The sequence below is a fragment of the Streptomyces sp. MMCC 100 genome (genome assembly GCF_041538145.2).
Taxonomy (GTDB): Bacteria; Actinomycetota; Actinomycetes; order Streptomycetales; family Streptomycetaceae; genus Streptomyces.
The window spans coordinates 4355259-4467074 of the sequence record NZ_JBGORK020000001.1 but is presented as its reverse complement, the minus strand read 5'-3'; the positions used below and the strand labels follow the sequence as shown (position 1 = coordinate 4467074).

Below are 111816 nucleotides of genomic sequence, written 5' to 3'. Positions count from 1 at the left end.
AGTACGAGCCGCAGAGCGTCGAGGGCCCGAAGGGTCTGAACAGCTGCAGCGGCGGAAACAGCCAGTTCGCCGAACTCGACGACGACAGCAAGGGCTGGCGGGTCACACCGGTCGGCACCACGCACACCTTCACCTGGCACCACACGGCACGGCACGCCACCGCCAACTGGCAGTACTTCATCGGCAACCAGAAGATCGCCGAATTCGACGGCAACGGTGCGCAGCCGGCCCCGGACGTGAGTCATCAGGTGAACTTCGGCGGCTTCACCGGCCGCCAGAAGGTGCTGGCCGTCTGGAACGTGGCGGACACCGGCAACGCCTTCTACTCCTGCATCGACGTCAACATCGGCGGCAGCGGCGGAGGTGACGGAGGCGGCGACGGAGGCGGCGACGGCGGTGGAGACGGAGACCCGGGCGCCTGCGACGCGCCGCTGTGGAACGCCGGCAGCGTCTACGGCGGCGGCGACACCGTCTCCTACGGCGGTCACAACTGGCGCGCCAAGTGGTGGGTGACGGGCGAGGAGCCCGGCACCACCGGCGAGTGGGGTGTCTGGGAAGACCTCGGAGCCTGCGCGGCCGCGTGACCGAATGACCGAATGGCGGAATGACCGAATGCTCGCGTGACCGTGACGGACCGGCGCGCGCCGACCGCGGCGCGCGCCGCCCCGCGGGCACCGAGCCGTGGGGCGGTGCGCCGCGGACCGGCTTCCCGACGCCCACCGATGACGAACGGGTCCGCTTTTCCCGAAAGCCGGTAAAATAATTGAAAAGCGGAAGGGGGTCGCAATGGATCCGTGGCTGATCTGGCTGATCGTTTCGGCGGTTCTGATCGTGGCGGAGATCTTCACCCTGACCGCCGCGCTCGGAATGCTCGGAGTGGCCGCGCTGATCACTTCCGGATCCGCGGCGGCCGGTCTTTCCACGCCTTTTCAATTCCTGGTGTTCACGGTCGTCGCCGCTGTCACCCTCCTCTTCCTGCGCCCCGTCGCCCTCCGCCACCTGCTCCAGCCCCAGACCGAGCGATTCGGCGTGGACGCCCTGGTCGGCCAGGCCGCCTACGTCGTCTCCGACGTGACGGGAATGGAGGGGAGGGTCCGTATCGGCGGTGAGGAATGGACGGCCCGTTCCTACGACGAGACGCTGGTGATTCCCCGGGGTGCGACCGTCGACGTCCTGGAGATCAGCGGCACCACCGCATTCGTCTATCCCCGGGAGTGACCATGGAAGCCTCGGCGTTCCTCATCGCCGGTGTGATCGTCGCGCTTCTCGCCGTTTTCACCGTGGTACGGGCGGTGCGCATCGTGCCGCAGGCCCGCGCCCGAAACGTCGAACGGCTCGGCCGCTACCACCGCACGCTGAAACCCGGGCTCAGCGTGGTCATTCCGTACATCGACCGGGTCTATCCGGTGATCGACCTGCGCGAGCAGGTCGTCTCCTTCAAGCCCCAACCGGTCATCACCGAGGACAACCTGGTAGTCGAGATCGACACCGTGCTGTACTTCCAGGTCACCGATCCGCGCGCGGCCTTCTACGAGATCGCGAACTTCCTCCAGGCGGTCGAACAGCTCACCGTCACCACCTTGCGCAACGTGGTGGGATCCATGGATCTGGAGAAGACCCTCACCTCGCGCGACACCATCAACAGCCAACTGCGCGGGGTGCTCGACGAGGCCACCGGCAAATGGGGGCTGCGGGTGAACCGGGTGGAGATCAAGGCGATCGACCCGCCGCAGTCCATCAAGGACGCCATGCAGAAGCAGATGCGGGCCGAGCGGGACAAGCGGGCCGCGATCCTGGGCGCGGAAGGCCAGCGCCAGTCGCAGATCCTCACCGCCGAGGGCGACAAGCAGGCCGCCGTCCTGCGCGCCGAGGGCAACCGCACCGCCGAGATCCTCAAGGCGGAGGGGCAGTCCCGGGCCATCGACGAGGTCTTCCAGGCCGTGCACCGCAACGACCCCGACCCCAAGCTGCTGGCCTACCAGTACCTCCAGGTGCTGCCCCAGCTGGCGCAGGGCTCGGGCAGCACGTTCTGGGTCATCCCCAGCGAGGTCACCTCCGCGCTCCAGGGAGTGTCCCGCGCCTTCACCGAAGCGCTGCCGCAGTCGCCGGCCACCCGGGAGAACCCGTCCGACGAGGGCGCCGCACAGGCGGCCAGCGACACGGCGCAGGCCGCGGAGGCCGCCGCCCAGGCCCTCGCCGACGCGGCCAGGGCCAACGGCGTGCCCCCCGAGGGCCACAAGGCGTGACGGCCACGGGGCGACCCGGTTGCCGCCGAAGGCCACCACGAGGGTGCCGTACGGGTCGGAGGACCGGTCCCGTCGACAGTTCGGTCAGCCGAGAGCGGGCCCCGTGATCGGCCGGCCCTCGGCGTCGTAGGGCCAGACGTTGGTGCGGCAGCCGTGCAGCCCCTTGATCTGCTGCATCATCACCGGCGCCGGACGCCCCGCTCCCGGGCACCCCTCGTGACCGTGGCCGAGGAAGTGCCCGACCTCGTGATTGATGATCAAGGCCCGGTACGACGTCACGTCGTCCGCGTAGTACTGCGTGGCCAGCAGCCAACGCTTGAGGTTGACCATGACGTCCTGGCCCACGTCGCAGTTGACCTCGCCGCCGGTGTCCAGGCCGTACTGGCCGCATATGTCGTCCACCGTCGCCGCCGTGGCGAGCCGCACCCGGAAGTCCGAGGTGCCGCCGGACACCCGCCGGAACCCCACCTTCCCGTCGGCCGTCCAGCCCCGTTCGTCGGCGAGGACGCGCTCGACCTCGGTCGCGACCTCCTGCGCCGAGATCCCGATGCCGTCCTCGACCTGCACCACGTACGTCAGCGTCCGCCCGCTCCCGCCGACCCGGTCGCCGCCGCCCTCGGCGGTCGCGAAGGTCCCGGGTCCGGACGCCGGAATCGAGCCGGGGTCCGGTTTCTCCTCCGTCCCCTTCTCTTCACCCCTCTCGGTGTCCTCCTTCTTCTCGTCCCTCTCCTTCTCCGGCTCGGGCGTGGGCTCGTCCTTCCGCGCCTCCGCCGTCCCGCCGGTCCCCGTCGCCGAGGCCGCACCGGCCGTGTCCGTGGAGCGGTCGGTGGGTTCCGTGGTCCCCTTGAGGGCCAGGCCACCGGCGAGCACCAGGACGGTCCCGGCCGCGAGCCCCGGCCACAGCAGGCGGGGCCGGCCGCCCCGTCGGCGGCGGGCACGGCCGCCGCGGCGGCTGCGGTCCGTGGCGGAGGGCGGTGGGGGAGTCGGTCGGCGGCGCTCGTTCATGATCACAAAGCGTGCCCCCGGCGTGTGATCGTGCGTGGACGCCTTTTGGACCGCTGTGTAACAGCCGTCACCCGTACGCGGACTCCCACCCGCGCACGCGCATACTGAGGTCCATGCCACGGGTCCTGATCATCGAAGACGACCGCGCCGTCCGGGACGGCGTGCTGCTCGCCCTGCGCCGGCAGGGGCACGAGGTCGCCGCCGCCGCGACGGGTGAGGACGGTCTGGAACAGCTCCGGTCGTTCCGGCCCGAGGCCGTGGTCCTCGACCTGATGCTGCCGGGCATGTCCGGACTGGAGGTGTGCCGCCGCATACGCGCCCACGACCAGGTGCCGATCATCATGGCCACCGCCCGCGGCGACGACACCGACATCGTCGTCGGACTCGAGTCCGGAGCCGACGACTACGTCGTCAAACCGGTCCGCGCCCGCGTGCTGGACGCGCGCATACGCGCCGTGCTCCGCCGCGTGGGCAGCGCCTCGGACGACCAGGGCACGCCGCGCACCGAGCATCACGGTGACCTGGTCATCGACCGGGCCGGACTGACCGTCACCCACCAGGGACGCCCGGTCGCCCTCGGCCCCTCCGAACTGCGGCTGCTGCTCACCCTGTCCGCCTCCGCCGGACAGGTGTTCAGCCGTCAGCAGCTCCTCGAGGCCGTGTGGGAGCACAACTACCACGGGGACGCGCGGCTCGTGGACGCCTGCGTCAAGCGACTGCGGTCCAAGATCGGCGAAGTCCCGGGCAGTCCGCGCTACGTCCACACCGTGCGCGGCTTCGGCTACCGGTTCGGACCCCGGTGAGGGTTCCGCCGGTGCTGCGCGCGCTGATGGGGCTGCGCCTGCGGCTGGTGGTGGCTTTCACCCTCGTCGCCGTCGTGGCCACGGTGACCACCGGCGCGCTGACCTTCCGCGAGGCACGGACCGGGGTCCTGCAGCAGAGCCAGGACACGGTGATCGAGGACTTCCGGCACCGCGTCAACGCCCTGGTCCCCAACTACCGTTTCCCGCCCGACGCGGCCGGCCTGCAGTCGTTCGCCGACGACGTGTCCAGGGGCGGGCGGTCCCAGCCGTGGCGGGTGCTGGTCGCCTACCGGGAGGCCCGGGCCACCTCCGCCCCCGGGGACTCGTTCGCGGAACTGTCCCCGGCGATGCGCGAGTCCGTGCGCTCCCGCCGGGCCACCGTGTTCCAGCGCGTGTCGCACGACGGCCACTCCTCACTGGTCGTCGGCATGCCCGTCACCTTCGCCGGCCAGTACAGCACCGAGCGGCGCGCCTCCGGCCTGGAGGTCTACCTCACCGTGCCGCAGCAGGAGGAGCAGGGTTACGTCGACGCGCTGGTCACCGCCATCGAACGCGCCACCGTGCCGGCCCTGGTCCTGGCCGTCCTGATCGCGCTCCTCGCCGCTCGCGGCGTCCTGCGGCCGGTGCGGGCGCTGCGCCGGGCGACCCGCAGCATCGCCGAGGGCCGCCTGGACACCCGGCTCGCGGTGCAGGGCTCCGACGAACTCGCGGACCTGTCCCGCACCTTCAACGAGACCGCCGCGGCGCTGGAGGGCTCGGTGGCGGAACTGCGGCGCATGGAGGCCGGCGCCCGCCGCTTCGCCGCGGACGTCTCGCACGAACTGCGTACTCCGCTGGCGGCGATGTCGGCGGTCGCGGACGTGCTGGACGAGGACGCGGCCGGCCTGGACGACGACACCGCGACGGCCGTACGGCTCATCAGCACGGAGACCACGAAGCTGGCCGCCCTGGTGGACGACCTGATGGAGATCTCCCGGTTCGACGCGGGCGCGGCGGCCCTGCACCTGGACGAGATCGACCTCGCCGAGTCGCTGCGCCGCACGCTCGCCTCCCGCGGCTGGCAGGACACCGTGGAGACCGGCCTGCCGCGACCGGGGGAGCTGCGCGGCCGGGTCGACCCGCGCCGCCTCGACGTGATCGTGGCGAACCTCGTCGCCAACGCCCTCAGGCACGGCGCGCCCCCGGTCCGCCTGGACCTCCGTGTCCAGGACGACCCGCACGCCGGGAGGCAGGCCGTCGTCACGGTCCGCGACGGAGGGGACGGCATCCCCGAGAACGTCCTGCCCCATGTCTTCGACCGCTTCTACAAGTCGGCCGACGCCCGCGCCCGCAGCGAGGGCAGCGGCCTCGGGCTGGCCATCGCCACGGAGAACGCACGCCTGCACGACGGCACCGTCCGGGCGGCCAACCATCCGGAGGGCGGCGCCGTCTTCACGGTCGTCCTGCCGCTGCGGCCGGACGACACGGAGGACCGGAGGACGCACTCGGCCCCGGACTCGCATGCGGACCCGCGTCCGGACCCGGACCCGGGCCCGGGCCCGGATCCGCATGCGGACTCGGACACGGACACGGACTCGGACACGGACTCCGACTCGGCGATGGAGGCCCGGACATGAACCCGTCGGCGCGATCACGGACGGCCACCACGGCCCCGCGTACGCAGCCGCTCGGCCGGGGCCGGCCCGGCCGAAACGCCCGGCGCGCGCTCCCCGTCCTGTTCGCGGCGCTGCTCCCGCTCTCCGCCTGCGGCATCCCCGAGACCGGAGTGGTCGAGGCGGGCGAACCCGCGACCGGTGTCCTGCAGCCGGGCGTCACGGCCGCGCCGTCGGAGACCGCGCCCGAGCCGGTGCCCCTCGTCAAGGTCCCGCTCTACTTCGTCACGGACGGCGCCCTGACGGCGGTCTCCCGCACCGTGGCGGGCTCGACCGACCTCGGCAGCGCCGTGCTCATGCTGTTCAAGGGGCCGGACCCCCAGGAGCGGCGGAGCGGACTGACGACCGAACTGCCGCCCGCCGCCGTGGCTCCCACCATCCGCACCGACGGCGCGGTGGTCAACGTCCAGCTGCCGCGGACCGCCGGAAGCCTCAGCGACACGGCCGTCGACCAACTGGCCTGTACGGTCGCCGTCGCCCGGCTGCGGCAGGACCCGGCACTGGGGAGCGCACAGGTCACCGTCGAGCAGCCCGGCGGCCGGCTGGCCGGCCGCTCCAGCGACGACTGCCCGTCCGGCGCGGCCCGCGAGACCACGGGGCCCCCGGAGACCGCCGAGACCGGCGGAACCGGCGGCTGACGGCTCACGGGCAACCCTCGGCGACGAGCTCACCGAACCCACCGCCTCGTAACCCCGACGCCTCGTCACCCCGACGCCTGTCACCCGAGCCCCGCGCGCGGCGCGGACCCGGAACCGTCCGGTCCGTACCCGCGTGCGCCAGGTGGCCCATCCACCGGACGCCCGGCGCAGACCACGGCGTGGTCGTACGTCTGAGCCCACGACGCCTGGGTACTCTCCGCCGCATGGCGGTGGACAGAAGGACCGAGCCGCCGCGTCGGACACCGGCTCGGCAGCGGACGAACCGCACGCTCGGGCGGGCACTGGTGCGGTGGGCGACGACGACCGATCACAAGGTGATCGGCCGTCTCTACCTGGCGACGTCGTTCGGCTTCTTCCTCTTCGCCGGCGTCCTGGCCATGCTGATGCGCAGTGAACTCGCCCGGCCCGGGCTGCAGTTGTTCAGCAATCAGCAGTACAACCAGCTGTTCACCGTGCACGGCACCATCATGATGCTGCTGTTCGCGACCCCGCTGTTCGCCGGGTTCACCAACGCCATCATGCCCCTGCAGATCGGCGCCCCGGACCTCGCGTTCCCCCGGCTGAACGCGCTGTCGTACTGGATGTACCTGTTCGGCGGCCTGATGGTGGTGGCGGGTTTCCTGACGCCCGGGGGAGCGGCCTCGTTCGGCTGGTTCGCCTACGCACCGCTGAACAGCGCGACCTTCAGCCCGGGTCCGGGCGGTGACCTGTGGACGATGGGCCTGGTGGTGAGCGGCGTGTCGACCACGCTCAGCGTCGTCAACTTCATCACCACCATCCTGTGCCTGCGCGCACCCGGCATGACCATGTTCCGGATGCCGATCTTCACCTGGAACATCCTGTTCACGTCGATCCTGGTGCTGCCCGCCTTCCCGGTGCTCACCGCCGCGCTGCTGATGCTCGAGGCCGACCGGAAGTTCGGCGCGCACGTCTTCGACGCGGCCAACGGCGGGGCGCTGTTGTGGCAGCACCTGTTCTGGTTCTTCGGCCATCCCGAGGTGTACATCGTCGCGCTGCCGTTCTTCGGCATCGTCACCGAGATCATCCCGGTCTTCAGCCGCAAGCCGATCTTCGGCTACGTCAGCCTGATCGGTGCCACCATCGCCATCACCTTTCTCTCCGCGGTGGTGTGGGCCCACCACATGTTCGCCACCGGTGCCGTCCTGCTCCCCTTCTTCTCCCTCATGTCGTTCCTCATCGCGGTGCCGACCGGTGTGAAGTTCTTCAACTGGATCGGCACGATGATCCGCGGCTCGCTCTCCTTCGAGACCCCCATGCTGTGGGCGTGCGGCTTCCTGGTGACGTTTCTGCTCGGCGGCATGAGCGGCGTCCTCATCGCCTCCCCGCCACTGGACTTCCATCTGACGGACTCGTACTTCATCGTCGCCCACCTGCACTACGTGCTGTTCGGCACGGTCGTCTTCGCGATGTTCGCCGGCTTCTACTTCTGGTGGCCCAAGTTCACCGGCAAACTGCTCGACGAACGCCTCGGAAAGATCCACTTCTGGACCCTCTTCGTCGGCTTCCAGACCACGTTCCTCGTCCAGCACTGGCTCGGCGAGCAGGGCATGCCGCGCCGCTACGCCGACTACCTGGCCGCGGACGGCTTCACCACGCTGAACACCATCAGCTCCATCGGCGCCTTCCTCCTCGGCCTGTCCACGCTGCCGTTCCTCTACAACGTGTGGCGCACCCACCAGTACGGCGAGAAGGTCGAACAGGACGACCCCTGGGGCTACGGCCGTTCCCTCGAATGGGCCACCAGCAGCCCGCCGCCGCGCCACAACTTCACGTCGCTGCCCCGGATCCGCTCCGAGTCCCCGGCGTTCGACCTGCACCACCCCGACATCACCCGACACGACCAGAGGCATGTGCAGTGAGGACCGAATCCCGTCTGTTCACCGGTGTGGCGGTCTTCTTCGGCGGCGAAGCCGCCCTCTACGGATGGTGGTCGCGCGAGCCCGCCGGCACGGCCGCGCTCGTCCTCGCCTTCCTCATGGCCTCGCTCGTCGCCTTCTTTCTGCGCGTGCAGTACCGCAAACGGGGTCTGCGCGCGCAGGACCGCGGTGAGGGCGAGGTCGTCGACACCGTGGGCCCGCTGGACTTCTTCCCCCCGCGCAGCCCCTGGCCGATCACGATCGCGCTGGCCGCCGTGGTGCTCGCCTTCGGCATCGTCTTCGGCCTGTGGCTGGCGCTGATCGGCTTCGGCCTGCTCGCCACGGGGGTCTGCGGCCTGGTCTTCCAGTACGCCGACCGGGGCGTTCAGCGCTCCGGCTCGCCCGAGTAGGCCTCCGGTTCCGAAGCCGCCGCCCCCGGCCCCACGCCGAGCGCCGACTCCCGCCCCTGCTCCTGCTCCTGCTCCGGTTCCTCGACGTCGACCCGGTCCCCGTAGTACCACTCGCTGAGCGTCGCCCGCAGCCGTCCCACGTGCGGCGCGTCGCCCTCCTTCGGGGACGGCGCGAGCGGTTCGGGCGCCTGGCGGGAGCGCAGCACGTGGCGCTCCTCGGGGTCCAGGGGGCCGTGACTTTCGGCGTAGCCGCCGGCGAGGGTCTGGTGCACCTCGCCCGTCTCCTCGCCCTCCGCCAGGCGCTCGCGGTCGCGCTCCTGCAGCGCCAGGCAGATCCGCTTGGTCGCGGCGAGGGCGAGCGGCGGCGCCACCACGAGGGAGATCCGGAAGATCCAGGTCAGCAGATTCAGCGAGACGTGGAACGTGTGGGCGAGGATGTCGTTGCCGCCGGCCAGGAGCAGCACCCCGTAGAAGACGATCGCGGCGACGCCCAGACCGGTCCGTACGGGCTTGTCCCGGGGCCGGTCGCACAGATGGTGCTCCTCGTGGTCGCCGGTCACCCACCGCTCGAAGAACGGGTAGGCGTACAGCACCGCGAACAGGGCGCCCGGCAGCAGGACCGCGGGCACCAGGACGTTCCACATGACGGTGTGGCCCGCCACCGCCGTCTCGAACGGCGGCATCAGTCGCAGCGAGCCCTCAAGGAAGCCGACGTACCAGTCGGGCTGCGAGCCGCTCGAGATGACGTCGGGCCGGTAGGGCCCGTACGCCCAGATCGGGTTGATCTGGGCCACCGCCGCGAGCACCGTCAGCACGCCGAAGACCATGAAGAACAGGCCGGTGGAGTTCGTCACGAACTGCGGGAACATCGGCTTTCCCACCGAGTTGCGGTTGGTGCGACCGCGGCCCGCCCACTGGGTGTGCTTCAGGTAGAACACCAGGATCAGGTGGAGCGTCACCAGCGCCAGCAGCAGCGCGGGCACCAGCAGGATGTGCACCGAGTACAGCCGCGGGATCAGGTCGTGGCCGGGATACTCGCCGCCGAACACGAACATGCTGATGTACGTCCCCACGACCGGGATGGACAGCATGATCCCCTGCGCGATGCGCAGCCCGGTCCCGGACAGCAGATCGTCCGGAAGGGAGTAGCCGGCGAAGCCCTCGGCGAGTGCCAGCACGAACAGCGTGACACCGATCAGCCAGTTGGCCTCACGCGGCCGGCGGAACGCCCCGGTGAAGAAGACCCGCAGCAGATGCACCCCGATGGCCGACAGGAAAACCAGCGCCGCCCAGTGGTGCACCTGACGGATCAGCAGCCCGCCGCGCACGTCGAAACTGATGTCCACCGTCGAGCGGTAGGCCTCCGACATGCTCACCCCCAGCAGGGGCTCGTACGAGCCGTCGTAGACGACCTCCGTCATCGAGGGCTTGAAGAACAGCGTCAGCCAGACCCCGGTCAGCAGCAGCACGACGAAGCTGTACAGGGCGATCTCGCCCAGAAGGAACGACCAGTGCTCGGGGAAGGCCTTGCGCAGCAGCCCCCCGCCCTCGGAGACGGGGAGCCGCCTGTCGGCCCAGTCGACGGTGTGTTCGGCCCCGTGGCGGGCCCGCGCACCGGCGCGGGCCCTTCTCCTCTGCAGCAGCACGGCGCATGGGTTCCCCGAGCCCCGTGCCGGAAACTACGCCCCCTAGGTACGGTCACCCTTCGGCTTGCCCCGTTGGTCCGGGGTGCCGTGCGGGGGCGGGGAGAACGGCTGCGGAGAGGTCGCCGGCGACACGGGGGAGCCCGTGCGGCCCTCTCCCTGCTCGGGCCGTACGGCACCCGGGTCGCCCGAGGAGGGCTCGGCACCGGACCGCAGCTGCTCCAGACGGGTGGAGAGCACCTCCGTGGCCGGAACCCGGTCGGCGTGCGACCGCTCGTAGGCCAGCAGTTCCTCCACCTCGTCGGCGCCCAGCGACCGGATCCGGCTCTCCAGGCCGCCGATCGGCAGATGGTCGTAGTCGGGCAACGGCAGGTTGTCGCGAGCGGGGTCCGCCATGGTTCTCACTTCCCTCTGTACGGCGCCTTGCACGGGTCAGCGTCCGCCCGGGCCACCGCTGCCGAAGGAGCCGCTGCTGCCTTCGTCCCAGCGGGGCCGTTGCTGATCGGAGGCGGTGCGGCTGCCCTGGCGCCCGAGCTCGTGCGGCAGCGTGCGTTCGTCGCTCTGCGGCATCTCGTTCGGTTCCCGACGCTCCCGCACCTCGTGGACGGGCCCGTCGTCAGGCATATGGGGCTGCTCGTCGGCCGTTGGCGGCGGGGGTTCCCGGCGCTTTTGCCGGCTGCCGAAAGCGAACGCGCCGATCAGCACGCCCACCACCACGACGGCCGCGATGATCAGCCAGACGGCGAGTGCACCGGAGCCGCCCGCTGCCAGGTCCATCCATGCGTTGGTCATGGAGCGCGGGTACCCCCGGCCCGCGTCACCAACCCGCTCAGCCCGACCGCGACGCTCGCGTCCGCGAACGGTTGGCCTTCCTGATCGCCGCGAGCAGATCCGCCTTCGACATCTTCGAACGGCCCTCGACGCCCAGGCGCCGGGCGACGCCGTACAGGTGCTCCTTCGAGGCCTTCTCGTCGACGCCCTCGCCGCTGCGCCCGCCGCGTCCGCGGGGCCGGCCGGACTGGGGGTCGGAGGGGCCCTTGCGGCCGCCCTCCTTGCGCTCCCAGTGGTCGCCGACCTTCTCGTACTTGTGCTTGAGCGCCCCGTACGCCACCCGGTGGGCCCGCTCGCCCTCGCCGTACTCCTCGACGGCCGAGTCGTGAGCCTTGATCCAGGTGCGCCGGGCCTCCTGCGGGGAGCGCTCCAGAGTCGACGGCAGTTCCTGTCGTCCCGGCATGTCCGTGCACCTCCGTGCGTCTTCGGCGTCATCGCCCCCACCGGTCGCGGGGGCGGTCCACGGGTGCCCTGCGGCCCGTCCGGAAAACGGCCCGGAGCCCTTGGTGACACCGGGCCCGGCGGTTTGGCGCCGCCCCCAGCGGCAACCCGCGCGGTGTGACATCGACGACGACTTCCCAGCAGGAACTGTTCCGCTTCCTCGAGGACCGCTTCGCGTGCGCACAGGCGTGCACCGAGTGCGCCCGGGCCTGCGCCCTGCGGGCGAGCCTCGTGGACCCGGACGGGACCGAGAACCAGGAGCTCGTACGACGCAGGGGCATCATGTGCGCGGAGGTCTGCGACGCGACCTGCCGGGTGCTGTCCGAACAGAACCAGGTGGACGAGGCCGCCATCGGCGCGCAGCTGGAGTGGTGCCGCCAGGTGTGCCTGGAGAGCGCGCACGTCTTCGACGGCCACCCGGGCGCCGAGGAGAGCGCGAAGGCCTGCCGCGACTGCGCCCGCGCCTGCGGAGAGTTCCTCGCCACCCTGCGCTGAGGCCCTGGGGCCCGCCTGCGCCGGAGCGTTAGCCTGCCCGTATGACGGCGACGCGGACGAACGCCGACCCCGGGCTCTTCGGCCCGGACTCGGTGACCTGGCAGGCGCACGGCGACCCGATGATGTGGGTGGCCGGCATCCGCGCCCTCTACCTCCAGGCCCTGCACCCGCGCGCCGTGCGCGGCGTGATGCAGAACAGCGACTTCCGGCGCGACGCCTGGGGCCGGCTGATGCGCACCGCGGGCTTCGTCGGCACCACGACGTACGGCACCACCGAGGCCGCCGAGCGGGCCGGCGCCCGGGTGCGGAAGATCCACCGCATGCTCGGCGCGACCGACCCCGACACGGGCGAGCGCTACGGCGTCGACGAACCCGCCCTGCTGCTGTGGGTGCACTGCGCAGAGATCGGCTCCTACCTGCACGTCCTGCGCCGCTCCGGGTTCCCGCTCACCGACGCCCACGCCGACCGCTACCTCGCCGAACACCGGCACAGCGCCCGTCTCGTAGGCCTCGACCCCGCCTCCGTACCCGCGAACCGGGCCGAGCTGACCGCCTACTTCGCGCGGGTACGGCCCGAACTGGCCGCCGGGCAGGAGGCACACGAGGTCGACGACTTCCTGCGCCGCCCGCCCACGCACCCGCTCCTGGTCCCGGCCCGCGAGCTGCTGTGGCGACGGGTCGCCCGTCTTGCGTACGACTCACTACCGCCGTACGCGCACGAGCTCTACGGCGAACCCGCGCCTCCGCCCGCCGCCGTCACCCGCCGGCTGCGCGCCACGGGCACCCTGCTGCGCCGGGTCCCCGCGCGTCTGCGCTGGCAGCTGCCGCCCAAGCACATCCTGCGCGCCGTGGCACGGCTCGGCCCGGCCGCGCGCCCGGCGCCATACAAAATCGGACGACAAGCGGCCATACTGGACCGGCCAGGGGAGGGCGCGGCGGACTGAACCACGGGGGCGGCGAAGTCATGGGGGACAGCACGCTGATCCAGGGCCGGTACCGGCTGCTCGAGAGGATCGGGCGCGGCGGCATGGGCGAGGTGTGGCGGGCGCGGGACGAGTCACTGGGCCGTCGCATAGCCGTCAAGTGCCTCAAACCGCTGGGCACGCAGCACGACCACTCCTTCACCCGCGTCCTGCGGGAGAGGTTCCGGCGCGAGGCCCGGGTGGCCGCCGCGCTCCAGCACCGCGGGGTGACCGTCGTCCACGACTTCGGCGAGTGGGACGGCGTGCTCTTCCTCGTCATGGAGCTGCTGGAGGGGCACGACCTGAGCCGGCTCCTGGAGGACAACAAGGGCCATCCGCTGCCGGTCCCGGAGGTCGTGGACATCGCCGAACAGGTCGCCTCCGCGCTCGCCTACACCCACGAACAGGGCATCGTCCACCGCGACCTCAAACCCGCGAACATCGTGCGGACCACCGACGGCACCGTGAAGATCTGCGACTTCGGCATCGCCCGGCTCGGTCACGACGCGGGCTTCACCGCCCGGCTCACCGGCACCGGCATCGCCATGGGCACCCCGCACTACATGTCGCCCGAGCAGATCGGCGGCGACGAGGTCGACCGGCGCAGCGACCTGTACTCACTGGGCTGCGTGCTCTACGAGATCGCCACCGGTGCTCCGCCGTTCGACCTCGACGACGCCTGGGCGATCCTCGTCGGCCACCGCGACACCGAGCCCGAGCCGCCCCGCGCCCACCGCCCCGAACTGCCCGGGTACCTGGACCGGATCATCCTGGACCTGCTGGCCAAGCGGCCCGAGCAGCGCCCGGACGACGCCCGTGAACTGGGCCGCCGGATCAGCGCGGCACGGACGGGACCGGCGCCCGTGCCTGCCCCGGTGGCGGCCCGGACGCCGGCGCGGACACGTGAGCGGGTCGGGGGCCGCGCCGGGCTGCCGTCCTGGACCCACGGCATGACCACCGGTCACAAGGCGACCGGCACCGGCCTGCGCGCCACGCCCCCGGATCCCGGGGCGGGCCTGTCCGGCGAGTGGATCCCGCGTCCCGCCGAGAACCGGACCGCCGGCGACCGGACCGCCGGCGACCGGACCCCCGGCGACCGGGCCGCCGGCGACCGCACCGCCGAGCCCGTCCCGGGCGAGCGGCCGGACCCGGCGCCCGAGACCGTCCACAGGCTGGCCGGACGGCACAACGCGGGACTGAGCCTGGGCCGGCTCGGCCGCTGGGCGGAGGCCGGCCAGGTGCACCGCGCGGTCGCCGCCGAACGCGAGCGCCTGCTCGGACCCGACCACCCCGACACGCTCGCCAGCCGCTACGAGGCAGCCTTCGTCCTCGGCCGCACCGGTCGCGCCGCCGACGCGCTGCGCGCGTACAAGGGCGTCGCCGAGGCCAGGATCAGGATGCTGGGAGCCGACCACGCCGACACCCTCGCCGTCCGCCAGGAGATGGCCTACACCCTGGGCCGGCTGGGCCGGTACGCCGACGCCCACCAGGTGTACGCGTCGGTCCTGACCGCCCGCGAGCGCACCATGGGCGCCGACCATCCCGACACCCTGCGCTGCCGGCACAACCTGGCCTTCAACCTCGGGCGGCTCGGCCGTACCGAGGAAGCCCACCGGACGGCCCGCGAGGTGGCCGCGGCCCGGGCGCGCGTGCTCGGGCCCGAGCATCCCGACACCCTCGTCACCCGCTACGAGGTCGCCTACGAACTCGGACGGCTGGAGCGCTGGCAGGAGGCTCTGGAGACCTACCGCGAGGTCGCGGGCGCCCGCGCGCGAGCACTCGGTACGGACCACCCCGACACCCTCGCCGCCCGCTACGAGACCGGCGTCGCCCTGGGCCGCCTCGGCCGCTGCGCCGAAGCGCTGACCGTGTACGAGGAGCTGATCGACGACCGGGCCCGCGCCCAGGGCGCCGAGCACCCCGAGACCCTGCGCGCCCGGCACGGCCTGGGCGTCAACCTCGGCAGGCTGGGCCGCTGGGGGGAGGCCCTCGCCGAGGCCCGCGCGGTCCGCGCGATCCGTGACCGGGTGCTCGGCCCGGACCACCCGGACACGTTGGTCAGCCGCCGCGAGGTCGCCGTCGCCCTGGGCTGGCTGGGCCGCTGGTCCGCCGCCCTCACCGAGTACCGCCTGGTCGCCGCCGCCCGCGAACGCGTCCTCGGCCCCGGCCACCCCGACACCCTCGTCGCCCGCGACGACGAGGCCCACTGCCTGGAGCAACTCGGCCGCGCCGCCGAGGCCACCGAGCTGTACCGCAGGGTCGCGGTGCTGCGCGGGGCGGCGGCACGCTGACCGGCCGGCCGGCGCCGAGGGCGGCCGGCGCCGAGGGCGGACGCCGGCGGCGGACGGTGACCGACGGCGGGCTGGCCGCCTCCGACCCGGCCGTGTTACCAAGAGCCATGACGACCCCGCCCAGCACCTCGCGCACCTACGACGCCGTGATCGTCGGCGGCGGCCACAACGGCCTGGTAGCCGCCGCCTACCTGGCCCGGGCCGGCCGCTCCGTGCTGGTGCTGGAACGGCTGGACCACACCGGCGGAGCGGCCGTGTCCACGCGGCCGTTCGCCGGGGTCGACGCACGGCTGTCGCGCTACTCGTACCTGGTCAGCCTGCTGCCGAGGAAGATCGTGCGGGACCTCGGCCTGGACTTCCGGGTGCGCGCACGCACCGTCTCCTCCTACACGCCCGTCGAGCGCGGCGGGCGGCCCACCGGGCTCCTCGTCGGCGGGGGCGAGCGGCGCACGCGCGAGTCCTTCGCCCGGCTCACCGGATCGGAGCGGGAGTACGCCGCCTGGCAGCGGTTCTACGCCATGACCGGCCGCGTCGCGCAGCGGGTCTTCCCGACCCTCACCGAACCGCTGCCCACCCGGGACGAACTGCGCCGCAGGGTCGACGACGAGACGGCCTGGCGGGCCCTGTTCGAGGAGCCGGTCGGCGTCGCGATCGAGGAGTACTTCGCCGACGACCTGGTACGGGGCGTGGCCCTCACCGACGCCCTGATCGGCACCTTCGCCGACGCCCACGACCCCTCCCTGGTCCAGAACCGCTGCTTCCTCTACCACGTGATCGGCGGCGGAACCGGAGCCTGGGACGTGCCGGTCGGCGGCATGGGCGCCCTCACCGACGCCCTGGCCGAAGCGGCGCGGGCCGCCGGTGCCGTGCTCGCCACCGGACACGAGGCGGTACGGATCGAGGCCGACGGCCGGACGGCCGAGGTCACCTACCGCTCGGCCGACGGCGAGCACGTGGCCGCCGCCCGCCACGTCCTGGTCAACGCCTCCCCGCGGGAACTGGCGGCCCTCACGGGGCAGGCGCCGCCCCCGCCCGCCGAGGGCGCCCAGCTCAAGGTGAACATGCTGCTGACCCGGCTCCCGCGGCTGCGCGACCCCGAGGCCGACCCGCGGGAGGCCTTCGCCGGAACCTTCCACATCGCCGAGGGCTACGAGCAACTGGCCGCCGCGCACACCCGGGCGGCCGCCGGGGAACTGCCCGACGCACCGCCCTGCGAGATCTACTGCCACTCGCTGACCGACCCCACGATCCTCGGCCCCGACCTGGCCGCGAAGGGCATGCACACCCTCACCCTGTTCGGCCTGCACACGCCCGCCCGCCTCTTCGCCGGGGACAACGACGCCGTACGCGAGGAACTGCTGAAGTCGACCCTCGCCCAGCTCGACGCCCACCTGGCCGAGCCCCTCGCCGACTGCCTGGCGACCGACGCCGATGGGCGGCCCTGCATCGAGGCCAGGTCCCCGCTCGACCTGGAACGCGACCTGCGCCTGCCCGGCGGGAACATCTTCCACCGCGAGCTGTCCTGGCCCCACGCCCAGGAGGGCACCGGCCACTGGGGCGTGGAGACCGGTCGGGCGAACGTCCTGCTGTGCGGCGCGGGCGCCGTGCGCGGGGGAGGGGTGAGCGGAGTGCCTGGGCACAACGCGGCGATGGCGGTGCTGGACGGGCCCGGGGCCTGACGGGCACGTGCGCATGCCCGGGACAGGGCTGGGTACCGCGACATAACGGAAATTCCGTACGCGACACCCGCACGACAAGGAGCCCGTCATGGCGGACCTCAGCCCCATCGACCTGCAGAAGGCCCTCAACGGCATGGACTACCCGGCGGACAAGAAGTCGCTCGTCGACTGCGCCCGCAAGAACAAGGCCGACGACAAGGTCGTGAGCCGTCTCGACGGACTGAAGGAGAACAGCTTCGACGGTCCGAACGAGGTGCAGAAGGCCGTCTTCAACGGCTAGCGGCCCGCACGGGCCCCCGCCACCCGTCGGGTCTAGTCGGCCGACGCCGACCATCCCGCCGCCTCGACGCGCGCCGCGTCCGCCGGGCGCGCGTCGTGGAACAGGACGTCACCGCCCGCCTCCGCGCGCAGCCCGTCGACGTACGCACCCCGGCCCACGTACAGCCGGTCGGTCGCGTACCGCCAGCGCAGGCGGAGCCCGCGCGCGGCCGGGAGGCCGGCGTCCAGCGCGTGCCAGACGCGCCCCGACCAGCCGGTGGCCGAGCCCGCCGGATGCTCCCGGGGCGCCTCGCCGTGCCGGGACGTGGTGAACGGTACGGGTTGCCACGACGTGCCGCCGTCGGTCGTGGCCTCCAGGACCAGGGTGTCCGACCCGGGCTCTGTGTCCCACCACAGCGAGCAGCGCAGCCGCGCCCGCCCGGCCGAGGTGTCCAGCGCGGGCAGGGTCAGCGTGGCCGTCGCGGAACTCGCCGTCCCCGAGAACCAGGCGGTGCGTCCGTGTGCGGGCCGCACCGGGACGGCCCGCGCCAGGTTGGTGCCCGCCGCCACCCGGGGAGCCGACCCGGAACGCCAACTGCGTACCGGGTGGACGGAGTTGCCGAGCACGACGAGGAACGAGTCGGTCGTCGGGTCGAGCACCAGCGAGGTGCCCGTGAAGCCGGTGTGCCCGGCCGTGCGCGGAGTCGCCATCGCGCCCATGTACCAGTGCTGGTACAGCTCGAAGCCCAGGCCGTGCTCGTCGCCGGGGAAGTCGGTGTTGAAGTCGGTGAACATCAGCTCCACCGACTCCGGCCGCAGGATGCGCGCCCGCCCGTAGGAGCCGCCGTTGAGCAGGGTACGGCCGAGGACCGCGAGGTCCCACGCGCAGGAGAACACCCCCGCGTGACCGGCGACGCCGCCGAGGCTGAAGGCGTTCTCGTCGTGCACCTCGCCCCACACCAGCCCGCGGTCCAGGCCGGACCAGGGCAGCCGGGCGTCCTCGGTGGCCGCGATCCGCGGCCGCCAGGAGGCGGGCGGGTTGTAGCGGGTACGGTCGAGACCGAGCGGCCGGGTGATCTCGTCGCGCAGCAGGACGTCCAGGGTGCGGCCCGTGATCTTCTCGAGCACCAGCTGGAGCGAGATCATGTTCAGGTCCGAGTACAGGTACGCCGTGCCCGGGGCGTTCGCCGGCGCCTCGTCGTAGACGAGCTGGACCTTCTCCTCGTACGTGGGCGCGCTGTAGAGCGGGATCCAGGCCCGGAATCCCGAGGTGTGGGTCAGCAGCTGGCGGATCGTCACGTCCTGCTTGCCCGCCCGGCCGAAATCCGGCAGGTACGAGGCGACCGGCGCCTCCAGCTCCAGCGCGCCCCGCTCCAGCTGCTGCACGGCGAGGATCGAGGTGAACAGCTTGGAGATCGACGCGAGGTCGAACACCGTGTCCTCGGCCATCGGGATCTGCTGCCCCGCCGGGAACTCGACACCGGTGTCGGTCGCCTCGTCGTAGGCCCGGTAGCGCACCGCCATGCCGATCGGCTCGTGCAGCGCCACCGTGCCGCCCCGGCCGGCCAGCAGCACGGCCCCCGCGTACCACGGGTGCTCGGGGGACGGACCGAGGAACGCCTCCGCGTCGGTGACGAGTCGGCGCAGGTGGCCCGGGAGCAGCCCGGCGCGCTCGGCGGACCCGTGCCTGAGGGTGGGGCGGCGGCCCGTGCCCGAGGCGGCCTCGGCCGGCCCGGCCGCGAACGGGGCGATGGCCAGGGCACCGCCCAGCGCCAGGGCGCCGGCGCCCAGTTGACGCCGTGTGAATCCGTTCGTCGCCTGACCGGCCATCGAAGAGCCTCCCGCCACCGAAGCTGAAAGTATCTTTCCCGGATCGCCGTGCGGAGTGAAACTTTCCTGTCAGTGACGGGCTGTGTCAATGGGGCGTGCACAGTGGACGCGAGGAGCCGGCGGACCGGCGCACACGGCTTGACCCACCCCTGCGACCGGCCGAGGATCATGTCATGACGCCCGGACACGGCAGCACCGTCGACGGGGTGCTGCGGCGCAGCGCCCGACGCACTCCGGCCCGCGTCGCGGTGGAGTACCGCGACCGCACCTGGACGTACGAGGAACTCGACACCGCGGTCTCCCGCGCGGCGAGCGTCCTGCTGGACGAAGGGCTGTCGCCGGGCGACCGGGTCGGAGCCTACGGTCACAACTCCGACGCCTACCTGATCGCCTTCCTGGCCTGCGCCCGCGCGGGCCTGGTGCACGTACCCGTCAACCAGAACCTCACCGGCGACGACCTCGCCTACCTCGTCGTCCAGTCCGGCAGCGCACTGGTCCTCACCGATCCCGACCTGGCCGCCCGGCTCCCCGGCGGAACCCGCACCCTGCCGCTGCGCGACGCCGACGACTCGCTCCTCGCCCGTCTCGCGGCGGCTCCCGCGTACGACGGCCCCGAGCCGGGCGCCGAGGACCTGGTGCAGCTCCTCTACACCTCCGGCACCACCGCGCTGCCCAAGGGCGCGATGATGACCCACCGGGCGCTGGTGCACGAGTACCTGAGCGCCATCACCGCCCTCGACCTCGGCGCCGGCGACCGCCCCGTGCACGCGCTCCCGCTCTACCACTCGGCGCAGACGCACGTCTTCCTGCTGCCCTACCTCGGCGTCGGCGCGACCAACATCGTCCTGGACGCACCGGACGGCGACCGGATCTTCGACCTGGTCGAAGCGGGCCGCGTGGACAGCCTGTTCGCACCGCCCACCGTGTGGATCGGCCTCACGAACCGCGCCGACTTCACCACCCGCGACCTCGGCGGCCTGCGCAAGGCCTACTACGGCGCGTCGATCATGCCGGTGCCCGTCCTGGAACGGCTGCGCGCACGCCTCCCGCACCTGGCCTTCTACAACTGCTTCGGCCAGAGCGAGATCGGTCCCCTCGCCACCGTCCTAGGCCCCGACGAGCACGAGGGCCGCATGGACTCCTGCGGACGCCCCGTCCTGTTCGTCGACGCGCGCGTGGTCGACGAGGACGGCAAGGACGTGCCCGACGGAACACCCGGCGAAGTCGTCTACCGGTCCCCGCAGTTGTGCGAGGGCTACTGGGACAAGCCCGAGGAGACCGCGGCCGCCTTCCGCGACGGCTGGTTCCACTCCGGCGACCTCGCCGTACGGGACGCGGACGGCTACTACACGATCGTCGACCGGGTGAAGGACGTCATCAACTCCGGTGGCGTGCTGGTCGCCTCCCGCCAGGTCGAGGACGCCCTCTACACGCACGACGCCGTCGCCGAGGCGGCGGTCGTCGGCCTGCCGGACGAACGGTGGATCGAGGCCGTCACGGCCGTCGTCGTCCGGCGCGGCGAGGTCACCGAGGACGAACTGATCGCCCACGCCCGCGAGAAACTCACCGCCTTCAAGGCCCCCAAACGGATCCGGTTCGTGGACGCCCTGCCGCGCAACGCCAGCGGGAAGATCCTCAAGAGGGAGCTGCGGGACCGCTTCGCCGGCTCCTGACGTCGCAACTCCGTTGCGTGACTGGGCACCGGCCGGTGAGGATCGGCGCCACGCAGAGCTTCACCGCGTACGACGGGACCCGCCTCGTCTTCCACGTACGGGGCGAGGGCGACCCGCCGGCCGTCCTGCCGGGCGGGCCCGTGCGCGCCTCCCCCTGCCTCGGCGACCTCGGCGTCCGCGCGGCCCACCGCCGGCTGATCCTCCTCGACCTGCGCGGCACCGGCGACTCCGCCGTCCCCGAGGACCCGGGGACTGGCCGGGACCGGCGGCTTCGACCCCGTGTTCCTTCCCTTCTTCCACGGCCGCCGGGACGACGCCGCCGGGGACGACGCGGCACGCGGCCGTTCCGCTGCCCCGCCCGGGTCCTCGTGCCGGACGATCCGCGCTCGTTCTCCCGCCGCGTCACCGCCTTCCCCGGACCGGACTGATCCCTGCCGGATCTCTCCCTCTCTTCCGAAGGCACACCTCCTCTTCCGAAAGGCACCCCTCACACGGCAGGCACACCTCCTCTTCCGAAAGGCACCCTCACACGGCCTGTCGGCGGTCGGACCAGATCGCTAGGCTGGCCGCGGACGACGAAACCGGGAGGAGCACGGACGTGGCCGAGAGCACCACCCAACAGCGACCGCTCATGGGCTGGGACAAGCCGGAGCTGGATCTCAGCAACGCGCAGTGGCAGTCCAGCAGCCGGGGCCTGGGGGATGTCCAGATCGCCTTTGTCGAGGGGTTCATCGCCATGCGCAACAGCGGCAGCCCACAGAGCCCCTCCCTGATCTTCACCCCGGCCGAATGGGGCGCGTTCGTGTCGGGAGCGCGGGAAGGGGAGTTCGACCTCACGTAGGACGACCGCGGGTGCGCCGACCGGCCGAACCGGGGTGTTTGGCCCGCCGACGGGGGGAAGTCCGTACTCCGGAGGTGAGGACCCATGAGCACCCTGCCGGTCATCGCGGCGGTCGACGGTTCGGACGACGGCCTGCGCGCCCTGGAGTGGGCGCTCGACGCCGCCCACCGGCGCGAGGCACCCCTGCGGGTGGTGCACGTGCGCCAGTACGCCGCCTGGGCCCAGACCGACGTCCTGGTCGCGGGCCCGCCGGACACCGCCGAGGACCCGGCGCTCGACCAGGCCCGCGCGCACCTTCAGGGGCGGGCCTTCGCGGTGCCGACGGAGTACGTCGGCATGGAGGGCGTACCGGGCGCCCTGCTGCCGGAACTGGGCGCCGACGCCCAGTTGCTGGTGCTCGGCTCCCGGGGCCGGGGCGGCTTCACCGGCCTGCTGCTCGGCTCCAACGGCATGGCCGCCGCCCGCGACGCGGAGTGCCCCGTCGTCGTGGTGCCCCGCCCCGGGCGCGAGGTCCACGGCGAGGCACCGGACGAACCCGGGCCCCGGGTGGTGGTCGGCCTGCACGTCGACAGTCCCGACGACGCCACCCTGTCCTTCGCCTTCACCGAGGCCGAGCTGCGCGGCGCCCGCCTCCAGGTGGTCGCCGCCTACCCGTGGCCGGTGCAGACCTGGGCCGCCGCGGGTCAGATGATGCCCTTGGTGATCGACGAGGTCTCCGTCGAGAGCGAGACGCGGGTCCTGGCCGACGGCCTGCTCGCCCCCTACCGCGGTCGCCACCCCGACGTCCGGGCCGACACCCACGTCGTCCCCGGCGACGCCGCCGGAAACCTGGTCGCGTCCTCCAGGGACGCCGACCTGGTCGTCGTCGGCCGCCACCGCCGGCGTCTGCTGGCCCCCGCCCGCATGATGGGCTCGGTCACCCATGCCGTGCTGCTGCACGCGGCGGCCCCGGTCGCGGTGATCCCCCCGGCTCCACCGGAGGAGTGACACCCGGCCCCACCCGGGCTGCCTATCATCGGCCCCATGCAGGACTCGCCCGGCAGGGACACCCGGATCGCGCTCGACCTCGCGCTGACCGTCCGGCACGACGGACACGGCTCGGTCGCCGACGACCTGGCCGACCCCGCCGGACTCACCGCCTGGGTCATGGAACACCCGGGAATCGTGCCGGACGGCGAGGGCTTCACCGCCGACGCGTCCGCCCTGGCCGCCGCACGGGACGTACGCGCCGCCGCCCGCGCCCTCTTCGCCCGCGCCGTACGCCCCGGCGAGCCGAGCCCCGCCGACGCCGCCCGGCTGCTGCCCGTGCCGGAGGCGCTGCGGCGCCTGAACGAGGCGGCCGCCCGCACCCCCACGGTCCCCGTCCTGGCCTGGGCCGACGCCGCCGCCGCACCCGTGGTGCGCGCCGCACCCGCGCAGGGCGCCCGGACCGACCTCGCCGCCGCCCTCGCCCAGGCCGTGATCGGCTTCCTCGCGGGGCCCGACCGGGAGCGGCTGCGGGCCTGCCACGCACCGCGCTGCGTGCGCTACTTCCTCAAGGAGCACCCGCGTCAGGAGTGGTGCAAGCCCTCCTGCGGCAACCGGGCGCGGGTGGCCCGCCACCAGGAGCGGCACGGGCGGACCGCGTAGCCCGGCCGGCCTCCGCCCGCACGCCGTTCACACGGCTCGGCCACGTACCATGGCGGCATGTCGTTCCTCCGCCGCCGCAGCGCCACGCCCGCCGGGCCCGACTTCGACGTACTGGCCATGGACCCGGGCGACTGGCCCGGTAATCTCGGCGCCGGCCTGCTGCCCGCGCCCGACGGCAGCTGTCAGGGCGTCTTCCTGCGCTACGACCTGTTCGGCGGCCGCGGCCCCGCGATGATCATCGGCAACCTCCCGGACGGCTCCCCGGCCCGCGAGGTCCCCGAGGGAGAGATCCCCTTCGAGGTGGCCCAGCTGCTGCTCGCGCTGGAGAACGACGAGGAGATCACGGTCGTCGGCGCCGAGGACGTCCCCGTGATGCAGGGCGACAACCTCCTCATCGTGCGCCGTCTCAAGCTCTCCGAGAGCCGGATCTCCTGCGTGCAGTTCGACCGCAGCGACGGCGTCCTGGTGACCATCGCCGCCTGGGACCGCCCCATCACCGACGACCTGTACGCCCTGCTGAAGCCGCTCCCGGCGGAGCTTTTCCAGCAGGGCTGAGGCCGCCCGGTCGCTACCGCGCGGCCGAGACCGTCACGTCGGCGGCGCGCACGTACGCCACCCGGTGGCCGTACTGGATCTCGTAGTACTGGTCCTTGCCGGTCACCACCCGGTGGGACGCATCGTCGAAGGTGACCGCGTAGTAGTACTCGCCGGGCACCTTCTCACCGACCACGTACTTCTGCCCCGCGGGCAGCGTGTACGGCAGTGGCGACACCGCCTGGGCGGGCACGTCCGCCGGGTAGGCGGCCTTCTCCGGGTACGCGCGCCCGTACACCGGGACGCTCGCGAGGCCCTTCTTCGGAGTGATCACGCGTCCCGACGCGGGCACCGCCGCCGGGTTCTTCCGCGGGTTGTGGAACCAGGCCTTCTGGCCCAGGTACCAGATGGCCGTCCAGTCGCCCCACCGGTCGGCCACCGCGTACTGCTGGCCCGTGGAGACCCGGGAGGACAGGTCGTTCACCCCGGTCGTGGGGGTGGTACCGAGGCCGATGTCCTTGATCAGCGGCGCGTTCACGTCGTGGTCGGAGTACAGCCGCACCTCGCTGGAACCGTGCGCCGCGCAGGGCTCGCCCGCCGTCTCGCAGCCGGTGTACTCGGGACGGTTGGCGTCGTAGTCCGGGCGGATCGTCACCAGGGAGGATTTCTTGCCGGCGGTCGGCTCGACGGGGCGGCCGAGCAGCTGGAAGTAGTGCCGCCAGTCCCAGTAGGGGCCCGGGTCGGTGTGCATGCCCGGGATCGTCGCCGTGGTGGTGCCGGGGACGTTGTCGTGGCCCAGCACGTGCTGCCGGTCCAGCGGGATGTCGTACTTCTTCGCCAGGTACTTCACCAGCCGCGCCGACGACCGGTACATCGCCTCCGTGTACCAGGTGTCCGGCTCCGTCAGGAAGCCCTCGTGCTCCAGGCCGATCGACTTGGCGTTCACGTACCAGTTGCCCGCGTGCCAGGCGACGTCCTTCGCCTTCACGTGCTGGGCGATGTGGCCGTCGGTGGAGCGCAGCGTGTAGTTCCAGGACACATAGGTGGGGTCCTGCACCATGTTGAGGACGCCGTTCCAGGTGCCCTCCGTGTCGTGCACGACGATGTAGCGGATGCGCTGGGAGGCCGGCCGGTCGCCCAGGTCGTGATTGCCGTAGTCGCCGTCGCCGAACTCCTCGTACGGCGCGGGGATCCACTCGCAGGACACCGACTTCGGACACTCGGTTCCGGCGGCGGACGCGGCGCGCAGGTCCGCGCCGCCCAGCTGCGAGACGTCGGGCGCCAGGCCGGGACGGGCGGCGAGGGTGACCCGCTGGCCGGCGTCCGTGGTGCGCCGCTCGCCCGTGCGGATGACCTCGTACACGTCGTTCGCGTACGCCGCCGCCGTCGCGGCGTCCTCGGCCCCCGAGAAACGGGCCACCGCCCCGTACCAGTCCGCCGGGTCGGAACTGAGCGGCTCGCCCAGCTCCCGCTGGGCGGCGGCGAGCAGCGCGGCACCGCCGGACACGTTCGCGGCCGGGTCGGTGCGCAGCGCCTCGGGGCTCAGCCCGGTCAGCTCGGCTGCCTTCGGCAGCGTGGTCAGCCGGGCCGGCAAGTCGGTGGACGGTGCGGTGGCACCGTCCACCGGGTGCAGCGGAGCACGCGCGTCGTCGCCGCGCGGGTCCTCGGAGCCCTCGCCGTGGTGGGACCGGGGCGCCTCGGCCAGTGCCGTGCGGGCGTCGGTGAGGTGCAGCGGCCCGTAGCCGCCGGTCACGCTCGGCGCGCCGCCGTGCGCGTCCCAGCGGGACTGCAGATAGGAGACGCCGAGCAGGACACTCTGCGGCACGTGGTACTCGGCCGCCGCGGTGGCGAACGCCCGCTGGAGGCGGTCCGGGGAGGGTGGCGCGTCCGGGGGCACGGCGGCGGACGGTGCCGCGCCGAGCAGCGGCAGCAGCAGCGCCGCGGTGGCCAGGGCGGGCACGACGGGGGATCCTCGCAAAGCGGCCTCCTGTGACGGTCGGGCGTGGCGGGGCGTGCGGGCCGGGCGTGGGTCAGTGGTACCCGGCGGTCCGACGATCCGTCAATCATGCCGTCACAGCGGCGATTTCCCACGTCAGCGGGGGGCGTGGCGAGTTTCGCGGCGGCGGCCCACGGGCCTGCGCGGCGTCAGTGGCTTACACCAATGGCCCCTGCACGGACCCGGCCCGTCGGGAAACGAAAACCGCGGTGCGCCCCGAGGGGCACACCGCGGACCGTCGTCCTTCTCCGTCCTTCGCGTCAGCGCGTGCCGACCGCCGCCCGCACCGCCCGCCGGGCCATCTGGCAGTCGTCGTGCAGCCGGCGCAGCAGCAGCCGCTGCTCCTCGCCGGTCGGCGCGGCACCCGGATGGGCCGGCGCCGACGGTGCCGCGACCGTGTCGTGCATCGAACGCTGCACGGCCGTCTCGTACGTACGGATCTCCCTGGTCAGTACGAGCATCAGGTTCACCAGGAACGCGTCGCGCGCCGCCGTGCCCGTCGACTGGGCGATCTGACTGATCTGACGGCGGGCCGCCGGGGCGTCACCGAGGACGGCCCACAGCGTCGCCAGGTCGTACCCCGGCAGGTACCAGCCCGCGTGCTCCCAGTCCACCAGCACCGGACCGGCCGGGGACATGAGGACGTTGGACAGCAGCGCGTCACCGTGACAGAACTGGCCCATGCCCTGGCGTCCGCCGGCGTGGGCGATGCCGTGCAGCAGCTTCTGCAGGTCGCCCAGGTCCCGGTCGGTGAGCAGTCCCAGCTCGTGGTAGCGGGAGATCCGGGCCGCGTAGTCCAGCGGGGCGTCGAAGGTGCCTGCCGGCGGCCGCCAGGCGTTCAGCCGGCAGACCGCTCCGATCGCCGCCCTGATGTCGGCCCGGGGCGGAGCCTCCAGGGGGTGCCGCTGCAGCGCCGCCACCCGCCCGGGCATCCGCTCGATCACCAGCGTGCCGTTGTCCGGATCCGCCGCGATCAGTCTCGGCACCCGCACCGGAGGGCGCTGCCGGACGAACGAGCGGTATGCCCCTATCTCGTGCCGGCTTCGTTCCGCCCACGCGGGGGAGTGGTCCACTAAACACTTGGCCACCGCCGTGCTGCGTCCGGTCGTACCTACCAGGAGCACGGACCGCCCGCTGCGTCGCAGTACCTGCACGGGGGAGAACTCCGGGCAGATCCGGTGCACGGCGGCGATCGCCGTGCGCAGTTGGGCCCCCTGGGGGCCGGACAGGTCGATTCTTCCGCTGAGCGGCTGTGTGCCGGGCCCCGCGCCGAGCCGCGCCCTGCCGGCCCCGAGCACCGGGGCCGCCGGACGCGCGGGGGCGAGATAGGGGCCGCCGCCCGCCGTCGGGCGGGGGTGCAGCGAGCGCTGCGGGGCGGACACGGAGGACGATGCTGCGTACATGGGCGAGACAGATCCCTTCGTGTGCCTGCTGTGCCTGCCTGAAGAGCGGTGCCCGTCCGGTCCGTTCGGTGCCGGGGGCGCGCCTTCCGAAAGCCGTCGCGCCGCCCGACCGGCCGCCTGGGGCCACCCTGGGGAGTACCCCCGCGGCGACCGGGTCGGGGTGGCGCATTCCTACCTGACACCCGGCCGCCCGTGGCACACCATCTGGCGCACCCTGGCGAACGGTGGCGAATAGTCGCCCGGCAACCCGCACGGGGCTACTGTCAACTCAGCCGAGAACCTGGGGGCTTGACGTGAGCAAAGAACCCAACACCCGTCTGTCGGACCTGTTCGGCCTGGCCGGCTGGTCCAAGGGCGAACTCGCGAGGCTGGTCAACCGGCAGGCGGCGGCCATGGGCCACCCCCAGCTGGCGACCGACACCTCGCGGGTGCGGCGGTGGATCGACATGGGAGAGATCCCGCGCGATCCGGTGCCGCGGGTGCTGGCGGTTCTGTTCACCGAGCGTCTCGGCCGTGTCGTGACCATCGAGGACCTCGGTCTGGTCCGGCACGGGCGTGCGGGGAAACGGCCACACGACGGGAGCGAAGAGCATCCCGACGGAGTGCCGTGGGCGCCCGAGCGGACTGCGGCGGTCCTCACCGAATTCACGGGAATGGACCTCATGCTCAACCGACGCGGCTTGGTGGGCGCGGGCGCCGCGCTCGCCGCGGGCTCCGCACTCAGCAGCGCCATGCACGACTGGCTGCACACCGACCCGGCCCTGGCGGCCGACACCCCCGACCTCCGCCAACCCCTGCACGCCGACCCCGCTGGGTTCGACCGCTACGAGGCCGCCCCCATCGGGTCGCAGGAAGTGGAGGAACTGGAGCGCTCGGTCGAGGTGTTCCGTGCCTGGGACGCCGCCCGCGGCGGCGGACTCCAGCGCAAGGCCGTGGTGGGCCAGCTCAACGAGGTGGGCGGCATGCTCGCCTACCACCACCCACCCCATCTCCAGCGGCGCCTGTGGGGCGTCGCCGCCAACCTCGCCGTCCTCGCGGGCTGGATGTCGCACGACGTCGGCCTGGAACCCACGGCCCAGAAGTACTTCGTCATCGCCGCGCACGCCGCGCGCGAGGGCGGCGACCGGCCCCGGGCGGGCGAGGCCCTCTCCCGGGCAGCCCGCCAGATGGTGCACCTGGGCCGCCCGGACGAGGCCCTCGACCTCATGAAGCTCGCCCAGTCCGGCTCCGGCGAACAGGTGCTGCCACGCACCAAGGCCATGCTCTACACCATCGAGGCCTGGGCGCAGGCCTCCATGGGCAAGGGCCAGGCGATGCGCCGCACCCTGGGACGGGCCGAGGACCTCTTCGTCTCCGACAAGGCGGACGTGCCGTCCCCGGACTGGATGCAGACGTTCAAGGAGGAGGACCTGTACGGCATGCAGGCCCTCGCCTACCGGACGCTCGCCGAGTTCGAGCCGGGGGCCGCCGCGCACGCGCAGCATTACGCGGACAAGGCTCTGGCCCTCAGGATCGACGGCCGGCAGCGGTCGAAGATCTTCGACTATCTGTCGATGGCCTCCGCCTGCTTCATCGCCGACGACCCCGAACAGGCGGACCGGTACGCCCGCCTGGCCCTGGTGTCGATGGGGTCCAACTCCTCCCAGCGGACCTGGGACCGGCTGCGCCAGATGTACCGGCTCACCGCCGAGTACGCCGGCTACCCGAAGATCCAGGAGCTGCGCGAGGAGATCAAACTGGCGCTGCCCAAGGGCAAGTCACCCAGGGGGAAGGGGCCGGGCGGCACCGTCGCGCCGGCGTAGGGCGCGACGAGCTGCGCCGGAGTCGTGCCGGCCCGAGGGCGTCAAGGCGTCACCCTGGCCACCAGCACACAGGCGTCCTGACGACAGGGAAACTCACCGAGCTCCCGCGTCACGACCCGTACGACGTCCTGTGCCGAGCCCGCCCCCGTCAGCCGGGGGGCCAGCGAGAGGAGGTGCTCCACGGCCGCCGGTCCGGGTGCACCGGTGTGCAGGAGCAGCAGGTCGTCCGCTTCGAGGGTCGCCTCGGCCTGCCCGGACAGCCCGCTCCGTCCGGACGGTCCGGCCTGCCCGGACAGTCCACGCCCCGTCCCGCCGCGGAACAGCAGCGGGACGGGGCCTGAGGCGTCGGTCCACGTCAGGGTGCGGGTGCGCGGCCGGTAGCCGCAGTACACGGCGTCGCGCACCGGCGGCAGGGCGGTGGCCTCGAGCAGTGCGGCGAGCCGTTCCCCGAGCAGCGCGGGCCGGGTACCGGCCAGCGCCAGGCCGCGCAGGGCGCCGATGAGCACCGCCGCACCGTGCGCCTCGGTCCCCGGGGCTTCGAAGTCGCCCACGGCGAGGAGGGTTTCGCCGTCGTCGGAGTGCGGACACGCGTCGTACCAGCCGCCGTACCGAGACCGCAGGCCCGTCGCCGGCGTCGACGGGAGGTGTGCGGCGGCCAGGTCCAGACCGGGCCGCCCCTCGTCCGGGAACCGCAGCAGACCGTGCCAGGGCGGCAGCGCAGGGTGCCGGAGCGAGTCACGGGTCTCGCTCAGCACCCGCTGACTGCGGCGCAGTTCGCTGACGTCCCGCAGCACCGCCCACATCGATGCGGTGCTGCCGTCGGTGTCGAGGACGGGCTCGCCCATCATGTGCACGGTGCGAGCGGTCCCGTCGGGATGCACGACGCGGAACTCGCCGTCGATGGGGCGGGCGTCGACGAGACAGTCCGTGACCATCGCGGTCAGTTTCGGGCGGTCCTCGGTGAGCACCAGGGAGGGGAGTTCGTCGAGGCTCAGCGGGACGGACCCGGGGTCGCGGCCCAGGATGTGGAAGAGCTCCCCGGACCACTCGGCCTCGTCCGTCAGCAGATTCCACTCCGCGCTGCCGACCCGGCTGAGCAGCGAACCGGGGCGTGGCGCGGGTGCCGGGCCGTCCCGCAGTTGTGCCAAGTGCGCGTCGAGGTCGGTGAGTTGGTGCAGCGCCAGGTCGTAGAGGGCGCGCTGCCAGCGCCCCCGGGGGTCCGCCGCGCTCTCCTGGCTGTCCCGCCGTACCGCGTCCACGTCGCCCCGCAGTCGCCGTGCCTGCGATATGAGCGCCTCGACCGAGCCGTGCCCCGGTGGTTGGGCGGCCGGGCGGTCCGCGGAGAGATGGGACGACATGACGCACTCCGATGTGCTGACGGTACGACCAGGACGGAACCGAGGCCGGCGGAAGGACCGTTACGACTGTTGCACAGCCCGCCACGCCCCGTAAGGGATTTGGCAACACACGATACGGTGGTGCTTCCGGCATATGCCACAGTCTTCCCGGAGTGACTCGGGTACGCGTTCGGTATACCCGGGGACGGTGGCAAGTCGTAGGTGTACTACGGGACTTGGGGAGGGTTCGGGACCAGGGGAGTCGTCGCCCTGACGTTCGACGGACGCTTGTTCTATGCCGGGTCGTGGAGGGCCGGACGGGGCGCCAGTTCGACGGGCGTGCGTGCGCCCGTCTCCAGCGCCCGCGCCCCGGCCTCGGCGACCGCGGCGGCGGCGTACCCGTCCCAGGCGTCGGGCCCGGTGACCCGGCCCCGTCGGGTGGCGTCCACCCAGCTCTGCACCTCGCGGTCGTAGGCGTCCGCGAACCGCACCAGGTAGTCCTGCGGGACCTCCTCCCGCGCGCCGCCCGCAGCCGTCACCACCATGGTGTGCGCCTGACCGATCCGGGCGCTGCCCGCCTCGCAGACGGCCTCGCAGCGCACCTCGTAGCCGAAGCCGCAGTTGACGAAGATCTCCACGTCCACCACGGCGCCGCCCTCGGTCTCGAAGAGCACGAGCTGCGGATCGAGCAGGCCGTCGGGCGCACCGGCCGACGGCCGCGGACGCAGCACGGTCACCGCGCTCAGTTCCTGGCCGAGCAGCCAGCGGGCCGCGTCGATCTCGTGCGAGACGGAACTGTTGATCAGCATCGCCGAGGTGAAGTGCGGTGGAGAGGAGACGTTGCGGTGCACGCAGTGCAGCATCAGCGGCCGGCCAAGACGCCCGCCGTCCAGGAGGGACTTCAGTTGCCGGTACTCGGCGTCGTACCGCCGCATGAACCCGATCTGCGCCAGCCGCCTGCCGAGGCGCGCCTCGGCCTCCACCACGCGCAGCGCGCCCGCGGCATCCGGCACCATCGGCTTCTCGCACAGGACCGGCAGCCCCCGCGCGAAGGCGGCCCGCAGCGCCTCCTCGTGCGCCTTGCCGGGTGAGGCGATCAGGACGGCCTCGACGCCCGGCGCGTCCAGCGCCGCCTCGGCCTCCGTGTGCACGACGACCCCGCCGATGCCGCCCACGGCCTCCTTCGCCCGCTCGGCGTCGGGGTCCGCCACCGCGGCGACCCGGGCGCCGCTCACCACCCGGTCGAGGCGTCGTATGTGGTCGGCACCCATGTGGCCCGCGCCCAGAACCGCCACACCCAGAAGTTCACTCACGCTGCGCCCGCTCCTTCGCCGTCCGCCGCACACCCGCGTGCAGCGGGTACGTGTACGGCGAACAGGCTTTCACGCCCGTCAAGAGCCACGCCGGGGAAGAGGAGCGGCCCAGGAGGCGGCGGCGGGCGTCAGTACCGCAGCACCCCCGCGATGCCCTCCGCGTCCCCGAGCGTGCCGTCCGGCACGAAGCGCACGTCGGCGCCCGTCTCCAGGCACTGCTCGACGATCTCGTCCACGATGTCCTCGCGGGCGTCGAGGTCGCCGTCGTCCGCCGGGAGCAGGTGCTCACCGTCGTCGCGCATCGTCACCTTGAAGTTCTCCTCGACGGCCAGCAGCCGGACGCGGCCCGTGTGGGCGCTCTCCCACAGCTCGTCGACCCCGGCCGCGAAGTCCTTGCGGCCGCGGGCCGCGTCCAGTTCCCTGGCCACCGCCTCGACCGACCCGCGCGCCTCGTCCTCGAGCACCGGCCGCACCGCCTGCCACACCGCCTCGGCGGAACCGTGCGCGAGCCCGCCGTGCGGGACGAGCACAGCGTCCGCGGCGAGTGCGCCGGCCCCGTCGAACAGGGACAGCGCCGGCTCGGGGCCGGTGATGTACAGCGGGCGGGGATGCGCGCGCAGCACCTTGCCCATCGCCGCGTCGGCGTCCCGCAGGAACTTCCGGGTGCCCTCGTCCCGGAACGTGCTCGGCGCGTCGCCGATCCGCTCCTGGCGTTCGGGGTCGAAGTCCTCCGCGGGCCGGTCGAGCGGGAAGCCGCCGAGGTGCTCCTCGACGACCCGGCCCGCGCCGCCGCTCCACAGCTTGACGCGGTCGGCGGCGACCGACAGGACCCAGAACGGCCGCTCGGCCGCCTGCGCGGCGACGAGGTTGCGGGTCAGGAAGGTGTCCGAGAGAACCACGCGCTCGGGCACGGAACGGCTGAGGGTCCAGACCTGGTGCTCGCCGGGAGCGGCGAAGATCGCCAGACCGTCCTCGGCGTACGTCAGGTCGACCTCGGCCATGGCCCGGTCGAGTTCGCGGGACACCTCCGCGCGCCGGTCGCGGCTGACCGACGGGTCCTCCGCCAGCTGTTTCTTGGCCGCGGCGACCGCGTTGCGCAGCCGGACCCGGTCCTGGGCGTTGTCCGGTTCACGGCGGTGCGTCGGCGTCAGTACGGACACGGCCGGGTACGGGCGGGGGCGCCGCAGCTCGGCGAGGGCGGCGGGACTCAGATCGTGCTCCATGTCAGCACGATAGGACCAACGGGCATATCGGGCATTCGGAGCGGGGTGCCGCTCAGTCGGACCCCTCACCGGCAGGCTCGGGGCCGCAGGAGCTGCCGTCGGGCGGCAGGGAGCCGTACAGCAGGAAGTCGTCGACCTTGCGGTGCACGCACCCGGAGGACGCGTAGCCGGTGTGCCCCTCGCCCCGGTTGTCGAGGACCACGGCGGAGGGACCGAGCCGGTCGGCCGTCTCCACCGTCCAGCGGTACGGCGTGGCCGGGTCGCCGCGGGTGCCGACCAGGAGCATCTTCGCGGTGTCGAGGTTCTTCACGTCGTCCCGGATGTAGTCCGTGCCCTTGGGGCGCCCGTAGCACATGAGTACCTGGGTGAGCCGGTACCGGCCGAAGACCGGCGAGGCCTCCTCGTACCGTGCGCGCAGCCGCCCGAGGGACGCGGTGACCTGGGCGGCGGTCGGACGGTCGGGATCGTCCGCGCAGTTGATCGCCATCAGGGCGGCCGGAAGGTTGTCCATGGGGACGTCCTCCTCGTCGGTGAGCCCCGCGCCCTTGTCCTCGCGGACCGGTGCACGCCCCGGTTCGCGGACCGGGAAGGTGACGCCGCCGGACGAGAAGCCCTCCAGGCCGCGGGTGTCACCGTCCTCCAGCAACTGCGCGAGCGCCCGCTCCAGCGAGGGCCACAGCTGCCGGCTGTACAGCGCCTGACCGATCGCGCCGACCATGTCCTGCCCGGTGAAGGGCTCGCCGAAGGCCGACGGCACCGGATCGGAGTCGAGGGAGGCGACGAGCCGCGCGACCTCGTCCCGGGCGCTCCGGGCGTCCTGACCGAACGGGCAGGCGATGTCCTCGACGCACCAGTCGAGGAAGTTCTCCAGCGCGGTCTGCTGCCCCCGCGCGCCGGCCAGCCCCTGTTCGGTCAGCGGTTCCGTCAGCGTGTCCACGCCGTCGAGCACCATCCGGCCGACCTTGTCCGGGAACCGGGCCGCGTACACCGCTCCCAGCCGGGTTCCGTAGGAGAAGCCCAGGTAGTCGAGCCGGTCGTCGCCGAGTGCCCGGCGCATCACCTCCATGTCGCGCGCGGCGTCGACCGTGCCTATGTGGGGCAGTACGGGACCGGAGTACTTGGCGCACTCGGCGGCCGCGTCCCGCAGCCGTTTCAGCACGCCCTCCGGGTCACCCGTCCCCTCGTCCCCGTCCGTCGCCTCCATGATCTTCAGGGTGGCCGGTCCGCAGGAGACCGGGGAGGAGCGGCCGACGCCGCGCGGGTCGAAGGTCACGACGTCGTAGCCGTTGGTGAGGTGCATGAACTCCTTGCCGCCGGCGGCGAGTTCATTGACACCGGAGCCGCCGGGGCCGCCGAAGTTCAGCAGGACGGAGCCCCGTGAGTCGCCGGTCGCCCGGTACCGGGCGAGGGCCACGTCGAGGGTCCTGCCCTTGGGCCGCGCATAGTCGACGGGGACGGTGACCTTGCCGCACTGCAGGTCCTTCGGCATCTCCGTGCCCTCGCACGCCGACCACTTGATCTTCTGGTCGTAGAACCGGGACAGTCCGGATCCGGCGTCCCGCGTGGTCGCGGTGGTCGCGGTGGTCGCGGTGGCCGTGGCGTTCGCGGCGGGCAGTCCCGCACCCAGCAGGGCCAGGCCGAGCGCTCCGGTGACCGCGCAGCGCCGGACCGAGGGCCGAGTCTCCAGCTTGGCCTGCATCGATGCCTCCCGGGCGCCCCGTCGCGGACCGGTGGTCGGCGCCCTCGCTCACCATAAGCGGGCTTCGCATCCGGCGCCTCCGGGCGCCGGCGCACCGGACGGGGCACCGGTTGTTCGATGAACCGCCCACTCGATGGGGTGAAAGACCGATAAGCCATAACTCGGATGGTGCGCCCGCGTTTTAACCGGTGCGGGCGAGCGCCCGCGACCATGTCTGGAAGGCAGGGAACCTCATGAGAAGGGTTACCCGAAACGGTGTGCTCGCCGTCGCCGCGTCGGGCGCGCTGGCCGTGACGATGCCGGCGTACGCGGCGTTCGCGTCCGACGGTGCCGGCGCCGACGGATCCTCGGCCGGTTCACCCGGACTGATCTCCGGCAACACCGTCCAGCTCCCGGTGGACGTGCCGGTCAACGTGTGCGGCAACACCGTGAACGTGGTGGGGCTCCTCAACCCGGCCGCGGGCAACAGCTGCGCCAACACCGGGTCGACGGGGGCGTCGCACCACGAGGCGGAAGCCTCGGGCAGCACGTCCGGCAGCACGTCCGGGGGCACGTCGGGCGGCGCGGTCGCCGAAGGAGGCGGAAAGGACTCGCCGGGCGTGCTCTCCGGCAACGGGGTGCAGCTGCCGGTGCACCTCCCGGTGAACGTCAGCGGCAACAGCGTCAACGTGGTCGGCATCGGCAACCCGGCCGTCGGCAACGAGTCGACGAACGACTCCGGCGACCACCCGGAGCGCGTACGACCCCCGGCGGAGCCCGAGCCGTCCGCCCCCGAGGAGGAGCGCGCCGGGCCCGGACCGTCCCCGCACGCCGCGCCGCCGCGGGAACAGGTCTCCCTCGCCCACACCGGGGCGGACGGGACCTTGCCGGCCCTCGCCGGCGGTGCCGCGCTCGTGCTGGGCGGAACCGCCCTCTACCGGCGCTTCCGGCCGAACGCCCAGGGCTGAGCGCGCCGCGGTCTCGTGACGTGAGTCGACCCGCCCGTTGCCGGTCACGCTTGTGCGGGTCTCGGGTCTCGGGTCTCGGGTCTCGGGTCTCGGGTGCCGGCGCCGGGACCCGGGACCCGGAACCCGGCGCAGGGCCGGGGCCGGGGCGCCCGCCACCTGGACGGGCGCCCCGGCCCCGGCGTGCGGGGGCCTTCGGCTTCGGACCTCCCCCGACTCAGGCGCGTCCCGTGTGGAAGCGCCGGTGCAAGGCGTGGATCTCCTCGGTGAGCTGCGGCACCGGACCCTCCACGGTCACGCCGGGCGCCACCTCCCGCACCAAGAGCGGCCGCACCGGCGGCGCGGGAACGCCCAACTCCGTCAGCCACGCCACCAGTTGCTCCGAAGAGGCGGCGTACACGATGCGCCCCAGGCCCACCCACGCGTGTGCGGCGGCGCACATCGGGCAGTGCTCGCCGGACGTGTACACCGTGGCCGCAGCCCGTTCCTCGGGGGTCAGACGGGCGGCGGACCAGCGCGCGAGCTCGAACTCCGGGTGACGGGTCCGGTCGCCGGAGGCCACCCGGTTGTGGTCCTCGGCCAGCACCGTGCCGTCCCCGTCCACCAGCACCGACCCGAACGGCTCGTCGCCGGCCTCCAGTGCCTCGGCCGCCAGCTCCACGCAGCGGCGCAGGTGGGGCAGTTCGGCGTCCTTCACGACCATGCCGTACGGCCCTCCTCGTGACGCGCTCCTTCACATCCAGCCTATGTCTCCCTCTGTCTCCCTCAGCGGGCATCTTGCTATCGCCATTCGCTCAAGTTAGAGTCTATAACGAAAGAGAGTGAGTCTAGCGAGTCGAGGCAAGAGGAGCGCCATGTCCACCGCAACCCCGCAGTCGCACGCCCCGCACACCGTTCTGGGATCCGGCCCCGCCGGCACCGCGCTCGCTCGTGAGCTGGTGCGCCGGGGTCACCCCGTCCGGCTGGTGGACCGCAGGGCCGCAGGTCCCGCGATCGAGGGCGTCGAGCGGATCGCCGCCGACGTGAGCACGGTCGACGGCGCCCGTGCCGCCGTGCGTGACGCCGCCGTCGTCCACCACTGCGTCAACGTCGCCTATCACCTCCAGGTCGAGGTGATGCCCAGGGTCCAGGAGGCCGTCCTGGCCGCCGTCGAGGCGAGCGGCGCCCGGCTGGTCGTGCTCGACACGCTCTACCCGTACGGCGAGACCGGGGGAGCGGTGATGACCGAGGACAGCCCCTGGAAGGCGACCAGCCGGAAAGGCCGGATGCGCGCCGAGCTGGACGAGCGGTACCTCGCCGCCCACCGGTCCGGCCGGGCCCGCGTGGTTCTCGGCCGCAGCGCCGACTTCGTCGGGCCCGGCGTCCTCAACTCGTCCCTGGGTGCGGCCGTCTTCCCCGGCGCGCTCACCGGTGGGGACGTCGTGGCCATGGGCGACATCGATCTGCCGCACAGCTACACCGGCATAGCGGACGTGGCGGCCGGTCTCGCCACGCTGGGTGAGCGTCCCGACGGCGACGGCCGAGTCTGGCACCTGCCGACCGCGCCAGCCGTCAGCACGCGTGAGATCCACACGATGGTCGAGAAGCGGGTGGGCCGCCCGCTGAACGTCGTGGTCCTCGAACGGCCCCGCCCCTTGGGCCCCTTCGACGAGCAGCTGATGGCCGAGTACGAGGAGATGTTCTACCAGCACACGGAGCCGCAGATCATGGACTCCAGTGCCTTCGAGCGGTTCTTCGAGGTCGCCCCGACACCGCTCGCGGACACCGTGGACGCGACCGTCACCTGGTACGAGGCGTGGCTCCGCAGCCGGTGACGGTCAGGTCCGTCCTCAACGGCCCGGGCGTGACCTGGAGCGGTCCAGTGCGGTCACGCCGACCGCGGCCAGGCCGATCTGGATGAGCCACTCGATCCAGTCGACGCCGCCGGTGTCGGCCACGTCGAACGCCGACGCGATCCACGATCCGATGAGCGCGGCGACGATGCCGACGAGGATTGTCCACAGGACGCCGATGCGCTGCCGACCCGGAACGACGAGTCGGCCCAGTACACCGATGACGACACCGATGACGATAGCGCTGATAATGCCGTCGATCTCCATCTCCACCCCTTTGTGTCAAGGCCCCCGCAGTAGTGCGTCTGCCCACTGCGGGCGGAGGCAGTCCGCCGGTCCTGACCCGTCGGCGGCCGCGGGCGCGTGGGCGGGGGGCGTCCGCGTGAGCACGGGCGACGGGCCGGTCCGCGAGTGCGGGACCGGCCCGTGCCGTTTCCTTCCGGTGTGTCTAGTGCCTGTGTGGGGCGCTCCGCGCCGCCGTACCGGCGCAGACCATACCCAGGACCAAGGCCAGGGCGCCGATGATGATGTTGTTCCAGATGACGCCGGCGTCCGGGCTCGAGCCGACGATCCACGGCGAGATGATCATCCAGACACCGATCGCGCACATGGCCCAGCTGAGGCCGTACATGCGCTCCGGGGCGCGGGTGAATCCGAGGGCCAGCAGACCGATGGCGATGCCCACGATCAGGTTGTGGGCCACGAGTGAGGGCTGGCTGGTGGTGAAGTGGAGTATCCACGGGGACACGGCACAGTAGAGGCCGAGCAGGAACACCGGCCCGTCCACGAGTGCCACGTCGCGACCACCGAGCATGCGCGCGTAGCGCGCCTGCATTTCCGGGGCGTCCGGGTGGCTGGTGATGTCACCTCGGGGGTGCGAGACGTTGGCCATGAGTCGTCTCCTTTGACTTGCAGGGCCATCCGCTTCTGGTGCGGTGTGCGGTAGCGCCACATAAGTTCATTCTGCTCTTATTCAGCCCTTATGTGTAGAGGTGGAACGGTACGGGATCTCCCGGTGCTGTGAGCGCCCGCGCGGAAGCCGGGTCCGGCCGGTTCGCTTTGTCACGCCCGTGTGAATTCCGGGGCCGGCATCCGAGACCGGTCCGGTTCTCCTTGACCGTCCTCGACCGTGGCTGCCACGATCGTCGGCATGACAACGCGACCGGATCTCACGCGGCGACGCCACGTCGACCTCGCGCGCGTCTCCAGCGCCTCCTGTCGCACCGCGGCCTGATCCCGCAGATCCGCCGCCTCGACTTCACCTCGCCGCACCGCCCCGGCACCCGTCTGCCGGAGGCTCTCCGCACCCCCTGAACCCGGCCGCACTGCGGACCGGTCGGGCCCGGTGCTTCCCATGTCCCGGTCGACGTACTCCCGCAGGAGACTCCGCCGGGCGTTCCGCCGCGCCCGCCTTCCCGAAAAGAGGACCCATGGCCACCGTCCTGTCCGTCTCCGGCAGTCCGTCCGCCTCCTCCCGCACCAACCGGCTGCTGCGCCACCTCGACGGCCGGCTGACCGCACAGGGCCACGAGGTGATCCCGCTCGACGTCCGCACCGTCCCCGCCCAGGCGCTGCTCGGCGCGGACTTCGGGCATCCCGCGATCAGTGAGGCCGCGGAGCTGTTCGCCCGCGCCGACGGTGTCGTCGTCGGCACGCCCGTCTACAAGGCTTCGTACTCCGGTGTCCTGAAGGCCCTTCTCGACCTTCTCCCGCAGTACGCCCTCACCGGCAAGACGGTGCTGCCGCTCGCCACCGGTGGTTCCACCGCCCATGTCCTGGCGATCGACTACGCGCTCCGCCCCGTGCTGAACTCCATGGGCGCGGCGCACGTCGTGCAGGGCTGGTTCACCCTGGACCGGGACATCACGGCCCACGAGGACGGCACGGTCACCGTCGCCCCGGGCGCCGCGGAGGCACTCGACCATGTGGTCGACCAGTTCTCGGCGGCCCTGGCCGCCCGCCCGGCCGCCCCCGCGCCGACGACCCGCGCGCTGGCCGCGGCGGGCTGAGTCGCGCGCGCCGCGTCCCGCGGGGGCGGCCGCGCCCGTCCGGCCTGTCCGCCGGCCTGTTCGTCGGCCTGTCCGTCCGGCCTGTCCGTCCGGCTCGCTCCCCGGTCTGTCGGCCAGTGCTGCCGTCCCGCCCATGGGGTCGCGCCGGCCCCCTCCGGTCCGCCCGCCTGCCTGCCCCACCGCCCGCTTGCTTGCTGCCGGTCCGAGCTGACCCGTCTGCCCGGCCTGCCCGCCCTCCGGGGCCGGCCGCCCGCTGCGTCCACCTCCCGAACGGAGCCCCGTGTCCACCCTCACCTTCCACTGGTTCCTGCCCACCAGCGGTGACAGCCGCGATGTCGTAGGGGGCGGCCACGGCGCCCCGGCCACCGACTCCGGGCGCAACCGGCCGCCGACGGTGGCCTATCTGACCCAGATCGCCCGCGCCGCCGAGGACCTGGGCTTCGTCGCCGCGCTCACCCCCACCGGTGCCTGGTGCGAGGACGCGTGGCTGACCACCGCCATGGTCTCCCAGGCGACCGAACGGCTGAAGTTCCTGGTCGCGTTCCGCCCGGGATTCGTCTCACCCACGCTCGCCGCGCAGATGGCGTCCACCTTCCAGCGGCAGACCGGCGGACGGCTCCTGCTCAACGTCGTCACGGGCGGCGAGAGCCGCGAGCAGCGGGCCTACGGGGACTTTTTGGACAAGGACTCCCGTTACCGTCGTACCGGCGAATTCCTGCAGGTCGTAAGGGAGTTGTGGGCGGGCGGGACGGTGAACCTGCGCGGCGAGCACCTGCGCGTGGAGGACGCGAAGCTGGTGCGCCTGCCCGACCCCGTGCCCGAGGTGTACTTCGGCGGCTCCTCGCCCGTCGCCGGGGAGGTCGCCGCGCGGCACGCCGACGTGTACCTCACCTGGGGCGAGCCGCCCGAGCAGGTGGCCGGGAAGATCGCCCGGATGCGGGCGCTGACCGCCGAGGAGGGCCGTACCCTGCGCTTCGGCATCCGGCTGCACGTCATCACCCGGGACAGCGCGGAGCAGGCCTGGGCCGAGGCGCACCGACTGCTCGACGGCTTCGACCCGGAGACCGTACGGGCCGTGCAGGCCGGTCTCGCCCGCAGCGAGTCCGAGGGGCAGCGGCGCATGCTCGCCCTGCACGGCGGATCCCGCGACGCCCTGGAGATCCACCCCAACCTGTGGGCCGGCATCGGGCTGGTACGCGGCGGAGCGGGCACCGCCCTGGTCGGCAGCCACGACGAGGTCGCGGACCGGATCGCCGAGTACCACGCCCTCGGCATCGACGAGTTCGTCCTCTCCGGTTACCCGCACCTCGAGGAGGCCTACTGGTTCGGCGAGGGCGTCCTGCCGCGCCTCGCCGCCCGGGGACTGTGGCGCCACCCGGCCCGCGTCCCGGCCGAGCGCGGCGCGGGGCCGCTGCCGGTCGCCGTCCGGCACCGGTACGTTTCCCGGCGAACCGTCAATGCCTCGGCGGACCAGTCGAGTTGAACTGGTCTACACCCTTGACTGGTACAGACCAACGCGGTTGAGTGTGCCTCCTCACCCCCCTCCACGGCCGCCCCCACGCCGTGGCCGGTCCCACCGGCACGCGCGCACAAGGTTCCGCTCCGCTCTGTCCTGTAGGGAGCGGCCGTGCTCCGCAGAAGGAGACAAGCCTGTGTCGAGGCGCCGCATATCCGCCGTAGTGACCGCACTCGCCCTCGCGGGCGCCGTGCCGTTGCTCATGCCCGCCGACGAGGCGTCGGCCGCCGCGTGTTCGAGCTACCCCGCATGGTCGGCCGGCGCGAACTACAACGCGGGCGACATCGTCCGCTACACCGACGGCAAGGCCTACATCGCCGAGCACGCCAACCCGGGCTACGACCCGCTCATCAGCACCTGGTACTGGGACCCGTACGCCTGTGACGGCGGCTCGCAGACGCCGGTCGGCAACTTCGTCGTCAGCGAGGCCCAGTTCAACCAGATGTTCCCGGGCAGAAACAGCTTCTACACCTACAGCGGCCTCACCGCCGCGCTCAGCGCCTACCCCGGCTTCGCCAACACCGGCAGCGACACCACCAAGAAGCAGGAGGCCGCCGCCTTCCTCGCCAACGTCAGCCACGAGACCGGCGGCCTTGTGCACATCGTCGAGCAGAACACCGCCAACTACCCGCACTACTGCGACTGGAACCAGCCCTACGGCTGCCCGGCCGGCCAGGCCGCCTACTACGGGCGCGGACCGATCCAGCTCAGCTGGAACTTCAACTACAAGGCCGCGGGCGACGCGCTCGGCATCGACCTGCTGGGCAACCCCTGGCTGGTGCAGAACGACGCGGCCGTGGCCTGGAAGACCGGCCTGTGGTACTGGAACACCCAGTCCGGTCCCGGCACGATGACCCCGCACAACGCGATGGTCAACGGCGCCGGCTTCGGCCAGACCATCCGCTCCATCAACGGCTCGCTGGAATGCGACGGCAGGAACCCCGCCCAGGTCCAGAGCCGGGTCACCAAGTACCAGCAGTTCAGCCAGATCCTCGGCGTCTCCCCGGGCGGAAACCTGTACTGCTGACGCTCCCGCGGTGTGCGAGACTCCGCCGATGACCTCGGAAACGATCACCGCGGAGTCCGCGGGCACCTGGCAACTCGGCGACCTGCCCGTCCGCCGCGTCGGCTTCGGCGCGATGCGGCTGACGGGCAGCGCCGCCTTCCACCTCGGCACCCCGAGCGACCGCGACCGCTCCCTCGCCGTCCTGCGCCGGGCGGTCGAACTCGGCGTCAATCACATCGACACCGCCGCCTTCTACTTCTCCACCCTGCGCTCGTCCAACGAGCTGATCAACAGCGCGCTCGCGCCCTACGCCGACGACCTGGTCATCGCCACCAAGGTCGGTCCGTTCCGCGACTGGTCGGGGGAGTGGGCCACCTCCGCGCGCCCCGAGGACCTGCGCGCCCACGTCGAGGAGAACCTGCGCCAGCTCGGCCGCGACCATCTCGACGTCGTCTACCTGCGCCGCATGAGGCAGGAGTCGGTCGCCGAGCACTTCGGCGCCCTGGCCGAGCTGCGCGAGGCGGGGCTGGTCCGCCACCTCGCCCTGTCCGACGTGGAACCCCGGCACCTGGCCGAGGCCCAGGCCATCGCGCCGGTGGTGAGCGTCCAGAACCGGTACGGCCTCGGCTTCCACGACCCCGCCACCGACGCGCTCCTCGCCCAGTGCCGCGCCCAGGGCATCGCCTTCGTGCCGTTCTACGCCATCGCCGGTGAAGCCGGGCCGCGCGGCGCCGGCAGCGCCCACGAGGAGGAGGTCCGCGCGGTCGCCCGGGCGCACGGGGCGAGCCCCGCGCAGGTCAGGATCGCCTGGACCCTGCACCAGGGCCCGCACGTGCTGGCCATCCCCGGCACCGGCAACCCCGAGCACCTCGCCGAGAACGTCGCCGCGGGCGCCCTCCGCCTCACCGACGAGGAACTGGCCCGGCTGGACGGCGCCCGCACGGGCTGACCCGCACCGCTCCGGCGCCGAGCCCCTGAGCGGGGACTTGGCGTCCGGTGGGTTTTACGTATAACCTCTCCCGTCAATCGCCCGTCCCGGAAGGTGCCGATGACACGCATCGCCCTGGTCGCCCTCGTCGTCGACGACTACGACGAGGCGATCCGCTTCTACACCGAGGCCCTCGGCTTCCGCCTCGCCGAGGACACACCCCGGCCCGACGGCTCCCGCTGGGTCGTCGTCGAGCCCGGCGGCCCGGCGCAGGGCACCGCCCTGCTGCTGGCCCGCGCCAAGGGTGACGCCCAGCGCGCCAGGGTCGGCGATCAGACCGGCGGGCGGGTCGGCTTCTTCCTCCACACCGACGACTTCACCCGCGACCACGCCCGCATGACGGCGGCCGGCGTGACCTTCCTGGAGGAGCCCCGGCACGAGCCCTACGGCTCCGTCGCCGTCTTCCAGGACCTGTACGGCAACCGCTGGGACCTGCTCCAGCCCGCCGCCCCCTGATTCGCGCGCCCCGTACTTCACACAGCCGCCCCCGCATTCACGCACCCGTCCCCGCATTCGCGCCAGAACCGCCGAGGAATCACCGCACATGTCATCTACGCGCATAGACGCCGAGACCCTCCGCCGCCTCCCCAAGGCGGTCCTCCACGACCACCTCGACGGCGGCCTGCGCCCGGCGACCGTCGTCGAGCTGGCGGAGAGCGTCGGCCACGCCCTGCCCACCACCGATCCCGACGAGCTGGCCGCCTGGTACTACGAGGCCGCCAACTCCGGCGATCTGGTGCGCTACATCGCCACCTTCGAGCACACCCTCGCCGTGATGCAGAACCGAGAGGGCCTGCTGCGCACCGCCGAGGAGTACGTCCTCGACCTCGCCGCCGACGGCGTCGTCTACGGCGAGGTCCGCTACGCCCCCGAGCTGATGACCACCGGCGGACTGACCCTCGCCGAAGTCGTCGAGACCGTCCAGGAAGGACTGGCGGCCGGCATGGCCAAGGCGGCCGCGGCGGGCACCCCGGTCCGGGTCGGCACCCTGCTGTGCGGGATGCGGATGTTCGACCGCACCCGGGAGACGGCCGACCTCGCGGTCGCCTTCCGGGACGCCGGTGTCGTCGGCTTCGACATCGCCGGCGCCGAGGACGGCTTCCCGCCCGCCGACCACCTCGACGCCTTCGAGCACCTGCGCCGCGAGAACGTGCCCTTCACCATCCACGCCGGCGAGGCCCACGGCCTGCCCAGCATCCACCAGGCCCTCCAGGTGTGCGGCGCCCAGCGCATCGGCCACGGCGTGCGCATCACCGACGACATCCCCGACCTCGCGGCGGGCAAGCTCGGCCGGCTCGCCGCGTGGGTGCGCGACCGCCGGATCGCACTGGAGATGTGCCCGACCTCCAACCTCCAGACCGGCGCCGCCACCTCGATCGCCGAGCACCCGATCACCGCCCTGAAGGACCTCGGCTTCCGCGTCACCCTCAACACCGACAACCGCCTCGTCTCGGGCACGACGATGACGCGGGAGATGTCCCTGCTGGTCGAGCAGGCGGGCTGGAGCGTCGAGGACCTGCGCACGGTGACCGTCAACGCCCTCAAGAGCGCCTTCGTCCCGTTCGACGAGCGCAAGGCCCTGATCGAGGACGTGGTCCTGCCGGGCTACGCGTCCGCGCTCTGAACCAGCCCTCGCGCATAGGCGGCCTGTCCGACGTGCTGGAGATCGTCGGACAGGACGCTGACCAGCCGCGCCGCGAGCGTGACCGGTGGATCCCAGTTGTCGTCGACGACCCGCTCCAGGTCCTTGGCGGTCAGGGAGCGCAGGGCCGTGAGCGTCTGCTCGTGCACGGCGTCGTAGTAGCCGGTCAGCAGGTCGCCCGAGTCGACCCGCACCTTCGCGACCTCGGCGGAGTCGTGGCCGTACCCGGTGTCCCGGCGGGGCAGGCCCAGGCCGAAGCGTTTCTCCCACTCTCCGGTGAGCCACACCTGGTCGAGCCCGAAGGCATCGGCGACGTGGTCGTCCTGGACGCGGGTGAGATGCCAGACCAGCCAGGCGACGGAGTTGGCGTCGGCGGCGGGACGGGCGTTCAGGCCGTCGGGGCCCAGGCCCTCGACGGCGGCGTGGACTTCTTCCTGGATACGGCCGTAGCCCTCGATGAGGATGTCCTTCGCATGCATACGTCCACCATCGCGCAGTCCGCCCGTCCGCGCCCCCCGTTCACGCGCTTCCCGTCTCCAGCAGCCCCATCAGCGCCCGCGCCGCCGGGCTGGTGGCCGCCGAGGGCGGCAGCAGCGCGATGGTCTCGTACTCCGTCCCGTCCGCGTCCTTGAAGGGCAGCGAGGTCAGAGCGGCGCGCTTGTGCCGGAAGTGACGCGGTACGACCGCGATGCCGAGGTTCTCGTCGATCAGGTCGAGCAGTCCGTGCACGTCGTTCACCTCCAGCGGCACGGTCCGCCGTACGCCCGCCGCGGCGAAGACGGCGTCGGTGACGCGGCGCGGACCCCAGTCCGGGTGGAAGTCGACGAAGACCTCGTCGGCCAGGTCGTGCGGGGTCAGCACCGCGCCGTCCGCCACGAGCCGGTGGTCCGGATGGCACAGCACCGTCATCGGCTCGCCGGCCAGCGAGACCGAGCGCAGCTGGTCCGTGTCCGCCTGCGTGCGGTAGGCGAAGGCCAGGTCGAGCCGCCCCGCCGCGACCTCCTCCGCCAGCTCCCCCGAGCCGGCCTGCCGCAACCGGATCTCCACGTCGGGATGCCGCCGCCGGAAGCCGGCCAGCAGTCCGGCCACCGGCACCCCGGCGATGCACTGCTCGGCGCCCAGCGACAGCGTCCCGCGCAGCACGCCCTGCACCGCGGCGACCGCCTCGTGCGCCGACCGCACCTGGGCGAGGATCCGCCGCGCCTCGTCCAGCAGCGCCCGCCCGGCCTCCGTCAGCGTCACCCGGCGGGTCGTGCGCACGAACAGCGGCGCCCGCAGCTCCCGCTCCAGCGCCCGGATCGACGCCGAAAGACCGGACTGGGACACCAGCAGCCGTTCCGCCGCCCGGGTGAAGTGCTGGTCCTCGGCGACCGCCACGAAGTGCTGGAGATGACGCAGTTCCATGATTGAGAAGCGTAACCGTGCAATCCCATCGGATTCTTCTGTTGGACCACTGCACGCAGGTCACGCCAGAGTGGAGGACGGTTCCACCCAAGCCCCGTACCTCGGGGGCCAACCCCTCTGGAGTCGCGTTGTACACCGCACACCCCGACCGCTACGCGGAGATGCCCTACCGGCGCACCGGACGCAGCGGCCTGAAGCTCCCCGCGCTCTCGCTCGGCCTGTGGCACAACTTCGGCCCGGACCGCCCCGTCGAGACCCAGCGCGCCATCCTGCGCCGCGCCTTCGACCTCGGCGTCACCCACTTCGACCTCGCCAACAACTACGGCCCGCCCCCCGGCTCGGCCGAGTCCGCGCTCGGTGAGGCCCTCAAGGCCGACTTCGCGCCGTACCGCGACGAGCTGGTGATCTCCACCAAGGCCGGCTATCTGATGTGGCCGGGGCCGTACGGCGAGTGGGGCTCGCGCAAGTACCTGCTGTCCTCGCTCGACCAGAGCCTGAACCGGATGGGCCTGGACTACGTCGACATCTTCTACTCGCACCGCCCGGACCCGGAGACTCCGCTGGAGGAGACGATGGGCGCCCTGCACACGGCGGTGCAGCAGGGCAAGGCGCTGTACGTCGGCGTCTCCAACTACTCACCGGAGCAGACCCGCGAGGCCGCCCGCATCCTCGCCGACCTGGGCACCCCGCTGCTGATCCACCAGCCGCGCTACTCCATGCTCGACCGCCGCCCCGAGACGAGCGGCCTGCTGGACACCCTCGACGAGCTGAAGGTCGGCTCCATCGCCTACTCCCCGCTGGAGCAGGGCCTGCTGACCGGCCGCTACCTGAACGGCATCCCGGAGGACTCCCGGGCCGCGAGCGACAGCCCCTTCCTCAACTCCGACGCGGTCACCGAGGAACTGGTCGGCAAGCTGCGCACCCTGAACGAGATCGCCGGGTCCCGCGGCCAGTCACCGGCCCAGATGGCGCTGGCGTGGGTGCTGCGCGAGGGCCGGGTGACCTCGGCCCTGGTCGGCGCGAGCAGCCCGCGGCAGCTGGAGGACAGCGTCGCGGCCATCGGCAACCTCGACTTCGACGCCGACGAACTGGCCCGCATCGACAAGATCGTCAAGGGCTGAAGGACCTCGTAGGAGCGACGCCCGAGCCCGAGCCCGGGTCCGGCGGCCGTGCCACCGCCCCGGACCCGGGCTCGCGTGCGTCTCTCCCGGCCCTTCTCACGCCCCCGCGGGCACCCGGTCCAGGAAGCCGTAGACGTCCCGGATGCGACCCTCGTCGTCCAGCGTGACCACGTCGGACCCGGCCACCGGCGCCGAGCCGTCGGCCTCGCTCACCAGCTCCCAGGAGAAGCGGGCCGTGTCGTGGTGCCCGTCCACGACTCCCGTCAGGCGGAAGACGAAGCCGGGGAACTGCTCGTGCGCCGCCGTGATCACGGCCGCGATCTGCTCGTGGCCGCGGACGTCGGCCAGCGGATCGGTGTAGCCGCCGTCATTGGTCCAGGCCGCGGCGACCGCCTTGGCCCGCGCGTGAGGCCCGGCGTTCCAGGCCTCGAAGTAGCGGGCGACGGCGTTCTCGAATCGACGCGTGGGTGCGGACATGGCGATCAGCCTCCATCGAGGTGGTGTGCGCTGGTCAGGGACCGGGTTCCGGTCTCGGTGACCCGGTACCGCAACCATGCCCGCGCCCGCCGGCACCGTCGATTACCCCCGGGGTCATGTCACCGCGTCGCGGGGCGTGCGAAGGCGGCAGTCCGCCAAGGACCGGTGCCGGCCCGGCCCGGCGCGGCGTTTCGGCCATCAATCGCCGTGAATATGCCAGGAGACTGGCCGGAAATTCATGGTGACAGTGGTTCAGTCGTGAACATACTCACCACTAGGGCCTCTCACACCATGCGACAGCGCCCTCACGCACAGCACACGAGCCGCACGGACGTCATGCCGGACCGGCAGGGCGGGCTGGGTGACGGGGGAGGGTAGCAGTGCACGACGAGTTCCTGTGCCATGTCACGGCCTACGGTGTCTGTGACGGCCGGCGCATCGGTGTCCCCCTGGGCACCTACCGGGCCCCCACCCTCGCCCTGGCCCTGTGGTGGCTGCGGGACCGGGCGTCGTGGATCGCCGAGCGGCTGGATCCGCAGCCCGACACCCCCCACTTACCGCGCGGCGCCCTGACTCCCGTCGCCGACGACGCACCCGACGTGCCGCGCATGCTGCGCACTTGGTGCGCCGACGACGTACAACAGGAGTTGGTCGCCGACGAGTTGGCCGCAGGACGCCTCGTGCGCATCGCGACCAGTGACGAGACCACGGAGTACGAACTGATGGCCGAGTCCGTGGACGCGCTCCGCATGCAGCGGGCCGCCCCGCCCCTGGTCGTCCCCGTCGCCTGACCCCATGATGCCGCCCCGACAGGCTTCAGGACCGGGCCCGGCCGGAGCGCTCGCCCACCCAGCGCGCGAGCAGCGCGCCCAGGAACCCGGCGACCAGTCCCCACAGCAGCGCGAGACCGACCGCACCCCACAGGCGCGGACGCAGGAACAACCGCCCGGACAGCCCGCCACCCAGGTCCCCGATGCCGAGCACCGACAGCCCGTAGTGGGCGGAGATCCGGCCGACGAGGCCGATCACGAGGACCGTGAGTGCCAGGGCCACCGCCATGTGCACCGCGTGCCGCCAGGGCGGCGTCCGGACGGGGGAGCGGGACGCCATGAGGAACCCGGCCGCCAGGACCAGGACCGCCGCGGCGACCACGAGCCACCACATCCGCCCGTCGCGCTCGGCGAGCGTTCCCACGTTCACGGTCGAGACGTCCGGTGTGCGCAGCACCTCGTCGAGCACATGGGGCATCGGAAGCCCGAACGGCCCCTCCACCCGCCCGTTCCAGGTCGCCCCGAGGCCGATCGTGAGCGCGGGCCAGGCCAGGTTCGGCAGCCCGAGCAGCAGTACGGCGAAGGTGTCCGCAGGGTGACCACGCGTCCCGGCGGCGACCAGGGCGACGACGACTCCGATGACCACGTACGCGAGCAGCAGCATGACCATCGCGTACGCGGCCGGCCGTACCGACGTCCGCAGCCGCAGCAACCGTCCGGGCAGCGGCGCCCGGCGCGAGGCCAGCAGGGCGAGGACGAGCACGCCCGCCAGCCACAGCAGCCCGAACAGAACGGTCAGGGGCACGTCGGTGGTGAAACCGACCGTCGGGGTGATGCCGAAGAGATCGCCGAGGTCGCTCAGCAGTCCCTCCCCGAGGGAGACCGCGAAGGTCTGCCGTGCGGCGAACGCCGTCCCGAGCAGGGCGAGCAGCCACAGGACGGCGATCCGCCCGGCCCAGCCGGCCAGCTCCGGGGCGCCGGTGACGGCCCGGTGGCGCAGCGGCCGCAGAAAGCCCCGGGCGATCACCAGAGCACCGGTCAGGGTGACGGACAGCGGCATCACGGTCAGCCCCGCGTCGGTGGCCGCCAGCTCGCCCGCGTCGCCGGACATCTCCAGCGCACCGCCCACGGCGGTGACGACGGTCGCCACGACGACCCGGGGAAAGGCGTTGTCGGGCAGGTCCGCGGCGCCGGCCGCCCACAGCCCGAGCGCGGCCACGATCCCCATGGCGACCAGCCCGGCCAGCACCGTACCCAGGGCCTGTGCCCAGCCGTGACGGGCGACCGCCCGGCCGGAAGACCCCGACGCCCCCGAAGACTCGGAAGACCCGGCGGGCCCGGGAGGTCCAGGAGGCCCGGGAGGCCCGGGAGGCCCGGGAGGTCCAGGAGGTACGGGTGGTAGGGGTGGTACTGGGGGGTTTCGCGAACTCACGCTGCCACGCTAAGCAGCGCTCGCGCGGCACGCCCGCCGACAGGGCCGTCCGCGCCGGAGGGCGGCCTACGGCTCCGACACGGACGGGCCGGTGTTCAGCCCGCCCGCACGACGAGGGCGTACTCGCCGAGGCCCAGCAGACTGTCGGCCGGAAGTTCGCCGCGGGTGGTGAAGAGCGCGAGGACGCGAGCGGTCCGCGTGTCGAACGCGACGTCCAGCACCGTGCCGTGCTCCGTGCCCGTGTCGACGAGGACCCGGTGACCCAGCAGGTCGTGTTGGGAGGGCACCGGTTCGGGGACGGCGGCGGCCCGGAGGCGGACGGCGCCCGGTCCGATCGTGTGCACCGCGTCCCAGGGCAGTGCCATCTCCCGGCCGAACCGGCCGTCGCGGAACCGGACATGGCTGACCGATCCGGACACGATGTCGACGGTCAGGGACGTCACGGTGCCGAGCGGACCGCTCCCGCCCGGCGGGAGCACCGCCAGCCCGCGCACCTCGGTGAACAGCATCACGGCAGCGAGCCCTTCCAGTGGCCGGGCACACCGCCGACCAGGGCGGTGAAGCCGGGCAGGTCGTCCGCGACGTGGCGGACGGCGTCCTCGGGAAGGACGAGGGCCCGGCCGGTGACGGTGAGCGTCTCGCCGCGCGGCACGTACACCCGGCGCCGGTGCCGGGTGGAGCCCGGCACGAACCGCCGGCTCGCCGCCACCCGGAAGCCGACGACCCGCCCACCGGTGCCGCCCTCCACGACGACGTCGAGCACCGTGCCGATCTCCGCCCCCGCCTCGGTCACCACCTTGGCCCCCAGCAACCGGGCCCGGAGGTTCTGCTGGTGTGCCGTCATCGCCGCCGCGTTCACCAGAGCGCGCCGGTCCCGGATCATCACCGCGTCGTGGCCCAGCGCGTACACCGCCGGCCACGGCAGGCCCTCCTTCAGGGGACCGGACAGCAGGCCCCGTCCCGTCAGGGTGAAACCGGTGATCCGGCCCGCGGCCGCGTCGCATACGGTGTCCTTGACATGGGCGACGGCATCGCCGCCGAGGGTGACCACCGGTCGGGTGGTGAGGCTTCGTGCGGCCATCAGTTCGTTCATCGCACACCCTTCCCCCACCCGATCGCACACCCTTCTCGCACCCACGGGTTCCCCGCACGACTGTGACGATGCCCGCACTGCGAAGAGACGGGGACTGCGATGCGCGGCTCGGGGTACGAGGACAGGTGCAGCAGCGTCCGGCGAGTCCGGCTTCCGAGAGAGAAACGCATGACCGAGTACCTGGACGGGGCAGTGATACCGACCGGTTTCGACGTACCCGTTGAACCGCTGAGGCGGGCGGCACACTACTCCGGTGAGCCGGGGTGCATAGCGCAGGCGCGTTCCTTCGCCTCGCTCTTCCTCGACCAGCTGAGGACCGAGTGGTGCGCCACGATCGGCCCCCGCGCCGACGGCGCGGTGCTCCTGGTGGTGAGCGAGCTGGTCACCAACGCCGACCGGCACAGTATGGGGCCGTACATACTGGAGCTGGAGGGCACGGGCACCTCCGTGGCGGTGACCGTCTACGACAGCAGCGGCGCGGTGCCGGAGCGCTTTCCCCGGGACCCAGAGCGGGTCGGACGGCACGGCCTGGAGATCGTGCACGCCCTGGTGGAGACGGTCGTCGTCGAACGCGTCCCGGTCGGCAAGCGCGTACGCGCCGTGGTGCCCCTCACCGAAGGGTGAAGGGCACCGTCGTCACTGCGGGGCCGGGGTTCAGGCGCAGCCGAGCTCGCCCAGCATGCCTTCGCGCAGCCGGGCGATGATCCGCTTGATCAGCCGGGACACGTGCATCTGCGAGCAGCCGAGCCGTTCGCCGATCTCCGCCTGCGTGGCCTCCTCCACGAACCGCAGGTGGATGATCTGACGGTCGCGCTCGCTCAGCTCGGCCATCAGCGGGGCCAGCGAGTGGAAGTCCTCCACGAGCCGCAGCCCGTCCTCCTCCACTCCGATGAAGTCGGCCAGGACCGACTCGCCGTTCTCGGGGCCGTCGCCGGTCAGGGCGGCGTCCAGCGAGGAGGAGTTGTAGCCGTTGGACGCGATCTGGCCCTCGACCACCTCGTTCTCGCCGATGTTCATCAGCGTGGCGAGCTCGGCGACGGTGGGCTCGCGGTCCAGGCGGGAGGAGAGCTCCTCGCGGGCCCTGGCCAGCTCCACGCGCAGCTCCTGGAGCCGCCGCGGCACGTGCACCGCCCAGGTGGTGTCACGGAAGAAGCGCTTGATCTCGCCGACGATGTACGGCAACGCGAAGGACGTGAACTCGACCTCGCGCGACAGCTCGAAGCGGTCGATCGCCTTGATCAGGCCGATCATGCCGGTCTGGACGATGTCCTCCATGTCGTCCCCGCGCCCGCGGAAACGGCCTGCGGCGAACCGCACGAGCGACATGTTCATCTCGATCAGGGTGTTGCGCGCGTACTGGTATTCGTGCGTGCCCTCTTCGAGTTCCGTCAGGCGCCGGAAGAACTGGCGGGACAGCTGCCGTGCGTCACGCGGGGCCACGGTGCGGGGGTCCACGAGACCCCGCGGTGACTCCTCACCCGTCCCGCTCCCGGCGGTCTTCTCGACAACCTGCGCTTGCGGCCGGACCACGGCGGTCTCCATTACCTCTCCCACGAAAGTCACGGTTGGACGTCTCCCTAGGCTTTTCCCGCTTGCGGGTACCCGGGTCGCGGCGGCACATGCCCCCCGATTCCACGGGTGGCGCGATACCTGTGCCGCGGCGTCTTCGCGGGGTGCTGCGTACGTTTTCAGAGTAGTCCCGCGGGAGGTGTCCGGCACTCCGGACCCCGCCGGGATTTCCCTGTGGGCGGAATGCCGCCCCCTTCCGTGATCCGGCGGGAACCCTAGGCTGAGGAGGTGACCAGCCACGTGCCGAACGAAGCCCGCGTCATTCCGCTGCGCCCGCAGGCCGCCCGCCCGGAAGTCCGTCCCGCCGCCTCGCCGGTTCCCCCGGAGCGAAGGCCGCCCACCGTGCGTGAACCCCTGTGGCGCGATCTGGTCGGGGACGTCCTGCGGCGTGAGCGCCTCGACCAGGAGCGCACGCTGAAGGAGGTCGCGGAGGCCGCCCGGATCTCCATGCCCTATCTGTCGGAAGTGGAGCGCGGTCGCAAGGAGGCGTCCTCGGAGGTGCTGGCGGCCGCCGCCGGCGCCCTCGGACTGGGACTCGGCGACCTGCTGGCCCGCGCGCAGGGCGAGCTGCTCCGCCTCACCTCCCGGCACACCGGTGCGGGAGCGGGCCGGGGCACGTCCGGCGCGCGGTTCGACGGGATGTGCCTGGCCGCCTGACGACGCGCGCGGGCCGGCGCCCCGCCCGGAGCGGGACACCGGCCCGGCCGCTCACACCCTCGCCAGCCGCCGGGCGAGCACCTCGTCGGCCAGCCCGTACGCCACCGCCTCCTCGGCGGTGAACACCTTGTCGCGGTCCATGTCCGCGCGCAGTGTCGCCACGTCGTGGTGCGTGTGACGGGCCAGCACCTCCTCCACCTGGGAGCGGATCCGCACCATCTCCTTGGCCTGGAGCGCCAGGTCGGAGACCGTGCCCTGCCGACCGCCACTGGCCGGCTGCCCCAGCAGGACCCGCGCGTGCTCCAGCACGAACCGCCGCCCGGGGTCCCCGCCCGCCAGCAGCACGGCCGCCGTGGACGCCGCCTGCCCGACACAGAACGTCGAGATCGGCGCCTGCACGAAGGTCATCGTGTCGTAGATCGCCATCAGCGACGTGAACGAGCCGCCGGGCGAGTTGATGTAGACGGCGATCTCGCTCTCCGGGGCCGACGACTCCAGATGCAGGAGCTGCGCGATCACGACATTGGCCACGCCGTCGTCGATCTCGGTCCCCAGGAAGATGATCCGCTCCGACAGGAGCCGGCTGAACACGTCGTAGGACCGCTCGCCCTGCGGGGTCCGCTCGACGACGTTCGGAATCGTGTAGCTCCCCATGTCACAGCCCCATCCGTCGCTTGTTGGCGGCCGGGCGCACATCCGCGAGGGACTGCACGACCTGGTCCACCATTCCGTACTCCCTGGCCTCCTCGGCCGTGAACCAGCGGTCGCGGTCGCCGTCCCGGGAGATGGTCTCCGGGCTCTGACCGGTGTGCTCGGCGGTGATCCGCTCGATGGTCCGCTTGGTGAACTCCAGGTTGTCCGCCTGGATCTCGATGTCGGCGGTGGTGCCGCCGATGCCCGCCGACGGCTGGTGCATCATGATCCGCGCGTTCGGCAGCGCGTAGCGCTTGCCCGCCGTGCCGACGCTCAGCAGGAACTGCCCCATGCTGGCGGCGAACCCCATGGCGAGCGTAGAGACGTCGTTGGGGATCAGCCGCATCGTGTCGTAGATGGCGAGCCCCGCGTGCACGGAGCCGCCGGGGCTGTTGACATACAGGCTGATGTCGGTGCGCGGGTCCTGCGCGGACAGGATCAGCAGCTGGGCGCAGACCCGGTTCGCGGAGACCTCGTCGACCTGTGTGCCCAGCAGCACGATCCGCTGGTCGAGCAGCTGCTCGGCGAGCCGGTCGTCGAACCGGGTCGCGGGGGTGTCGCCCTCCTCGGCCCTGGGCAGGGCGGCCGGGGCCGAGCAGGCGGTGAGTGGAGACATCGGCGCTCCTTGTCGAGTCGAAACCAGTCGTAGAGGTGTGGTGCGGCTGGCGGAAGTGGTTCGCGGCCCGAATGCGCCGCGGTTCCTTCACTCTCGGTCCACCGCGGCCCCTGCCGGGGATTTCTCTGCCCGCGGCAGATTCGCCACCGGCAGAGCGATGAGTTCCGCGGCCGGTACCGGTCGACAGTGGTGACCGTGTTCCGCTCCCAGGAGGTAGTCATGAGCACCGACGGATTCACCACGTGCCTGTGGTTCGACGGCGACGCCGAGGACGCCGCCCACTTCTACGTCTCCGTCTTCAAGAACTCCGGCATCGGCGCCGTCACCCGCTACCCCGAGGGAGCGCCCCAGCCCGCCGGCTCGGTGCTCACCGTCGAGTTCACGGCCAACGGCCAGAAGTTCGTCGCCCTCAACGGCGGCCCGGAGTTCAAGTTCAACGAGGCGATCTCCTTCCAGATCACCTGCCGGAACCAGGACGAGGTCGACCACTACTGGACCAGGCTCACCGAGGGCGGCGGCGAGGACGGCCCCTGCGGCTGGCTCAAGGACCGGTTCGGCGTGTCCTGGCAGGTGGTCCCGAGCCGGCTCGAGGAGATGTTCCGCGACTCCGACCCGGCCAAGGTGGCGCGCGCCAACAAGGCCATGATGTCGATGCGCAAGCTCGACATCGCCGAGCTGGAGCGGGCGTACGCCGGGGAGTGACCCGCCGCCGGCGCGCGGGGCGGGCACGGGATGGCTAGCGTGAGGAACCGGGCCGTCCCCCGCCCTCCCCCCACATTCCGAACCATTCGTCCGCACAGGAGGCGGCAGTCATGGCCGTGCAACCCGAAGGGGCCCCTTGCTGGGCCGACGCGATGTTCACCGACGTCGAGGGAGCCAAGAGCTTCTACGGCGACGTGCTCGGCTGGACCTTCGGCGAGTCGTCGTCGGAGTTCGGCAACTACACCCAGTGCTATGCGAACGGCAAAGCGGTGGCCGCCGTGGTGCCGCCCCCGCCCGGTCACGAGGACCAGTCCCAGTGGTGCCTCTACCTCGCCTCCCCGGACGCGGCGGCCACCGCCGGCCGGATCCGTGAGGCCGGCGGCGAGCTGCTCCTCGAGCCGATGCGGGTCGGCGACTTCGGCACGATGTGCCTGGCCCGGGACCCGAGCGGCGTCGTCTTCGGCGTCTGGCAGGGCGACGAACACGAGGGCTTCGAGGCGACGGCGGTGCCCGGCGCCTACTGCTGGGCCGAGGTCTTCACCCGCGAGCCCGCGAAGTCGGACGCCTTCTTCCCCGCGGTCTTCTCCTACCGGGCCAAGCAGATGCAGGACGACCAGGTGGACTTCCGCCTCTTCGACCTCGGCGAGGACCCCGTCCTGGGCCGCATGACCATGACGGAGGATTTCCCGCCCGAGGTTCCGCCCTACATCAACGTCTACTTCACCGTCGGCGACTGCGACGACGCCGTGGCTCGCGCCACGCGACTCGGCGGCATCCTGCGGTTCGGTCCGATCACGACCCCGTTCGGCCGGTTCGCGGCGCTGAGCGACCCGCAGGGCGCGAGCTTCTCGGTGATCGACACCACGACCACCGAGGGGGAGATGCCCAAGCTCACGGACGTCCCCTGAACCCTGTCCGGACACCCCGCCGGGCCATGGCATGATCGGGCGCATGCGTGAACGTGTAGTGGCCGCGTGCGACGGGGCTTCGAAGGGAAACCCGGGTCCGGCCGGCTGGGCCTGGGTGGTCGCCGACGCGTCGGAGAGCCCGGTCCGCTGGGAGGCCGGCCCGCTCGGCAGGGCCACCAACAACATCGCCGAACTGACGGCGCTGGAACGCCTGCTGGCGTCCACCGACCCCGACGTGCCGCTCGAGGTCCGCATGGACTCGCAGTACGCCATGAAGGCCGTCACCACCTGGCTGCCCGGCTGGAAGCGCAACGGCTGGAAGACGGCCGCCGGCAAGCCGGTCGCCAACCAGGAGCTGGTCGTGCGCATCGACGAGCTGCTCGACGGCCGCTCGGTCGATTTCCGTTACGTACCCGCCCACCAGGTCGACGGCGACCGGCTCAACGACTTCGCCGACCGCGCCGCCAGCCAGGCGGCCGTCGTGCAGGAAGCCGCGGGCAGCGGTCTCGGCTCCCCGGAACCGCCGCCCGCCCCGGACGTCCCCGCGGCCCGCAAGGCGCCGCGCCGCGGGTCGGGCGCGGCCCGCAAGGGCGGCGGCTCCTCGGCCCGCACGATCAAGGCGAAGTTCTCCGGACGCTGCCTGTGCGGCCGCTCGTACGCGGCCGGCGAGTCCATCGCCAAGAACGACCAGGGCTGGGGCCATCCGGAGTGCCGCACGGCGGCCGCCGGGTAAATCCGCGCCGGCCACGGCCGTGTAGCGGTGGCCCGCAACCCTGCCCTTGTTACTCTGCGGTCCCGAATGACCGTTATGAGTGCATGCCAGGGGTGTGTGTGAAGGTCGCCTGCGTCGGCGGTGGGCCCGCCGGACTCTATCTGTCGATCCTGCTGAAGCGGCAGGACCCGACCCACGACGTCACCGTGTACGAACGCGACCCGGAGGGCTCCACCTACGGCTGGGGCGTCACCTACTGGCGCGGACTGCTCGACCGGCTCCGGGAGCACGACCCCGACTCCGCACGCGCCGTCGAGGAGCACTCCGTGCGCTGGCGGGACGGCGTCGCCCACGTGGGCGACCTGGCCACCCGGCACCACGGCGACGAAGGCTTCGGCATCGGCCGCCACCGGCTCCTCGCGATCCTCGCCGCGCGCGCCCGCGACCTCGGCGTACGCCTGGAGTTCGAGCACCCGGTGACCGGCGAGAACCCGCCCGCCGCCGACCTCGTGGTGGCGGCCGACGGCGCGGGCAGCGCCCTGCGCGGCCACCACGCCGACCACTTCGGCACCGAGATCACCGGCGGCCGCAACCAGTATGTGTGGCTCGGCACCACCAAGGTCTTCGACGCCTTCACCTTCGCCTTCGTCGAGACCGACCACGGCTGGATCTGGGCGTACGGCTACGGCTTCGGCCCCGAGGGCAGCACCTGCGTCGTCGAGTGCGCGCCCGGGACCTGGACCGGACTGGGCCTGGACCGGGCCGACGAGGCCGAGGGACTGGTCGTGCTGGAGAAGCTCTTCGCCGACGTGCTGGACGGACACCCGCTCACCGCGCGCTCGTCCGGCCGGGCCGGCGCCCCGTGGCGCACCTTCCGCACCCTCACCAACCGCACCTGGTCCCGCGGCAACCTCGTCCTGCTCGGCGACGCCGCGCACACCACGCACTACTCCGTCGGCGCGGGCACCACGCTCGCCCTGGAGGATGCCATGACGCTGTCGGCGGCGCTCGGCGAGCGGGACACCCTCCCGGACGCCCTCGCCCACTACGAACGCGAACGCAGGGCGGCCCTGCTGCCGGTGCAGAGCGCGGCCCGGCTCAGCGCCCAGTGGTACGAGAACCTGCCCCGCTACATCCACCTGCCGCCGGAGCAGATGTTCGCCCTGCTCGGCCAGCGCCACTCGCCGCTGCTGCCGTACCTCCCGCCCCGCCTGTACTACCGCGTCGACCGGGCGGCCGGCCGGCTGGAGACGCTGCGCAGGCTCAAGCGCCGGCTGGGCACCGGGCTCGCCCGCACGGTCCAGGCACGCAGGCTCGCCACCGGCGACGGACCGGACCGCCGAGGGCGTCCCGGCGCGGTGCCCGCGCACCGCGGATGACAGACTGACGCCATGGACGAGCGCACTTTCGGCAGGTCGGATCAGCACGCGTCGGTCATCGGCCTCGGCACCTGGCAACTGGGCGCCGACTGGGGAGACGTCGACGACAAGGAAGCCCTCGCGGTACTGGAGGCGGCGGCCGAGTCGGGGGTGACCTTCTTCGACACGGCGGACGTCTACGGCGACGGCCGCAGCGAACAGACCATCGCGACCTTCCTCGCGAGCAGGCCCGACCTGCACGTGCTGGTCGCCACCAAGATGGGCCGCCGGGTCGACCAGATCCCGCAGAACTACGTCCTGGACAACTTCCGGGAGTGGAACGACCGCTCCCGCCGCAACCTCGGCGTCGACCGCCTCGACCTGGTGCAGCTGCACTGCCCGCCGACGCCCGTCTACTCCAGCGACGAGGTGTTCGACGCCCTGGACACCCTCGTCGAGGAGGAGCGCGTCGCCGCGTACGGCGTCAGTGTGGAGACCTGCGCGGAGGCGCTCACCGCGATCGCCCGGCCGAACGTGGCCAGCGTCCAGATCATCCTCAACCCGTTCCGCATAAAGCCCCTGCGCGAGGTCCTGCCGGCCGCGCGGGACGCGGGCGTCGGCATCATCGCCCGGGTGCCGCTGGCGTCCGGCCTGCTGTCCGGCAAGTACACCAAGGACACGGTCTTCGCAGCCAACGACCACCGCAACTTCAACCGGCACGGGGAGGCCTTCGACCAGGGCGAGACCTTCTCCGGCGTCGACTTCGCCACCGGCGTGGAGGCCGCCGCCGAGTTCGCCGCGCTCGCCCCGGAGGGATACACCCCGGCCCAGCTGGCGCTGCGCTGGGTCGTCCAGCAGCCCGGCGTGACGAGCGTGATCCCGGGCGCCCGTTCGCCCGAGCAGGCCCGGGCCAACACGGACGCCGCCCGGCTGCCGGAGCTGTCCGACGACACCCTCGCCGCGATCCGCGACCTCTACGACCGCCGTGTCAAGGACCAGGTCGAGGGCCGCTGGTAGGCGACCGGCGGGCGGTGCCCCACGGCCTCACGGCACCAGGAGCAACTGCCGTTCCCGCTCCTGGTCGCCGGAGGCCGCTCCCTCGTCGCGCGTGCTGAAGGCGCGGGACAGCGTCTCGCTCGCCGCCTCCACGGCCTGCGGTGTGCCCTGCACGGTGACCGTCACCGGCGTGGACAGCGTCCCGCCCGCTGCCGGGGCGGAGGCCGCCCGCGGAGTGTCCGGGGAGTCGAAGGTCGCGGTACGCACCGTCGCCCCCTCGTCCGCGGGCAGTTCGCCGGGGGCCCCGAAGACGCCCTCCAGTACGCGGACGATCGCCTGCGCGTCGTCGATGCCGCCGCCGTCGAGCGTCACGGTGAGCTGAGTGTCGGACATCCTTCGCCTTCCTTGCCGCGCCTCGGTCGGTCCCGCCCCGTGTAACCGTCCCCCGATCACCCAAACCGGGCGTCGGCTCCCGGGCCCGGCGCCTGAGTACGGGTATCCCGGGAACAGGGAAGAGGACGCAGCCGACGGTCACCGGGAGGACGACGTGAGGGACTCGGAAGCGGCCGAGGGGTCGGGCCGGCGCAGGGGCCGCAACGAGACCGAGGAGGAGCGGGCCGACCGGATGTGGACGGAGCTGATCCAGGAGGTCCGCGTCGCGCAGATGGGCGTGCAGATCCTGTTCGGCTTCCTGCTCACGGTCGTCTTCCAGCCGAAGTACGAGACCCTCTCGGACACCGATCAGACGATCTACCTGATCACGGTGGTCCTCGGGGCCGTGACGACCGGTGCCCTGATCGGCCCGGTGTCCCTGCACCGTCTCGTCTCCGGACGCCGGGTGAAACCCCAGGCGGTGCGCTGGGCGTCACGGCTGACCGTGCTCGGCCTGGTACTGCTGCTCGCCACGACGGCCTGCTCGCTCCTGCTGATCCTGCGCGTCGCGACCCACGACGGCTTCGTGCCCTACCTCGTCGCCGGCGTGGTGCTCTGGTACCTGCTGTGCTGGTTCGGGATCCCGCTGTGGACCCGGCACCGTCACACGGCACGCTGAGGCACGCGGCCCGGCGGCCGGGCGGCCCTCAGCCCTCGGCGGTCAGCTCGGCGAGGAAGTCGTCGACGCACACCTCTTCCTCCCCGGGCCGGACCACGGTGTGCGTCTCGCGCAGGAACGCCTCGACGGCCGCGGCCCACACGTACACCACGGCGCGGTGCCGCTCCCCGTCGGCCCGGTCGTCGCCGAGCAGTTCGAGGCGCAGCTCGTCCCACATGCCCCGCGACTCGGGCCGCATCCGCACGTCGCCCACGCCGACCGGACGGGTGAGGCCCTCACCGACCATCTCCCGGTCCAGCGTCCATTCGGCGAGCACCCGTCCGTCGTGGCTGAAGACCACGGTGAGGGCGAACGGGTCCGCCGCGTCGTATCCGAGGTGGGCGAGTACGGGGAACCGGTCGGCGGTGTCGCCCGCCTGGAGCTGCACGACGATGGTCTTGTGCACGACGGTGTTCACGAGAGCCTCCAGGGGGACGGACGTAGAGCCCTCTAGTACCCGGTTCACGGGCAAGATGCTCAGTCGTTCGAGTGATTCGCCCGCCTGCCGGTTTCAGTCCCGGCCGAACGCCTCCCGCAGCGCGGGCAGCAGGGTCCTCTCCGACCAGTCCAGGAAGGCCGGTTGCGAATCGCCGCCGATCTGCACCAGGGCGATCTCGGTGAACCCGGCCTCGACGTACGGGCGTACGGCCGCCACGAAGGCGTCCGGGTCGTCGCCGCAGGGAATGGACTCGGCGACGTCGTCGGGCGTCACGAACTGGGTGGCCGCATCGAAGGAGTCCGGGTGCGGCAGTTCGGAGTTGACCTTCCAGCCGCTGCCGAACCACCGGAACTGGGAGTGGGCCCGCTTGATCGCCGTGTCCCGGTCGGGGTCGTAGGAAACGGGCAGCTGGCCCACGCGCGGCTTGCCCTCGCCGCCGTGCCGGTCGAAGGCCTCCAGCAGTCCCGCCTTCGGCTCGGTCGCGATCACCAGGTCGGCGAACTCGCCCGCCAGCGCGCAGGAGCGCTCTCCGGAGACGGCGATGCCGATGGGCGGCGCGCTCTCCGGCAGGTCCCAGAGCCGGGCCGACTCCACGTCGAAGTGCGCGCCGCGGTGGTTCACGTGGCCGCCCTCGAACAGTGCCCGGATGATCTCCACGGCCTCCTGGAGCATCTCGTGCCGTACGTCGACCGACGGCCAGCCGCCGCCCACCACATGCTCGTTGAGGTTCTCGCCGGAGCCGAGACCCAGCCGGAACCGGCCCTCGGACAGCAGCTGCAGGGTCGCCGCCTTCTGCGCCACCACCGCCGGGTGGTAGCGGAAGGTCGGACACGTCACGTACGTCATCAGCGGGATGCGGGACGTCGCTTGCGCCGCGGCGCCCAGCACGCTCCAGGCGTAGGGCGCGTGGCCCTGCGAGCGCAGCCAGGGGAAGTAGTGGTCCGAGGTCACCGAGAAGTCGAACCCCACTTCCTCGGCCCGCACCAGATGGCCGACGAGTTCACGCGGGCCGGCCTGCTCGGTCATCATCGTGTATCCGATGTGTGGCATGGCGGCCGAGTCCCCGCACGGCCCGAGGGAAAACAGGGGGAAACGGGACGGAAGGGGTCACGCCGTGCCCTCCCGGAAGGTGCCGAGGAAGGCGGCGAGCGCCCGCTGGTTCGCCGTGTCGTCCCAGTCGCCGGCCGGCGTCGGCCAGCGCGCAGCGAGAAACTGCGTCCCCCGCCGAGCAGGAAGTCGCAGCCGAAGGTACGGACCCGGGCGCCGTCGTCCCGGGCCGGCCACTCCATGTCGGCCGCCTCCCGCCCCCGGCAGGTGGTGGCGCGTATCTCGCCGATCCGCCGGTGGCCGCCGGAGCGTTCCAGGCCCGGCTCGACGTCGTCGCGCCAGACGGCCACCGGGTCGTCGCCCGCGCGCCTGCTGTAGGTGACGGCGAGGGTGCGTGGGTCACCGGACGCGCCGAAGACCACCCGGTACGCGCTGCCCGGCACCCGTGAGGTGTCCAGCCGCCGCCAGCTCCCGGGAAGGGCGACGGAGAAGCCCGCCGGCGCCGCCTAGCGGCGGAACCCGGCAGGGGAGGAGGGACCGGGCCGCGAGGGGGCGGCGCTCGCGCCCGGCCCGCCGGCGGGGGAGGAGGGGCGGATGCGGTGGGCGGGGCGGCGGTTGCCGAGGGACGCTGTCCGGCGCCCGCGGCGGCGCCGTCACCCGCACCGGGAAGCCCGTCGGTGACGGCGCGGGCGGCGAGGACGGCGACCGTCACCGTGACGAGGACCAGGGCCGTCCCGGCGACCACGACCGGCCGGGGCCCGTGTTCCGGGCGACGGCGTACACACCGCGCGGCCCGGGCCGGGTCACCTCACCCACGGCCGCGCCGGGATCCTCCGCCGGCGCCCGGACGAGGGCCGCGCGCACCACCGGGCGGGTCAGCCGCTCCCGGGAATCCTTGCGCAGCAGTCCCTGCACGGCCTGGGTGAGCGGCCCGGCGCGCACCGGCGTGCGCAGCGGCAGCCGGCCCACCCCCTTCAGCGTCGCCTCGGGCCGGCCCCGGTCACGGAACGGCGGACGGCCCTCGCCCCTCGACCAGAGGTACGCCTAGGGGACCGGGGTGCGTTCGGCGGACGCGCGTCCCCGCCCCGTTTCTGACCCTTCTTCAAAGCAGGCCGGGTCCGGGTCCGGTGCCTGTCCGGCCCGGACGTCAGCGCAGCCCGAAGCGGTCCGCCCACACCGCCATGTCGGTCACCGTGGCATTGCCGCCGCACACCACGAGCCCGACCCGGGCGCCGTCACCCACCCGCTCCACCACACGCCGGGCCGCCGGCAGCAGACAGCCGGCGGCCGGCTCGGTCCACACCTTGGCGTGCTCGGCGAGCGCGAGCGAACCCTGCACGGCCTCGCGGTCCGGCACCACGAGCACCTCGGTGACCAGCTCCGCCACATGCTCGTACGTCAGCCGGGAGACGGAAGGAGCGCTGAGCGTGGTGACGACCGACGACAGGGGCACCGCGAGCGGCCCGCCCTCCGCCAGCGCCCGGGACATGGCCTCGGCGCCCTCGGTCTCCACACCCCAGATCCGCACCCCGGGCCGCAGTGCCCGCAGCGCCGCCGCCACGCCCGCGATCAGCCCACCGCCCCCGATGCTCACCAGCACGTCGGTGAGGTCCGGGGCGTCCTCGGCGAACTCCAGTCCCACGGTGCCCTGCCCCGCGATCACCACGGGATCGTCGAAGGGGTGGACCAGGGTCAGCCCCTCCTCCCGGAGCCGGGTGACGAGCGCGAAGGCACTGTCCATGCCGTCGGTGAGCCGCACGACGGCGCCCGCCTCCTCGGCGATCTCCACGGAACGGGCCGGTGCCGTACGCGGCATGACCACCGTGGCCTTCACGTCCAGGGCCGCGGCCATCACCGCCACCGCGATGGCGTGGTTGCCGCCGCTGACCGCGACGACACCGGCGGCCCGCTCGGCCTCGGTCAGCGACAGCAGCTTCGCCGTCGCGCCGCGCGCCTTGAACGAGCCGGTGCGCTGGAGCAGCTCCAGCTTCGCGGTGACCGGGACGCCGAGCAACGCGGACAGTCCCGGGCTCGGCACGGTCGGGGTGCGTACGACGTGTCCGGCGATCCGCTCGGCCGCGGCTTCGATCTCCGTGATCGCGATCAAGGCAGTCTTCCTTCCGGCGCGGGCGGTGATCCGCGCCCGTTCGCAGCCTTTCGCGCGAGGCCCCCAAGGTCAACAAGTTCCCGCGGGAGGGCTCAGTGCTGCTGCGTCTTCTGCGGCGTCGCCTCGCTCGGCCGCACGACGACGAAGCCCTCGCCCTGGAGCACCAACTGGACCGCCTCGCCCGAACCGCCGCGCAGCATCGAGCCGATGGACTGCGAACGGTGCAGGGAGGTCGCCAGCCCCGCGGACCAGCCGACGACCGCGTCCGTGTCGACGTGGACCGGGTACTGGTGCGAGACCGGGATGACCAGCGGGTTGCCCTCGCACACCAGCCCCAGCCTGCCGTATCCGCTGAACACACTGTTGAACAGACCGCCGCCGGCGATGCCCGAGCCCTTCACGGTGGCGATGCGGTAGGACAACGTCGCGTCGAAGCACAGGACGTTGCGGCCGTTGACGGTGAACTCGTCACCCTGCTCCACCTCGACGACGAAGCAGTTCTGGGCCTCGTTCGCGAACCAGGCCTCGCCCTGTCCGCGCACCGCCATCAGCGGCAGCCCCTCCCCGGTGACCGCGCGCTTGAGCATGCCGCCCACGCCCTGGCCCTTGCGCTCGAACTGGAGACTGCCCCGGTAGGCGATCATCGCGCCCTGCCGGGCGAGCATCTCACCGTTCACCGCGTACCGGATGCACTTGGAGTTCTCGACGGTCATGCCCGGCGCCGTGGCGGGCTGCACCATGTGCTCGCTGGAAAAGAGGTCACCCTTCATGACGGCATCCTGGCCCGGAGCGTCCCGTTCCGCCAAGATCGGGTGCCGGCGAGCACCCCGTCAACGACCCACCTGGTGCGACGACGTGGGCTCCGGTGCGACGAGTCCCTGCCGGTAGGCGACCGCCACCGCCTCCGTGCGGCTCGCCGCGTTCAGCTTGGCGAGGATGTTGGACACGTGGACGCTCGCCGTCTTGGCGCTGATGAACAGCTCCTCGCCGATCCGGCGGTTGCTGTGGCCCAGGGCGAGCAGCCGCAGGACGTCCTGCTCGCGGGCGGTCAGCACCGCGGCGCCCGCCCCGGCCGGTGCCGTGTCCGTGAGGCGGCCGCGGCGGGCGAGGTCGTCGAGCCGCTCGCGCAGCACCGTCGCGCCGAGCCGGTCGGCCTCCCGGCGTACCGTGTCGGCCTCGGCGGCCGCGTCCTCGCGGCGGTCGGCGGCCAGCAGGGCCTCGGCCAGCCGCAGTCGGCACCGCGCGCGTTCGTAGGCGTCGCCGTACGTGAAGGCGGCCACCGCCTTCTCCCAGGCCGCCGGGTCCGGAGCGGCGGCGGAGACCCGGGACCACTCGGCCTCCGCACGCGCCAGCCACGCCTGGCCCTCCGGGCCCTGCGGGGCGTCGTCGTAGCCGTGCCCGGCGGACCAGCGGGCGTCGGCCAGCAGTTCGGCCGCCGTGTCCGTCCAGCGGGCCGCCCCGGCCCCGTCCCCGGTCCGCCGCAGCTCGGCCACGGTGTCGGCGACCGCGGACAGCGCGAGGGCGGCCAGCCGGAGGGTCACGGTGGGCCGCGTGCCCGCCTCGGTGAGCGCCTCGACGCTGGACCGCATCCACCGCACGGCGTCCTCCGCGTCCCCGCGCAGCGCCGCCGCGTCGGTCAGCACGACGGCCGCGACCATCCGTGCCATCCAGTCGAACGGCCCCTTCAGCAGGGCCTCGGCCCGGCCGGCCACCCCGGACTCGCCGCGCGCCAGCGCCACGTACAGCCCCGGCCCGAGGGCGTGACCGTCCACGGCCGGCCCCTCTCCGGCATGCTCGGCGGACTCCCGCAGCACCTCGTCCCAGTGGCCCAGTGTGTACTGCACCAGCAGCCGCAGGTACCGCATCTCCCGCGGGTACGGCGAGGACAGCAGCCCGGCGCGGCGGGCCCGGTCCAGCCCCTCCGACGCCCAGGGCAGGGACTCCTCCAGGTCACCGGACTCGAAACAGCCGATGGCCAGGTTGAACAGCGCCCGCAGCTCCACCGGCGCGTTGCCCGCCCGCCGCGCCAGCTCGCGTGCCTCCAGCAGCCGCGTCCGGCCCTGCGGAGTGGAGCGGTTGCCGCCCTCCAGGTTCGTCAGGGAGATCAGCAGATCGGCGCGGGCGTCGGTGACCTCCAGCTCCTCGGCGACCGGCAGCGCCCGGCGGGCCACCCGCAGCGCTGTCTCGTTCTCCCCGACCTGGCGGGCCGTCGTCACATGCGTGGCCGCCGCCCACACCCACGTCGACGAGGGCGGATCGGCGGGGATCAGGCCCAGCGCCTCGCTGCTGTAGGAGTACGCGGCCTCCAGGTTGTCGACGCTCAGGAGATTGCCGGCGAGGGTGTAGCGGACGCGGGCGGCCAGCTCCAGGTCCGCGTCCTGGCCGAGGCCGGCCAGCGCGGACCGGGTGAGGGAGACCGCGCGGTGCAGCTCACCGGCGTGCACGGCGGCCGCCGAGGCGCGCAGCGTGAGCGTCACCGCGTCGGGGCCGGCGGGCCGCGCGGTCGCGTCGACCGCCGTCCACAGGTCGAGGGCGGCCTCGACGTGCCGCAGTTCCTCGGCGGGCGCGCCGACCCGCTGGGCGTGGTCGGCGGCCTCCAGGGAGGCGGCGAGCGCCTCGGGCAGGTCGTGGCTCTCGCGGTAGTGGTGGGCGCGCTCGGCCGCGCTGTCGGACCGGCGGTCGGGACCGGCGAGCAGCCGGGCGAACGCGCCGTGCAGCCGGGCCCGTTCACCGGGCAGCAGATCGGCGTAGACCGCCTCCCGGGCCAGTGCGTGCCGGAAGGAGTACGTGTCCCCGTCGCCGGAGACCAGCAACTGCCGCTCCACCGCCTCGCGCAGCGCCGACTCCAGCTCCTCCTCGGGCAGCCCGACGGCGTCCCGCAGCAGGTCGTGTCCCACGCGGCGCCCGGCGACGGCGGCGGTGCGCAGCACCTGCTGGGCGGTCTCGGACAGCTGCTCGAACCGGATGAGCAGCACGTCGGCCAGCCCGCTGGGCACACCTCCGGCGGGCGCGTCCGTGGCCGCCACCAGCTCCTCGGCGTAGAAGGCGTTGCCCTCCGCCCGCTCCACGATCCGGCGCACGGTGGTGTCCGGCAGCCGCCGCTGACGCAGCGCGCGCACCAGGCGGTCCACGTCGGCGTCCGGCAGCGGCCGCAGCTCCAGCCGCTCCACGCCGGGCAGGCGCACCAGCTCGGCCAGCAGCGGGCGCAGCGGATGGCGGCGGTGCAGGTCGTCCGCCCGGTACGAGGCGAACAGCGCGAGCCGGTGGCCGGGCGCCCCGCCCGCCGGCCGCTGCAGGACTCCCCGGCTGAGCAGGAACCTCAGCAGGTCCCGGGAGGACTGGTCGGCCCAGTGCAGGTCCTCCAGGACCAGCAGCAGCGGTGCGGTGTCCGCCAGGTCGGTCAGCAGGGCGGCCACGCCCTCGAAGAGCCGCAGCCGCGAGGGCGCGCCGTCGGTTCCGTCGTCCGGGCCGCCGCCGAGCAGCCGGTCGGCCACCGGATGCCCGGCCAGCACGGCGGCGAACCGCTCGTCGGCGGCGAGCACGCCCAGGATCTCGGTGAACGGCAGATACGGCAGGCCCACGTCGCCCAGGTCCACGCAGTGACCGGTGAGCACGGTCGTCCCGGCCGCGGCGGCCCGTCCGGCGACCTCGTCCAGGGTCCGGGTCTTGCCGACCCCGGCGTCCCCGGCGACGAGCACCGCGCGGGCCTCGCCTGCGCGGGCGCGTTCCAGTACGCCGGTGAGACGCGCGAGTTCGTCCTCGCGGCCGACGAGCGGGCTGGTGAGTGAGGTCTGTGGCACGCCGCCCATCCTGACACGCGGGTCCGACAACGGGCCTCCCCGTTCCGGGCCCGGGCGTCGGACCGCCCAGGCCGCCGGGTCAGCGGTGCAGGCCGGCCGCCCAGTTCGCCGGGACCCGGCCCGCCGGGCCCGGTGACGGCTGGTCGTCCGGGTGGCTGCCGGGCGGGGCGAGGCCCGGGCCCGACTCGCGCACCTCGTTGGTCGCGTAGTCCCAGTACCAGTCCTCGCCCGGTTCGAAGCTCTGCACCACCGGGTGCCCGGTGGACCGGTAGTGGCCGGTCGCGTGCTGTCCGGGGGAGCTGTCGCAGCAGCCGACGTGGCCGCAGCTCGCGCAGCGCCGCAGGTGGAACCACCAGCCGCCGGCCGCGTCGCACTCGGCGCAGCCGGTGCCGCTCGGCGGGACGGTGGGGTCGATTCCGGTGTCGCTGGTCATACCGGCTCCTCGGTCGCATCGGCTGGGTCGGCCGAACCGGTCGCGTCGGCCGCGGCGGCCGTATCCGCCGGGTCGGCCGGACCGGATTCCGTGGCGGTGAGCGGCAGGAGCACCTGGAAACGGGTGTCGCCCGGCTCGGACTCGACCTGGAGGCTGCCGTGGTGCTTGTCGACCACGATCCGCCAGGAGATGTCCAGGCCGAGCCCGGTGCCCTCGCCCACCGGCTTGGTGGTGAAGAACGGGTCGAAGATGCGCTCCCGGACCTCCGGTGCGATCCCGGTGCCGGTGTCGCGGAACTCCACCAGCAGCCGGTCGTGGTGGAGCGCGGTGCGCACGGTCAGCGTCCCGTCGCCGCCCGCGTCGTTCACCGCGGCGACGGCGTTGTCGATCAGGTTGGTCCACACCTGGTTCAGCTCCGCCGGATACGCCGGGATCCCGGGCACCGTACGGTCGTACTCCTTGACGACCTCGATCCGCGGGCCGATCTTGCCGGAGAGCATCAGCAGCGTGCTGTCGAGCAGTTCGTGGACGTCGACCGTCCGGTAGGGCGCCCGGTCGAGCTGCGCGTACTGCTTGGCCGCGTCCACGAGGTGCGAGACGCGGGCGGTGGAGTCCGCGATCTCGTTCATCAGCAGCTCGGTCTCGACCGTGTAGTTGAGCCAGCCGACCGCTCCCGGCAGCATCTCCTCGTCCACGGCCGCCGCGACCTGCTCCAGCCACTCGGTGTCGAGACCGGCCTGCACGAAGGTCGGTGCGAGCTGCCAGCCGTGCTCGATCCCGTGGTCGTCCAGCCAGTCGGAAAGGGTGTCCTCCCGGTCGGCGGCCTCCAGAGGGTTGAGCGAGGGCGCCTTGGCGACCCGCTCCGCCGTACGCTCCTGTATCTCGATGAGCCCCGCCAGCGCGTCGCGGGAGAACGGGCCCTCGGCGATCACGGCGAGCTTGTGCCGCATCTTCGCCACCCGCTCCCGCAGCGTCGAGGTGGCCCGTACCGCGGCCGCCGCGGGGTTGTTCAGCTCGTGCGTGAGCCCGGCGGACAGTGAGCCCAGCGCCAGCAGCCGCTCGCGCTGCCCGATGGTGCGCTGGGTGTTCTTGGAGCCGAAGAACAGCCCCTCCAGCAGATGTACGGCCATCGGGAACCACTCCTGCATGACGGCCGCGAAGGTGTCCGCCGGCAGCACGAAGAACCGCGTCGGTTCGGTGACCCGCATGGAGTTGTTGTAGACCTGCGGCACCCGGTCACCGACGTACGCCTGCATCGCGCCCGCGTACACCCCGCGCTGCGAGGTGCGGTTGGTCTCCACGTCGTCACCGCCGACCCGGCGGGACAGCACGACCGTGCCCTCCAGCATGACGTAGAAGCAGGTCGCGTCCTCTCCCTCGCAGTACACGGGACCGGGGTCGAACAGCTCCACCCGGCCCTCGGCGCACAGCCGGCCCAGCTGCTCGGGCGTCAGCTTCTCGAACAGGAACAGCTCCCCGATCTCCCCGGGGCTGCACGGCATCGGCCGGCCGCTCACGACTGCTCCAGGTAACGGTGGACGAGCATCACGGCCATGGCTCCCTCTCCGACGGCGGACGCGACCCGCTTGGCGGACTCCGCGCGGGCGTCGCCCGCCACGAACACGCCCGGGACGCTGGTCTCCAGGTGGTACGGCGGCCGGTCCAGCTCCCAGTCGGCCGGCGGCCGCCCGTCCGGGGTGAGGTCCGGCCCGGCGAGGATGAACCCGCGTTCGTCGCGCAGCACCGTGCCGTCCAGCCAGTCGGTCAGCGGGGCCGCGCCGATGAACACGAACAGCCACTGCGCGTCGACGAGTTCGGTGTCGCCGCTGACCGCGTCGCGCAGCGTCAGCCGTTCCAGGTGGCCGTCGCCGTGCGCGCTCTCGACGACGGTGGTGCAGCGCACCCGGATGTTGGGCGTCTCCTCGATCTGCTGGATCAGGTAGTACGACATCGACGCCTCCAGGGAGCCGCCGCGCACCAGCAGCGTCACCGACTTGGCGCCCCGGGCCAGGTACATCGCCGCCTGCCCGGCCGAGTTGGCACCGCCGACGATGTACACGTCGTGGCCCTGGCAGGAGGCCGCCTCGGTCAGCGCCGAGCCGTAGAACACGCCGCAGCCCGCCAGGTCGTCCGTGCCCGGCGCGGTCAGCTGCCGGTAGGACACACCGGTCGCCAGGATGACGCTGTGCGCGGCGATCGCCGAGCCGTCCGAGAACCGGACGACCCGCGCCGCGCCGTTCGCCTCCAGCCCGGTCACCTCGCGCGCGGTGAGGATCTCGGCGCCGAACTTCGCCGCCTGCCGCCGGGCCCGTTCGGTGAGTTGCCCGCCGGACACGCCGTCCGGGAAACCGAGGTAGTTCTCGATACGGGAGCTCTGCCCGGCCTGCCCGCCGGTCGCCGACCGCTCCACCAGCACCGTACGCAGCCCCTCCGATGCCCCGTACACGGCCGCGCCGAGCCCGGCCGGGCCGCCGCCGATCACCACCAGGTCGTAGAACTCGGCCGTCGGCGTGGTCGCCAGACCCACCCGGGCGGCCAGCTCGGGCGCCTCCGGCTCGACCAGCGGGGTCCCGTCCGGCGTGATCACCACCGGCAGCCGCTGTCCGTCCTGCCCTGCCGCCGACAGCAGCCGCCGCCCCTCCGGCTCGTCGGAGGAGTACCAGCGGTACGGCACCTGGTTGCGGGCCAGGAACTCCCGGACCTCGGAGGAGCGCGCCGACCAGCGGTGCCCGACGACCTTGGTGCTGGGCACCGGGCGGTGGTCGCCGGTGCGCCAGGCCTGGAGCAGGTCGTCCAGGACCGGGTAGAGCTTCTCCTCGGGCGGGTCCCAGGGCTTGAGCAGGTAGTGGTCCAGGTCGACGACGTTGATCGCGTCGATCGCCGCGTTGGTGTCCGCGTACGCCGTCAGCAGCACCCGTCGGGCGCCCGGATACACGTCCAGGGCCTGTTCGAGGAACTCGATGCCGTTCATCTGCGGCATCCGGTAGTCGGCGAGGATCACGGCCACCAGGTCGCCGCGCAGCTTCAGTTCACGCAGCGCCTCCAGCGCCGACTCGCCGGACTCCGCGCGCACGATCCGGTACGTGGCGCCGTAGCGCCGCCGCAGGTCGCGGGCGACGGCACGGGAGACCCCCGGATCGTCGTCCACGGTCATGATGACGGTCCGTGTCGCCCCGTCGGCCTGTGCCATGCGTCCCCCACGTCGAGCGGCCGGATTCACGGCACGGCGTCCCCGTCACCGCACCGGCCTGCAGTCCATCGTATGTTCGATCGCCGGTCCCCGCTCAGGCGGCGAGAGGGCGCCGGTGTCCGCCCGCTCCCCCCTGTGCGGTGACGGGGACGGCTTGGGGAAGACTGGGCGCCATGAACGACGTGACCCAGACCCAGGGAGGGACCCGCATGACTCGCCCGATCACGGCAGGCTCGGACGGTTCGCAGGAGAGCCTGGCCGCACTGGCCTGGGCGGCGAGGGAGGCGGTCCGCCGCGGTACCCCGCTGCACGTCGTGCACGCCTGGCGGTTCCAGGGGCAGGGCGTGGCCGGCACGGTGGACCGCGAGACCCAGGAGGGGTGGGCGCGGGACGCCCTCGCCGGGGCGGTCGGGACGGTCACCGAACGGCACCCCGGCCTCGCGGTGACCGCCGACCTGCGCGAGGGCGACGCCGTCGCGGCCCTGCTCGCCGCCGCGGCCGACGCCGAGACGCTGGTCCTCGGCTCGCGCGGCCACGGACCGGTCGTCGGCTTCCTGCTCGGCTCGGTCGGCCGGCAGGTGATCGCCGAGGCGACCCGGCCGGTCGTCCTGGTGCGGGCCGGGGACGAGGCGAGCGCCGAGGCGGCGGGCCGCGAGGTCGTCGTGGGCCAGCAGGGCGAGCCCGAGGACAGCGCCGACGTCATCGGGTTCGCGTTCGAGGCGGCCGCCGCGCGAGGCGCCACCGTGCGCGCCGTGCGGGCCTGGGCCCTGCCGACGGTCTTCACCTACAGCCCCGGTTCCATGGCGCTCGCCGACGAGGCCGGGGGCCTGGAGCAGTACGAACGCAAGGCGCTCGGCGAGGCGCTCGCACCGTGGCGCGAGCGCTTCCCCGACGTCCCGGTGGTCGAGCAGGTGGAGATGGGCAGCGCGGGCCAGGTGCTGCTGTCGGTGGCCGGCACCGCCCAGCTGATGGTCGTCGGCCGCCGCGCCCGCCGCAGCGCCGTCGGCGCCCGGATCGGCTCGGTGGCGCACGGCGTGCTGCACCACGCGGAGTGCCCGGTGGCGGTGGTCCCGCACACGTGAGGACCGAGCCCGGTACGCCGCTCAGTCCGCCGTGGGCTGCAGTGTCTCCCGGGCCCTGGGCAGGATGTTGACGATGTAGTCCTCGACGGCCGTGTCCAGGCCGATGTCGTGCTGGGCCCGCTCGGAGAGGTACCAGCGGTGCTCCAGCAGCTCGTGGTAGATCTCCGCCGGGTCCATCGCACCGCGCAGCTCCACCGGCACGGCGCGCACGGTGGGCCGGAAGACCTCGCGCACCCAGCGGTGGGCGAGGACCTCCGGGCGGGCGCCGAGGGGGTCGCCCGGGGCGTAGTCGTCCTGGGTGGCCATCCAGCTCTCCAGGTCGTTCAGCAGCCGCCTGGCCTGGTTCTCCTCGGCGTCCAGGCCGGTCAGGCGCAGCAGCTGGCGCTGGTGGTGACCGGCGTCGACGACCTTCGGCACGAAGGTGACGGTGTCGCCGTTGGAGGCGTGCTCGATCTGCATCTCGGCCACGTCGAAGCCGAGGTCGTTGAGCCGGCGGATCCGGCGCTCGATGTAGTGGTACTTGCCCGCCGGATAGACGGAGGTGCGGGTCAGCTCCTCCCACAGGGTCCGGTAGCGGGCGCATATCTCCATGCCGAAGTCGACCGGGTCGACGGAGGGGTGCAGCGCCCCGGAGGCCTCCAGGTCGAGCAGTTCACCGCTGATGTTGACCCGGGCCAGGTCGAGGTCGTAGTCGCGCTGCCCGGGGCTCAGCCGGGGGTGCAGCTCCCCGGTCTCGGCGTCGACCAGGTAGGCGGCGTAGGCGCCCGCGTCGCGCCGGAAGAGCGTGTTGGACAGCGAGCAGTCCCCCCAGGCGAACCCGGCCAGGTGCAGCCGGACGAGGAGCACCGCGAGGGCGTCCATCAGCCGGTGCATGGTCGCGGGGCGCAGCGTCGTCTCGAACATCGACCGGTACGGCTGTGAGCCGCCCAGATGCCGGGTGACCAGCACCGGTTCCAGCGGGTCACCGGCGGCGTCGGTGCGGCCGGTGACCACGGCCAGCGCGTCCACCGCCGGGATGGCCAGCCGGTCCAGGTCGCGCAGCAGCTGGTACTCGCGCAGCGCGGGCCGTTCGGCCAGCTCCTTGACGGCGATCACCTCGTCCCCGGCGCGCGCGTAGCGGACCACGTGCCGGGAGATGCCGCGCGGCAGCGGCACGAGGTACTCCTCGGGCCACTGCTCCAACGGCGTCTGCCAGGGCAGTTCGAGCAGGAGCGCGGGGTGCTCCGGATTGGTGGCACTGATCTGCAAGGCCATGCCCCGACTCTAGGACGCCCGTTCCCGGGCCAGTTCCGCGGCGTCCTTCACCGGCCCGTGGTGGAGGGGACCGTGTCCCGGGAGCAGGAGGTCGCCCTCGAGGCCGGCGACGACCTCGAGCGAGGCGATCGCGCGTGCCCGGTCGTGGTGGAACAGGTCGGGCAGCAGCTGCGGTCCCTCGATCCGGGAGATGGCGTGGCCGCTCACCAGCGCGTCGCCGGAGATCACCACCCCGGCGTCCGGGAGGTGGTAGACGCAGTGGCCGTCGGTGTGCCCGGGGGTGTGCACCGGCACGGGCCGGCCGGGCAGGTCGAGGGCGCCGTCCGCCGGGAAGGGCGCGGGCGCGGTCACCGGGTGCTGCTCCGTGCCGCCGGTGCGCAGCACGTGCGTCATCCACGGCAGCACGCCCGGCCGCCAGGCGTTGCGCAGCACCGTGCCGACCGACACCTGCTGGAGGTAGTCGCGCCGGGCGTGGGGCACCTCGGCCTCGTGCAGGAGGACCGGGGTGCCGTGGGTGGCGCGCAGGTACTCGGCCGAGCCCAGGTGGTCGTTGTGGGCGTGGGTGACCAGCACCGCCGCCACCGCCTCGGCTGAACTCCCGACGGCGGCCAGGGAGTCGAGCAGCGCCCGGCGGTCGCCCGGGTATCCGGTGTCGACGAGGGTCACCGCGTCGCCGTCGGTCAGGATGACCCAGTTGGTGTTGCCGCCGTGCACCAAATAGGTGCCGTCCGCCACTTGCCGTACGTCCGCGCTCATGGTCTCCCGCGTTCCAGGTCGGCTGCCTCCGTGCGGGACAGCCAACCAGAAACGGGGCGCGGACGGTTGCCCGGCCCTCAGCGCACGCCGTGCGGGCGGAACTGGACGCTGATGCGGGGCCCGGCGGCGCGGGTGCTCTTGGGGATGCAGTGCTCCCAGGTGCGCTGGCAGGAGCCGCCCATCACGATCAGGTCGCCGTGGCCCAGCGGGCGGCGCACGGTCTCCCCGCCCCCGCCCGCAGGGCGCAGCAACAGGTCACGGGGTGCGCCGACCGAGAGGATGGCGACCATCGTGTCCCGGCGCGCGCCGCGCCCGATCCGGTCGCCGTGCCAGGCGACGCTGTCCCGGCCGTCGCGGTAGTGGCACAGACCCGCCGTCGTGAACGGCTCGCCCAGCTCCTCGGCGTAGTGCGCGGACAGCGCCTCGCGCGCCTCGGCCAGCAGCGGGTGCGGGAGCGGGTCGTCCGCGCCGTAGAACGCCAGCAGCCGTGGTACGTCGACGACGCGTTCGTACATCTCACGCCGTTCCGCACGCCAGGGGACCTCGGTGGCCAGCCGCTCGAACAGCGCGTCGGCGCCGCTCAGCCACCCGGGGAGCAGGTCGATCCAGGCCCCGGAGCCGAGGTCGGTGCGGCGCAGCCCGTCGAGCGGGCCCAGCCGGACCTCGTCGGTCTGGTCGAAGAGCGAGCCCTGCAGGTGCGTGGTCATGGGACCAGCGTACCCCTAGTCCGAAAATGTGTTCTATTCATGCCGTCACCACCTTCTGCGGACCCCTTTCGATACGCCGGTGTATCCGATACATTCACGCATCGAACCGAGCGAAGGAGCCGGGCATGACGGCGAAGGCGGCCACCGGGCGGGTGACCAGGCGGCGCGTGCGCACCCGCGCGAACCTCCTGGACGCGGCCTTCGCGGTGTTCGCCGCCAAGGGGTTCGGGCGGGTGTCGATCGAGGAGGTCTGCGAGGCGGCCGGGTACAGCCGGGGCGCCTTCTACTCCAACTTCGACAGCCTCGACGAGCTGTTCTTCACCCTCTACCGCGGGCGGGCCGACCTGATCGCCGAGCAGGTGTCCACCGCCCTCGCCTCCGACGGCCCCGACCTGGACGTACCGGCCGCCGTGGAGTGCGTCACCGAGGTGCTGCTCCTGGACCGGGACTGGCTCCTGGTGAAGACGGACTTCCTGGTGCACGCCGCCCGCGACCCGGAGGTCGCCCGGACCCTGCTGGAGCACCGGACCCGCCTCAGGCGGGCGATCGCCGACCGGCTCGCCCGGGCCCGCGGACACACCGCCCCGCCCGCCGTGCTCGGCGACGCCGAGGGAGCCGCGCACGCCGTGGTCGCCGCGTACGACGGGGTCACCGTCCAACTGCTCCTCGACCGGGACGTCGAGCACGCCCGCGTCTGGCTGGGACAACTGCTCACCGCGCTGCTCACCGACGGCAGCACGCGTCAATGACACAACAGGAAGGACGGTCGCCATGGATGCCGACGTCATCGTGGTCGGAGCGGGTCTGGCGGGCCTGGTCGCGGCCCACGAGCTGACCAGCCGGGGCAGGAGGGTCGCCCTGGTCGACCAGGAGAACGCGGCCAACCTCGGCGGGCAGGCCTTCTGGTCCTTCGGCGGCCTCTTCCTCGTCGACTCCCCCGAGCAGCGGCGGCTGGGCGTCAAGGACTGCTTCGACCTGGCCTGGAACGACTGGCAGGGCAGCGCCGGCTTCGACCGCACCGACGACGAGGACTCCTGGGCCGTGCGCTGGGCGCGGGCGTACGTCGAGTGGGCGGCGGGGGAGAAGCGGTCCTGGCTCGCCGGACACGGCATCACCTTCCTGCCCACCGTCGGCTGGGCCGAGCGCGGGGACCTGAGGGCCGGCGGGCACGGCAACTCCGTGCCCCGCTTCCACATCGCCTGGGGTACCGGTACGGGGGTCGTCGAGCCCTTCGTGCGGTACGCGAAGCAGGCCGTGCGGGACGGGCTGCTCACCTTCCACCACCGCCACCGCGTCGACCGCCTGATCGTCGAGGGCGGCACCGCGCGGGGGGTGCGCGGTACGGTCCTCGCTCCGGACGACTCACCGCGCGGCGTCGCCTCCAACCGCGACGCGGCCGGAGAGTTCGAACTCACCGCCCAGGCCGTGATCGTCACCTCCGGCGGCATAGGCGCCGACCACGCCATCGTCCGCCGCCACTGGCCCGAACGCCTGGGCGCACCACCCGCCGAGATGGTCACCGGTGTCCCCGCCTACGTCGACGGACGGATGCTCGACATCAGCGCCGAGGCGGGTGCACGCCTGGTCAACCGCGACCGCATGTGGCACTACACCGAGGGCGTGCGCAACTGGGACCCGATCTGGCCCGGCCACGGCATCCGCATCCTGCCCGGACCGTCCTCGATGTGGTTCGACGCGCTGGGCCGCCGGCTGCCCGACCCGTACCTGCCCGGCTACGACACCCTCGGCACCCTGCGCCACCTGCGCACGGCGGAGGGCCTCGCGGGCCACGACCACTCCTGGTTCGTCCTCACCCAGAAGATCATCGAGAAGGAGTTCGCACTCTCGGGCTCCGAGCAGAACCCGGACATCACCGCCAAGGACCGCGCCGGCTTCCTTCGTGAACGCGTCCTCGGCAAGGGAGCCCCGGCCCCGGTGGACGCGTTCCTGCGCAAGGGCGCCGACTTCGTGACCGCGCCGGACCTGGAGCAACTGGTGGAGAAGATGAACCGGTTGACCGACAAGCCGCTCCTGGACGCCGCGGCGCTCCGGCGCCAGATCGAGGCGCGGGACCTGCAGATGGCCAACCCGTACGCCAAGGACGCCCAGGTGCAGGGCATCCGCAACGCCCGCCGCTACATCGGCGACCGCCTCGGCCGCGTCGCCGCCCCGCACCGCATCCTCGACCCGGCGGCGGGCCCGCTGATCGGCGTCAAGCTGCATGTCCTCACCCGCAAGACCCTCGGCGGCATCCAGACCGACCTCGACTCCCGCGCCCTGGGCGCCGACGGCACTCCGGTGGAGGGCCTGTACGCCGCCGGCGAAGTGGCCGGCTTCGGCGGGGGAGGGGTGCACGGGTACAACGCGCTGGAGGGCACCTTCCTGGGCGGCTGCCTGTTCTCCGGGCGGGCGGCGGGCCGGGCCGCGGCGCGGCAGACCGACTGAACGACGGACGCGACCGAGCTCGCTGCCTGCTCCGCCCCGTCAGCCCTGGTCGAGGAGGCGGAGCAGCACGGCGGCGTGGCTCTCGCCGGGGGACTTGGACGCGGTCAGCAGCGTCACGTCCCCCTCGTCCGCCAGCTCCCGTACGTGGTCGAGGAGTTCGGTCGCCTCCGGGTCGGCCAACTCCGCCTCGTACCGCCGCGCGAACTCCTCGTACGAGCCCTCGCCCGCGTGGTACCAGCGGCGCAGCTCCGTCGACGGAGTGAGCCCCTTGGGCCACTCGTCCACGTGCGCCGCGTCCTTCGCCATGCCCCGTGGCCACAGCCGGTCCACGAGGACCCGCACGCCGTCGTCCGGCTCCGGCGGGTCGTAGACACGGCGCACACGCACGCTCATGGCAGTCCTCTTACGGCCGACGATGCTCCCGCGAGCCTACGTCCGGTGCGGGCACCGGAGTCAGCCGGACCTCCGGCGGACGGCCTCACGCCGTTGGAGGGCCCGGCGTTCGAGCTCGCTGGTACCGCCCCACACGCCGATGGTCTGCCCGGTGTCCAGCGCCCAGCGCAGACACTGTTCCTGGACCGGACAGGTCCGGCAGACCGCCTTCGCCTGCTCGGTCTGCAATGCGGCCGGGCCGGTGGTGCCGATCGGGAAGAAGAGGTCGGGATCCTCCGTCCGGCATGCGGCGTGCTCTCGCCAGTTGTCCATCAAAGTCACCTGCGATCGGTATCGTTCGCGCCCTCGTGCGTGGATTGCTCCGTTGCGGGTGACCTGTCGACAGCGGGGTGAAACCGGCACGGCTCCCCTGGGGTGCCGTGTCCGTCGCCGTGCGTCTACGGGCGCAGCGCCTGAGCGGCCGCCGTCACCACCGCGTCCGCCACCGTGGCCAGCGCCGGGGAGTCGAGCTTCCACTGCTGCCAGTACAGCGTGACGTCCACCGCCAGGTCCGGGGCGAAGCCGACGAGCCGGCCGGCCCGCAGCAGAGGCTCGGCCTGCGGCTGCGGCACCATGCCCCAGCCGAGCCCGGCGGCGACCGCCTCGACGAAGCCCTCCGAGGTCGGCACGTAGTGCCGCGCGGCACTCGCGCCGCCGTGACCGAGCCGGCGCGCGAAGGCGTCCTGGAAGTCGTCCCGCCGGTCGAAGACCACCACGGGGGCGTCGGCGACGGCCTCCTGCGGCGCCGCCTCCAGATGCCGGGCGGCGAAATCGGGAGCGGCGCAGGGGAGATAGCGCATCCGGCCCAGCGTGCGGACCGTGCAGCCCGGCACCGGTTCCGGCGACGACGTCACCGCCGCCATCACCACGCCCTCCCGCAGCAGCGTCGCCGTGTGGCCCTCGTCCTCGCGGCGCAGTTCGAAGCAGAGCGCGGGCTTGCGCGGGATGCGGGTCAGGGCGGGCAGGAACCAGGTCGCCAGCGAGTCGGCGTTCACCGCCACCGTCACCCGGGTCGGCTCGCCCTCCCCCCTCAGGCCCAGCTCGGCCGAGGCGTCCCGCTCCAGCCGCGCCACCTGGCGGGCCAGTCGCACCAGCACGGCACCGGAGTCGGTCGCGCGCACCGGCTTGGTGCGCAGCAGCAGCACCCGGCCGGTGCGCTGCTCCAGCGCCTTCACCCGCTGGCTGACCGCGGACGGCGTCACGTGCAGGGCGGCGGCGGCCGCGTCGAACGTGCCCTCGTCCACCACGGCCAGCAGGGTGCGCACATGGTCCAGCGGCAGATCCGCGAAGGTCCGCATCACGTCGTCATCACATCGGCTAACGATACGTAAGAATCTTCAGCTGTACGTCCTGTGATCGTTCAGCTTAGCGTCGAGCGCATGAACAGCGCCCTCACGGCAGCCGCCGCAGGCTTCGGCACCGGACTCTCGCTCATCGTGGCCATCGGCGCCCAGAACGCCTTCGTTCTGCGTCAGGGGGTCCGTCGCGACGCCGTCCTCGCCGTGGTCGGCATCTGCGCGCTGTCCGACGCCGTGCTCATCGCCCTCGGCGTCGGTGGGGTGGGCGCCGTGGTGGTGGCCTGGCCGGGCGCGCTGACCGCCGTCGGCTGGATCGGCGGTGCCTTCCTGCTCTGCTACGGCGCCCTGGCCGCCCGGCGGGTGTTCCGCCCTTCCGGTGCGCTGCGCGCGGACGGCGACGCCGCGGGCTCCCGCCGCCGTGCCGTGCTCACCTGCCTGGCGCTGACCTGGCTCAACCCGCACGTCTACCTGGACACCGTGTTTCTGCTGGGCTCCGTCGCCGCCGACCGGGGGCCGCTGCGCTGGACCTTCGGCCTCGGAGCCGCCGTCGCCAGCCTGGTCTGGTTCGCCGCGCTCGGCTTCGGCGCCCGCTACCTCGGCCGCTTCCTGGCCCGGCCCTCGGCCTGGCGCGTACTCGACGGCCTGGTGGCCGCCACCATGATCGTCCTCGGTGTCTCCCTCGTCGCCGGGGCCTGAGCCGGGGCGGACCCGGCCACGCGCGTTCGGGCGTGCTCGAACGGAGCTGCGATAGTGATTCCCGCAGCCGAAAGATGTACCGAGCACGTAGGAAGCGCGTGGATACGAGCGAGAGCAGCAGCGAGAGCGGCACCGAACCGGACGCGAAGGCCCCGGCGCGGGACGGGACGCGGCAGCGGGGGTGGCGCCGCTGGGCCATGGACACCCGCCCCCTGCGGCGCCCGGCCTACCGCAGACTGTGGTCCTCGACCATCGTCACGGCCGTCGGCAGCCAGCTCACCGCGGTCGCCGTGCCCAAGCAGATCTACGACATCACCGGCTCCTCGGCCTGGGTGGGCGCCGCGAGCCTCGCCGGCCTGCTGCCGCTCATCGTGTTCGCGCTGTGGGGCGGCGCGGTGGCCGACACCGTGGACCGCCGCAAACTGCTGCTGATCACCAACACCGGCATCGCGGTGACCTCGCTGCTCTTCTGGATACAGGCGGTCACCGGCATGGAGTCGGTGGCCGCCCTGATGCTGCTGCTCGCCCTGCAGCAGGCCTTCTGGGGCCTCAACGCCCCGGCCCGCAACGCCTCCATCGCCCGCCTGGTACCGGAGGACGAGCTGCCCGCCGCCAATGCGCTCGGCTCGACCGTCATGCAGACCGGGCAGGTGGTAGGCCCGCTGCTCGCCGGCGCGCTCATCCCGGTGATCGGACTGCCCGAGCTGTACCTGATCGACGCCCTGGCCCTGTGCGTCACCGTGTGGGCGGTCTACAAGCTGCCCGCCCTGCCGCCGCTGGCGGGCACGGCGGTCCGGCGCGCGGGCGTGCGCGAGGTCGTGGCCGGCTTCCGCTACATCGCCGGGCACAAGGTGCTGCTGCTGTCCTTCCTGGCCGACATCGTCGCGATGGTCCTCGGCATGCCCCGCGCCCTGTTCCCGCAGCTCGCCGCCGAGACGTACTCCTCCTACGGCGAGGGGCTCGCGCTCGGGCTGCTGTTCGCGGCGATCCCCATCGGCGCGGTGGCCGGCGGGCTGTTCTCCGGCACCTTCTCGCGGGCCCGCCGGCACGGCTGGATGGTGATCGGCGCGGTCGTCGTGTGGGGCGCCGCCATCACCGGCTTCGGGCTGAGCGGCAGCCTGTGGCTCGCGGTGGCGTTCCTGGCCGTGGCCGGAGTCGCCGACATGGTCTCCATGGTGTTCCGCGGGGCGATCCTGCTGTCCGCCGCCACCGACGAGATGCGCGGGCGCATGCAGGGCGTGTTCACCGTCGTCGTCGCGGGCGGACCGCGGCTCGCCGACGTCCTGCACGGAGGCGCGGGCTCCGCCTTCGGCGCGCGGGAGGCCGTGGCCGGCGGCGGGGTGCTCGTCGTGGCGGTGATGCTGGCCCTGGCCGCCGCGATGCCGGCGCTGCGCCGCTACCGCGTCTGACGGCGCCTCACAGGGAGCCGCGTCCGTGCAGCGCGTAGTGCTCCATGAGCCGGCCCCTGGTGTTCTCCAGCCGGTGCGCGAGGATCTCCGCGACCGAGCGCACCAGCACGATGCCCAGCTGCGGGTCCCGCTCGCACAGGTCGAGCACGGAGGAGGCCTCGAACTCGTAGGCGCGCACCGGGCTGAACGCCTCGGCGCCGAAGTCCCACTCGTAGGGCGGGAACAGCCAGGACCAGCCGAGCAGGTCGCCCGCGCCGAGACTGGCGACCGTGACCCGCTGCAGGGACGTCACCTGCTGGGTCAGGGAGACGGCGCCGGAGCGGATGACCCAGAAGCGGTCGGCCCTGCCCCCCGCCTCGAAGATCCGGTCGTCCTCCGGGAAGGAGACCTCCTGGGCCAGTTCCATCAGCCGCGCGCGCTGGGGGAGAGGGAGGGCGGTCAGGAGTTTGATCGCTTTGGTCATGGCACGGGACTCCTCGCCGGCGATTCGGTTCCGGGGCTTTCCCTGTGCCCATTTCAGTCGCTGTCGGCGCCCTGAGCACCTCGGCGGACGGCGGATTCCGTGCGGGAACCGGGGACGGGGGCGCCAGGACATGAAAAGGGCATGAAAAAGCCCTGGCCGGACGGGGGAGGCCGGCCAGGGCCGTAAGCGGTGACCGCGGAGGACATTTCCGTCGACTCCGTCGCCACGTATGGATGAACGCTAAACCATCTCTGGGTGTTCCGCGAATCCGGCACCGGGCCGAGTGACCCGTTTCACTCGCCCCTCCCCGACCTTCTCCTCACACGTCACGCTCCGCGACGACCCTGATCGTCTCCAGTGTCGGATCGGTCGGATCCGGGAGGTACATCCCGGCCTCCAGCCCGCTGCGCAGATAGCGCAGGACCGGCTCGGCCAGCCGCTCACCCGGCAGGACGGCGGGAATGCCCGGCGGATACGGCGTGATCATCTCCGCCGCGATCCGGCCGGCGGCCCGGTCCAGGGGCACGTCCTCGGTGGGGCCGAAGAACGCGTCCCGGGGCAGGCTCACCTGCGGCATCCGCAGCTCGGCGGGGGAGGGCACCTCGACGCGCGGAGCGGCGTCCAGGCCTGGCGCGGCGCCGGCGAGGTCCTTGAGAGCGCCGAGCAGCTCGTCCGCGGTCTCCCGGTCGTCGCCGTGGGTGATCTGCGCGCCGATGCGGCGGTGGTCGGTGATGTGGGCGACCACGCCGCGGTGCTCACGCAGCCAGTCCGCCGCCTGGAAGCCCGAGATGCCGAGCCCGTGGAGGTCGATGACGACCGGCAGCGGGTCGAAGCCGTGGGCCAGCCCCGGGCCGCAGAAATCGCCGCGGTCGTTGACGTGCATGCCGTCGATCTCCTCGACGGCCGCGCGCACATCGGCCGCCAGCTTCAGCGCGCCGCCCATCAGCTCCTGCCCGCCGAGTGCCATCTGGCGGCGCCAGCCGTCGAGACCGGCGAAGATCAGTACCGAGGGGCTGGTACTGCCCAGCAGGTCGGCTCGCATGCCGAGGAGCTTCGGCGGCACCAGGTCACCTCGCAGATGGAACACCGAACCCTGCTCCAGACCGCTGCCCATCTTGTGGATGCTGGTCACGCAGATGTCGGCGCCCGCGTCCATCGCCCAGGACGGCAGGTCGGGGTGGAAGGGCAGGTGCGCGCCCCAGGCCTCGTCGACGATCAGCGGCGCCGAACGCCGGTGGCAGACCTCGGCGACGGCCCGCAGATCGGCGCTCGCACCGTACGGCGTCGGGCTGGTGACCAGGGCACCCTTGGCGTCGGGATGGGCCGCGAACGCCTGCTCGAACGCCTCGGCGGCCGGCGGATGGGCCAGATGCCGCTCGGCGTCCCACCGCGGTTCGACCCAGACGGGCTCGATGCCGGACAGGATCAGCCCCGAGACCACGGACTTGTGGGCGTCCCGGCCGATCAGCAGCTTCTCGTGCGGCCCCGCGACCGCCAGCATCGCCGCCTTCACCGACAGGGAGCTCCCGCACGTCGAGAAGAAGGTGTGATCGGCGTGGACGGCGTCCGCCATCAGCTCCTGGGCTCGCTGCAGCACCCGGCCGCGGGTGAGCCGGTCGTCGAGCCCGGCCGTCGCCAGCACGTCACCGTAGAACACGGCGTCGCCCAGCACCTCGCGCACCGCGGGGTCAGCCCCGCGCGCCTGCTTGTGTCCGGGCGGCGTGAAGGACAGCCGCCCCTCGCGGCGGTATTCGACGAGGGCTTCCAGAACCGGCGCGCGGCGGTGATCGGCTGTCATGCCGCCCGTTTTCCCCTCCGGCGGCGCGTCAATCCGGCCCGCGGTCTCACCGCGAGTTCCGGCCCGGGGTCAGCACCTCGTCGAGCACCCGCAGGACGGCCTCGTAGGCCACCGTCCGTACGGCGGCCTCCCGCGAGCCCTCCGGGTCGGTCGGCCGCAGCTCCTCGCTGCGCGCGCGCCAGCTCCGGCCCTCCTCCAGCGCACAGGCCCTCGCGCGGTGCATGCGGCGCAGCAGTTCGTCCGAGTCCACAACATCCGTCATGCACTCCGCGTACCCCCGCAGGGCGCCCGGATCCCTTGGGCCGCAAGGAGGACCGGAGGTTTGCCGGTACCGGCAGAGGTCAGCCGACAGTGACGGGGCCGCACGGGCGCACACCGGCCGAACCGGACCGTCCACCGACCAGGGAGCTGACGGATGAGTGAGAGGGACACGACCCGACCCGTCGAACAGTGTGGCACGGACACGCACCGGCGGTACCGTCCGTGCAGGCCCGCCGACGCGCGCAGGGCGGTCGAGCACGCCGTCACCGAGTGCCGCGGCATCCACGGTCCCGCGTCGTGCGACGTGGGCGCCCTGTCGGACGCCGTGCTCGTGGCCTCCGAGCTGACCACCAACGCCATCCTGCACGGCGGCGGCATCACCGACTTCCAGGTCGATGTCGTGGGACCCGGAGTGCGGCCCGGAGTGCGTCTGTCGGTGTGCGACCGCAGCCACGACCTCCCGGTGGCCGTGCCGCCCACCGACGACCGCGGCCGTCGGCGCCTCGGCGGCCGGGGCTGGCCGATCGTCTGCCGGCTGGCCCGCGAGGTACGCGTGGCAGACCTTCCCTCGGGAGGCAAGCGCATCACCGTTGTCGTTCCGCTGTCCTGATGACTTTTGGAAAAGCGGAGTTTGTTCCACCGGGGCAGGGGCAGTCGCAGATTCGTGCTTCGGACCGGAGGCGCAGCAGCGGGAGCGGTACGGCTGTTTCGGTACTCCGGCTGTGCCGGGGCGACCCGGACAGCGCCGTTCCCGCGGAAAGTCCCCTGAGACCACCGTTCAGGAGCGAATCCGCATGCTCATAGAAACGCCCACCATCCGTCCCGGTACCCCCCAGTCCGCCGACCCCTCCGCCACTACGGCCCGCCGCCGGCACGACGACGCCCCCGACACCATGGCCCTCTTCGGCCGGCTGGCGGGACTGGCGGACGGACCCGAACGCGACGCCGTCCGCGACGAACTCGTCACGGCCTGGCTGCCCATGGCCCACCGGATCGCCGGCCGGTTCCGGGACCGCGGCGAATCCCTCGAGGACCTCCGCCAGGTGGCGGCGCTCGGCCTGGTCAAGGCCATCGACCGCTTCGACCCGGAGCGCGGAGCCTTCGAGAGCTACGCCGTGCCCACCATCACCGGCGAGGTCAAGCGCCACTTCCGCGACCGGATGTGGGCCCTGAGGGTGCCCCGCCGCGTCCAGGAACTGCGCAACAAGGTGCGCGTCGCCCGCCGGGAACTCGCCCAGAGCCCGGGCAGCCCCGAACCCTCGGTGGCCGCCCTCGCCGCCCACACCGGGCTGACCGAGGACGAGGTCAGCGCCGGCATGGAGGCACTGGAGAGCTTCAGCACCCTGTCGCTGGACGCCGAACTGTCGGCCGGCGACGACGGCTACAGCCTCGCGGACACCCTCGGCGCGGCCGACGCCTCGTACGACACCGTGATCGACCGTGAGTCCGCCAAGGAGGGTCTGCGCAGGCTGCCCGAACGTGAGCGCGCCATTCTCTACATGCGCTTCTTCGAGGACATGACGCAGAGCCGCATCGCCGACTGCCTGGGGATCTCGCAGATGCACGTCTCGCGCCTCATCAGCCGCAGCTGCGCCCGCGTGCGCGACGAGGCGATGGGGGAGCGGACGGCCCGCCCCGGCCACGCGGTGCGGACCCCATGAGCCGGACGGACGACACGCCGGACGGGCAGGGGACCAGGGAGGGACGAGACGGATGCTGATGCCACACCCCGAGGTACTGCGACGGCTCCTGGAGGAGTACGAGGCGGCCGCGGTGAACGAACCCCCCGGCGCGACGGGCGAACCGGGTCCGCGGGCCCGGGACCTGGCCTACACGCTGTGCGTGTCGACCGGCACGCGTGACGTGCGGCGGGCCCTGGAGGCCGCCCGGCGCCAGCTGGCGGGCGCGTTGGAGCCGGCGCGCGTGCCCGGTGGCGCGCACGCGGGCGTGGCGGACTGACGAGCGACGAACGGGCAGGGGGCGAACGGCAGGGGGCGAACGGCAAGGGACGAACGGGCAAGGAGCGAACGGACAAGGGACGCACAGGGGCTCGACGGTACGGCTGCCCGTACACCGCCAGGCGGTGTACGGGCAGCCGTACGTCGGCAGGCGTACGCCGATGACCGCACGGTGTGTGCGGGGGAAGCCGGGGCATCCGGAGTCCGGGAGGGGATCCACATGAACGCACGCGTCCTGGCACTCACCGGACGAAGCCGCGCCCGGCGGGCCGCCGACGGATCGGCGGCCGAGGGGGCCGCCCGCGCCGGGCTCACCGCCCGCGGCGTCATCTACCTGCTGGTCGGCGTCCTGGCCCTGCAGATCGCCTTCGGCACCGGAAACCGGCAGGCGGACCGGGGCGGCGCCCTGGCCGAGCTGTCGGACAAGCCGTTCGGAGCCGTGCTGCTGTGGGCGCTCGGCGCCGGGCTCGTCGGCATGGCCCTGTGGAGACTGTCCGAGGCGGTCTTCGGCGCCACGGGCAAGGACGGCCACACGGCCAGGAAGCGCCTGCCGGCCGCCGCCCGCTGTGTGTTCTACGCGTTCGTCGCCTACTCCGTACTGGCCTTCGCGGCCGGCGCCGGCGGCAGTGGCTCCAGCGACCGGCAGTCCCGGGACGTCACGGCGAGGGTGATGGAGATGCCCGCGGGCCGCTGGCTCGTGGGCGCGGCCGGGGCCGCCGTCGTCGTCGCGGGGGTGGTGATCGGCGTACAGGCGCTGCGCCGCAGCTATCGCAAGAAGATGAGACTCGGCGGGCTGAGCCGGTGGTCACGGCGGCTGGTCGACGTCACCGGCGTCGGCGGCGGGGTGGCCCGCGGCATCGTGTTCGCCGCGGCGGGCGCCTTCGCCGTACGCGCCGCCGTCGACTACGCGCCCGACCGCGCGAAGGGACTGGACGACACCCTGCGCTCCTTCGCCGACACCTCCCTCGGCCCCTGGCTGTCGGCCTGCGTCGCCGCGGGCCTGGTGCTGTTCGGCGTCTTCTCCTTCGCGCTCGCCCGCCTGCGGAGGGTCTGAGCGGCCCGGCACGGGGAACACGGGGCGAATGAACGAACACGAGATTCCTCCGCCGGACGGACGTCCCGTGGACGTCTACCTCGACCTCCTGCGCGTTCGCATGCCGAACGACGACTACCAGCTGCTGCTCAGCGTGGTGGAACCGGTCCTCCAGGCGATCGACGAGCAGCAGATGCCGACCATCGACTTCTCCCTGGACGGGGACAACGCCGAGGCGCTGCCCCAGGAGATCAGGGACGAGGCCGCCCTCGTCATCGCCACCGCCGTCACCGGACGTCTCGACAACGAGGTCGTCGAGATCGACACCGACGAGACCGGCCCGGTCCGGGTCGTCACCGACGCGGCCACCGCCTGTGACCCCGAGCGCCTCGGCGAGATCGCCGACTACCTCAAGGAACGCCACCAGCAGAACGAGGAACTGCGCGGCATCGCCGAGGCCAGTGGCCTGCCCAGCGACTTCTGACCCTCACCACCCGGGTGGGACCGTCACCGCTGCGGCGCCTTGACGGGCACACCCAGCGGCCGGGCGAGGCCGACCACCGCCTCGTCCAGCCGCTCCAGGTGCCGCAGCACCCGGCCCGTGATGCGGCCGTACCGCGGCACACCGGCGGCGTCCGGCTCCAGCAGAGAGGCGATGCTCGGTCCGGTCTCCACCTCCGTCCCGGCGTCGTCGTCGGCGACACGGGCGGCGATCGCCTCGATGTTGCGCACCGTGCGCCGCACCGCGCCGCGCAGCCGCGGGTCGGCCGCGATCGACGGATGGGTGGGCAGCAGCTCGGCCGTCGCCGCCAGCGACCGCGCGTGATAGGCACAGGTCTCCAGCAGCGCCACCACGTACTGGGCCGTGTCGCGCCGGGCCCGCAGCGGCGTGATCGGATGGGTCAGCGGCTGGGTGGCGCCCCGCAGGTCGCCCAGCGCCTGGTCCAGCTCCCGAGCCGTGTCCAGCAGGTCGGCCGCCGGCCCGCCGCTGAGCTGGTCGACGGCGCCCTCGGTCACATCGGTGAGCCGCTCCAGCACCGTGCCGAGCAGTTCGTTCGTACGCCGGTCGGTGCGTATCGGCAGCACCAGCGCCGCCGCCACGATCCCGCAGGCCGCGCCGAGCGCCGTCTCTTCCACCCGCAGCAGCAGCACCGACATGCTGTAGGTGTGCAGCAGCGTGTACAGCAGCCCGAGCATCGCGGTGACGAAGAACGACATCAGCGTGTAGGACAGCGGCGCCGTGTAGAACATCGCGAAGATCAGCACCAGCACCAGCCCGAACGCGGTCCAGGTGTGGTTGCCGACCAGGCCGGCCAGCACGATGCCCGCCACTACTCCCAGCACGGTGCCGAGCAGCCGGCGGTAGCCCTTGACCAGGATCTCGCCGGTGGAAGCGGTGTTGATGAAGACGATCCAGCAGGTGAGCACCGCCCAGTACCAGCGCTGCGAGGACAGGAACTCCCCGCCGACGATCGCCAGCGAGGACGCCACGGCCACCTGCACCGCGGCGCGCGTGGTGGGCCGCCGCAGTCCGGTCCGCTCCTCCTCCGGCGCCGCCTCCTCACCGGCGTCGATGGCCGCGTCCTCGGCGTCCAGCTCCTCGCGGGAACGGGCGGTGGCCGGTGAGTCGTCGGACTCGTCCTGCGGCCCGTCCAGGGCGATCCTGAGGCCCATGACCGCGCGCGCCGTCTCACCGATGCCGCGGAACACGTCCTGGACGGCCGCGGTCGCCTCGGGCAGGTTCTCCTCGTCGCGGTAGCCGAGCAGCCGGTTGCGCAGATGGGACAGGGCGGTGCCGCGCGCCTCGGCGGGCGGCCGCAGCACCAGGGTGCGCAGCGCCGTGAGATCGCGGCGCAGTGTCTCCGTGGCCTCGCCGGGTGCCGGCGAACGGCCCACCGTGGGGGCGGGCGCGCCCGGCAGATGCAGGGTCAGCGTGTCCGCCCGCTCGGCGCTGCGCGCGGTCAGCAGCAGCAGGCCGAGGCGCTCGGCGGCGATCTCGGCGTCCGCGATGCGCCGCTGCACCAGGCGTGCCGTGGACTCGTCGGGCGTGCCCTCGTCCAGCCGCGACTGGATCAGAAGGGCCGTCTCGTGCAGGCGCGCGGTGCCGTCGCGCAGGCGCTCCAGCGTCTTGTCGATGGCGTCGGGACCGGCGTCCAGCAAGTCGATCTGCGTGGCGATCAACTGGGCCAGCCGGGCCCGGAAGGCCTGCCGCAGCAGACCGAGGATGCGCGCGGGCGTCGCCGGGACCACCCCGAAGCGCACCACCGCGCTGGACGCGAACGCCACGGCGACGGCGGCCCACAGCCCCGGCAGCCCCGACACCTTCCCGCCGACGAACAGCGACACGAAGTAGACCTGGAAGCCGATCAGCCCGAGCGCCGTGCCCCGGTCGCCGAACCGGCGGACGAAGACCGCGCAGAAGATCAGCACGACGAAGAAGGCGTCACCGGCGACGACCCGCGAGGTGAGCAGCGTGCTCAGCGAGACCGAGGCCAGGGCGACGGGCAGGCCGAGTGCCAGCGTGACGGCCTGCGGGCCCGGTTCCTTCTCCCGGATGGCGAAGGTCGCGACCATCGCCACCATGGCGCCCGCCACCAGATGCTTGACGTCCACGCCGGACACGGCGAGCACGCCCAGCGCCAGCGCGATGGCGCCCACCGTCCGCAAGCCCGCCGTCAGCCGCAACAGACCCGGATCGGACGCGGCGACGCGGTCCCGCAGTCGTGTCCGCGCCGGGCGTCCCGCTGCCTTCACGCCGCCGTACACTCTCCCGATTCACAGCCGGCCCTCACGGCCGGTTCCAGCCATCTCCCGGCCGGTTCACGCCGAGATCCACTTCTCAGCATGTCATGCCCCGGTCCGGTAGCGGCCGCGGGGGCCGCCGGGGTCACAGCTCCGCCCGGTCCGCCCCCTCGACCTGCTTCCGCACCTGTTCCGGTGTCAGATAGGCGTCGGTGTACTCGAAGTCCTTCAGTTTGGCCGGCTTGCGGGCCTGGAAACCGGTGCGCACGAAATCGTCGCCGGCGACCGCGTTGAGCGCCCAGTTGGCCGCCACCCGGGCCTTGGCCACACCCGTGCGCAGCGCCGACCAGTGGTAGCCGCGGGCCACCGCCTGCGCGGGCAGGCCCTTCAGCTCGACGCCGAGCGGCTTGGAGACCGCGTCGGCGCCGCCGAGGTCGACGACGAGACCGAGGTCCTTGTGGACGTACGGCCGCATCGGCTGGTTGCGCAGGGTGGCGATGAGGTTCTCGGCGACGTGCCGACCCTGCCGCATCGCGTGCTGCGCGGTGGGCGGGCACACGGCGCCCTCCTGGCCCTTGGCGAGATCGGGGACGGCCGCCGAGTCGCCGAGGGCGAACACCCCGTCGTGGTCGGGCAGGCACATCTCGGCGGTGACCGCGAGCCGCCCCTTGACCGTCTCCGCGCCCAGCGTGGCGATCAGCGGGCTCGCCACCACCCCCGCCGTCCAGATCAGCGTGCGGGTGGGCACCACGCGGCCGTTCGTGAAGGTGACCTCCTCGGGCCCGGCCTTCTCGATGGACACACCCAGGGAGATCTCGATGCCGCGCCGCGTCAGGACCTCCTGCGCGTCGCGTCCCAGCTTCTCGCCCAGCTCGGGCATCAGCTTGGGCGCGATGTCGATGAGGTGCCACTTGATCAGGTTCGGGTCGAGGCGGTTGTAACGCTTGACGGCCGCGTGCGTCAGCCGCTGCAGACAGGCCGCGGTCTCGGTGCCGGCGTAGCCGCCGCCGACCACCACGAACTGCAGCCGGGAGGCCCGCTCGGCCGGGTCGTGGCTGGCGTCGGCGAGGTCCAGCTGCGAGATGACGTGGTCGCGGATGTACGCGGCCTCCGCCAGCGTCTTCATGCCGAACGCGTTGTCGGTGAGCCCCGGGATGTCGAAGGTACGGGTGATGCTTCCGGGCGCCAGCACGATGTAGTCGTACGGCTCGTTGACGATCCGGTCGGTGATGGTGCGCACCACGCAGACCTTCGACTTGAGGTCCACTCCGATGGCACCGCCCGGGATGATCCGGGTCCGGTACTTGCTGCTGCGGCGCAGGGAGAGCGCGATCGACTGGGGCGTCAGCACCCCGGAGGCGACTTGTGGCAGCAGCGGCAGGTAGAGCTGATAGGAGAACGGTGTCACAAGAGTGATCTCGGCCTCGCTGGGGGAGAGCCGCCGTTCCAGACGACGGACGCACTCCACGCCGGCGAAACCTGCGCCGACCACCAGGATCCTGGGTCGTGTCACGGTGTTCATCCCTTTCTGCGGCTCCGGGCGGTCTGCCGCGAACCCCATTCGCCTGCCCGAGGATCGCTGCTTCGCACCTCGCCCATGTCACCGCGCCCGGCCCGCTTCGGCCAGCCGGGTGCGGCAGGCAGGCGACATGGCCTGATCACCACCATGCCCCGCCCGGGCCCGGAGCGCACCGGGCGGGAGCGAACCGCGTGAAACGTGCGAGGTCAGCCGCGACCGCGCAGGTGGCACAGCAGCAGGCACACGTCGTCGTCCCGTTCGGAGTCGCTGAGCATCGGACGCAGAATTCCTTCCGCCGAGCCCTCCAGGTCCGCGTCCAGCTGAGCCGGACCGAACGACCCGAGCGCGTCCGCCAGCCGCGCGATGCCCGGGTCTATGCCGCGGGCGCGGCGCTCCACCAGACCGTCCGTGTACAGCGCGAGCGTCGAACCGGGCGCCATGGGCACCGTGTGGTCGGCGATCTCCTGCCGCAGCGGGATGCCGAGCATCGCACCGGGCTTGGCGTCCAGTGTCTGAACCCGCCCGTCCGGGGTACGCAGCACCGGCGGCGGATGACCGGCCGCCGCCCACGTCATGGTCGGGTCGTCGGGGTGGAAGCGCGCGATGACGGCGGTGGCGAACAGGTCGGGCTGGAGGTGGTGCAGGAAGGTGTGCAGGTGGGTCAGCAACTGGCCGGGGCTGCCGCCGTCGACCGCGTAGGCGCGCAGTGCGGTGCGCAGCTGACTCATCATCACGGCCGCGCGCAGCCCGTGACCGGTGACGTCCCCGACCACGGCGATGACACCGCCGTCGGGCTGACGGAACGCGTCGTACCAGTCGCCGCCGATGTTCAGCCCGTGAGTGGCCGGCAGGTAGCGCGCGGCCAGGGCGAGGCCGGGCGGGGCCGGCAGCTCCGTCAGCAGGGCCCGCTGGAGCGTCTCGGCGATGTCGCGGTTGTGCTGGTAGCGCTGGGCGTGGTCGATCGCGATGCTCGCCCGCCGGGTCAGCTCGATCAGCATCACGGCGTCGTCCGGGTCCCAGCGCTCCCCGGGCGGGGACAGGGTCACCACACCCAGCGGCGCCTGCCGCGTCGGCAGCGGAATGCACAGCAGGGGCCGTCCCGGGGCCAGTGCCGAGGGCGGCTGGTCGTCCACGCCGGGCAGACCGCCGGGGTGCGCGGCGGCGTACTGCGGCCGGCCGGTGCGGGCGGCGACCACTGCGGCGGCCGCGTGGGCGGGGCCGGGCCGGTCGCCGTCCTGGTCGAACAGCCAGATGTCGACACTCGCCGCGTACTCGGGCACCAGCAGCTCCGGCAGCCTGCGCACGATCTCGTGATGGTCGAGCGACGCCGTCAGCACCGCGCTCGCGTCCGCCAGGAACGTCAGCCTGCGCCGGGCGTTCTCCGCCTCCGTGCGCGCCTTGCGTTCGGCGGCGAACGCCTCGCGCTGGGCACGTCCGGCGGCGTCCAGTTCGGCGTGCAGCGCCACCACGCCCTGATTCGTCTGCTGCAGCTCCTCCCGGTGGAAGTCGACCAGGTCCTCCTGCTCGGTGAGCCGCTCCAGCACCAGTGCCGTGTCCTCGTCGGCCCCCAGCAGGGCCTCCGCCAGCTCCGCCGGGTCCTGCGCCGCCCCGTCGCCGTCGACGTCCGCCGTCGCCTCGGGGCACGGCACCGTGACCCGCCACGGCGGCTGCCCGGCGGCAGCGGCCTCGGGAGACGGCGTCACCACCGCGTGCAGCACCTTCTCCCCGGCTCCCGCAGTGGCGCGGGAGTCAGCGCCCGTCTCCAGGGTGAGCCGCCAGGTGCCGCCCTTGGTCAGACACAGCCGCAGCTGCGCGCCGAGCGAGGCCGTCAGCCGCGTCCGCTCCACGGGCGGCACACCGTAGGCCGCCGCCAGCCGTGCGGTGGCGATGCGTGCCAGGGCCGCGTCGGTGACGTCGCTGATCTGCCAGGTTCGGGTCATGGGCCTTCCGGCGGGGTCGGGGCCAGCACGGCGACGGCGGTGTCGTCCCGTACGGGCCGGGCCGGGCTGCTGGCGTCACGGATCGTCACGGCGGCGGTCACCGCCGGGTCGGCCGCGGTGCGGCACGTGTCGGGCGTCGGCGACCACCGGCTCGGCAGACCGTCGCTGTGCAGGACCAGCACCCGGTCGTCCGCCCAGGCCGTCTCCTCCTCGCGCAGCGTGGTGGGCCGGTGGGTGCCGACGATGCCGGGGCGCGAGACCAGGTGCCGCCAGGTGCCGCCCTCACACAGCCGCGCCCCGATGTTGCCGACGCCGGTGAACCGCAGCACCGAGGACCGCGTGTCGACCTGGGCCACCGCGACGGCCGCGCCGCGGGTGCCGGACAACGCCCGGTCGAGCCGCCGCACCACCTCGGCCGGCGGCAGGTGGGCCGAGGCGCGCAGCGCCTCCACGGCGGCGGTCGAGGCACGGGCGGCCTCCGGGCCGTGGCCGAGACCGTCGGCCAGCATCAGCGTGACGAGGTCTCCGTCCCGGACCCAGGCCCAGGCGTCACCCGAGTACTCCGCACCGCCGAACGGGACGTTCACCGCGCCGGCCCGCAACCGGCCCGCCGGTCCGGGACCGGTGGCGCGGGCCCCGGGTACGGCGCCCATCCGGGCGACGACGACCGTGCCCCGGCCGGGGACGCTGTGCAGGTCGAAGTCGTCGGCGAGGCGCGCACAGGTGCCCAGACCCGCACCGAGGGAGCCCGTGGTGGTGAAACCGTCACGCAGCGCCGCGGACACGTCGGCGATCCCCGGCCCGTGGTCGATCGTGGCGACCTGCACGCGCGGCGTCGCCTCCCGGCCGGCCGCGAGGACGGGAGGAGCGACCACGTCGATGAGGACCCGGCCGCCCCCGGCGTGCTTGAGCAGGTTGGTGGCCAGCTCGGTCGCCACCAGCGCCGCCGCCGAGGTCCGCTGGTCGTCGAGACCGGCCATGGCCGCCGCGTGCTCCGCGGCCACCCTGGCGTCCCGCACCCGGGTCGAGTCGTGCACGGGGACGTCCCACACGCGTGGCATCAGGACTCCTCACGCGGGCGTGGCGGCCGGCCCACCCAGGACGTCACCCGCACGGTCGTCCCGGCGCCCGGAGCACTCTCGATCCCGAACTCGTGCACCAGACGCCGCGCACCGCCCAGCCCCATGCCGAGACCCTCGCCGGACGTGAAGCCGTCGCTGAGCGCCTGTTCCAGGTCCGGGATGCCGGGCCCCTCGTCGCTGAAGGTCAGCCGCAGCCCGTGCGTGGTCCCCTCGACGAGCGACTCCGTCTCCATGGTGCCGCCACCGCCGTACACGAGCGTGTTGCGGGCCAGCTCACTGGCCGCGGTGACCAGCTTGGTCTGGTCCACCAGGCCGAAGCCGAGCTGGGCGGCCGCCTGCCGCACATGCTGTCGCACCCACACCAGATCCATGTCCGAACGGATCGGCAGGCGGGCCTGGGAGCCCGCGGCAGTGTGCATCACAAACGCTCCTGGCCGAGGCCGCCGAAGCGGGACGAAGGGGCCTGCTGCCTGAGGACCTCCATGGCCACCTCGGTGCTGAGCGCCGTGTGCACGCCCGGCAGCGTCAGGCCCAGCTCCACCAGCGTGATGGCGACCGCCGGACGCATGCCGACCAGCACGGTCCGCGCGGCCAGCAGGCCGGTCTGCCCCGCGATCTCGGCCAGGATCCGGCCGAGGAAGGAGTCGACGATCTCCACGCCGGAGACGTCGATGATCACGCCCGTGGCGCCGCTGCGCACGATGGTCTCGGCGAGATCCTCCTGGAGCTGCTGCGCCGTGCTGTCGTGCAGATCCCCCTGGAGGGTGACCAGGAGAACCTCCCCCAGCCGGAGCACCGGAACATGCCCTGTCACCGGAGCCCCCTGGGGCCCGGGAAATCCCTGGCTCACCGCGCGACCGCACCGTTCGTACCGGGCGTCGTGATGCCGACCCCGAGCTGGTGCAACACGTACCCCAGCGCATCGGCCAGGCTCGCCCGGGTGACCACCGTGCCGAGGTCCAGACCGAGATGGACCATGGTCTGCGCGATCGCGGGCCGGATGCCGGAGACGATGCACTCGGCGCCCATGAGCCGGGCCGCCGCGACCGTCTTCATCAGGTGCTGGGCCACCAGCGAATCCACGGTCGGCACGCCGGTGATGTCCAGGATCGCGTAGCGCGCCTGCTGCTCCACGATGGACTCCAGCAGGGTCTCCATCACGACCTGGCTGCGCGCGCTGTCCAGCGTGCCGATCAGCGGCACGGCCACGATGCCGTCCCACAGCTTGATGACCGGCGTGGCCACCTCCAGCAGCTGCAGCCGCTGACGGTCGATGAGCGCCTGTCCCTCGCTGAGCGCCGTCTGCATGACCACGACCCGCAGGGTGCCCATCAGCACGCTCAGCGAGGTGACACAGGCCCGGACGTGCTCGGCCGACGCGTCCTGTGGCAGGTCGGCCACCAGCAGCTTCTCGACGGGCGGACGCAGGGCGGCCATCTCGTTCGACACCTGCGCCGTGCTCAGGCCGGCGCGCGAGCGGGCCGCGCCCATCCGCGCCAACTGCTCGCGCACCCCCGTGAATCCGGCGGCGTCCGGGTCCTCGACCCGCGCCGCGTCCGCGACCTGCGCCAGCGCGTCCACGACGGACTTGCCCGCCTCGACCGCCTCGTCGCGCGAGACGGTGAACACGGCCCGGAACAAGGGCTCGTCCGCCCACCGCTGGGCGATCTGCTCACGGCGGCGCCGCAGAAAGTCCCTGACCTCACGCGTCGGCGCTCCCGCCGTCTCCTCCGCCTCTTCCGGCACCTGTCCCACTCCTCATCCGCGTTGCGCCGCACTCCGCCCACGGGGCGGCCTGCCGGCGACGTGACTCTGCCGGGCGACAACTGTATCCACCCGCCGACCTCGCACGACACCTGCTTCCGCACGACCGGTCCGGATGAGACGCGGGGCGAGAGACTCAGGCGTCGGGCACCCTCGGTCCCTCCGGGTGCGCGTCGACGCGGGCGAGCGCCTCGTCGACGCTCTGGGAGACCGGCACCGTGATGCTCACCCCCGTCAGATCCAGGACGCGCAGCACCGCCGGGGCCGGCGAGATGATGTGCACGCTGCCCGGCAGTTCCCGGGCCTCCTGGTAGACGCGCAGGATGATGTTCATGCCGGACGAGTCCATGAACGGGACCTCCGACAGGTCCAGCAGGAAGTGCCGTCGGCCGTGGTGGAGCTGGTTGGCCAGATGGTGCTGGAACTCGGTCGCCGTGTCGACGTCCAGGTAGCCCTCCACCTTGAGCAGCGCGACATCCTCACGGGGGAGGGTCACCTCGACGGACAGCGGGTTCTGGGCTATGGGCACGTGTACCTCCAACAATGCGGCGGCGCGGCGGACCGTCGTGTGGCCCACCGCGCCGGGCGGATACCCCCGAAACCCGTCTCCATACCTGCCGGCCGCGCCTGGTCTCCGCGCCGCGCGTCACCCGACCCGGATGCCCACCAGACACGTGTCGTCGTCCGTGTCCGACCTGCTGTAGGTGAGCAGCCGGTCCAGATGCTGGTCCAGGGTGTTCGGCGTCGGGCGCACCGTGCTCAGCAGCTGGGCCAGCGCCTCCTCCACCGGGCGGTCGCGGCGTTCGATCAGACCGTCGGTGTACATCAGCAGCGTGTCCCCGGCGGCCAGCTGTGCCTCGGCCTCCTCGTACGCCGCCTCCGCCACCGCTCCCAGCAGCATGCCCCGCACCAGCGGCAGCGGCTCCGCCCCCGGACCCCGTACGAGAACCGGCGGCAGGTGGCCGGCCCTGGCCCAGCGCAGCGTGCGCCGGGCCGGGTCGTACAGGCCGCACACCGCCGTGGCGGTCACCCCGCCCGTCAGGTGGTGCGCCACGATGTTGAGCCAGGACAGCAGCTGACCCGGCCCGGCCCCGGTCACCGCCAGCCCGCGCAGCGCGTTGCGCAGCACCACCATGCTGGTCGCCGCCTCTATCCCGTGCCCGGCGACGTCCCCCACGCACAGCAGCACCAGACCGCTCGGCAGCATCACCGCGTCGTACCAGTCGCCGCCCACCAGCTGCTCCGTCTCCGCGGGCCGGTACCGGACGGCCACCTGGAGGTCCGGCACCTGCAACGGAGTCTGGGCGGGCGGCATGATGGCGTGCTGCAGCTGCAGGGTGAGCCGGGCGCGCTCGATGGCCTGCTGCTCGGTCTGTGCCAGCTGGTCGCGCGTCGCGGCGAGCGCCACCTCCGTCCAGTGCTGGGCCGAGATGTCCTGACAGGCGCCCCGTACGAGGAGCAGCCGGTCGTCGGTGTCCAGGACCGGCTCGGCCACCACCCGTACGTGCCGGGTCACCCCGTCGGGCCGCCGCAGCCGGAACGCCGCCGACGCCGGCCGCCGGTGGTGCAGCAGCGTGCGCAGGAACCGCCCGATGGCCACGGCGTCGTCCGGATGGGCGTGGGCGGCCAGCTCCTCCAGCGGCACCGGCGTGCTCGTGCGCGGGCGCCCGTACAGGTCGAAGAGCTGCCCGTTCCAGGTGATCTCGCCGGTCAGCAGGTTCTCCTCGAAACCGCCGATGCGGCCGAGCCGCTGGGCGTGCTGGAGGAGGCTGGCCAGCCGGGCCGTCTCGTCCTCGATGCGCCAGATGAGCAGTACGGCGTTGCCGTGCCGGCTGACGCTGATGTCCGCGACCGCCGACAGCGGCACCTGGTCCACCAGGGCGGTGAGGTTCATGTGCCGGGCGCGGAACGGCTCGCCCGTGGCGTACACCCGCTCCACGTTCTGGAACAGCTCACTGTCCCCGGCGGCCATCGGATACGCCTCCAGCAGCAGCGCACCGCCGACGACGGCACGCGGCCGCCCGGCCGGGTCCATGAAGCGCTTGTTCACGTGCTGGATGCGGAAGTCAGCCAGGTGACCGGCCGCGTCCAGGTGCGGCACCAGGACGAGGGCGGGGTCGTGCAGCCCGTCGGCCAGGTCCATCAGCTCCACCGCGTCCGGGATGACCCGCGGCTCCTGCCCGGGGCCGCGCGGCGGCGTGTACGACTCCAGGGTGTGCGCGCACAGCTCCGCCAGGGCCTCCACCTGACGGACCACCTGGGGCGGCTGCGGAGGCAGCGGCACCGGCCAGGCGATCTCCAGCACGCCGTGGATGCGCCCCCCGGTACCGGCGGGCACGGCGACCCTGCCGCCGTCCGGATGCTGGTGCCGGCCCACACTGGGCAGCCCGGTCCGGGCGAGCGAGGCGAACCACTGCCCCGAGCGCTCGGTCAGTCCGCACCGGGCCACCGTCGCCACGTCCGGCGGCACGTAGCGCCAGCGGGTCGCCTCGGCCGGCGGGAACCCGGCGCTGCCCGCCAGGGTGAGCGAGCCGTCGTACCCGGCCGCCCAGATGGCCACGGCGACCGCGCCGAGCGGGCGCAGCGCCTGCTCGAGCAGCGCGTCGGCGACGGCCTGGGTGTCGTCGGCGGCCAGCGCGCCGCTCTCGGCGGCCCGCAGGCGTACGGCGGCCGACTCGGCCGCCGCCTCCCCGGCTTCCGCGGTGTCCGCACCCTCTGTGCCGTCCGCGCCGTCCGCGCCGTCCTTGCCGTCCTTGCTGTCCTTGCCGTCTTCAGGGACCGTGGCCCGCACGGCGGCGGTGGCCGCGAGAAAGGCCTCCGTCACCTCCGACATGCGGTCGCGGGCGGCCTGGTTGATGACGTCGACCGCGAACTCCAGCGGCGTCGCCTGGGACTGCTCGGCCAGTTCGGCGAGCTGCCGGGCGGCCTCGGCAGGACCGCAGCCGAGCCGCGCGACCAGGATGCCCTTGGCCAGCTCGATCAGTGCCCGGCCCTCGGCCTCCGCCTGGGCGGCCCGCACCTCGCGGCTGAGCCGGTCGACCGTGGCCGCCAGCCTGCCCACGGGGGACAGCGGGGTCATGTCGCCCAGGTCGGACAGGTCCCGCCGGACGTCACCGGCCGGATCGCCGGGCTGCTCGGACATGCTCATGCGGGCAGCCACCGTCGGACGCAGGCGATGAGGTCCTGGGTGTCGACGGGTTTGGTGACGTAGTCGCTGGCGCCCGAGGCGAGGCTCTTCTCCCGGTCGCCGGGCATCGCCTTCGCCGTGACCGCGATGATCGGCAGCTCGGCGTACCGCGGCATCCGGCGGATCTCGGCCGTCGCCGTGTAGCCGTCCATCTCCGGCATCATCACGTCCATCAGGACCAGCGCCACGTCCGGGTGGTCCACGAGCGTCTCGATGCCCCGGCGGCCGTTCTCCGCGTGCAGGACCCGGAATCCGTGCAGCTCCAGGATCCCGCTGAGCGCGAAGAGGTTGCGCGCGTCGTCGTCGACGACGAGGACGGTGCGCCCGGCGGGCGGATCCTCCCCGGCCTGCGGGGCCAGGCGCGGCGGTTCCTCCGGCCGGACCAGGGAGAGCACGTCCCCGGGTTCCTCGGCGGCCAGGTGCAGGGCGATGCGCTCGCGCAGCTCGTCGAGGCTGGAGAGGAACTCCAGCGCCCCGCCCACCGCGCCCGAGCGCAGGTCCTCCTCCAGGGCGGCGTCCGCGCGGTGCCCGCTGTGCACGAGCACCGGCACGCTCGCCAGCGCCGAGTCGCCCCGCAGGGCGTGCAGGAAACGGGACGCCTCGCCGTCCGGCATGCCCAGCTCCAGTACGACGCAGTGGCACGGCTCGGCCGCCAGCGCGCCGGCGGCCTCCTCGGCCCCCACGGCCGTGATCACGTCGAGCGGGGGCCGGTCGCCCGCGTCGTCCCGCCCGTGCGTCAGATCGGCGACGACGCTCTCCGCGACGAGGGTGAGCAGCCCGCGCGGACGCTCCTCGACGACGAGCAGGCGCCGCGGCCGCTGCCGGTGGCCGCCGGTCAGCTCGGCCACCGGCACCGGACGGTCGAGCACGTCGGCGGACGCGTCGGCCGGAACGCGCTCCGGGCCGTGGCCCAGCAGATCCTCGAAGTCGGGCCGCGCCACGGGCAGGTACAGCGTGAAGGTACTGCCCCGGTCGGGCGTGCTGTCCACCGTGACGGCGCCGCCGAGCAGCTGGGCGATCTCCCGCGTGATGGACAGGCCGAGCCCGGTGCCGCCGTACTTGCGGCTCGTCGTGCCGTCCGCCTGCTGGAAGGCGCCGAAGATCGACTCCAGGTTCTGCTCGGGGATGCCGATGCCCGTGTCCTTCACCCGGAAGGCCACCACGGACCCGCCCCGGACCACGCCCCTGGGCACCTCGTCGTCGGGCGCCGGTTCGACGGACAGCTCCACGCCGCCGCGCTCGGTGAACTTCACCGCGTTGGACAGCAGGTTGCGCAGCACCTGACGCAGCCGGGAGTCGTCGGTCAGCAGGTCCGCCGGCGCCCCGGGGGCCGTCGTGACCGTGAACTCCAGGCCCTTCTGGCTCGTCATGGGCCGGAAGGTGGCCTCGACGTACTCGATCAGCTGGCGCAGTGTCACGCGCTCGGGGGAGACGTCCATCTTCCCCGCCTCGACCTTCGACAGGTCCAGGATGTCGTTGATCAGCTGCAGCAGGTCCGAGCCCGCCGAGTGGATGATGCCCGCGTACTCGACCTGTTTCGGGCTGAGGTTGCGCGAGGGGTTCTGGGCCAGCAACTGGGCCAGGATGAGCAGGCTGTTGAGCGGGGTGCGCAGCTCGTGGCTCATGTTGGCCAGGAACTCCGACTTGTATTTCGAGGCCAGTGACAGCTGCTGGGCGCGTGCCTCCAGCTCCTGCCGGGCCTGCTCGATCTGCAGGTTCTTCGCCTCGATGTCCCGGTTCTGCGTCGCGAGCAGGGACGCCTTGTCCTCCAGTTCGGCGTTGGAGTGCTGCAGCTCCTCCTGCTGGGTCTGCAGCTCCGCGGAGCGGGCCTGGAGCTCGCCGGTCAGGCGCTGCGACTCGGCGAGGAGTTCGTCGGTACGGGCGTTGGCCACGATCGTGTTGACGTTGACGCCGATGGTCTCCATCAGCAGTTCCAGGAAGTCCTGGTTGATCTGGCTGAAGGGAGCGACCGAGGCGAGCTCGATGACCCCGAGGACCTGTCCCTCGACCACGATGGGCAGCAGCACCAGCGCGGCCGGGACCACCTCGCCGAGCCCCGAGGAGATGGTCAGGTAGCCCGGCGGCAGTTCGTTCACCGTGATGGTGCGCCGGCTGCGTGCGGCCTGGCCGACCAGGGTGCGGCCGAAGGCGATGCGGGTGGGTCTGGCCGTGTCCTCCGGATAGCCGTAGGAGCCGACCAGCCGCAGCTCGGGACCGTCGTCGCCGTCCTCGGCCAGGTAGAAGGCGCCGTACTGGGCCGACACCAGCGGAACCAGCTCGTCCATGATCAGCTCGGCGACGACGGGCAGGTCCCGGTGCCCCTGCATCAGGCCGGAGATGCGGGCGAGGTTGGTCTTGAGCCAGTCCTGCTCCTGATTGGCCCGCGTGGTCTCGCGCAGGGACTCCACCATGGCGTTGATGTTGTCCTTGAGCTCGGCGACCTCGCCGGACGCCTCCACGTTGACCGAGCGGGTCAGGTCGCCCTCGGCCACGGCGGAGGTGACCTCGGCGATCGCGCGGACCTGGCGGGTGAGGTTGCCGGCCAGCTCGTTGACGTTCTCCGTGAGGCGCTTCCAGGTGCCGGAGACGCCCTCCACCTCGGCCTGGCCGCCGAGCCGGCCCTCGGTGCCGACCTCGCGGGCCACCCGGGTGACCTCGTCGGCGAAGGCGGAGAGCTGGTCGACCATCGTGTTGATCGTCGTCTTGAGTTCGAGGATCTCGCCGCGCGCGTCGACGTCGATCTTCTTCGACAGGTCGCCCCGGGCCACCGCCGTCGTCACCAGTGCGATGTTGCGCACCTGGTTGGTGAGGTTGTTGGCCATCGAGTTGACGTTGTCGGTGAGGTCCTTCCAGGTGCCGGCGACGTTCGGCACGTGCGCCTGGCCGCCGAGCCGTCCGTCGGTGCCGACCTCGCGGGCGACGCGGGTGACCTCGTCGGCGAAGGCCGACAGCGTGTCCACCATCGTGTTGATCACGTCGGCCAGCGCCGCGACCTCGCCCTCGGCGTCGACGGTGATCCGCTGCGACAGGTCGCCGCGGGCCACCGCGGTGGCCACCTGGGCGATGGAGCGGACCTGACCGGTCAGGTTCGACGCCATCACGTTGACGTTGTCGGTGAGGTCCTTCCAGGTGCCCGACACCCCGCGCACCCGGGCCTGCCCGCCCAGGTTCCCGGCCGTGCCCACCTCGCGGGCGACGCGGGTGACCTCGTCGGCGAAGGCGGAGAGCTGGTCGACCATGGTGTTGATGGTGTTCTTGAGTTCGAGGATCTCGCCGCGGGCGTCCACGGTGATCTTCTGGGAGAGGTCGCCCTTGGCCACGGCGGTGGCCACCTGGGCGACGTTGCGGACCTGGTTGGTCAGGTTGCCCGCCATGAAGTTCACCGAGTCGGTGAGGTCGCGCCACGTGCCCCTGACGCCCTGGACGTCGGCCTGGCCGCCGAGCCGTCCGTCGGTGCCGACCTCGCGGGCGACGCGGGTGACCTCGTCGGCGAAGGCGGAGAGCTGGTCGACCATGGTGTTGATGGTGTTCTTGAGCTCGAGGATCTCGCCGCGGGCGTCCACGTCGATCTTCTGGGAGAGGTCGCCCTTGGCGACCGCCGTGGCCACATGGGCGATGTCACGGACCTGGGTGGTGAGGTTGCCCGCCATGGCGTTGACCGAGTCCGTCAGGTCGGCCCAGGTGCCGGAGACCCCCGGCACCCTCGCCTGCCCGCCGAGGGCCCCCTCGGTGCCGACCTCGCGGGAGACCCGTGTGACCTCGGAGGTGAACACGGACAACTGGTCCACCATGCCGTTGAAGACCTTGGCGATGTCGCCCATCAGGCCGTCCGCGTCGTCCGGCAGACGGGTGCCGAAGTCGCCGTCCCGCACGGCCGTCAGGCCCGCCAGGAGACGGCGCAACTCCTGATCGCCCGGAACCGCGTCGACGGATCCCGTGCTGTCGTTGGTCATGCGCACCCTCGTTCCGCTCCCCGGGAGTCCTCGCGGCGAGGACTCACCACCCCCTCCGGACCGCTCGGGCGGTCCGGCCTTCCGTGCCCGCGTCTGCGCAGTTCACGGATTGCCCCCAGCAGAAAAATACGTCAGAGGCTAACCCAGGTCCCGGGCGGGGACAAAGCGATGTGTCACCCGGCCGAACCCGTACCCCCGGACGGGTCACGCCGCGCGGGCGGCACCGCGCGGCGCGGCCGGCCGCAACCCGCCGCGGTGCGGTCGGAAGGGACCCGCCGCCGCACGGCCCGCCGGGCCCGAATGCGGCGGCCCCGGCCGGGTATCCGCTGCTGTGGAGCCGGTCCGGCCCGTTGCGCCGCCCGGCCCCACGGTCGTCACCGACACGGGAGGGAAGGGCAGCGTGCCGATGGAGAGCATCTGGTCGTACGCGGCGGACAGCGGTCACGAGGCGGGAGCCGACCTGACGGGCTGCACCGTCGTCGCCGACGACGGCACCATCGGGCACGTGGACCGGCAGGCCGAGCACTTCGGCATGCGGCACCTCGTCGTCGACACCGGCGTGTGGGTGTTCGGCCGCAGCGCCCTCGTACCGGTCGGAGTGGTCCGCAGCATCGACGCCGCGGCCCGCACGGTCACGCTGAAGTGCACCAGGGCCCAGGTCAAGGCCGCGCCCAGGTTCCGGACCGACAGCGAGACGATGGACCGCGGCTACCTGGCGTCCGTCGGCGACTACTACCACCGGCTGCCGCCGCGGGAGAGCCCCGCGACCTGACCGGACCGAACGACAGCACGCCGAAACCGGGGAAACCACTGACATGCAGCCATCCGAGCGGATCACCACGGCCGTCACGGCCACCACGACCGTCACGGCCGTCACGACGCCGCCCGGCGTCGCGCCTCCCGCCGCCGTACCGGCGCCGGGCGCCGGGGCCGGCGCGGCGGCCGCGCGGGCGTACGCGGAGTCGGTGGCGCGGACGCGGTGGGGCGGCCCGGGCCGCGAGGTGCGCGAGGAGGACGTCGTCGACCTGCTGCTCGTGGTCTCGGAACTGGTCACCAACGCGATCCGGCACGGCGACGGACTGGCCGGCTTCGAGGCCCGGCCCACGGAGGAGGGACTGTGGATCGCCGTCCACGACAACAGCGCGGTGGTGCCCCGGGCCGCGTACGCGTTCCCCACGACCCATCCGGGGGGCGGTTACGGCTGGCCCCTCGTCGCCCGTCTGGCCCGGGACATCGTCGTCCACCTGCGTCCGGGGGGCGGCAAGACGATCAGTGCGCTGGTGCCCCTGCGCGCCGCGGACGCCCCGTGACCGCCGCGGTCACCAGGGCAGGAAGACGTGGATGTCCTTGCCCTGTTCCCCGGTGACGACGCTCACCTGGTCGGACAGGGTGTGGATCAGATGCCAGCCGATGCCGCCGCCCCCCTTGCTCGGATGGAAGGGACGCGGGGCGGGCTCCGTCGTACTGGTGTCGTGCATCACCACGTGCACGCCGTCGAAGGTACGGCGCAGCCGCAGCTGGAACGGCCCCGGAGCGTACTGCACGGCGTTGGCCGCCAGCTCCGTGACGACGAGGAGTATGTCGTCCCAGTGCTCCGGCGCCGAGGGCGGCGCCGCACGGGCGAGGTCGTAGAGGAACTCCTCCGCGACCAGCCGCGCACCGGTCACGTTGTGCAGCTCCCCGGTGAAGCTGGCGGTGCGGTTCGTGATCTCCTCGGAAGCCAGTGTCCTGTCCCAACGCGACTCGGCTGCCATGTGCGCCTTCCCGGCCCGGCATCCCGGGCGTCGTCCCCTCTCGTTCGCATCCCCTCCGTTGTAAGTTCCCGTGCCGACCGAACCTAGTCGCCTCGTTGTCCCCCGGCCAGGGGCGGGACAGGCGCCGGATCAGCGGAGGAACACGTTGTCCGCGTCCTCCCAGCCGGCCGGCTCCCGGGACGGCGGCTGCGCCGGCCGGCGGTGCGACCGCGCCTCGTACATCGCGTCGATCTCCAGGGAGTAGGTCCGTACGATCTCGTCCCGCCGGAGCTTCATCGACGGGGTGAGCAGTCCGCCGGCCACGTCGAAGGGGGCGGGCAGGACGCGGAAGACCCTGATGGACTCCGAGCGCGACACGGCGCTGTTGGCCGCGGCCACGGCCCGCCCGATCTCCTCCCGCAGCGCGTTCTCCTCGCGCGCCTCCCGGGCCGGGGCGTCGCCCGGCAGGGCCAGGGCCGCCCGCCAGTGCGCCAGGAACTCCGGGTCCAGCGTGATCAGCGCACCGACGCAGGGCCGGTTGTCGCCCACCACCACCGCCTGGTGGACGAGCGGGTGCATCCGCAGCCGCTGCTCCAGGGCGGCCGGGGCCACGCTCTTGCCGCCGCTGGTGATGATGACGTCCTTCTTGCGGCCGGTGATCGCCAGGTAGTTCTCGTCGTCCACCTGCCCGAGGTCGCCCGTGGCCAGCCAGCCGCCGCGCATCACCTCGCGGGTGGCGGCCTCGTCACCGATGTACCCCTGGAACAGCGACGGCCCGCGCACCAGGATCTCCCCGTCGTCGGCCACCCGGATCTCCATACCGGGCAGTACCTGCCCGACCGTGCCCGACTTCTCCCGGCCCCAGGGCTGCATCGTCAGCCCGCCGCTGGTCTCCGTCAGCCCGTAGCCGTCGTGGACGTAGACGCCGAGGCCCTCGTAGAAGAGGGAGAGCTCGCGGCTGAGCGGTGAACCGCCGGACGTCGCTCGGCGTACCCGGCCGCCCAGTGCGTCGCGCAGCCGCCGGTACACCGTCCGCTCGTACAGGGCGTGCTGGAGACGCAGGTCGAAGCCGGGCCCGGAGCCCCTGCCGAGGCGCTGGCGCTCCAGCGCGGCGGCGAAGTCCCGTGCCGTGTCCGCGGCGCGTTCGAACAGGGCGCCGCGCCCCGCCTGCTGGGCCGTGCGCAGGAAGTTCTTGTAGATCTTCTCCAGGACCGACGGGACGGCGTACAGATACGTCGGACGGAAGGAACGCAGGGCGGCGGAGAGCGCCTCCCCGGTCATCACGGGCTCGTGCGCCATCAGGAGCCCGCCCCGGACGCACAGGTTCTGGATCATCAGCCCGTACACGTGCGAGAAGGGGAGGTAGGCGAGGACCGCGCCCTGCTCTCCCGGCGGCGCCACCGTGTGGCCCCAGCCCGCGAGCAGTGTGTCGCACGGGCCGGCCAGACCGCGGTGGCTCAGCGCGCAGCCCAGGGCGCGGCCGGAGGTGCCCGAGGTGTAGGCGACCACCGCGGTGGAGTCGGGCAGCACGATGCGGCGCATGGAGTCGACCGTGGTGAACGGGAGGAACTCGCCGCGCGCCACCAGCGTGTCCAGCGCGCCCGCGTCCAGCTGCCAGACGTGGCGCAGCGCCGGCAGGGAGGCGCACACCGAGCCGACCGTCATCACACTCTGTTCGTCCTCGACCAGCACCCCCACACAGCCCGCGTCGCGCAGGATCCACTCGACCTGGTCGCGCGAGGAGGTCGGATAGACCGGCACGACCTCGGCGCCCACCGTCCACAGGGCGTAGCTGAAGACCGTCCACTCGTACCGGGTGCGGGCCAGGATCGCCACCCGGTCGCCCGGCGAGATCCCGCTCGCGATCAGGCCCTTCGCCACGTCGACGACCTCGTCACGGAACTCCACGGCCGTCACCTCGTCCCAGAGGGCCGAGCCGGGGCCGCGGCGGCGGGCGAGCATCGGCAGGGTCGGCGTGCGGGCGGCCGTCTCGAAGAGGCTGTCGGCGAGTCCGCCGGTCAGCGGCGGGACGACCGGGGGAGCGAGTGCGGGGTCGCGCATGCGCCGGCTCCTGACTGTGCGGACGGTGGTCCCCCCGACAGGCACTGACAGGACCGTGGTCGGCGGTGCTCGGAGGCTAGCCCAGCCGCAGGCCGCGGGGGGCCGGGACGGCAGAAGTGTTCCCACCCGGTGATTCGGCCCGATCGGGGGACCCGGACTGCATGAGCTACGTGAATCCTGATCCCGAACCCCGACTCAGCACCGGCCTGGAGCCCGGCGGCGGCGTGCCGCCCGGGGAGACCCCGCCGGCGGAGAGCAGCATGCCCGAGGCCGGCCCCCAGGACCTGCCCAACAATCCGGCCAAGGGCTGGGCCAAGGGGCCGATGGCCCCGATCCTCGCGGTCGTGCTGATCTTCGCCGCGGGACTCCTGGGCTACGCCCTGGCCCTGATCTTCTGAGGCCCTGATCCACCGGCCGGCGGCCGCCGCCCCCGACGGCCGCGAGCGGCCCTGGCGCGGGACCTCTCACGCCGCCTGGGTGCGGCGCACGCACGCGGTGACGACCTCCCGCAGGCTGCCCGTGCGCTCCAGCAGCTCCCGCTGCACCCGGGCGCCGTTGCCGTGCCGAAGCAGCTCGTCGACACCCACGCGCACCCGGTCGAGGTCGCCCGAGGCCGCGAGGGCCTCCCCGGTGTGCTCCAGCAGGGCCCGTACGACCGTCTCCGCGGGCATCCGCCGCATCGTCGCCGGGTGCAGCAACTCCTCCGTCAGCCCGGACCGGGCGGCCCGCCAGGCCGCGAGGCGGAGCAGGCTCACGCTGGCCTCGGCCGGTTCCACGCCCCCGCGCCATTCCCGTGCGGCCGTGTCGACCAGCGCCCGGGCGAGCGCGGCCAGGACGACGGCCGTCGAGGAGTCCAGGCAGACGTCCGCGACCCGGAACTCGACCGTCGGGTACCGCTGGGAGAGCCGCACGTCGAAGTAGACCATCCCGTCGTCGAGGATCGTCCCGGTGGCGAGCATGTCCGCGACCCGGCGGTGGTAGCGCTCCGCCGAGCCGAACAGCTCCGTGGGACCCGCCGACGGCCAGCGCTGCCAGACCCGGCTGCGATAGCTGCTGTAGGAGGAGTCCCGGCCCTGCCAGAACGGCGAGTTCGCGCTCAGCGCGGCCAGCACCGGCAGCCAGGGCCGAACCCGGTCGATCACCGCGACGCCCTCCTCGTCGGACTGGACCGAGACGTGCACGTGGCAGCCGAGGACCAGCTGCTCGTGGACCACGACGCCGTACTGCTCGGCCATCCACTCGTAGCGCCGGTTCACGCCGATGGAGGGCGTCACCGGCAGCGGTGACGTGGCGAGCGCGGCGACGGCGCACCCGATCCCTCCGGCGTGCCGCCCGGCCTCCTCACGGCAGCGGACGATCTCCGCGTGCAGCTGCTCCATGTCCGCCTGCGGATGCGTGGCGAACTCGAGCATCTGCTCGTGCAGCTCCTTCTCGAACACGTCCTGCTCGGCGTCGTCCAGCGAGGCCCGGGCGAGCACGGGGGCGGACAGTGCCCGCGGCTCGCCGGTCGCGGGATCGACCAGGAGGAGCTCCTCCTCCACACCGACGGTGCGCACGTGATGCCGCCCTTCTGTAGGCAGGTGGGACCAACCGACTGCCCCCGGCAGTCGGTCGGACACCTCGTGACCTCACAGGGCGTACGGCATCAGCCAGACCGTCGCCAGCGGAGGCAGCGTGATCCGGATGCTCCCCTGCTCCGGCTTGACCGGGTCCGGGTTGGCCACGCCGCTGCCGCCGTACTCCTCGGCGTCGGTGTTGAGCACCTCCTGCCAGGCGACGGCCTCGTCGCCGACGGCGAGCCCGTACTCGTGCCGGACGACCGGGGAGAAGTTCGACACCGCCAGCAGCGGGCCGCCGTCCGTGCCGTACCGCAGGAACGCGAAGACGTTGTCCTCGGCCGCGTCCACGGAGACCCACCGGAATCCCGCCGGGTCGGTGTCGCGCTGCCACAGGGCGGGGGTGCGCGCGTAGCGGGTGTTGAGGTCCCGGACCAGGTCCCGCACCCCGCGGTGGTCGTCCGCCGAGTGGTACCCCTCGTCAAGGAGCCACCACTCGGGTCCCTGCTTCTCGGACCACTCGGCGCCCTGGGCGAACTCCTGCCCCATGAACAGCAGCTGCTTGCCCGGGTGCGCCCACATGAAGCCCAGGTAGGCGCGCACGTTCGCGCGCCGCTGCCACCAGTCGCCGGGCATCTTCGACACCAGCGCCTGCTTGCCGTGCACCACCTCGTCGTGCGAGATCGGCAGCACGTAGTTCTCGCTGTACGCGTACACCATCGAGAACGTCATCTCGTGGTGGTGGTACTTGCGGTGCACCGGCTCGTGCGCGACGTACTCCAGCGAGTCGTGCATCCAGCCCATGTTCCATTTCAGGCCGAAGCCGAGCCCGCCGGTGTCGGTCGGCCGGGTCACCCCGCCCCACGCGGTCGACTCCTCGGCGATGGTCACCACACCGGGGCAGCGCCGGTAGACGGTCGCGTTCATCTCCTGGAGGAAGGCCATGGCCGCCAGGTCCTCCCGGCCGCCGTACTGGTTGGGCTCCCACTGACCGGAGTCGCGCGAGTAGTCCAGGTACAGCATCGAGGCGACCGCGTCGACCCTGAGGCCGTCGATGTGGAACTCCTCGCACCAGTACACGGCGTTCGCCACGAGGAAGTTGCGCACCTCCGTGCGCGCGAAGTCGAAGGTGTACGTCCCCCAGTCCGGGTGCTCCGCGCGCCGTGAGTCCCCGGGCTCGTACAGCGGGTCGCCGTCGAAGCGGCCCAGCGCCCAGTCGTCCTTCGGGAAGTGCGCCGGCACCCAGTCCATGATCACGCCGATCCCGGCCCGGTGCAGCGCGTCCACCAGGTACCGGAAGTCGTCCGGCGAGCCGAGGCGCGCGGTCGGCGCGTAGAAGCCGGTGACCTGGTAGCCCCAGGACGGCCCGTAGGGGTGCTCGGCGACCGGCATCAGCTCGACGTGGGTGAAGCCCAGGTCCTTGACGTACGCGGGCAGTTCGTCGGCCAGCTCGCGGTAGGTCAGACCGGGCCGCCAGGACGCCAGGTGCACCTCGTACACCGAGAACGGCGCCTCGTGCACGGGCGTGTCGGCCCGGGTCCGCATCCACTGGGCGTCACCCCATTCGTAGCGCGAGGCGGTCACCACGGACGCGGTGTTCGGCGGTTCCTCGGCCGCGCGGGCCATCGGGTCGGCCTTGAGGAACCGGTGCCCGTACCGGGAGTGGATCTCGAACTTGTACCGGGTGCCCTCGCCGACGCCCGGCAGGAACAGTTCCCACACCCCGGACGAACCCAGCGAACGCATCGGGAACGCCGTGCCGTCCCAGTGCGTGAAGTCGGTGGCGACCCGCACGCCCTGGGCGTTCGGCGCCCACACCGTGAACCGGGTGCCGGTGACGCCCTCGTGCGTCATCGGCTCCGCGCCGAGGGCCCGCCACAGCTGTTCGTGCCGGCCCTCACCGATCAGGTGCAGGTCCAGCTCGCCGAGGGCGGGCAGGAAACGGTACGGGTCGTGCGTCTCCTGCGGCTCGCCTTCCTCGTACGCCACCACCAGCGTGTACGCCGGGATCTCGGTCAGCGGCAGGACGGCGGAGAACAGGCCGTCCCCCTCCGACACGAGGGCGTGGCGCTCGCCGTCCACGACCACGCCCACCTCGCGGGCGAAGGGGCGCAGTGCGCGGAAGGCGACACCGCCGGGCACGGGGTGGGCGCCCAGGAGGGCGTGCGGGTCGTGGTGGGCGCCCGCCAGCAGGCGCCCCCGGTCGTGGGGGTCCAGGGGCGGCGCGGTCGCGCACGCACCGGGTGCGGGCGCGACGGGACCGGACGGCTCGGGGATCGAGGTGTCGCGGAGGGCCACGGGTCAGTCTCCTCTCACGGCGAGTCGTTCGATCGCCGCCATGGGTACGGGAAGCCAGTCGGGGCGGTGCCGGGCCTCGTACAGCACCTCATACACGGCGCGGTCCGTCTCGTAGGCGCGCAGCAGGCCGTGCTTCTTGCGGGGGTCCCAGCCGGCGCGGGCGGCGTAGCCCGCGCAGAACGCCTCCCGGCAGCGGCGCGCCCACTCGGGGCGCCACGGGCGGCGCTGCCGGGCGGCGTAGTCGAAGGAGCGCAGCATCCCCGCGATGTCGCGGACGGGGGAGTGGGCGCTGCGCCGTTCGGCAAGCGGGCGCGAGGGTTCGCCCTCGAAGTCGATGACGAACCAGTCCCGGCCGGCCCGCAGCACCTGACCCAGGTGCAGGTCGCCGTGAATGCGCTGGGCGGGCGGTCCCGAGTCGCAGGTGGACAGCGCCGCGAAGGCCGCCCGCAGCCCCGGGACGAAGGGCTGCAGCGCGGGTACGCAGTGCGCGGCCGCGGTGAGGCGCTCGGTCATCGCCGCCGCCGTGCGGTCGTTCTCGCCGGGGGCGCCGACCGGGAAGGCGGAGGCCAGCGCGAGGTGCACGTCGCCCATCGCCCGCCCCAGCTCGTGGGCCTGCACGGTGAACTCGTCCCCGGCGGCGAGTGCGTTCAGGGAAAGGGTCCAGCCGTCGGAGGCGCCGTGCAGGAACGGCTGGAGCACGCCGAGCGTGGCCTGGTACGGATGGGTCGTGCGCATCCACGCCACCGGCGCGGGCACCCGGCCGCAGCCCTGCCGGGCCAGCGCGTCCGGCACTTCCAGGTCCGGGTTGACACCGGGCTGGACGCGCCGGAAGAGCTTCAGGATGAACTCGTCGCCGTAGATCAGCGAGGAATTGGACTGCTCGGCGTCCAGCAGTCGTGGCGCGAGACCGCCGGGCACCGGACGCGCGGGGTCTGCCTCGAAGCGCAGCGGCCCCGCCTTGCCGGGATGCCGGAGCCGTTCAAGGAGCAGCTGGGCGGTCCGCGGGTCGTGCAGCGCGTCGTAGACCGTCCGCCCGGCCAGCGGACCGTCCTGCACCTGCCCGATGATCGCCCGGCCCAGGCGCGGCGAAGGCTGCTCGCGCACGCCGAGCAGCAACTGGTAGCAGTCCCCGGCCGGGGGAGCGCCACCGGGGGAGGGCACGGAGCCCTGCCCGGTGTGCACCAGGAGGTGCAGACAGCCCGGGAACAGCTCGGTCATCGACAGCAGACCCAGCTCGGCCACGGGCCGGTCCTTGCCCGCGAACCAGCGCTGGCGCGGCAGCCACTGGCGCAGCAACTCGCCGAGC

Annotated in this window: 109 protein-coding genes and 1 pseudogene (2 of these 110 running past the window's edge); 52 read left to right on the top strand and 58 right to left on the bottom strand. The window is 72.8% G+C overall.

The window, feature by feature from the left end:
• From ABS735_RS20835 to ABS735_RS20825, 3 genes are all read left to right on the top strand, one after another.
• Positions 1 to 584, top strand: partial view of a lytic polysaccharide monooxygenase gene (locus tag ABS735_RS20835; protein WP_373901142.1) — the 3' portion only. Its footprint begins 163 nt before the window's first position; only the last 584 of its 747 coding nucleotides appear in the window; the start codon falls outside the window, past its left edge; its stop codon occupies positions 582 to 584.
• A gap of 202 nt (positions 585 to 786) precedes the next feature.
• Complete coding sequence (locus tag ABS735_RS20830; protein ID WP_373901143.1) at positions 787 to 1218, top strand: NfeD family protein; 432 nt, start codon at positions 787 to 789, stop codon at positions 1216 to 1218.
• A gap of 2 nt (positions 1219 to 1220) precedes the next feature.
• Positions 1221 to 2246: an SPFH domain-containing protein gene (locus ABS735_RS20825; RefSeq protein ID WP_373901144.1), complete on the top strand. Its 1026-nt coding sequence runs from the start codon at positions 1221 to 1223 to the stop codon at positions 2244 to 2246.
• A gap of 84 nt (positions 2247 to 2330) precedes the next feature.
• Here the strand turns inward: ABS735_RS20825 and ABS735_RS20820 are convergent, their stop codons facing one another.
• The gene (locus ABS735_RS20820) at positions 2331 to 3251 is read right to left on the bottom strand and encodes a DUF3152 domain-containing protein (protein ID WP_373901145.1); all 921 of its coding nucleotides are present in this window, start codon (positions 3249 to 3251) and stop codon (positions 2331 to 2333) included.
• Between the two features lie 113 nt (positions 3252 to 3364).
• Here ABS735_RS20820 and ABS735_RS20815 point away from each other — a divergent pair, with 113 nt between their 5' ends.
• From ABS735_RS20815 to ctaF, 5 genes are all read left to right on the top strand, one after another.
• The gene (locus ABS735_RS20815; protein WP_373901147.1) at positions 3365 to 4054 is read left to right on the top strand and encodes a response regulator; all 690 of its coding nucleotides are present in this window, start codon (positions 3365 to 3367) and stop codon (positions 4052 to 4054) included.
• Between the two features lie 26 nt (positions 4055 to 4080).
• On the top strand, positions 4081 to 5670 hold the full coding sequence (locus tag ABS735_RS20810; protein WP_373901285.1) for an ATP-binding protein: 1590 nt from the start codon (positions 4081 to 4083) through the stop codon (positions 5668 to 5670).
• Complete coding sequence (locus tag ABS735_RS20805; RefSeq protein WP_373901149.1) at positions 5667 to 6344, top strand: GerMN domain-containing protein; 678 nt, start codon at positions 5667 to 5669, stop codon at positions 6342 to 6344. Before ABS735_RS20810 ends, ABS735_RS20805 begins: the two co-directional genes overlap by 4 nt.
• Before the next feature lie 224 nt (positions 6345 to 6568).
• Entirely contained in the window at positions 6569 to 8245 is a 1677-nt protein-coding gene (gene ctaD, locus ABS735_RS20800) for an aa3-type cytochrome oxidase subunit I (protein WP_476755844.1), read from the top strand.
• A complete protein-coding gene (gene ctaF / locus ABS735_RS20795; RefSeq protein ID WP_373901151.1) occupies positions 8242 to 8652 on the top strand; it encodes an aa3-type cytochrome oxidase subunit IV in 411 nt (136 codons plus the stop codon). The genes ctaD and ctaF overlap by 4 nt, the downstream gene beginning before the upstream one ends.
• Here ctaF and qcrB read toward each other — a convergent pair.
• From qcrB to ABS735_RS20775, 4 genes are read right to left on the bottom strand one after another with little or no spacing between them, the layout of a single operon-like run.
• The gene (gene qcrB / locus ABS735_RS20790) at positions 8628 to 10298 is read right to left on the bottom strand and encodes a cytochrome bc1 complex cytochrome b subunit (RefSeq protein ID WP_373901152.1); all 1671 of its coding nucleotides are present in this window, start codon (positions 10296 to 10298) and stop codon (positions 8628 to 8630) included. The genes ctaF and qcrB overlap by 25 nt on opposite strands.
• Before the next feature lie 42 nt (positions 10299 to 10340).
• Positions 10341 to 10691, bottom strand: coding sequence for a DUF8129 domain-containing protein (locus ABS735_RS20785; RefSeq protein WP_373901153.1), 351 nt, complete (start codon positions 10689 to 10691; stop codon positions 10341 to 10343).
• A 36-nt stretch (positions 10692 to 10727) separates the two neighbouring features.
• Positions 10728 to 11087 (bottom strand): DUF6479 family protein, encoded by a 360-nt coding sequence (locus tag ABS735_RS20780; RefSeq protein ID WP_373901154.1) that lies wholly within the window; start codon positions 11085 to 11087, stop codon positions 10728 to 10730.
• A 37-nt stretch (positions 11088 to 11124) separates the two neighbouring features.
• On the bottom strand, positions 11125 to 11529 hold the full coding sequence (locus ABS735_RS20775) for a ChaB family protein (RefSeq protein ID WP_373901155.1): 405 nt from the start codon (positions 11527 to 11529) through the stop codon (positions 11125 to 11127).
• 155 nt (positions 11530 to 11684) lie between these two features.
• On the opposite strand from ABS735_RS20775, the gene ABS735_RS20770 reads away from it, so the two are divergent.
• The 5 genes from ABS735_RS20770 (at position 11685) to ABS735_RS20750 (ending at position 17274) form a co-directional block, all read left to right on the top strand.
• The gene (locus tag ABS735_RS20770) at positions 11685 to 12062 is read left to right on the top strand and encodes a four-helix bundle copper-binding protein (RefSeq protein ID WP_007446752.1); all 378 of its coding nucleotides are present in this window, start codon (positions 11685 to 11687) and stop codon (positions 12060 to 12062) included.
• Positions 12063 to 12103: 41 nt separating this feature from the next.
• The gene (locus ABS735_RS20765) at positions 12104 to 13006 is read left to right on the top strand and encodes an oxygenase MpaB family protein (protein WP_373901156.1); all 903 of its coding nucleotides are present in this window, start codon (positions 12104 to 12106) and stop codon (positions 13004 to 13006) included.
• A gap of 20 nt (positions 13007 to 13026) precedes the next feature.
• Positions 13027 to 15315 (top strand): serine/threonine-protein kinase, encoded by a 2289-nt coding sequence (locus tag ABS735_RS20760; protein WP_373901158.1) that lies wholly within the window; start codon positions 13027 to 13029, stop codon positions 15313 to 15315.
• A 107-nt stretch (positions 15316 to 15422) separates the two neighbouring features.
• Positions 15423 to 16994, top strand: a complete 1572-nt coding sequence (locus tag ABS735_RS20755; protein WP_373901159.1) for a phytoene desaturase family protein — start codon at positions 15423 to 15425, stop codon at positions 16992 to 16994.
• A gap of 88 nt (positions 16995 to 17082) precedes the next feature.
• Positions 17083 to 17274, top strand: coding sequence for a DUF2795 domain-containing protein (locus tag ABS735_RS20750; RefSeq protein WP_061446259.1), 192 nt, complete (start codon positions 17083 to 17085; stop codon positions 17272 to 17274).
• A 32-nt stretch (positions 17275 to 17306) separates the two neighbouring features.
• On the opposite strand, the gene ABS735_RS20745 is transcribed toward ABS735_RS20750, so the two are convergent.
• On the bottom strand, positions 17307 to 19082 hold the full coding sequence (locus ABS735_RS20745) for a serine hydrolase domain-containing protein (protein WP_373901161.1): 1776 nt from the start codon (positions 19080 to 19082) through the stop codon (positions 17307 to 17309).
• 173 nt (positions 19083 to 19255) lie between these two features.
• Between ABS735_RS20745 and ABS735_RS20740 the strand changes: the two genes are divergently transcribed.
• From ABS735_RS20740 to ABS735_RS20715, 6 genes and pseudogenes are all read left to right on the top strand, one after another.
• Positions 19256 to 20755: an acyl-CoA synthetase gene (locus ABS735_RS20740; RefSeq protein WP_373901162.1), complete on the top strand. Its 1500-nt coding sequence runs from the start codon at positions 19256 to 19258 to the stop codon at positions 20753 to 20755.
• A 41-nt stretch (positions 20756 to 20796) separates the two neighbouring features.
• Positions 20797 to 21048 (top strand): annotated as a pseudogene (locus tag ABS735_RS20735) (alpha/beta fold hydrolase); the annotation flags it as partial.
• A gap of 305 nt (positions 21049 to 21353) precedes the next feature.
• The gene (locus ABS735_RS20730) at positions 21354 to 21596 is read left to right on the top strand and encodes a DUF397 domain-containing protein (protein ID WP_007446660.1); all 243 of its coding nucleotides are present in this window, start codon (positions 21354 to 21356) and stop codon (positions 21594 to 21596) included.
• Between the two features lie 84 nt (positions 21597 to 21680).
• Positions 21681 to 22583, top strand: a complete 903-nt coding sequence (locus ABS735_RS20725) for a universal stress protein (protein WP_373901163.1) — start codon at positions 21681 to 21683, stop codon at positions 22581 to 22583.
• A gap of 36 nt (positions 22584 to 22619) precedes the next feature.
• Positions 22620 to 23225 carry an ABATE domain-containing protein gene (locus ABS735_RS20720; protein ID WP_373901164.1) on the top strand — a complete coding sequence of 202 codons (606 nt, stop codon included), beginning with the start codon at positions 22620 to 22622 and terminating at the stop codon, positions 23223 to 23225.
• A gap of 57 nt (positions 23226 to 23282) precedes the next feature.
• On the top strand, positions 23283 to 23780 hold the full coding sequence (locus ABS735_RS20715; RefSeq protein WP_003971896.1) for a hypothetical protein: 498 nt from the start codon (positions 23283 to 23285) through the stop codon (positions 23778 to 23780).
• A 13-nt stretch (positions 23781 to 23793) separates the two neighbouring features.
• On the opposite strand, the gene ABS735_RS20710 is transcribed toward ABS735_RS20715, so the two are convergent.
• Together ABS735_RS20710 and ABS735_RS20705 are read right to left on the bottom strand one after the other, a co-directional pair.
• Positions 23794 to 25737 carry an N-acetylmuramoyl-L-alanine amidase gene (locus tag ABS735_RS20710; RefSeq protein WP_373901165.1) on the bottom strand — a complete coding sequence of 648 codons (1944 nt, stop codon included), beginning with the start codon at positions 25735 to 25737 and terminating at the stop codon, positions 23794 to 23796.
• 278 nt (positions 25738 to 26015) lie between these two features.
• On the bottom strand, positions 26016 to 27158 hold the full coding sequence (locus tag ABS735_RS20705; protein WP_373901166.1) for an aminoglycoside phosphotransferase family protein: 1143 nt from the start codon (positions 27156 to 27158) through the stop codon (positions 26016 to 26018).
• Between the two features lie 293 nt (positions 27159 to 27451).
• On the opposite strand from ABS735_RS20705, the gene ABS735_RS20700 reads away from it, so the two are divergent.
• A complete protein-coding gene (locus tag ABS735_RS20700; RefSeq protein WP_373901167.1) occupies positions 27452 to 28960 on the top strand; it encodes a DNA-binding protein NsdB in 1509 nt (502 codons plus the stop codon).
• A gap of 41 nt (positions 28961 to 29001) precedes the next feature.
• On the opposite strand, the gene ABS735_RS20695 is transcribed toward ABS735_RS20700, so the two are convergent.
• The 4 genes from ABS735_RS20695 to ABS735_RS20680 all read right to left on the bottom strand — a co-directional run bounded on the left by ABS735_RS20695 (position 29002) and on the right by ABS735_RS20680 (position 34532).
• Entirely contained in the window at positions 29002 to 30318 is a 1317-nt protein-coding gene (locus ABS735_RS20695) for a PAS domain-containing protein (RefSeq protein WP_373901168.1), read from the bottom strand.
• A 272-nt stretch (positions 30319 to 30590) separates the two neighbouring features.
• Complete coding sequence (locus ABS735_RS20690) at positions 30591 to 31610, bottom strand: Gfo/Idh/MocA family protein (protein WP_373901169.1); 1020 nt, start codon at positions 31608 to 31610, stop codon at positions 30591 to 30593.
• Between the two features lie 128 nt (positions 31611 to 31738).
• Positions 31739 to 32833, bottom strand: coding sequence for a baeRF3 domain-containing protein (locus ABS735_RS20685; RefSeq protein ID WP_373901170.1), 1095 nt, complete (start codon positions 32831 to 32833; stop codon positions 31739 to 31741).
• A 52-nt stretch (positions 32834 to 32885) separates the two neighbouring features.
• On the bottom strand, positions 32886 to 34532 hold the full coding sequence (locus tag ABS735_RS20680; RefSeq protein ID WP_373901172.1) for an alpha/beta hydrolase: 1647 nt from the start codon (positions 34530 to 34532) through the stop codon (positions 32886 to 32888).
• Positions 34533 to 34765: 233 nt separating this feature from the next.
• Between ABS735_RS20680 and chpB the strand changes: the two genes are divergently transcribed.
• On the top strand, positions 34766 to 35479 hold the full coding sequence (gene chpB, locus ABS735_RS20675) for an LAXTG-anchored chaplin ChpB (RefSeq protein WP_373901173.1): 714 nt from the start codon (positions 34766 to 34768) through the stop codon (positions 35477 to 35479).
• Between the two features lie 214 nt (positions 35480 to 35693).
• Here the strand turns inward: chpB and ABS735_RS20670 are convergent, their stop codons facing one another.
• Positions 35694 to 36179 carry a nucleoside deaminase gene (locus tag ABS735_RS20670; protein ID WP_373901174.1) on the bottom strand — a complete coding sequence of 162 codons (486 nt, stop codon included), beginning with the start codon at positions 36177 to 36179 and terminating at the stop codon, positions 35694 to 35696.
• A gap of 151 nt (positions 36180 to 36330) precedes the next feature.
• On the opposite strand from ABS735_RS20670, the gene ABS735_RS20665 reads away from it, so the two are divergent.
• The gene (locus ABS735_RS20665; RefSeq protein ID WP_373901175.1) at positions 36331 to 37290 is read left to right on the top strand and encodes an SDR family oxidoreductase; all 960 of its coding nucleotides are present in this window, start codon (positions 36331 to 36333) and stop codon (positions 37288 to 37290) included.
• A gap of 15 nt (positions 37291 to 37305) precedes the next feature.
• On the opposite strand, the gene ABS735_RS20660 is transcribed toward ABS735_RS20665, so the two are convergent.
• Both ABS735_RS20660 and ABS735_RS20655 read right to left on the bottom strand, forming a co-directional pair.
• Entirely contained in the window at positions 37306 to 37575 is a 270-nt protein-coding gene (locus tag ABS735_RS20660) for a GlsB/YeaQ/YmgE family stress response membrane protein (protein WP_373901176.1), read from the bottom strand.
• 181 nt (positions 37576 to 37756) lie between these two features.
• On the bottom strand, positions 37757 to 38200 hold the full coding sequence (locus tag ABS735_RS20655) for an SPW repeat protein (RefSeq protein WP_133886637.1): 444 nt from the start codon (positions 38198 to 38200) through the stop codon (positions 37757 to 37759).
• Between the two features lie 258 nt (positions 38201 to 38458).
• Here ABS735_RS20655 and ABS735_RS20650 point away from each other — a divergent pair, with 258 nt between their 5' ends.
• From ABS735_RS20650 to ABS735_RS20620, 7 genes are all read left to right on the top strand, one after another.
• The gene (locus ABS735_RS20650) at positions 38459 to 38542 is read left to right on the top strand and encodes a putative leader peptide (protein WP_350891961.1); all 84 of its coding nucleotides are present in this window, start codon (positions 38459 to 38461) and stop codon (positions 38540 to 38542) included.
• A 196-nt stretch (positions 38543 to 38738) separates the two neighbouring features.
• Complete coding sequence (ssuE, locus tag ABS735_RS20645) at positions 38739 to 39317, top strand: NADPH-dependent FMN reductase (RefSeq protein ID WP_373901177.1); 579 nt, start codon at positions 38739 to 38741, stop codon at positions 39315 to 39317.
• A 280-nt stretch (positions 39318 to 39597) separates the two neighbouring features.
• Positions 39598 to 40800 carry an LLM class flavin-dependent oxidoreductase gene (locus tag ABS735_RS20640; RefSeq protein ID WP_373901178.1) on the top strand — a complete coding sequence of 401 codons (1203 nt, stop codon included), beginning with the start codon at positions 39598 to 39600 and terminating at the stop codon, positions 40798 to 40800.
• A 169-nt stretch (positions 40801 to 40969) separates the two neighbouring features.
• A complete protein-coding gene (locus tag ABS735_RS20635) occupies positions 40970 to 41860 on the top strand; it encodes a glycoside hydrolase family 19 protein (protein ID WP_373901179.1) in 891 nt (296 codons plus the stop codon).
• A 28-nt stretch (positions 41861 to 41888) separates the two neighbouring features.
• Positions 41889 to 42788 carry an aldo/keto reductase gene (locus ABS735_RS20630; RefSeq protein ID WP_373901180.1) on the top strand — a complete coding sequence of 300 codons (900 nt, stop codon included), beginning with the start codon at positions 41889 to 41891 and terminating at the stop codon, positions 42786 to 42788.
• Between the two features lie 99 nt (positions 42789 to 42887).
• Positions 42888 to 43283 (top strand): VOC family protein, encoded by a 396-nt coding sequence (locus tag ABS735_RS20625; protein WP_373901181.1) that lies wholly within the window; start codon positions 42888 to 42890, stop codon positions 43281 to 43283.
• Between the two features lie 88 nt (positions 43284 to 43371).
• Complete coding sequence (locus ABS735_RS20620; RefSeq protein WP_373901183.1) at positions 43372 to 44451, top strand: adenosine deaminase; 1080 nt, start codon at positions 43372 to 43374, stop codon at positions 44449 to 44451.
• Here the strand turns inward: ABS735_RS20620 and ABS735_RS20615 are convergent.
• Positions 44433 to 44948, bottom strand: coding sequence for a mycothiol transferase (locus tag ABS735_RS20615; protein WP_373901184.1), 516 nt, complete (start codon positions 44946 to 44948; stop codon positions 44433 to 44435). The genes ABS735_RS20620 and ABS735_RS20615 overlap by 19 nt on opposite strands.
• A gap of 40 nt (positions 44949 to 44988) precedes the next feature.
• Entirely contained in the window at positions 44989 to 45873 is an 885-nt protein-coding gene (locus ABS735_RS20610) for a LysR family transcriptional regulator (RefSeq protein WP_373901185.1), read from the bottom strand.
• Positions 45874 to 46001: 128 nt separating this feature from the next.
• On the opposite strand from ABS735_RS20610, the gene mgrA reads away from it, so the two are divergent.
• Positions 46002 to 46994 carry an L-glyceraldehyde 3-phosphate reductase gene (gene mgrA, locus ABS735_RS20605; protein ID WP_373901186.1) on the top strand — a complete coding sequence of 331 codons (993 nt, stop codon included), beginning with the start codon at positions 46002 to 46004 and terminating at the stop codon, positions 46992 to 46994.
• 96 nt (positions 46995 to 47090) lie between these two features.
• On the opposite strand, the gene ABS735_RS20600 is transcribed toward mgrA, so the two are convergent.
• Complete coding sequence (locus ABS735_RS20600) at positions 47091 to 47471, bottom strand: nuclear transport factor 2 family protein (protein ID WP_373901187.1); 381 nt, start codon at positions 47469 to 47471, stop codon at positions 47091 to 47093.
• Between the two features lie 380 nt (positions 47472 to 47851).
• On the opposite strand from ABS735_RS20600, the gene ABS735_RS20595 reads away from it, so the two are divergent.
• Positions 47852 to 48262, top strand: coding sequence for a hypothetical protein (locus ABS735_RS20595; RefSeq protein WP_373901188.1), 411 nt, complete (start codon positions 47852 to 47854; stop codon positions 48260 to 48262).
• Between the two features lie 25 nt (positions 48263 to 48287).
• Here the strand turns inward: ABS735_RS20595 and ABS735_RS20590 are convergent, their stop codons facing one another.
• The 3 genes from ABS735_RS20590 to ABS735_RS20580 all read right to left on the bottom strand — a co-directional run bounded on the left by ABS735_RS20590 (position 48288) and on the right by ABS735_RS20580 (position 50766).
• The gene (locus ABS735_RS20590) at positions 48288 to 49673 is read right to left on the bottom strand and encodes a streptophobe family protein (protein WP_373901189.1); all 1386 of its coding nucleotides are present in this window, start codon (positions 49671 to 49673) and stop codon (positions 48288 to 48290) included.
• A 95-nt stretch (positions 49674 to 49768) separates the two neighbouring features.
• Positions 49769 to 50185: a hypothetical protein gene (locus ABS735_RS20585; protein WP_373901190.1), complete on the bottom strand. Its 417-nt coding sequence runs from the start codon at positions 50183 to 50185 to the stop codon at positions 49769 to 49771.
• A complete protein-coding gene (locus ABS735_RS20580; RefSeq protein WP_373901191.1) occupies positions 50182 to 50766 on the bottom strand; it encodes a PRC-barrel domain-containing protein in 585 nt (194 codons plus the stop codon). The genes ABS735_RS20585 and ABS735_RS20580 overlap by 4 nt, the downstream gene beginning before the upstream one ends.
• A gap of 168 nt (positions 50767 to 50934) precedes the next feature.
• Between ABS735_RS20580 and ABS735_RS20575 the strand changes: the two genes are divergently transcribed.
• On the top strand, positions 50935 to 51390 hold the full coding sequence (locus ABS735_RS20575) for an ATP-binding protein (protein ID WP_373901192.1): 456 nt from the start codon (positions 50935 to 50937) through the stop codon (positions 51388 to 51390).
• A gap of 30 nt (positions 51391 to 51420) precedes the next feature.
• Here ABS735_RS20575 and ABS735_RS20570 read toward each other — a convergent pair whose 3' ends face one another.
• Positions 51421 to 52308: an RNA polymerase sigma factor SigF gene (locus ABS735_RS20570; RefSeq protein WP_373901286.1), complete on the bottom strand. Its 888-nt coding sequence runs from the start codon at positions 52306 to 52308 to the stop codon at positions 51421 to 51423.
• A gap of 255 nt (positions 52309 to 52563) precedes the next feature.
• On the opposite strand from ABS735_RS20570, the gene ABS735_RS20565 reads away from it, so the two are divergent.
• Entirely contained in the window at positions 52564 to 52992 is a 429-nt protein-coding gene (locus tag ABS735_RS20565; protein WP_373901193.1) for a helix-turn-helix domain-containing protein, read from the top strand.
• Between the two features lie 51 nt (positions 52993 to 53043).
• Here ABS735_RS20565 and ABS735_RS20560 read toward each other — a convergent pair whose 3' ends face one another.
• Positions 53044 to 53646, bottom strand: a complete 603-nt coding sequence (locus ABS735_RS20560) for a ClpP family protease (protein ID WP_373901194.1) — start codon at positions 53644 to 53646, stop codon at positions 53044 to 53046.
• A gap of 1 nt (position 53647) precedes the next feature.
• Positions 53648 to 54301, bottom strand: coding sequence for an ATP-dependent Clp protease proteolytic subunit (locus tag ABS735_RS20555; RefSeq protein WP_373901195.1), 654 nt, complete (start codon positions 54299 to 54301; stop codon positions 53648 to 53650).
• 219 nt (positions 54302 to 54520) lie between these two features.
• On the opposite strand from ABS735_RS20555, the gene ABS735_RS20550 reads away from it, so the two are divergent.
• The 5 genes from ABS735_RS20550 to ABS735_RS20530 all read left to right on the top strand — a co-directional run bounded on the left by ABS735_RS20550 (position 54521) and on the right by ABS735_RS20530 (position 58998).
• Positions 54521 to 55003 (top strand): VOC family protein, encoded by a 483-nt coding sequence (locus ABS735_RS20550; protein WP_373901196.1) that lies wholly within the window; start codon positions 54521 to 54523, stop codon positions 55001 to 55003.
• 110 nt (positions 55004 to 55113) lie between these two features.
• Positions 55114 to 55911 (top strand): VOC family protein, encoded by a 798-nt coding sequence (locus tag ABS735_RS20545; protein ID WP_373901197.1) that lies wholly within the window; start codon positions 55114 to 55116, stop codon positions 55909 to 55911.
• Between the two features lie 31 nt (positions 55912 to 55942).
• Positions 55943 to 56644 (top strand): ribonuclease H family protein, encoded by a 702-nt coding sequence (locus ABS735_RS20540; protein WP_373901198.1) that lies wholly within the window; start codon positions 55943 to 55945, stop codon positions 56642 to 56644.
• An 83-nt stretch (positions 56645 to 56727) separates the two neighbouring features.
• Positions 56728 to 58002: an FAD-dependent monooxygenase gene (locus ABS735_RS20535; protein ID WP_373901199.1), complete on the top strand. Its 1275-nt coding sequence runs from the start codon at positions 56728 to 56730 to the stop codon at positions 58000 to 58002.
• Positions 58003 to 58014: 12 nt separating this feature from the next.
• Entirely contained in the window at positions 58015 to 58998 is a 984-nt protein-coding gene (locus ABS735_RS20530) for an aldo/keto reductase (RefSeq protein ID WP_373901200.1), read from the top strand.
• A 27-nt stretch (positions 58999 to 59025) separates the two neighbouring features.
• On the opposite strand, the gene ABS735_RS20525 is transcribed toward ABS735_RS20530, so the two are convergent.
• Positions 59026 to 59370 carry a hypothetical protein gene (locus ABS735_RS20525; protein ID WP_373901201.1) on the bottom strand — a complete coding sequence of 115 codons (345 nt, stop codon included), beginning with the start codon at positions 59368 to 59370 and terminating at the stop codon, positions 59026 to 59028.
• Positions 59371 to 59602: 232 nt separating this feature from the next.
• On the opposite strand from ABS735_RS20525, the gene ABS735_RS20520 reads away from it, so the two are divergent.
• Positions 59603 to 60028, top strand: a complete 426-nt coding sequence (locus tag ABS735_RS20520; protein ID WP_373901287.1) for a DUF6328 family protein — start codon at positions 59603 to 59605, stop codon at positions 60026 to 60028.
• A 28-nt stretch (positions 60029 to 60056) separates the two neighbouring features.
• Here ABS735_RS20520 and ABS735_RS20515 read toward each other — a convergent pair whose 3' ends face one another.
• The 9 genes from ABS735_RS20515 to ABS735_RS20475 all read right to left on the bottom strand — a co-directional run bounded on the left by ABS735_RS20515 (position 60057) and on the right by ABS735_RS20475 (position 71083).
• On the bottom strand, positions 60057 to 60485 hold the full coding sequence (locus tag ABS735_RS20515) for an SsgA family sporulation/cell division regulator (protein ID WP_373901202.1): 429 nt from the start codon (positions 60483 to 60485) through the stop codon (positions 60057 to 60059).
• A 93-nt stretch (positions 60486 to 60578) separates the two neighbouring features.
• Positions 60579 to 61556 carry an LLM class F420-dependent oxidoreductase gene (locus ABS735_RS20510; protein WP_373901203.1) on the bottom strand — a complete coding sequence of 326 codons (978 nt, stop codon included), beginning with the start codon at positions 61554 to 61556 and terminating at the stop codon, positions 60579 to 60581.
• A gap of 705 nt (positions 61557 to 62261) precedes the next feature.
• Positions 62262 to 62522, bottom strand: a complete 261-nt coding sequence (locus ABS735_RS20505; protein WP_373901204.1) for a hypothetical protein — start codon at positions 62520 to 62522, stop codon at positions 62262 to 62264.
• 178 nt (positions 62523 to 62700) lie between these two features.
• Positions 62701 to 63660 carry a threonine/serine dehydratase gene (locus ABS735_RS20500; protein WP_373901205.1) on the bottom strand — a complete coding sequence of 320 codons (960 nt, stop codon included), beginning with the start codon at positions 63658 to 63660 and terminating at the stop codon, positions 62701 to 62703.
• Between the two features lie 92 nt (positions 63661 to 63752).
• Positions 63753 to 64430, bottom strand: coding sequence for an AIM24 family protein (locus tag ABS735_RS20495; RefSeq protein WP_373901206.1), 678 nt, complete (start codon positions 64428 to 64430; stop codon positions 63753 to 63755).
• A gap of 60 nt (positions 64431 to 64490) precedes the next feature.
• Positions 64491 to 67469: an ATP-binding protein gene (locus ABS735_RS20490; RefSeq protein WP_373901288.1), complete on the bottom strand. Its 2979-nt coding sequence runs from the start codon at positions 67467 to 67469 to the stop codon at positions 64491 to 64493.
• 70 nt (positions 67470 to 67539) lie between these two features.
• A complete protein-coding gene (locus ABS735_RS20485) occupies positions 67540 to 67893 on the bottom strand; it encodes a UBP-type zinc finger domain-containing protein (protein WP_373901207.1) in 354 nt (117 codons plus the stop codon).
• Entirely contained in the window at positions 67890 to 69410 is a 1521-nt protein-coding gene (locus ABS735_RS20480) for an ATP-binding protein (RefSeq protein WP_373901208.1), read from the bottom strand. Before ABS735_RS20480 ends, ABS735_RS20485 begins: the two co-directional genes overlap by 4 nt.
• Positions 69407 to 71083 (bottom strand): NAD(P)/FAD-dependent oxidoreductase, encoded by a 1677-nt coding sequence (locus tag ABS735_RS20475; protein WP_373901209.1) that lies wholly within the window; start codon positions 71081 to 71083, stop codon positions 69407 to 69409. Before ABS735_RS20475 ends, ABS735_RS20480 begins: the two co-directional genes overlap by 4 nt.
• A 209-nt stretch (positions 71084 to 71292) precedes the next feature.
• Here ABS735_RS20475 and ABS735_RS20470 point away from each other — a divergent pair, with 209 nt between their 5' ends.
• Positions 71293 to 72165: a universal stress protein gene (locus tag ABS735_RS20470; protein WP_373901210.1), complete on the top strand. Its 873-nt coding sequence runs from the start codon at positions 71293 to 71295 to the stop codon at positions 72163 to 72165.
• A gap of 21 nt (positions 72166 to 72186) precedes the next feature.
• On the opposite strand, the gene ABS735_RS20465 is transcribed toward ABS735_RS20470, so the two are convergent.
• The 3 genes from ABS735_RS20465 to ABS735_RS20455 form a co-directional block, all read right to left on the bottom strand.
• Positions 72187 to 73419, bottom strand: coding sequence for a DUF4032 domain-containing protein (locus ABS735_RS20465; protein ID WP_373901211.1), 1233 nt, complete (start codon positions 73417 to 73419; stop codon positions 72187 to 72189).
• Positions 73420 to 73428: 9 nt separating this feature from the next.
• Positions 73429 to 74175 carry an MBL fold metallo-hydrolase gene (locus tag ABS735_RS20460; protein WP_373901212.1) on the bottom strand — a complete coding sequence of 249 codons (747 nt, stop codon included), beginning with the start codon at positions 74173 to 74175 and terminating at the stop codon, positions 73429 to 73431.
• A gap of 77 nt (positions 74176 to 74252) precedes the next feature.
• Positions 74253 to 74882 carry an alpha-ketoglutarate-dependent dioxygenase AlkB gene (locus ABS735_RS20455; protein WP_373901213.1) on the bottom strand — a complete coding sequence of 210 codons (630 nt, stop codon included), beginning with the start codon at positions 74880 to 74882 and terminating at the stop codon, positions 74253 to 74255.
• Between the two features lie 125 nt (positions 74883 to 75007).
• Here ABS735_RS20455 and ABS735_RS20450 point away from each other — a divergent pair, with 125 nt between their 5' ends.
• Positions 75008 to 75631, top strand: coding sequence for a TetR/AcrR family transcriptional regulator (locus ABS735_RS20450; protein ID WP_373901214.1), 624 nt, complete (start codon positions 75008 to 75010; stop codon positions 75629 to 75631).
• Positions 75632 to 75653: 22 nt separating this feature from the next.
• Positions 75654 to 77327: an FAD-binding dehydrogenase gene (locus ABS735_RS20445; protein ID WP_373901215.1), complete on the top strand. Its 1674-nt coding sequence runs from the start codon at positions 75654 to 75656 to the stop codon at positions 77325 to 77327.
• 39 nt (positions 77328 to 77366) lie between these two features.
• Here ABS735_RS20445 and ABS735_RS20440 read toward each other — a convergent pair whose 3' ends face one another.
• From ABS735_RS20440 to ABS735_RS20430, 3 genes are all read right to left on the bottom strand, one after another.
• Positions 77367 to 77720 (bottom strand): DUF488 domain-containing protein, encoded by a 354-nt coding sequence (locus ABS735_RS20440; protein ID WP_373901216.1) that lies wholly within the window; start codon positions 77718 to 77720, stop codon positions 77367 to 77369.
• Between the two features lie 60 nt (positions 77721 to 77780).
• Positions 77781 to 78032, bottom strand: a complete 252-nt coding sequence (locus tag ABS735_RS20435; RefSeq protein WP_373901217.1) for a WhiB family transcriptional regulator — start codon at positions 78030 to 78032, stop codon at positions 77781 to 77783.
• Between the two features lie 125 nt (positions 78033 to 78157).
• A complete protein-coding gene (locus tag ABS735_RS20430; protein ID WP_373901219.1) occupies positions 78158 to 79057 on the bottom strand; it encodes a LysR family transcriptional regulator ArgP in 900 nt (299 codons plus the stop codon).
• A gap of 81 nt (positions 79058 to 79138) precedes the next feature.
• Between ABS735_RS20430 and ABS735_RS20425 the strand changes: the two genes are divergently transcribed.
• Entirely contained in the window at positions 79139 to 79753 is a 615-nt protein-coding gene (locus ABS735_RS20425; RefSeq protein ID WP_373901220.1) for a LysE/ArgO family amino acid transporter, read from the top strand.
• A 98-nt stretch (positions 79754 to 79851) separates the two neighbouring features.
• Positions 79852 to 81162 (top strand): MFS transporter, encoded by a 1311-nt coding sequence (locus tag ABS735_RS20420; RefSeq protein WP_373901221.1) that lies wholly within the window; start codon positions 79852 to 79854, stop codon positions 81160 to 81162.
• A 7-nt stretch (positions 81163 to 81169) separates the two neighbouring features.
• Here ABS735_RS20420 and ABS735_RS20415 read toward each other — a convergent pair whose 3' ends face one another.
• The 3 genes from ABS735_RS20415 to ABS735_RS20405 form a co-directional block, all read right to left on the bottom strand.
• The gene (locus ABS735_RS20415) at positions 81170 to 81625 is read right to left on the bottom strand and encodes a cyclic nucleotide-binding domain-containing protein (RefSeq protein ID WP_373901222.1); all 456 of its coding nucleotides are present in this window, start codon (positions 81623 to 81625) and stop codon (positions 81170 to 81172) included.
• 319 nt (positions 81626 to 81944) lie between these two features.
• On the bottom strand, positions 81945 to 83423 hold the full coding sequence (locus tag ABS735_RS20410) for an aminotransferase class I/II-fold pyridoxal phosphate-dependent enzyme (RefSeq protein WP_373901224.1): 1479 nt from the start codon (positions 83421 to 83423) through the stop codon (positions 81945 to 81947).
• Positions 83424 to 83469: 46 nt separating this feature from the next.
• A complete protein-coding gene (locus ABS735_RS20405) occupies positions 83470 to 83685 on the bottom strand; it encodes a hypothetical protein (RefSeq protein ID WP_373901225.1) in 216 nt (71 codons plus the stop codon).
• A gap of 153 nt (positions 83686 to 83838) precedes the next feature.
• Between ABS735_RS20405 and ABS735_RS20400 the strand changes: the two genes are divergently transcribed.
• The 5 genes from ABS735_RS20400 to ABS735_RS20380 all read left to right on the top strand — a co-directional run bounded on the left by ABS735_RS20400 (position 83839) and on the right by ABS735_RS20380 (position 87159).
• Entirely contained in the window at positions 83839 to 84294 is a 456-nt protein-coding gene (locus ABS735_RS20400; RefSeq protein ID WP_373901226.1) for an ATP-binding protein, read from the top strand.
• Between the two features lie 184 nt (positions 84295 to 84478).
• Entirely contained in the window at positions 84479 to 85345 is an 867-nt protein-coding gene (locus tag ABS735_RS20395) for a SigB/SigF/SigG family RNA polymerase sigma factor (protein WP_373901227.1), read from the top strand.
• A gap of 52 nt (positions 85346 to 85397) precedes the next feature.
• Positions 85398 to 85643 (top strand): DUF5133 domain-containing protein, encoded by a 246-nt coding sequence (locus tag ABS735_RS20390; RefSeq protein WP_373901228.1) that lies wholly within the window; start codon positions 85398 to 85400, stop codon positions 85641 to 85643.
• Between the two features lie 219 nt (positions 85644 to 85862).
• Complete coding sequence (locus ABS735_RS20385; RefSeq protein WP_373901229.1) at positions 85863 to 86696, top strand: DUF1206 domain-containing protein; 834 nt, start codon at positions 85863 to 85865, stop codon at positions 86694 to 86696.
• A 28-nt stretch (positions 86697 to 86724) separates the two neighbouring features.
• Positions 86725 to 87159, top strand: a complete 435-nt coding sequence (locus ABS735_RS20380) for a hypothetical protein (protein ID WP_373901230.1) — start codon at positions 86725 to 86727, stop codon at positions 87157 to 87159.
• Positions 87160 to 87182: 23 nt separating this feature from the next.
• Here ABS735_RS20380 and ABS735_RS20375 read toward each other — a convergent pair whose 3' ends face one another.
• The 10 genes from ABS735_RS20375 to ABS735_RS20330 form a co-directional block, all read right to left on the bottom strand.
• Complete coding sequence (locus ABS735_RS20375; protein WP_373901231.1) at positions 87183 to 89429, bottom strand: FUSC family protein; 2247 nt, start codon at positions 89427 to 89429, stop codon at positions 87183 to 87185.
• Between the two features lie 133 nt (positions 89430 to 89562).
• A complete protein-coding gene (locus ABS735_RS20370; RefSeq protein WP_373901232.1) occupies positions 89563 to 90939 on the bottom strand; it encodes an NAD(P)/FAD-dependent oxidoreductase in 1377 nt (458 codons plus the stop codon).
• Between the two features lie 203 nt (positions 90940 to 91142).
• The gene (locus ABS735_RS20365; protein WP_373901233.1) at positions 91143 to 92876 is read right to left on the bottom strand and encodes a PP2C family protein-serine/threonine phosphatase; all 1734 of its coding nucleotides are present in this window, start codon (positions 92874 to 92876) and stop codon (positions 91143 to 91145) included.
• Positions 92873 to 93937, bottom strand: a complete 1065-nt coding sequence (locus tag ABS735_RS20360; RefSeq protein ID WP_373901234.1) for an ATP-binding SpoIIE family protein phosphatase — start codon at positions 93935 to 93937, stop codon at positions 92873 to 92875. Before ABS735_RS20360 ends, ABS735_RS20365 begins: the two co-directional genes overlap by 4 nt.
• A complete protein-coding gene (locus tag ABS735_RS20355; protein ID WP_373901235.1) occupies positions 93937 to 94377 on the bottom strand; it encodes an anti-sigma regulatory factor in 441 nt (146 codons plus the stop codon). Before ABS735_RS20355 ends, ABS735_RS20360 begins: the two co-directional genes overlap by 1 nt.
• On the bottom strand, positions 94377 to 94808 hold the full coding sequence (locus tag ABS735_RS20350; protein ID WP_373901236.1) for an STAS domain-containing protein: 432 nt from the start codon (positions 94806 to 94808) through the stop codon (positions 94377 to 94379). Before ABS735_RS20350 ends, ABS735_RS20355 begins: the two co-directional genes overlap by 1 nt.
• Positions 94805 to 95704 (bottom strand): STAS domain-containing protein, encoded by a 900-nt coding sequence (locus ABS735_RS20345; protein WP_373901237.1) that lies wholly within the window; start codon positions 95702 to 95704, stop codon positions 94805 to 94807. Before ABS735_RS20345 ends, ABS735_RS20350 begins: the two co-directional genes overlap by 4 nt.
• Positions 95705 to 95858: 154 nt before the next feature.
• Complete coding sequence (locus ABS735_RS20340; protein WP_373901238.1) at positions 95859 to 96251, bottom strand: STAS domain-containing protein; 393 nt, start codon at positions 96249 to 96251, stop codon at positions 95859 to 95861.
• Between the two features lie 117 nt (positions 96252 to 96368).
• Positions 96369 to 98870: a SpoIIE family protein phosphatase gene (locus tag ABS735_RS20335; protein WP_373901239.1), complete on the bottom strand. Its 2502-nt coding sequence runs from the start codon at positions 98868 to 98870 to the stop codon at positions 96369 to 96371.
• Positions 98867 to 102862 (bottom strand): HAMP domain-containing protein, encoded by a 3996-nt coding sequence (locus ABS735_RS20330; RefSeq protein WP_373901240.1) that lies wholly within the window; start codon positions 102860 to 102862, stop codon positions 98867 to 98869. Before ABS735_RS20330 ends, ABS735_RS20335 begins: the two co-directional genes overlap by 4 nt.
• Positions 102863 to 103262: 400 nt before the next feature.
• Between ABS735_RS20330 and ABS735_RS20325 the strand changes: the two genes are divergently transcribed.
• Both ABS735_RS20325 and ABS735_RS20320 read left to right on the top strand, forming a co-directional pair.
• A complete protein-coding gene (locus ABS735_RS20325) occupies positions 103263 to 103634 on the top strand; it encodes a ribosome maturation factor RimM (RefSeq protein ID WP_373901241.1) in 372 nt (123 codons plus the stop codon).
• 43 nt (positions 103635 to 103677) lie between these two features.
• Positions 103678 to 104172 carry an ATP-binding protein gene (locus tag ABS735_RS20320; protein WP_373901242.1) on the top strand — a complete coding sequence of 165 codons (495 nt, stop codon included), beginning with the start codon at positions 103678 to 103680 and terminating at the stop codon, positions 104170 to 104172.
• Positions 104173 to 104181: 9 nt separating this feature from the next.
• Here ABS735_RS20320 and ABS735_RS20315 read toward each other — a convergent pair whose 3' ends face one another.
• Entirely contained in the window at positions 104182 to 104616 is a 435-nt protein-coding gene (locus ABS735_RS20315) for an ATP-binding protein (protein WP_373901243.1), read from the bottom strand.
• A gap of 129 nt (positions 104617 to 104745) precedes the next feature.
• A complete protein-coding gene (locus ABS735_RS20310) occupies positions 104746 to 106656 on the bottom strand; it encodes an AMP-dependent synthetase/ligase (RefSeq protein ID WP_373901244.1) in 1911 nt (636 codons plus the stop codon).
• Between the two features lie 161 nt (positions 106657 to 106817).
• Here ABS735_RS20310 and ABS735_RS20305 point away from each other — a divergent pair, with 161 nt between their 5' ends.
• Complete coding sequence (locus ABS735_RS20305; protein ID WP_373901245.1) at positions 106818 to 107054, top strand: DUF6480 family protein; 237 nt, start codon at positions 106818 to 106820, stop codon at positions 107052 to 107054.
• Between the two features lie 66 nt (positions 107055 to 107120).
• On the opposite strand, the gene ABS735_RS20300 is transcribed toward ABS735_RS20305, so the two are convergent.
• The 3 genes from ABS735_RS20300 to ABS735_RS20290 all read right to left on the bottom strand — a co-directional run.
• Positions 107121 to 108212: a glutamate--cysteine ligase gene (locus tag ABS735_RS20300; RefSeq protein ID WP_373901246.1), complete on the bottom strand. Its 1092-nt coding sequence runs from the start codon at positions 108210 to 108212 to the stop codon at positions 107121 to 107123.
• A 72-nt stretch (positions 108213 to 108284) separates the two neighbouring features.
• Positions 108285 to 110510, bottom strand: coding sequence for a 1,4-alpha-glucan branching enzyme (gene glgB / locus ABS735_RS20295; RefSeq protein WP_373901247.1), 2226 nt, complete (start codon positions 110508 to 110510; stop codon positions 108285 to 108287).
• A 3-nt stretch (positions 110511 to 110513) separates the two neighbouring features.
• Positions 110514 to 111816: the 3' portion of a maltokinase N-terminal cap-like domain-containing protein gene (locus ABS735_RS20290; protein ID WP_373901248.1), read on the bottom strand. The gene runs 59 nt beyond the window's last position; 1303 of the gene's 1362 nt are visible here — the last part of the coding sequence; its start codon lies beyond the right edge, outside the window; it ends in the stop codon at positions 110514 to 110516.

Coding starts and splice junctions, on each gene's coding strand:
- ABS735_RS20520 (WP_373901287.1), top strand. CDS start 59,603: ATGTGGACGGAGCTGATCCAGGAGGTCCGCGTCGCGCAGATGGGCGTG.
- ABS735_RS20405 (WP_373901225.1), bottom strand. CDS start 83,685: ATGACGGATGTTGTGGACTCGGACGAACTGCTGCGCCGCATGCACCGC.
- ABS735_RS20750 (WP_061446259.1), top strand. CDS start 17,083: ATGGCGGACCTCAGCCCCATCGACCTGCAGAAGGCCCTCAACGGCATG.
- ABS735_RS20335 (WP_373901239.1), bottom strand. CDS start 98,870: ATGAGCATGTCCGAGCAGCCCGGCGATCCGGCCGGTGACGTCCGGCGG.
- ABS735_RS20600 (WP_373901187.1), bottom strand. CDS start 47,471: ATGTCCGCACCCACGCGTCGATTCGAGAACGCCGTCGCCCGCTACTTC.
- ABS735_RS20725 (WP_373901163.1), top strand. CDS start 21,681: ATGAGCACCCTGCCGGTCATCGCGGCGGTCGACGGTTCGGACGACGGC.
- ABS735_RS20570 (WP_373901286.1), bottom strand. CDS start 52,308: ATGGAGACCGCCGTGGTCCGGCCGCAAGCGCAGGTTGTCGAGAAGACC.
- ABS735_RS20810 (WP_373901285.1), top strand. CDS start 4,081: ATGGGGCTGCGCCTGCGGCTGGTGGTGGCTTTCACCCTCGTCGCCGTC.
- ABS735_RS20815 (WP_373901147.1), top strand. CDS start 3,365: ATGCCACGGGTCCTGATCATCGAAGACGACCGCGCCGTCCGGGACGGC.
- ABS735_RS20305 (WP_373901245.1), top strand. CDS start 106,818: ATGAGCTACGTGAATCCTGATCCCGAACCCCGACTCAGCACCGGCCTG.
- ABS735_RS20765 (WP_373901156.1), top strand. CDS start 12,104: ATGACGGCGACGCGGACGAACGCCGACCCCGGGCTCTTCGGCCCGGAC.
- ABS735_RS20660 (WP_373901176.1), bottom strand. CDS start 37,575: ATGGAGATCGACGGCATTATCAGCGCTATCGTCATCGGTGTCGTCATC.
- ABS735_RS20355 (WP_373901235.1), bottom strand. CDS start 94,377: ATGCACACTGCCGCGGGCTCCCAGGCCCGCCTGCCGATCCGTTCGGAC.
- ABS735_RS20630 (WP_373901180.1), top strand. CDS start 41,889: ATGACCTCGGAAACGATCACCGCGGAGTCCGCGGGCACCTGGCAACTC.
- ABS735_RS20425 (WP_373901220.1), top strand. CDS start 79,139: ATGAACAGCGCCCTCACGGCAGCCGCCGCAGGCTTCGGCACCGGACTC.
- ABS735_RS20380 (WP_373901230.1), top strand. CDS start 86,725: ATGAACGAACACGAGATTCCTCCGCCGGACGGACGTCCCGTGGACGTC.
- ABS735_RS20745 (WP_373901161.1), bottom strand. CDS start 19,082: ATGGCCGGTCAGGCGACGAACGGATTCACACGGCGTCAACTGGGCGCC.
- ABS735_RS20450 (WP_373901214.1), top strand. CDS start 75,008: ATGACGGCGAAGGCGGCCACCGGGCGGGTGACCAGGCGGCGCGTGCGC.
- ABS735_RS20620 (WP_373901183.1), top strand. CDS start 43,372: ATGTCATCTACGCGCATAGACGCCGAGACCCTCCGCCGCCTCCCCAAG.
- ABS735_RS20445 (WP_373901215.1), top strand. CDS start 75,654: ATGGATGCCGACGTCATCGTGGTCGGAGCGGGTCTGGCGGGCCTGGTC.
- ABS735_RS20525 (WP_373901201.1), bottom strand. CDS start 59,370: ATGTCCGACACTCAGCTCACCGTGACGCTCGACGGCGGCGGCATCGAC.
- ABS735_RS20400 (WP_373901226.1), top strand. CDS start 83,839: ATGAGTGAGAGGGACACGACCCGACCCGTCGAACAGTGTGGCACGGAC.
- ABS735_RS20370 (WP_373901232.1), bottom strand. CDS start 90,939: ATGAACACCGTGACACGACCCAGGATCCTGGTGGTCGGCGCAGGTTTC.
- ABS735_RS20650 (WP_350891961.1), top strand. CDS start 38,459: ATGACAACGCGACCGGATCTCACGCGGCGACGCCACGTCGACCTCGCG.
- ABS735_RS20415 (WP_373901222.1), bottom strand. CDS start 81,625: ATGACCAAAGCGATCAAACTCCTGACCGCCCTCCCTCTCCCCCAGCGC.
- ABS735_RS20460 (WP_373901212.1), bottom strand. CDS start 74,175: ATGAGCGCGGACGTACGGCAAGTGGCGGACGGCACCTATTTGGTGCAC.
- ABS735_RS20695 (WP_373901168.1), bottom strand. CDS start 30,318: ATGTCGTCCCATCTCTCCGCGGACCGCCCGGCCGCCCAACCACCGGGG.
- ABS735_RS20430 (WP_373901219.1), bottom strand. CDS start 79,057: ATGCGGACCTTCGCGGATCTGCCGCTGGACCATGTGCGCACCCTGCTG.
- ABS735_RS20535 (WP_373901199.1), top strand. CDS start 56,728: ATGCCAGGGGTGTGTGTGAAGGTCGCCTGCGTCGGCGGTGGGCCCGCC.
- ABS735_RS20390 (WP_373901228.1), top strand. CDS start 85,398: ATGCTGATGCCACACCCCGAGGTACTGCGACGGCTCCTGGAGGAGTAC.
- ABS735_RS20435 (WP_373901217.1), bottom strand. CDS start 78,032: ATGGACAACTGGCGAGAGCACGCCGCATGCCGGACGGAGGATCCCGAC.
- ABS735_RS20655 (WP_133886637.1), bottom strand. CDS start 38,200: ATGGCCAACGTCTCGCACCCCCGAGGTGACATCACCAGCCACCCGGAC.
- ABS735_RS20720 (WP_373901164.1), top strand. CDS start 22,620: ATGCAGGACTCGCCCGGCAGGGACACCCGGATCGCGCTCGACCTCGCG.
- ABS735_RS20395 (WP_373901227.1), top strand. CDS start 84,479: ATGCTCATAGAAACGCCCACCATCCGTCCCGGTACCCCCCAGTCCGCC.
- ABS735_RS20310 (WP_373901244.1), bottom strand. CDS start 106,656: ATGCGCGACCCCGCACTCGCTCCCCCGGTCGTCCCGCCGCTGACCGGC.
- ABS735_RS20665 (WP_373901175.1), top strand. CDS start 36,331: ATGTCCACCGCAACCCCGCAGTCGCACGCCCCGCACACCGTTCTGGGA.
- ABS735_RS20740 (WP_373901162.1), top strand. CDS start 19,256: ATGACGCCCGGACACGGCAGCACCGTCGACGGGGTGCTGCGGCGCAGC.
- ABS735_RS20680 (WP_373901172.1), bottom strand. CDS start 34,532: ATGCAGGCCAAGCTGGAGACTCGGCCCTCGGTCCGGCGCTGCGCGGTC.
- ABS735_RS20475 (WP_373901209.1), bottom strand. CDS start 71,083: ATGGCACAGGCCGACGGGGCGACACGGACCGTCATCATGACCGTGGAC.
- ABS735_RS20670 (WP_373901174.1), bottom strand. CDS start 36,179: ATGGTCGTGAAGGACGCCGAACTGCCCCACCTGCGCCGCTGCGTGGAG.
- ABS735_RS20625 (WP_373901181.1), top strand. CDS start 42,888: ATGACACGCATCGCCCTGGTCGCCCTCGTCGTCGACGACTACGACGAG.
- ABS735_RS20470 (WP_373901210.1), top strand. CDS start 71,293: ATGACTCGCCCGATCACGGCAGGCTCGGACGGTTCGCAGGAGAGCCTG.
- ABS735_RS20465 (WP_373901211.1), bottom strand. CDS start 73,419: ATGGCCTTGCAGATCAGTGCCACCAATCCGGAGCACCCCGCGCTCCTG.
- ABS735_RS20530 (WP_373901200.1), top strand. CDS start 58,015: ATGGACGAGCGCACTTTCGGCAGGTCGGATCAGCACGCGTCGGTCATC.
- ABS735_RS20385 (WP_373901229.1), top strand. CDS start 85,863: ATGAACGCACGCGTCCTGGCACTCACCGGACGAAGCCGCGCCCGGCGG.
- ssuE (WP_373901177.1), top strand. CDS start 38,739: ATGGCCACCGTCCTGTCCGTCTCCGGCAGTCCGTCCGCCTCCTCCCGC.
- ABS735_RS20410 (WP_373901224.1), bottom strand. CDS start 83,423: ATGACAGCCGATCACCGCCGCGCGCCGGTTCTGGAAGCCCTCGTCGAA.
- ABS735_RS20555 (WP_373901195.1), bottom strand. CDS start 54,301: ATGTCTCCACTCACCGCCTGCTCGGCCCCGGCCGCCCTGCCCAGGGCC.
- ABS735_RS20495 (WP_373901206.1), bottom strand. CDS start 64,430: ATGAAGGGTGACCTCTTTTCCAGCGAGCACATGGTGCAGCCCGCCACG.
- ABS735_RS20330 (WP_373901240.1), bottom strand. CDS start 102,862: ATGACCAACGACAGCACGGGATCCGTCGACGCGGTTCCGGGCGATCAG.
- ABS735_RS20715 (WP_003971896.1), top strand. CDS start 23,283: ATGTCGTTCCTCCGCCGCCGCAGCGCCACGCCCGCCGGGCCCGACTTC.
- ABS735_RS20455 (WP_373901213.1), bottom strand. CDS start 74,882: ATGACCACGCACCTGCAGGGCTCGCTCTTCGACCAGACCGACGAGGTC.
- ABS735_RS20805 (WP_373901149.1), top strand. CDS start 5,667: ATGAACCCGTCGGCGCGATCACGGACGGCCACCACGGCCCCGCGTACG.
- ABS735_RS20365 (WP_373901233.1), bottom strand. CDS start 92,876: ATGACCCGAACCTGGCAGATCAGCGACGTCACCGACGCGGCCCTGGCA.
- ABS735_RS20485 (WP_373901207.1), bottom strand. CDS start 67,893: ATGACCAGCGACACCGGAATCGACCCCACCGTCCCGCCGAGCGGCACC.
- ABS735_RS20780 (WP_373901154.1), bottom strand. CDS start 11,087: ATGACCAACGCATGGATGGACCTGGCAGCGGGCGGCTCCGGTGCACTC.
- ABS735_RS20545 (WP_373901197.1), top strand. CDS start 55,114: ATGGCCGTGCAACCCGAAGGGGCCCCTTGCTGGGCCGACGCGATGTTC.
- ABS735_RS20440 (WP_373901216.1), bottom strand. CDS start 77,720: ATGAGCGTGCGTGTGCGCCGTGTCTACGACCCGCCGGAGCCGGACGAC.
- ABS735_RS20315 (WP_373901243.1), bottom strand. CDS start 104,616: ATGGCAGCCGAGTCGCGTTGGGACAGGACACTGGCTTCCGAGGAGATC.
- ABS735_RS20490 (WP_373901288.1), bottom strand. CDS start 67,469: ATGGGCGGCGTGCCACAGACCTCACTCACCAGCCCGCTCGTCGGCCGC.
- ABS735_RS20685 (WP_373901170.1), bottom strand. CDS start 32,833: ATGGAGCACGATCTGAGTCCCGCCGCCCTCGCCGAGCTGCGGCGCCCC.
- ABS735_RS20510 (WP_373901203.1), bottom strand. CDS start 61,556: ATGCCACACATCGGATACACGATGATGACCGAGCAGGCCGGCCCGCGT.
- ABS735_RS20705 (WP_373901166.1), bottom strand. CDS start 27,158: ATGTACGCAGCATCGTCCTCCGTGTCCGCCCCGCAGCGCTCGCTGCAC.
- ABS735_RS20820 (WP_373901145.1), bottom strand. CDS start 3,251: ATGAACGAGCGCCGCCGACCGACTCCCCCACCGCCCTCCGCCACGGAC.
- ABS735_RS20755 (WP_373901159.1), top strand. CDS start 15,423: ATGACGACCCCGCCCAGCACCTCGCGCACCTACGACGCCGTGATCGTC.
- ctaD (WP_476755844.1), top strand. CDS start 6,569: ATGGCGGTGGACAGAAGGACCGAGCCGCCGCGTCGGACACCGGCTCGG.
- ABS735_RS20785 (WP_373901153.1), bottom strand. CDS start 10,691: ATGGCGGACCCCGCTCGCGACAACCTGCCGTTGCCCGACTACGACCAT.
- ABS735_RS20825 (WP_373901144.1), top strand. CDS start 1,221: ATGGAAGCCTCGGCGTTCCTCATCGCCGGTGTGATCGTCGCGCTTCTC.
- chpB (WP_373901173.1), top strand. CDS start 34,766: ATGAGAAGGGTTACCCGAAACGGTGTGCTCGCCGTCGCCGCGTCGGGC.
- ABS735_RS20540 (WP_373901198.1), top strand. CDS start 55,943: ATGATCGGGCGCATGCGTGAACGTGTAGTGGCCGCGTGCGACGGGGCT.
- ABS735_RS20550 (WP_373901196.1), top strand. CDS start 54,521: ATGAGCACCGACGGATTCACCACGTGCCTGTGGTTCGACGGCGACGCC.
- ABS735_RS20760 (WP_373901158.1), top strand. CDS start 13,027: ATGGGGGACAGCACGCTGATCCAGGGCCGGTACCGGCTGCTCGAGAGG.
- ABS735_RS20580 (WP_373901191.1), bottom strand. CDS start 50,766: ATGAACGAACTGATGGCCGCACGAAGCCTCACCACCCGACCGGTGGTC.
- ABS735_RS20830 (WP_373901143.1), top strand. CDS start 787: ATGGATCCGTGGCTGATCTGGCTGATCGTTTCGGCGGTTCTGATCGTG.
- ABS735_RS20360 (WP_373901234.1), bottom strand. CDS start 93,937: ATGCCACGCGTGTGGGACGTCCCCGTGCACGACTCGACCCGGGTGCGG.
- ABS735_RS20775 (WP_373901155.1), bottom strand. CDS start 11,529: ATGCCGGGACGACAGGAACTGCCGTCGACTCTGGAGCGCTCCCCGCAG.
- ABS735_RS20560 (WP_373901194.1), bottom strand. CDS start 53,646: ATGGGGAGCTACACGATTCCGAACGTCGTCGAGCGGACCCCGCAGGGC.
- ABS735_RS20615 (WP_373901184.1), bottom strand. CDS start 44,948: ATGCATGCGAAGGACATCCTCATCGAGGGCTACGGCCGTATCCAGGAA.
- ABS735_RS20575 (WP_373901192.1), top strand. CDS start 50,935: ATGACCGAGTACCTGGACGGGGCAGTGATACCGACCGGTTTCGACGTA.
- ABS735_RS20610 (WP_373901185.1), bottom strand. CDS start 45,873: ATGGAACTGCGTCATCTCCAGCACTTCGTGGCGGTCGCCGAGGACCAG.
- ABS735_RS20320 (WP_373901242.1), top strand. CDS start 103,678: ATGCAGCCATCCGAGCGGATCACCACGGCCGTCACGGCCACCACGACC.